Here is a 113,287-nt window from a genome sequence, read left to right on the forward strand (position 1 = left end):
CTGGCCGCACCCAAGAGCATGGCGGTGTGGCCATCATGCCCGCAGGCATGCATGACACCGGGGTTGCGCGATCTGTAAGCGTGGTCGGCTTGTTCGGTGATGCGCAGCGCATCCATATCGGCGCGCAGCGCAATGGAGCGGTTGCCCGTGCCGCGTTTCAGCGTGCCGACAACGCCGGTACCGCCGACACCCTCCACCACCTCATCCAGCCCGAACTCCCTGAGCTTTGCTGCCACGAAGGCGGCTGTCGCCCGTTCCTCAAAGCCGAATTCCGGGTTGGCATGCAGGTGCTGGCGCCACTCTTTCATGGCGGCGTGAAGCGAAGAAATCCCGTTCATGGCTTTACCTTTTGCGTATCTGTCAGTGATCTGACGACATCGAGCAGCACGTTGGCACCGGCGACAAGATCGTCATCTGCGGTAAATTCCCTGGGGTTGTGGCTGATGCCGCCAACGCTCGGCACGAAGATCATGGCCGAAGGGGCAATCCGCGCCATCATCTGCGCATCATGCCCTGCCCCGGATGTCATGCGCCGCGAGAAAAGTCCCCGACCGGAGACAGCCTGCTCGATCAGCGAAACGATGCCGCTGTCGAACACCACAGGCTCGAAACGCGCCAGCCGCTCCACGCTTATGCTGACCTCTTCCTCCTGCTGCAGCCGCGCCAGAAAGGCCGCCAGCGCAGCCTCCTCGTCCTTCAGGCGCTGCTCATCCGGGTCGCGCAGATCGACCGTGAAGGTGGCCCTGGACGGGATGACATTGATGGCGTTCGGCTCAAAGGCCATGGTGCCGACAGTGGCAACCGTGGGCGTGTTGGAGGCGGCGGCCCGCTCCCGCAGAAAGGTGATGACGCGGGCAGCGGCAAGCCCGGCATCGCGGCGCATGGACATCGGCGTCGTGCCGGCATGGTTGGCATCGCCTTCAATAACGACCTTCTGCCAGGAAATGCCCTGCAGGTTTTCCACCGCGCCAATCGGCAGACCCTCGCGCTCCAGGACCGGCCCCTGCTCGATATGCAGTTCAATATAGGCTTCCGGCTTCAGGAAACCGGGCTCATGCGGGCCGGCATAACCGATGCGGGCAAGCTCATCGCCAAGGATTGCGCCATCCGTGCCGATGGTTGCCAGCGCTTCCTCGATGCCGAGACCGCCGGCATGAACGAGCGAGCCCAGCATGTCAGGTGCGAAACGAACGCCTTCCTCATTGGTAAAGGCCGCAACGACCACAGGCATGGCAGGCACAAAGCCGTTTTCCGCAAGCGACTGGATAACCTCAAGCCCCGCCAGCACGCCGTAGCAGCCATCGTAGATACCGGCATTGATAACCGTATCGATATGCGATCCCAGCATCAGAGGCCGGGCGTCATGTCCGGCCTCTGGCCGCCAGATGCCGAAGATGTTGCCGATACGATCGATGGCCACCTCAAGACCGGCCTCGCGCAGCCAGGCGACGAACTGGTCGCGCCCGGCCTTTTCGCTGTCTGACGCGGCAAGGCGAATGAGGCGCCCTTCCTGATCCCGGCCGATATCGCCAAGCTGTCTCAACCGGCCAAGCAGCCGCTGGCGATCAATGGATATGCCGCTCATCAAGCCTTCTCCTCCGCGAGAACAGTGTCCGGCGACTGGCCGACAATCTCCTGATAGCGCAACGGATCGGTCGCGCCTTCGGTGTTGACCAGCAGCACGCGGGACGCATCGTTCAGACCGAGCGCCGCTTTGATGGCAGGATCTTGCGCAGCCTTGATGAGACCGGCAAGACCGACGCCGCCGCTTTCCCCCGAGACGATGGCGGGATCACCGGGCAACGGACTGGCAAGCAGGCGCATGACGGCGATGGCGTCTTCCTCATCGACAGTCATGAAGGCATCGGCCACCCGCGAGAGAATGCGCCATGCAACAAGCGACGGCTCGTAGCACTCCAGCATGGCCATGACGGTGGGTTCGCCATGCGGAATGACAACCGCATGCCCCGCCTTGGCCGACGCGTAGAGGCAGGCCGCGCGGGCGGGATCAACCACCGTGAACACCGGCCGCCTGTCGCCAAACAGCACCGCCATATGCCCGGCAACCGCAGCCGCAATGCCGCCGACGCCGGACTGGATGAAGATGTGGGTCGGTGGTTCAGCAAGCGCGGCAAGCGCCTCGGTGACGATGGCGGTGTAACCCTGCATCACCAGACCGGGAATACGCTCGTATCCCGGCCAGGACGTATCGGACACGATCGTCCAGCCGCGCTCTTCGGCAACGCGGGCGGCCTGCCGCACGGAATCGTCGTAATTGCCCTCAACGCGGATCATCTCCGCCCCGAAACGGGCAATGGCCGCAACGCGCTCATCGCTGACACCGGAATGCACGAAGATTGCCGCACTGGCGCCCACCAGTTGCGCGCCCTGGGCAACCGAACGACCGTGGTTTCCATCCGTGGCGCAGGCAAAGGTCATGGTTTTGGCAATGGCCAGAACCTCGCCGCTATCCAGTTCGGCAATATCGACCGTGCGCCCCAGCCGCCGCGAGGTTTCTTCCAGCACCAGCCGGATCACGGCATAGGAACCGCCCAGCGCCTTGAAACTCTTGAGGCCCAGACGATACCCCTCATCCTTGATATGGATGGCCCCGACACCAAGCTTCGCGGCAAGCGCCGGGAGTGAAACCAGCGGTGTGGCAGCATGGCCCACCCGGTAAGACAGGAAACGCGACACCTCGCTTGCCGCCGCACGGCCAAGCGTCTCCGCATCCGTTACATCCAGCGCGGCGCCATAAACAGGGTTTTCATTTCGAAGAAACATCGCCATCTCCAATCTCGGTTGAAGAAAACATATTGCATTCACGACGATATTTGCGCTGATATCCGGGCGCTTATTTGCAATTTTGTTTCATGAAAGCCGCCCGATGCGCCGTTCACAGCCACTTGACGATTTCGACCTGAAAATTCTGGCGATCCTGCAGAAAGACAATCTCACGCCGCAAAGAACGATCGGCGAAGCCGTCAACCTCTCCGCGCCCGCCGTGCAGCGCCGCATCAAGCGCATGACTGATATGGGGGTCATCAAGGCCAACGTCGCCGTGGTCGACCCCGACGCGCTGGGCCAGCCGATCACCATTTTCGTGGAAGTCGAAGTCATCAGCGAAACCGCCGCCCAGATCGAAGCCGCCAAGCAGCAATTCGCCAGCACCCCCGAAATCCAGCAATGCTACTACGTCACCGGCGAAGCAGACTTCGTCCTCGTCCTCGTGGTCAGCGACATGGCCCGCTACGAAACCCTGACCCGCGAACTGTTCTTCGGAAACAACAACGTCAAACGCTTCAAAACCTTCGTGGCGATGGACAGGGTGAAATCCGGGCTGGAGGTGCCGGTGGTGGTGGGGCGGTAGGGTTATCAGTCGGTCTAGTTCGCTGTTTCCGACCGGGATTTCTTAACTCAGGTGGTAGCTGGCGTACGAAAGGCTGCTGTCCATTGTTGTTGATGGTTGATGGCAAAATCAAAGCCGCGCGTATGCGAAGATTTAGCGCTGATCGATGTTCACGAGGGGTATACCCCTGCGGACACCCCCTGTGCTCCGGCTTATGTCCTTCTGGTCGCGGCGAACTCTGGGAAAGTGAGATCATACACATTTCCGAGAGTGCACTGGAAGCCAAACCGACAGCGTCCATGGGGGGAAATTGCTACCCGAAGTAGCTTAAATACCCCCTCGTAAAATCTTCTCGTTTTCCCAATCAGGTTATAAATACTTGTGCAAGCGATGACATCTCAACTGGCAATCCACATCAACTAACGCGCACGTATTGAAGATATTTTTAATCCGGGCGTGAAAAGCTACGCAGTAATCAGGTATTGGACCGCATCAGAATGAACGAAATCAATCCACCTCCATCTCTTCGTACCCTTGAATTGCTCATCACAGTTGTAAAAAAGCTCGTAGACAACAAGGGAGATCTAACCCGCACTTGGCTCAAACGTTATGTGTGCGACAATAACGACGAACTCGTCGATACCGCATTGAAGTATGGCTACGCCAAGAAGCTTCTGGTTTCCAAGAAGCAGGGGTACATCGGATTAGCAAAGGGCATTACACAGGCTGATGCAGTCATCGGTGAAGAGAGCTATTACCCCGAGATTGAACGCCAGCTGAAGCTGCTTTGGCAGGCCAACAACTATAGCTCGTCTGAGTACATCATTGAGAATACGGCTCGGCGAAACGCAAAGATTGTTGGGCCGTGGACACGCCCAGACCTCACACTGGTCTCGCACAAGAAGTTTCCGTACACGATCGGCCATGAGTTCGATGTCGTCACATTTGAGGTCAAGAGGCCGGACTCATCTAATGTTCTCGCCGTCTTTGAAGCTCTGTCTCATACAAGTGCCGCAACCAAAGCTTACGTCGTATTTCCTATAAGCCCAAATGATTGGACCGCGTCGGCGCCCGAACAGGAGATCCGGGTTAAAGACGAGTGTGCCAAACATGGCGTGGGGCTTATACTGATTGAAGACATCAGCACGAGCCCGAAACCCCATCACGTAATCAAAGCCCGACGTAAGGAAATTGACCACGAGCGATCGAGTGCATTTCTCAGTGCAGTGCTCACTCCTCAGGGCAAAGAGCAGATTGCGAAGTGGAAATAGCAGTGAAGTAACCGTCAACGGTAACTAGGCCAGTTTATATTGCGAGACATCCGGCCCTACCGGGCGAACTTGCTGCACAAAGGAACACAAGCCGCCTCGCAAACTACTTGCTCTCGACCACCGATCTTGCCTTGCCTTCCGATCAAGTTACGCAGTCAACCCATTGACCAGTCAGCTGGGCTGCGTGGGCTCTCTCGGTTGTGCGGATCAGCCTACTACTCGCTTGATCGCAAGACGGATTGCTCCGCTACCGGTCTACTCGAAGGGGGTAAGCCGTTTGGACGGAGCCTGAGTCGTGGCTATTTATCTTTTGGATCCCAATACAGGGTTACTGCCTTATGCCGAACGTAGAAATCGAGTCCGGACGCCTCATGTTTATGCGTTGAGCCGAATATTAATGGACTGCCGCAGGAGGAGGCCTGCGTCGACACCTCCGGATTGCGTGCAACTAGCTCCTCACGCCATTTGTCGATCAAATTCTTTGAGTTCTTCGCGAAGCAATAAAGTAGCACCTCGCCATGATCCTGGCCTGGAACCCCAGTCGAGTAGCGCGTTGTGAGTTGCTGAAACCCTTTATCCAACCACGAATAGGCGCCGTTTTTCTTAGCTTCTGCGAGCCACAGGAATCCATCTTTACCCCTTATCACGACGTCACAGTGTCCGTTCATGTGCTCGTCATGAGCAGCACGGAAACCCGCAGCTCTAAGCATGCTGCATATTTCTAGGGTCAGATCATCCTCATCACGGTCCTGCTTTTTGCTCTTATCCGTTTCGAGCTGATTACAGACATAATCTATAGCCTTTTGAACAGCCTTGACCTTGCCTTCATGCGTTTGGGCAAACAAGAAATAAATACGTGCCTCTTCAGCGCCTTCAACAACGTCATGCTCGCGCATTTGCGCAAGAACATCCTCTGCAGTTGCCATGCTCACGCCTCCCCGCCGACCAGTTGCGTCGTAAGCTGGAAGAAGGGAACTACCTTTGAGGAAGGTGCTTCAACTTCTGCCTTGGTCACCGGATGGAATAGCGTGTCAAAATCGAGTACGCGCTGAAATTGCTCAGAGGACAACTCATGAGTCACGCCCTCATCGTCAATAAACTTACCACCAGTTCTGAAGATAGCGATATCCGATTGGACCAAGATGTTGAGTGCTGCAATGATATCTCCAGTAAGAGTCTTGGCGTCAAGCATGTGCAAAATATCACTAACATGCAGGGACACTACCTTATCGAAGTCTCGCGCTGCAATCGCATCTACGATACCGCAGGCTATCTGTCCTGCAGGCATATCACTCCAATGGTCAACGATCTGAGCCTTTAAGCTATCGATCTTTATTGAAGTCCTACCCTCTGCCTTAATGCCAACACCGTCGAGCCTTGGCAGTGAATGCACCACCGCCATCGTCTTGATTGAAACAGTTATCATCCTCTGGAAGAGGGTAAGCAGATATTTTGGGTCACCCACTATTTCGTTGGCATAATCGTTTGCATCGGTGATAATACCGCTGTCTTTGTCTTGTTTAACCACCTGCCGTTCCATCACCCACTCAAGCGCAGGCTTGCCGTTGACCACATAATCGTAGGCTTCGAGCGGGACGTTCTGCATGGTGATGCGGTCGTTGTAGACAACGGTCGTCCGATCCTTTTCCTTACCCTTTGACGCGAACTTCATCTTCGTCACACGGTAGAACTTGATCGGATCTGCCTGAGCTTCAGGAATAAGCCGGTGATCTCCTTCCTTGAAGGTGACCATGTAGGGCTCTGCAGTTTCGAAATTGATGTGTAGGTCACTTAAAGTGCGGCCTGCATCTTGGAATGCTTTGAAGTCGCTGAAGTTACTCACCGCAGGTATTCGGGGCAACTGCTTGGATAGATTGTTCGCGAAACGCCGACGATAGTCAGGTGAGTGCAGCAAGCCGTAGATGTAGTAGAATACGTCTTCTTTTGTTATTTCCTCCCCCAAATAGGCTGTTTGGAAATAGGCAAGCCCTGCATCCGTAATGGCTGCGCGGCGGGTAGCATCAGCGCCGTCCTCCAGAGCCGATGCGAAAAGACCGTCATCCGGTATTGCCGGCCCGCATAGGTAGAGAGGGAAGCACTTGCTTTTTTCGATGAGATCGTAGTTGGGAATGGCATCGACCATAAGGACGGAAAAGCCGCTTCGCGAACCCTTCCCTGACAAGCACATAATCGGCGAGCCCTCGGGGACGCTGTCAAAGCTGCCAGCTCGCTCGATTAGACTGTTTTCATAGTAAAGCAGTTTCTTTTCGAAGGGGCGATACATTGATGTGCGGGTCGTTTCCGGCCTAAACTCAAGTCGACTGGATCGCAGAAAAGCCGTCTCAAGATCAGCCGACCATTTGATCTTCCTGGCATCCCGGTCGACAGTTTTGATAGTTTTTGCTTGGTCGATCTGCGAGTTGAATGCGGATATCATGCTTTGCACATTCAAGTGCAGCTTTGCGCTCGAAGGTCCGTAAACCCAAACATCGCGTTGAGTTGAAACACCGTTAGAGAATGTTTCGAAAACTACTGGAGCACCTCCAGACGACCTAGAGCCAATCTCGATGAAAGCATCAAAACTGCTATCTACTTGATCGAGCCAATCATTTTTCTCGTCGGGTGTTATATGTTTCCATCCTTCCGCCCTCGTGATCCCGTTGATGGAACCCATGTCGCGGATAGCATTAAGCTTTTGCGTTGTCGTTAGGTCTGGCCCAATGTCATGGAAGTAGATCTGGCCACGCTCCGTTCCCTTCGGATTCTTGGTCAAGACGGCTATGCAGATGCCCGTCATACTTCCCGAACCGAATACATTCTGACCTTCTCGGGCCGCCCCTTTTGAGAGCATGTTTTTGCGGATATCGCCTCTTAGATGAAAAACGTAGAGATTGCTGAACTCATCAGCCAGGCACTTGCGCATGCCGTCCGCATAGCCGCGCTCAATCCAAGCGCTACCGGATACGAAACCCATCACTCCGGCATCACCGATCCGGTCACTCGCCCAACGAAATGCTCGAATATAGCTGTTGTAGAGTTGATTTTTGAGCTTGGCAGTAGAACTCGCCGCATAGCTGTCGCGGATCGCAGTATCAAGTTGCGGATAGCTTATATTAGGAGCGTCATCATTCGCGTTTTCTTGGCCACCTGAGTAAGGTGGGTTACCAATAATAACGCGGATATCGAGCTCCTTTTGCCGTGTACGGCGTTGAGAGTTGTCAGGCAAGAGATTAGAGACCATGTCCCGCTCTTGCTCGTACATCTGGAAGGTGTCTGTTAGAAGGATACCGGTGAATGGTTGATACGGTGCGTCCTCGTTCAGACCACCTTGCGCCAGTTCGTGATAGACTGTCTCAATGTTTATGGCGGCTATGTAATAGGCGAGCAGCACAATTTCGTTAGCGTGAATCTCGTTCTTGTATTTGTGTTCCAATTCATCAGGTGCGATTAGCCCTGACTGCAACAACCTAGCAATGAACGTGCCGGTGCCGGTGAAGGGATCGAGAATGTGGACGCCCTTTGATCCGAGGGTCTGACCAAACTGCGACTTCAGCACGTCATTGACCGAATGAAGTATGAAATCGACCACCTCAACAGGGGTGTAGACGATGCCCAGCCGCTCGCTTAGCATGGGAAAGGCGTTACCGAAGAACTTGTCGTAAAGCTCGGTGATGAGCTTTTGGCGTCCCCGTGCGGTTTTCACATCAGCGGCGCGGCGTTCTACGCTAGTATAAAACTTCGCGAGGCTCTCGGATTCCTTTGAAATATTATGTTCATGCAATTGTCCAAGCACGATCTCCATTGCCTTAGAGACCGGGTTTTCTGTAGTAAACTTGCTGTCTTTAAAGAGCGCGTCGAAAACTGGCTTGGTAATAAGATGCTGAGCCAGCATCTCTATCGCCTCTGCCTCACTTATCTCCGGATTTAGATCGTCGCGCAGCTCTTCTAGAAACTCAACGAAGGCGTCTCGCTCGCGGCCCGGGTTGGCGACAATAGTGCTTATTCTTGTGATGTGAGTCTGGGCTATCTTGGCAATGTCTTTCGCCCATGTATCCCAATAGTCCCGCGTGCCACATTTCTCGACAATCTTTGCCATGATTGCACGAGTGAATTCATCGAAAAGAAACTCACCTTGCTTGTAGTCGCCATAGGGCTGCCTACGGTCAAGAGTTTCCCGCCCAATGCCCGGCCCATCCTTCCTCAGGTTGGACCTACTTGTCGCGAAGTCTTCTACAACTGTGGTCAGTTCTTTCAATTCAGTTTCTGAGGAAACTCTGACAAGCTCAATCTTGTCGCTAATATCTTCCCCAAGTTTCGCCTGGTTGATCCGCGCATCAAGACGTTCATCGTGGGCACGCAATGCGTTTAGAATCTGCCAGACAATCTTATACCTTTCGTTGTCGTTCAGGGCATCCTCAGGCTTGGTATTCGGTGGAATTGCGACCGGCAGGATCACATAACCGAGCTTCTTACCCTCAGCTCTGCGCATAACACGGCCGACCGATTGCACCACATCAATTTGGCTCTTGCGAGGGTGCATAAACATAATGGCGTCAAGGGCGGGAACATCCACTCCTTCAGACAAGACCTTAGCGTTTGTCAGTATACGGCAGGCGTCATCACCAGCGTCCGCCTTCAGCCAGTTTAACAATTCCTCACGGGCGCTTGCGTTGTAACTACCATCGACGTGCCGAACCTCGGTAGATACATAACGCTCAGCGTCTACAAACTCGTTGCCCGCATATTCGGCAACAACCTTCGTGAACTCTTCTTCAATGATCTGTGATTTGGCAATGCTCTGGCAGAAGGCAAGCGCTCGCTTCATCGGCCTCGGATCAAATGCGAGATCAGCTACAAGATCGCTTTTTGTCAACGCCTTGTAGCATCCAATTATCTTGGTTGCATCGTCCAGAGTGAGCTCGGGTCCGTCCTTAAGACGATTCTGGATTGTGTTTGAAACCAGCCCCTCATCCACGGCCAGTACCACGACCTTGTAATCAGTCAATAGATCGTTTTCAACGGCCCAACCAAAGCCACGGTGGAAGAGGTCCTTACCAAATTTGGCCTCGTCATCCATCGATGCAAGTTCAGCATCGTAATCATCGGCTTTGCGTTTGGCGGCGTCGCCGAAGATGCGTGGTGTAGCTGTCATGTAGAGCCGTTTCGTGGCTGCTACATATTCATTACTATGGATGCGTACAAAGGCGCTGTCGTCTTCGTCCTTAAGTGTAACGCCGGTCGTGCGATGAGCCTCGTCACAGATCACTAGATCGAACGCCGGCATACTATACTGCTTTTGGGCGCGCGTTAGCACATCGATCGAGTGATATGTGGAGAAGACCACAGTCATCTTGTCCACATTGGCAGAATTAACTTGCCTTGCGATTTTTTCCGGCTCTGTCGTGGCAGGGAAGGCTAGGTCATGAACATTTAAATCAAGACTGTCCGCGTCTGCATTACGGCCAATCTTCGTATCTGAACAAGCCGAGAAAGCCGTGAACTCTTTTTGACAGTCATTCTTCCATTCTCGCACCGTCTGCGACATGAGCGCGAGGGAAGGCACCATAAACAGAACACGTTTACCTTTTCCTGCCAGCGTCTCTGCAATCCTTAGACCGGTGAAGGTCTTGCCCGTGCCACACGCCATAATAAGCTTGCCGCGATCCGCAGCTTGTAGACCTTCTGCAACGGCTTGCAGTGCTTCGCGCTGGTGGTCTCTGAGCTCCTTTTTAGGGGCGAGGCTGACAGTGCCCGTGCGTACAAACTGCGACCAGTCGATCCGGCTTGCCTCTAATTCATTGGTTCCGATCCGGTTCCACTCTTTGGAGAGCTTGCCCAGCGTCTCCTTCGCGTTCCGGCTAAAGTCTTTCCGAGTGGTATCTGCGATTATCAGTCGCTTAAACAGATCGCTGGAGGCGGCAGATATGAAGCTATCTAGATCCGCTTTTTGAATGCTGTATTCTGGGGCGTAGAACTTGCACTGGATAGCTGCGTAACCTGACCCGTCTGCTAGCGTGGCGACGAGATCGATTCCAGTATCATTGCCACTCCATCCATGAGCTTTCGCCCATTCGCCAAACGGTACAACCGCAGAATAGTATTGCTTCTGTGTGCTATCATTTTGCAGAAACACTTTAACGACGCGCTCAAAATAGTCGCCTTTTTCGCGTTCGTTTCCGGAGGCTGTACGGTACGTATCTAGTAAATCGCTTAGCTGCATGTGCTCTATCGGTAAGGCTGATTCTATCCAGCTGTTTATAAACGGATCACCTGCATTCGTATCGATAGGAACGACATAAATCCACCACTGAGTGCGCCGAAGCTGAGATACGCGCGACAGAGTTCGAACTGAGGGGTGAAATCATATGTCCGGCATTGGCGGCATGGTTGTCCTCCGCGAGGGCCACTTCACAAATGATAACTCAAGATCCTATGGCACGCCTTGCCAAGCACTAGGGTGGGTGCCATCTAAGGCGCAGAAGGGGGACATCGTGTTCCCCTGTCATTTCGAGAGATCCCGGTTTCTAGGGCTTTTAAGCGATGGTGGGCGCTCCCTCCTGCGCAACCATTTTTACCACTCTGGGTATCTTCATCCACACCCAAAGCACTTTTCTCTGTCGCACTCAAACAGCTCTCATCACCACAACACGCGAACACGTCCCCACCCCAAACCATTATTTTTATACGAACGGTCGTTTTTTATTGCATTTAAATACGATCGTTCGTAAATAATCCCGCAACTTGAGCGATTCCGGGTGATCCGTGTTTTGGGTTTGCCTGTGGAAGATGCGAAAGTGCGAACAGATGGAACATGCCTGATGATTTCGTTTAGAACGGGGTGTGTTCTGATTTGGAGAGTGACGTGGGCCGTATTCGCAAGATTATGAAGGATGACATTCTGGATGCTGCCGAGCGGGTGGTGGTGAAGCTGGGTGCTGCCGGGCTTTCCATTGATGCCGTGGCGCAGGAGGCTGGTGTCAGCAAATCCACCGTCGTTTACGACCACAAGTCCAAGAGTGCCTTGCTGGAAGCCTTGATCGACCGCCGGATGCACCAGGAACTGGAGCGTCAGGCGGAGCTGGTGGCAGCGGCGAAAGACACCCCTCACCCCGAGCTTTATGGCCGCATTACCGCGGCCGAGCGTGTGGTGGATGATGTGGAGCGGGCTGTTGCCATTGCCGTCAGCGCCTCGATGTCATCGGAAGAAAAGATCCAGCAGCAGATGCGCGAGTGGACCCAGACCGACCTCGACGCAATCAGCAAAGGCCCGAAACCCAAGGCGGCGCTGATGGCTTACCTTGCCTTGTGCGGCTTCTGTGTCACCGAATTTTTTGGCTTCCACCAATGGAGCGACGAAGAGCGGACAAGCATTCTTGAAGGTGTGCGAACGATCTACACATCCTTTCCCGACAAGACCTGAAATCCCGGCCTGACGGCTGAAACGGCCTGATGGCCTGACCCCAACATTGAGAGAACCACCATGCAACGCAGCAGAACACTGCCGCGCCTGAAGGCGTGCCTTTTTGCCACCTCGCTTCTGACCCTGACCGCCATGGGCGCAACCACAGCCGCACGCGCCCAGGAAGGCATGCCCGCCATGCCGCCCGCCGCCGTTGGCGTGATAGACCTCAAGGCGCATGCCATTCCCGTGGTCAGCGAATTGCCGGGCCGCGTTGCGGCAACCCGCGTTTCCGAAGTTCGCGCCCGCGTTTCCGGCATCCTGCAGGAGCGCGTTTTCGAGCAGGGTGCTCTGGTGCAGCAGGGCGACGTGCTCTACCGCATCGACCCGAAACTGTTCCGTGTGCGTGTGGCCAGCGCCGAAGCGGCCCTGCGCCGGGCGGAAGCGACCCGCGACAACGCCAAGGTGCAGCTTGACCGCCAGAAGACGCTGCGCGAACGCAATGTCGCAACCGGCGTCGAATATGACACCGCCTCCGTCAATCTGGCGCAGGCGGAGGCAGACGTGGCTCTGCAGCAGGCCGCGCTGGAAGAAGCCCGCATCAACCTCGAATACACCGACGTTCGTGCGCCGATCACCGGCATCATCGGCGGTGCGCTGGTGACCGAGGGTGCGCTTGTCACGGCTGACGGCACATCGAGCCTTGCGCTGATCCAGCAGATCGACCCCGTCTATGCCGACTTCACCCAGTCCGCGCAGGATCTTCTGGCGCTGCGCCGCGCCGTGAACGAAGGCAGGCTGCAGAGCCCTGCCCCCGGTCAGGCCAGCGTTGAACTGGTGTTCGACAATGGTGATGTCTACCGCGAAAAGGGTAAGCTTCTGTTTTCCAGCGCCAATGTGGATTCCACCACCGGTCAGGTGACGCTGCGCGCCGAGTTTCCCAACACCGGCGGCGACCTGCTGCCCGGCATGTATGTGCGCGTGAAGATCGAACAGGCGGTGCGCCAGGATGCGATTACCGTGCCGCAACGCGCCGTAACCCGCACGCAGGACGGCCGAGCCCAGGTCTATGTGGTGGATGCCGACAACATTGCAAAGCTGCGCGAGGTCGAACTCGGCCAGGCGCTTGGCCAGGAATGGGTGGTCGAAAGCGGCCTGAAGCAAGGCGAAAAACTCGTGGTGGACGGCGTGCAGAAGGTGCAGCCGGACGCCAAGGTGGCGCCTGAACCCTGGGCGCCCACCCCGCAGAAAGCCAGCGAGCAGGCCGCCGGTGACGGCGCTGCCGCGACGACGGGCCAGTAAGGAAAAACCATGGCACAGTTCTTTATCAGCAGGCCGATCCTTGCCTGGGTCTTCGCCCTGTTCATTTCCATCGCGGGCATCATTGCCCTGCCCTTTCTGCCGATTGCGCAATACCCCAAGGTTGCGCCGCCGCAGTTGACCATATCCACCGCCTACCCCGGCGCCTCGCCGCAGGAAATCTATCAGGGTGTGACGCGCCTGATTGAAGAAGAGCTGAATGGCGTCTCCGGCATGATGTATTTCGAGTCCACCTCGGATACCTCCGGCTCCGTCAGTATCAATGCCACCTTCGAGGCGGGCACGGATATCGACCAGGCATCGGTGGACGTGCAGAACGCCATCCGTCGCGTGGAATCCCGCCTTCCCTCGGCCGTGACCTCGCAAGGCGTGACGGTTGAAGAGGCCGCATCGGGCTTTCTGATGATGGTGACGCTGACCTCCACCGATGGCCGCATGGACGAAGTGGCGCTGGGCGATTACCTGAACCGCAACGTGCTGGGTGAACTGCGCCGTATTGACGGCGTGGGCCGTGCGCAGCTTTTTGCCGCCCAGCGCGCCATGCGCGTCTGGATCGATCCGGACAAGCTGGTTGGCCTGAACATGACGGCAGCAGACGTCAACGCCGCCATCACCGCGCAGAACGCGCAGGTTGCCGCCGGCCAGATCGGCGCTGCCCCCAACCCCGTGTCACAGGACCTGACCGCCACCGTTCTGGTGCAGGGCCAGCTTTCCGATCCCAAGGCATTCGGAGAGATCATTCTGCGCGCCAACCCGGATGGCAGCACCGTGCTGCTGAAGGACGTGGCACGCATCGAACTCGGTGCGGAAAACTACAACTTCTCCAGCCGCCTGAACGGCCAGCCGAGTGCGGCAGTCGGCATCCAGCTTTCCTCCACGGGTAACGCCGTTGCCACCTCCAACGCCGTCAAGGCAAAGCTGGACGAACTCTCCGGCTTCTTCCCGACGGGCGTCGTTTATGACACGCCTTACGATACCAGCCCCTTCGTTTCGGCCTCCATCGAAAAGGTGCTGCACACGTTGATCGAAGCCGTTGTGCTGGTCTTCGTGGTGATGTTCGTGTTCCTGCAGAACTTCCGCTACACGGTCATTCCGACCCTTGTTGTGCCGGTGGCGCTGCTGGGCACCGTGGCAGTGATGTTTGCCACAGGCTTCTCCATCAACGTGCTGACCATGTTCGCCATGGTGCTGGCGATCGGCATTCTCGTCGATGACGCCATCGTCGTGGTCGAAAACGTCGAGCGCATCATGGCCGAAGAAGGCCTTTCGCCGAAGGCTGCCACCCGCAAGGCCATGAAGCAGATCACCGGCGCCATTCTGGGCATCACGCTGGTTCTTTCCTGCGTGTTCATTCCCATGGCGTTCTTCCCCGGCTCAACCGGCATCATCTATCGCCAGTTCTCGCTGACGATGGTGGTTTCGATTGCCTTCTCCGCCTTCCTGGCGCTGTCTCTGACACCGGCGCTCTGCGCAACCTTCCTGAAACCCATCAAGAAGGGCCACCATGAGAAGAAAGGCCCGGCCGGCTGGTTCAACCGCAATTTTGACCGGCTGACCAACCGCTATGTCAGCGTGACCAACGGTATGGCGAAACGTGCCGGCCGGATGATGGTGATCTACCTCGCCCTCGTCGTCGGTCTCGGCTACCTCTTCGTCAACCTGCCGTCGTCCTTCGTTCCGGCCGAAGACCAGGGCAACCTGCTGGTCGATATCCAGGGCCCGCCGGAGGCGAGTGCCAACCGCACGCTGGCATCGGTGGAACAGATCGAGGCGATCTTCCGCTCCGAGCCTGCGGTGAAGGATATCGTTGCCATTCAGGGCTTCAGCTTCTCCGGTAGCGGCGCCAATGCCGCCCTGATGTTCGTGACGCTGAAGGACTGGAGCGAACGTGGCGAAGGCAACTCCGCGCAGGACATTGCCGACCGTGTCAACATGGCCCTGTTTGGCCTGAAGGATGCAACCAGCTTCGCGCTGTCGCCACCGGCCATCGAAGGCTTCGGCGCCACCGGCGGTTTCGCCTTCCGTCTGCAGGACCGCAACGGCGTTGGCCAGGCTGCCCTGACGGCGGCTGCCGCCGACCTGATGGCCAAGGCCAGCCAGAGCCCGGTTCTTGCAGGCATGCGTGTGGAAGGCCTGCCGGATGCCGCGCAGGTGCTGCTGGTGATCGACCGTGAAAAGGCCAACACCTTTGGTGTGACCTTTGCCGACATCAACAACACCATCACCGCCAATCTCGGTTCGTCCTACATCAACGACTTCCCGAATTCGGGCCGCATGCAGCGCGTGATCGTGCAGGCGCAGGACCGTAACCGCCTGCAGGTGGAAGACCTGCTGAAGCTGAACGTGCGCAATGCCAGCGGCGGCATGGTTCCGCTGTCTTCCTTTGCCATTGCGCAATGGCAGAAGGGCTCGCCGCAGATCGTCGGTTACAACGGTTATCCGACCGTGCGTATTTCCGGCGAACCGGCGGCCGGCAATTCCTCCGGTGTGGCCATGGCGGAAATGGAACGTCTGGCGGGCGAAATGCCGGAAGGCATCGGCTTTGAATGGACGGGGCAGTCTCTGGAAGAGATCAAGTCCGGTTCGCAGGCGCCGTTCCTGTTCGGCATCAGCCTTCTGTTCGTGTTCCTGCTTCTGGCCGGTCTCTACGAAAGCTGGTCCATTCCGCTCTCGGTCATGCTCGTGGTGCCGCTCGGCGTCATCGGCTCCGTGCTGGCGGTCATGGTCGCGGGCATGCCCAACGACATCTACTTCAAGGTGGGCCTGATCGCCATCATCGGTCTCTCTGCCAAGAACGCGATCCTGATCATCGAATTTGCCAAGGACTATTATGCCGAAGGCAAACCGCTGCTGGAATCGGCCATTGATGCGGCAAAGCTTCGCTTCCGCCCGATCATAATGACCTCGCTTGCCTTCACGCTGGGCGTGGTGCCGCTGGTCATCGCCTCCGGCGCCAGCGCCGCCAGCCAGAACGCCATCGGTACGGCGGTTCTGGGCGGCATGATCTCGGCCACCGTCCTTGCGGTGTTCTTCGTTCCGGCCTTCTTCGTTTTCGTGCTGAAACTGTTCAGGACCAGGCGGCCAGTGGACGATGACGAGGCGGATCTGATGGAGGAAGAAACGCATCAGGCGGCGCGTCAAAAAGAGCTGAGCTCCGTTTGATCCCCCCGCGACTGTTTGATACCCCGTGAATGACCGGCCCCGTTTCTGAGCAATCAGCGCGGGGCCGGTCGGCATGAATGACGAAGATCAAGACTGGCAGGAGTGCAGACATGGCCGACAAAACCGCCCGGACAATCGAAGGACGCAGACTTTCACGCACCGATATCACCGAACTGGGACAGCCATCCCTGCCCGTGCATCTGGTCGATTGCGATTTCGAGGAAGCCGATCTTGCCGGTCTTGAATTCGAAGGCTGGAGCTTCGAAAAGTGCCGTTTCGGCCGCACCGATCTGCGCGGCGCCAACCTTGAAGGCGCAAAATTCACCGCCTGCCGTGGTCCCTTCGCCGATTTCTCCGGTGCGGACCTGCCCGAAGTGACGTTTCAGGGCTGCGATTTCAACAACGCGTCTTTCGTGGAGGCCCGCGTCAACGACACCACCTTTACCGGCTGCAAGCTGACCGGCGCCAACCTGACACGCCTGCGTGCCATGGGCATCAGTTTCAAGGACACGCTGCTCTCCGCCGCCCGCCTGCCCGGTCTCTCGTTCCGCAAGGCGCGCATCGAGGGCGTGGATTTCAGCATGGCCGATCTTGCCAGATGCGATTTCAGGGCAGCGGTGTTCGACCGCTGCAGCCTGCGGGAAGCCAATGTGGTGGATGCCCGCTTCGAAGACGCCGATCTGCGCGGCGCCGATCTCGGCGGTCTGCGCCTGATCGACGCGAAAAAATTCAAGGGCGCGACGATCTCGCGCGAACAGGCCGGAATGCTGCTTGCCGAACTGGGTTTGAACGTCCGATAACAGGGCAAGGACGAACAAAGCGAGACACGCATGAACGCCAGGATCAACGACGCCATCAGGACCGATATCGAAAACTCCGTACTGTGCTGGCTGGCAAGCGTCGATGCCGAGGGAACGCCGAATGTGAGTCCGAAGGAAATCTTCGCGTCGCACGGCGACGACCATATCGTCGTGGCCGACATCGCCTCCGCCAACACCGTCCGCAACCTGCGCGCCCACCCCAGAGCCTGCGTCAGCTTCATCGACGTCTTTCGCCAACGCGGCTTCAAGATCGTCGGCACCGCCCGGATTATCGAACCCGACGAACAGGACTTTCCGGTCTACGGCGAGAGACTTCTGCAGATGGCAGGAACCGACTTCCCCATCCGCCACATCATCGCCATCAGGATCGACCGCATCTCGAGAATCTGGGCCCCGAGCTACACGCTCTTTCCCGAGCGCACGGAAGACGAGCGTATGGCGAGCGCACTCGAAACCTACGGCGTGACCCTATCAGCTTAATCGATTCTGTCCGGACTACGTGGTTTCGGCCAAGGTTTTGGTCTCAAGTGTAGCCCTCAAAGAGGTAAACGAAGAGAGGCGCTTATGAACGGATATCTGCCAGGTGATGTCTGGCCCGCAGACGATGAGGCCTCCGTACACATCCGCGAAGTTTACTCGCGATACGGATTAGCGATGTATCTTGCACAGGTGCTTGAACATGGGATTGTTAATGCCGTCATCTTTGCTCGCACGTTGCCGACTATTCGACAATATTCGAACCGCTCGGATTGGGAAGTAGCGTTCGATCAAGCCTATGACTCAGAGTTCGCCAAGACGTTCGGTAACATGCTCCGGACGCTAGAGTCATTGGATCCTCCTAGTGATCTCATGCAGGTGCTTAGAGATGCAAAAGTCGAACGTGATCGTCTAGCGCATCGATTCTTTCGCGAGCATGACGAAGACTTTCTAGGTAAGTCAGGCCGAACAAAAATGATTATCGAGTGCGAGGAGGCTATAGTGAGATTTAGCACTGCCGACGCGAAGTTGGAGACATTTATACGCCCACAGCGCGAACGCTACGGGATCACGTCTGAATGGATCGAAACACAAGTTAAAGCTGCTACCTCTAAAGCTGAAGCAAACAGCTAGTTTGGCAAAATCGGCCTCCATTAATATCGCCCATGCCAACCTGACAACCATTTCCGCCCTATCCAGGAGCCAACACGAAAGGTTGGTTCATGGCTTCGGTCGTTTCTATCTGCAATCTTGCCCTTTCCAATGTCGGCAAGTCCAACATCACCGATCTGACGGAAAAGAGCGCCGAGGCGCGTGCTTGCAATCAGTTCTATGCTCACACGCGCGATGTCCTGCTGCAGTCCTATCCCTGGACGGCGGCGAGGAGGACGCAGTTTCTGGCGGAGGTCGACAATGACAAGCCGGGTGCCTGGCGTTACGCCTACACCCTGCCCTCCGATTGCCTGCAGGTGCGCTGGATCAGGCCGGTTTATGCCGGGGATGGCGACACGCTGAAGGAGTACAGTCAGGACCGTGACACTACGGGACAGGAGCTGAGGCATCCTTATGAAATCGAGGGGCAGACGCTTTATGGCAATCTCTCCCCCTGCGTGCTTCGCTACACGGCACGGCTGACCGACCCCACCAAATATTCACCGCTGTTCATCGAGGCGCTGTCCTGGCATCTGGCCGTGCGCCTGGCGATGCCCTTGACGCGCGACCCGAAAATTCGTGCCGATGCGTTGAAGGTGGCAACCAGCGCGCAGGCGAGCGCCGAACAGGCCGATGCCAGCGAGACGCGGCACACATCCGACATCGTGACCGATTTCATCGCGGTGCGTGACCATGGCTGAATTTCGCGCCTACCAGCCCTCCTTTACCGCAGGCGAACTTTCCCCTGCCCTTGGCGCCCGCATCGATCTTGCCAAATATGGCAGTGGCATGCGCACCGCGCTCAACGTGTTCATTCACCCGCATGGCGGGGTCTCGAACCGGGCCGGGCTGGAGTTCGTGCATGAAATCAAGGACAGCGCCAGCCGTGCCCGGCTGATAAAATTCCAGTTCAACACCGAGCAGACCTATGTGCTGGAATTCGGCCACAACTACATCAGGATTTTCCGCGACGGCGGGCTGATCGTGAAAGGCGCAACCGCCTATGAAATTGCCACGACCTATACGGCCGCACAGGTGGCCGATCTGGTGTTCGTTCAGGAAGCGGACGTTCTCTACCTTTGCCATGTGGCCCATCCGGTCCGGAAACTCGGGCGGCTGGCCGATGACAACTGGACGCTGATCAATGTCAGTTTTCAGCCGAAGATCGCCTCCCCGGTTCTGACCTCCGTCAACAAGCCCGGCGATACGGCCGGCAAGGCCGGCTATGTGGCAACGGTCTATAACTACGTTGTTTCAGCCGTGGCGGAGAGCGGCGAAGAAAGCCTGCCATCCAACAGTGGCGGCGTGGTAAACGACCTTGCCATTCAAGGCGGCATCAACCGCGTGACGTGGAACGGCGTGGCAGGCGCCGTGCGCTACATCGTCTACCGCGAAGACAACGGCATTTACGGCTATATCGGCGGCACGACGGGCCTTTCTTTCGATGACGAGAACATCACGCCCGACCTTGCCGACACGCCGCAAACCGGTCGCAACCCCTTTAACGCCGCTGGCAGCTATCCGCGCTGCGTAACCTTCATCGAACAGCGGCTGGCCTTCGCTTCGACCGAGGACGACCCGCAGGCGGTGTGGTTGAGCCAGTCTGCCAATTACGAGAATTTCGGTGTTTCCTCGCCTGCCAAGGCAAGTGACGCGGTGACGTTCCGTATCCGCGCCCGGCAGGTGAATGAAATCCGTTCGATGATTTCCGTGCGGGGTCTTCTGCTTCTGACCTCCGGGTCGGAGTGGATCGTCACCGGCGGTTCGACCTCCGACGCCATTTCACCCTCTGCCCTCAAGCTCGACAACCAGGGTTATCGCGGCGCGGCGAAGGTGCAGCCGATTGTGGTTGGCAACACGGTGCTGTTTGCCCAGCGGCTTGGCGGCGTAATCCGCGATTTCTCCTATGATTACACGCAGGACAGCTATGTCGGCAAAGACCTGACGGTTCTTGCACGGCATCTCTTCAAGGACCGCGAAATTGCCGCCTGGGATTACTCGCAGGCGCCTGACTCCATCGTCTGGGTCGTGCTCGATAACGGCGCGCTGGTGTCGCTGACCTACATGAAGGAACAGGATGTCTGGGGCTGGACCCGCCATGAAAGCGGCCCTGATGGCGACGCCCATTTCGAAGACGTGACGGTGATCGAGGAAAACGGCGAAGACGTCGCCTATTTCATCGTACGCCGCACGATCAACGGCGAGACGAAACGCTATATCGAGCGTCTGCACAGCCGCTCCTTCGCCACCGTTGCGGATGCATTTTTCGTCGATAGCGGCCTGACCTATAACGGCCCGCCCGCCTCCACCATCACCGGCCTCGACCATCTGGAGGGGCAGGATGTGGTGGCGCTGGCCGATGGCAATGTGGTGCGAAATCTGAAGGTTGCGGGCGGCGCGGTGACGCTGCAGAACACCGCCGCCAAGATCCATATCGGTCTGCCGATGACGGCGACCATCCAGACGCTGGACCTCGATCTCGGCCAGATTCAGGGGCTGGGCACCGTTCAGGGCCGGGCAAAATCCATCAGCGAAGTGACGCTGAGAGTGGAAAGCACGCGCGGCATCTTCGTTGGCCCCAATGATGGCGGGCGCGATGACGACACGCTGGTGGAATACAAGCAGCGCCGCGACGAGGCCTGGAACGAGGCTATCAGGCTTTACACCGGCGACCTCAGGATCACCCCGAACTGGGACTGGACGGAAAGCGGCAGCATGTGGGTAAAGCAGTTCGATCCGCTGCCCATGACCATCCTCGCCATCATGCCGGATGTCACCCTTGGCCGCTGATCTCAACATCGTAGCGGCCAGCCCCGGCCACATCCGCGCCATTGCATCGCGCATGCGGGCTGCGGACCGCCAAGAGGTATTCGCCGCGTCCGGCCGCACACCGCTTGCGGCACTTTCCTATTCCTATCGCAAGTCATCCTGCTGCTGGACGGCCATCTTCAACGGCCGCCCGGAACTGATGTGGGGCGTTGGCGACATCAACGTCCTCACCGGCGTTGGCGCCCCCTGGCTTTTGGGCACCGATGCGGTGGAGCAGAATTTTCGGGTGTTTCTTCGAATATCCAGCCATTGGCCGCAGCAACTGTTGCAGCGTTATTCCGTGCTCAGAAACTTTGTGGATGCCCGCAACACGGTTTCCGTTCGCTGGCTCGAATGGCTGGGTTTTCGGCTGTTCGACCCCGTGGATATCAACGGGCATTCCTTCCGGCTTTTCGAAATGAGGGCGACCGATGTGTGATTTGGGAATTGCGTTGACGCTGGGTTCAACCCTGCTGGGCGCGGCGGGACAGGTGCAGGAAGCAAAAGCGACTGCGGCGGCCAACCGCTATAACGCCGAGGTCGCGACCATGAATGCGCAGATTGCCGACCGGCAGGCGAAAGACGCCATCGAGCGCGGCAAGCAGGAAGAGCAGCAGAAGCGCATGCAGACCGCCGATCTGCAGGGCCGCCAGCGTGCCGCCATGGCCGCAAACGGGCTCGACCTTTCCTTCGGCTCGCCGCTCGACACCATCGTCGACACAGCCCGCATGGGAGAGATGGATGCGCTGAACATCAAGACCAACGCCTACCGTGAAGCCTATGGTTACAAGGTGCAGGCCACCAACCAGCGCGCCAGCGCCACACTGGACCGCATACGCGCCGACGCCGCGACAAAGAGCGGTTATCTGAGCTCCATCGGCACCATTCTCGGCGGTGGTAGCAACGCCTACGCGCAGGCGAATAAACTGGGCTATATCTGAAGAGGTTCAACATGCCGACCGTTCCACGTTATCAGGACACCCAGCAGCACGTCGCCCTGCGCCCCGAATATACCGAGGGGTTGAGCGTGCGCGCCGACGCGGAAGCCTTTGGCGCCGGTGTTGGCCGCGGCATGCAGGTGCTGGCCAGAGGGCTCGAAACCGCTGGTGACGCCATGGTGCGCGTGCAGGAACTGGATGACGCCAACAGCGCCAAGGATGCAGGCACACGTTACGCAGACTGGCAACGCAACGCGCTTTACGGCGAAGACGGCTTCCTGAAACTCTCGGGCAAAACTGCGCTCGACGCGCGTGCCGCTTTCGAACGGCAGGCCGGGCAAAAGCGCATGGAATTTGCCAGAGGGCTGACGCCGGGCGCCGCAAAACTTTACGACCACAGCTCCCGCGAGGCGATGACCGGCCTGCTGGACAGCGCAATCAGCCACGTTGCCGAGCAGCGCAAGGCCTGGTTCACGGAGACCTCCAACCGCCGTATCGCCGGTTATGCCAACGATGCACTGGCGACCTACAACGATCCGGCAAAGGTTGACGCCGCCATAGAAGGCGGCCTGACTGAGCTGGATGAACAGGGCTACATGCACGGCTGGAGCGCCGATGTGCTGGCAGAGCGCAAACAGCACTATGTTTCGGGCGTGACGAAAGACATCGTCCTCGATATTGCCGGCAGGGATGCGCTGGCTGCCGACGACTACATGGCAGAACGGCGCGGACAGCTTTCAGACGCCGACCGCGAGGAGCTGGAAACGGCGCTCGCAGGCCCCGTTCTTCAGGCCAGAGCAAACCGCAATCTGAGCGAGATTACCGGCAGCCTCTCCATCCCGACCTATGATGACGGGCGCCCGGCCGGACCGCGACGAGACCTTGTGGCCGCGAGTGCCAGCCCGGACGCCGGGCCTGGCCCCGGCCCCACCCGCGCCCGCGCGGCCCTGTTGCCGCAGGATTACCGAACCTTTGCCGCGTCGGCCGTAACAGGCCCGCAAAATGCCCCCTTCGGTCGATTTCCAGCGCTGCCGCGCGGCCCCTCGGGCATGATGAACGGCGACACGGAAACGGCGGTCACCGGTTTTCTGAAAAACGCCGCCGGAACGACTGTCGACCCTTCGGTCGGCCTTTGGTCCAGAGACGTTCTCAACGATGTGCTTGACCGCCAGGGTGTCGCGCCAGGGCACAATCGGGAGCCCCGCTCCTATCTCCATTTCGGCACGGCCACCGATGCGCCTCGCCCCGGCGATATCGTCGTTTTCAATCGCGACAACGACATGGCCGATGTCGGTCTGTTTCAGGGCCATGATGCCAATGGCAAGATTCTGGTGCTCGGCAGCCATCGTTCGCGGGCCGGAAGGATTGAGGTCACGGCTGAGGACCCGACCCGACTGCTTGGCATCCGCACAGCCGGAACTGTCGATCCCGACACCATGAAACTGGCCAATTACAGCCCGCAGGGTCTGAGCGAGATCGAACGGAAACTGGCTGCAATTGCCGATCCCGATGAACGCGCCGCGACGAGGAACGTGCTCGACGCCTATTTCACCGCGCAGAAGCGGTCGATCGATGCCGCACGGGACGATGCCCAGCAGTGGGCGCAGGCGCAGGTGAAATCCGACCCCACGTTCGACCCGATGACCATGCCCGTCAAGACCCAGTCAACCATCGGTCCCTCGGGCATGCGCGCCCTCAGAGACTACCACAGGACCGTGCGCCAGTCCGGTGAGCCGAACACGGACGAAAGCACGCTCTCCGAGCTGCAGAACCAGTATGCCGACGACCCGCAAGGTTTTGCAAAAGCGGATCTTTTCCAGCACCGCAGCCGGCTGTCCGATCAGGACTGGGAAAAAGTCACCGCATGGCGACAGATGGCTCAGACCGACCGGAAAAGGGCAAAATCCGAAAGCTTCGATCTGAACCGCACCTTCACCCGTTCACGCGAATTGATGACGGAACTCGGCTTCATCAGATACCCCGCCAACATGACAGCCGAGGAGGCCAGACGCCTGGCGCAATTGCAGATCGGCCTCGCCGAAGACGTGACCGAATTCAAACGGCTGAACAACGGCAAGGCCCTGACGGAGACCGACATGCAGAAGATGCTCAACGACCGGCTGATCCCCATGATCGCCAGCCGCCCCCCGATCACCGGCGAGCGTTCGTGACCTTGTGGATGCAGGTGCGAAAAACAGGAACGCCTGGTTCTAGTCGTTCATCTGACCAATGAGCGCAAGAATACTCGCGACGACAATCATGATCGAGCCGGTATAAAGTCCTGCCGACGGATTACGTCCTCTCTGAACAAGACGGGCGATGAAAAAGCCGATCAGGCCAAAAAGGAAATACGTGAGTGCACCGCCCAATAGCTGGCCGACATAGGCGCCCCAACTATTGGCAACGGGAAATTGGCCAACGATTACGGCTTTCACCACCTGTAGGCCGAGAGCCAGCAGCGCCATATTTCTGATGACCTGCCATCTCTGCCTTTTCCATTGAGCCGGCGAAATACCTTCAACCACGTCCGTCATGAAATCCCCCAATACGCCCGGCGCCGCCACTTCGAAACAGAGAGCAGCCCAGGCAAAAATGAATATGTCCGTGGCACTTGGCGCACGGTAATTTTCTGAAACAGCGCCCCAATTGACGCCGCCATTATCGTTATGCAATCGCCAGGCAAAAATCCACACATGGTTGCAGCAAACACGAAATTGCAACAGCTCTGTTTTACGCCGCAGGGAACGACATCAGACCGGGATTTCGGTGATCTGCAGGGCTGCGAGACGGGCTGCACTCTGCGGGTCATGGGCAAATTGGGTGATTGTCCGCTGGCGTTGGCATAGTTCACGGCGCTGGCGCTTGCCCGCAGTGGCAACACCCGCTCATGAAGTCAGCGGACAGAACGCCCGCTGACCAGAGTTTCAGATGTCAGAACGTATCGCGGCTGTCGCTTCGCGGATCGCTCTCCACATGGTGTTCGGCGTAGAGATCGGCGCGGGCCTTGCGGCGCCATGGCCGTGCCGGGTTGTCCCTGTCGACGAGGATATCGGTAACAGTGATCGATGCCTTGCCATCTGCCGGGGCGCGGCTTGCCCAGCGGCCACCCGGCGATGCAATGCCGGCTGGAACGGTGACACTTTGCGGCGCATGGGCCGCATAGCTTACCCAATAGGCATTGCTGGCGGCATGGCCCAGCACCTCTGCCGCAAAGGCCGGGGCAGCCGATGGGCTTTCGCCGGTGGTCGAAAACAGCACGCAATCGACCTCAAGACGCTCATATTCGGCAAAGACTTCAGCATAATGGGCTTCCATGCCGATTGCGCAGCCAAAGCGGATGCCATCGACATCGAATGTCACCGGGCCTTTTCCGGGCGAATACATGAAGGAGATCTTCGTGTTCGACAGCATGCGCTCGTCGTAACGGGTCACCAGTTCACCGCGATCGGAGATGACGTAGAGGCTGTTATGCGGACGATGCGGTGGTGTCAGCGCATGCACGGAACCGAGCACCGTCCACAGGCGCAAGGCTTTTGCAAGCGCGCTGATGGCCCGCAACTCGTCCCGCAGCGTCACCCAGTCGCAGCGCGACCAGTCGGATGGACCGATTTCCCTCGGGCCGCTGGCCGACATCAGCCGCTTGTTGGGCGAAGACGTCGCCCCTTCCGGGAAATGGATGAGACGTGCGCCAGCCTGATGTGCATCCCGCATCAGAGCGCGAATTTCCGCCCCGCTCTCCCGCAACTGCGCGGGATCGCCGGGATAATTGAACAGCGACGTCTGCGCTACGGCAAGCCGCAACGAAGGCGCCTCGGGTGTCGGCGACGGCTGGCGGATGTAGCGAAGAGCAGCTGTGTAGGATTCGCCGGTTTTGGCGGCGCGGGCGCGCACACGGCGTTTGAGATTTCCGTTCTGTGTCATTGTCGGGCCTTTCACGTCTCAGACGCAGTCCCCCAGCAACCCGCCCGAAACGACCGGACCATGGACAGGTGGCCTGAGACAAAAGTCCCTTTGCCTCCGTTCAAGACCATGCTGGGGAAGGTCAAGGAGGTTGGGCGCAGGCCACGCCTGAAGAAAGCATGGCGGGCAGCTCTCGATTCGTCAATCGAGCGCAATGGCACATGGTCATCGGATCGGCACGGCGCTAACGTGGCGCAGATTGCAGATTCGATGTTCAAGGCGAAATTTCATGTCGATGCTTCTCGTTCCCGGCTTCATGCTCGATGCCGATCTCTGGCGCGATGTCCTGCCTGCCATCAGCGAGTTCGGTCCTTTTGTGCATGCCGATCTGTCAAAGGACGGCTCGATCGAGGCGATGGCGCGACGCACCATTGCCGACGCGCCGGAGCGCTTCATTCTCGTCGGTTTTTCCATGGGCGGATATGTGGCACGCGAAATCGTGCGGCAGGCGCCGGAGCGTGTCAGCGCCCTTGTTCTGATCGCCACATCTGCCAGGGGCGATACGGAGGTGCAGCGCCAGCGCAAGGCCTCCGTCGCAACGCAAAAGACCAACCTCGCCTTCAAGGGATTGAGCGCGCCTGCCGTTGCCTCATCGCTTCACCCCGACAATGCCGGCCGCAGCGATCTCATCGAGCGTATTCAGGCGATGGGCCAAAGGCTGGGAGCCGAGGTATTTCGCCAGCAATCCCTGCTCGACCGCGTCGACGAACAGGAAACGCTTGTCAACATTCACTGTCCATGTCTCGTCGTGGCTGGCGAAAACGACAGGCTTCGCAGCCGCGCCGAGACCGAGGAGCTTTACCACGGTATCAGCGGATCAAGCTTCAAGGTGATCGACCAGACCGGACACATGATCCCGCTGGAGGCGCCGGACGCTCTGGCTGAAACCATCCGGCAATTTCTCACCTCGGTTCCGGCGGGGTAATGTCGCCCCGCCCCTCAGCATTGCAATGGCTCAATCCGCCACGACGTCAGCCTCGATATCCTCCGGTTCGAAATCGGCGACCACAACGGCCTTGGGGAGAAGCACGATGATGGTGATGGCGCAAAGCGCCGTCGCTGCCGCCAGCCACCAGCAAAGGGTGGAAAAGGCCGCCTGATAAGCCTGCTGCAACAGATGGGCATCGATATCAGGTGACAGCGCTGCAGCAGAGGCCAGATCGCCGACGGCAAGACGCTGCCCGGTATTGCCAAGCACGCTGCCCGACAGGTGTGTAAACTGGCCGAGCGACGCGGCGATCAATGCCGACAGGGCGGCGCTGACGATGGCAAGCGCAATCCCCTCGCCAGCCACACGCACCGTGCTGAAGATGCCGGTCGCCATGCCCGCCCGCTCCGCTGGCACGACGCTGATGGAAAGACCGTCCATCAGCCCCCAGGGCAAACCCGCACCGATACCGATCACCAGCATCGGCAGCACGATGAGGCTGCCATCCTGAGCCGTGAAACCCGAGAGCCAGACGAGACCGAGCGCGGCGATCATCAACCCGATGCCGGAGATCAGACCCGGCGCGACATGCCGCGCCAGCACGGTTGCCAGAATGGGCACCACCAGCATCGGTGCCGACAGACCCAGCATGATGAAACCGGCCTCGATGGCGCCAAGCTGCGCGATGCCGATCAGCCGCAGCGGGATGATGACGAGAAGAACGACAAAGCAGGCGCAGGTGGCGACCGGCAGCAACTGCGCACCGACAAAACGCGGATACCGGAAAAGCGAGAGATCGAGCATCGGCCTTTCCACGCGCATCTCCGTTACAATGAAGACGGCAAGCGACAGGAAAAATCCCGCAGCGAGCGCGATCAGGCCTGTGGTGCCGAGGGCCGACATTTCAATCATCGCCACGGTGAAGAGTGTCAGCATCACGGTGAAGCTTACTGCGCCCAGCCAGTCGAGTTTCGCGGCGTCGGGATCGCGCGTTTCGCGCATGCGCGGCGGACCGAGGATCAGGGCGACGAGACCGATGATGCCGCTTGCCAGAAAGATCGCCCGCCAGCCGATGCTTTCAATCAGCAAGCCCGTCAATAACGGTCCGAAGGCAAGACCGACGCCGAAGGTGGTGCCGAGCAGGCCGAAGGCACGCGTTCTGGCATGACCATCAAATTCCTGCGCAAGCGCTGCCGTTCCCCCGGCCAGTGCCGCAGCGGCGCCAACGCCCTGGCAGGCGCGCAGCAGATCGATCAGCCAGACAGAACCTGCCAGCCCAAGCGCCAATGAGAAACCGACGAACAGGGCAAGGCCAGTCAGAAACACCCGCCGTCTGCCATAACGGTCGGCCAAAGCTCCGGCCGCCATCAACAGGCTGCCGAATGTCAGCATGAAGGCATTGGTGATCCAGGTGAGTGCCGCCGGTGATCCGCCGAGATCCTGGCCGATGGCGGGCGTTGCCACGGCGCCCGCCGAAAAGCTTAAAGGCAGGGTCAACGCGGCAAGGCAAACGGCCGCCAGAACCGAATTGCGGCTGGCCGATGGGGTTTGAGGTGTGACGGTCATGAGAACTCCAGGCTTGGACATGCGGACGCGATCAACGCGCAAAGCCCATGTGCACCCGATGACAGGAATTCGATAATCAGCCTCTTCGTCCTTTCATTGCGGACCAGAATTCTATAATTTGCGAAGCATGGATAAACTCAGCGAGATAGAAGCCTTCGTTCGCGTTGCCGAGAGGCTGAACTTTGCCAAGGCGGGGCAGAGCCTTGGCCTGTCGCCCTCGGCCATCGGCAAAAGCGTGGCACGGCTGGAATCCTCGCTCGGCGTACGGCTCTTCAACCGCACGACGCGGCAGGTCACGTTGACAGACGAAGGCACGATGCTGTTTGAGCGCTACAGCGCCATTCTGACCGACCTGCGCGACACCCACGATGCCGTCAAGGACAACAAGGCCGCCCCAAGCGGCAGCCTGCGCGTGACGCTGCCGACCATCGGCTATCGTTTCCTGCTGCCTATCCTGCCGGAGTTTCGTCGGCTTTATCCTGACATCGATCTGGAATTCGATTTCAACGACCGGCGCGTCGACCTGATCGAAGGCGGTTTCGATGCCGCCATTCGCAGCGGCGCACTCGACGATTCCAGCCTGATGATGCGACGCCTCGGACCGTTTCGTTTCGTCGTCTGCGGCGCGCCTGACTATTTTGCCCGCATGGGCAGACCGCAGCAGCCCGGCCAGTTGCTGCACCATGACGCTTTGCGCTTTCGTTTCCCCTCATCCGGCAGGTTCCAGGACTGGCGGCTTGAAAATGGCGACAATGCGCTGGCCGGCATGCGTGTTGCGTTGACCTGCGGCAACATGGAAGCGATACGCGCCGCTGCAATCGACGGTCTCGGCCTTGGTTACATGCCGGAGTTTCTGGCAAAGGACGCCATTCGCGACGGCTTGCTGGAAAGTGTGCTGAATGAATATCTCGCAGCACCCGGCCACTTTTCGATCCTGTGGCCGGCAACGCGGTTCGTGACCCCGCGCCTGCGCGCCTTCATCGATTTCGCCTCTGAAAACATGTTCAGGGAAACCTGATCCGGAGGAGAACCGGTGCTTCACGGCTCGACAAGCTGGACCACCACCTTGCCCTTGGCCCGGCCGGACTCGAGATAGGCAAAGGCTTCGGAGACCGCATCGAAGGGAAAGACGCGATCGATAACCGTCTTGATCGTGCCGGCATCGATCAGGGCTGCGAGTTCTGCAAGTTCGCGCCCGCTTGGATGCATGAAAAGGTAACGGTAGGAAACGGCGTGTTTGCGTGCTTCGGCCCGCAGACGATAGGAAATAAGCCAGAACAGCGCCGTGAGGATCGGGCCGCGACCGAGATCCTTTCGTGCCGTCTCCGGTTCCGGCATGCCCGCAATCGACACGACCTTTCCACCACGCTTTACGACGCCGAATGTCTTCATCAGCGTTTCACCGCCCAGCAGATCGAAGGCGCCGTCCATATCGTGAAGCAAGGTTTCGAACCGCTCCGCCGTGTAATCGATGACCCGATCAGCGCCGAGATCCTCGACAAGCGCTCTGCCGCGTGGCGATGCCGTGGTTGTTACCTCTGCGCCAAGCCACCTGGCGATCTGGATGGCGAAAGTGCCGACACCGCCGGCACCTCCGGGGATGAAGATGCGGGTGCCCTGCGTAACACCGAGTTCATCGCGAAGTGCCTGCAGCGCCGTAAGCCCGGCCAGGGGAACACCGGCAGCAGTGACGAAATCGACCGTCTCAGGCATTTTCGCCAGAAACTTTTCCGGCACCACGGCATAATCCGCAAGCGCGCCCATCGCGTCCTTCGGCATACGGGCAAAAACGCGGTCGCCGGGCAGAAAGCCGGTCACGCCTTCACCGCACGTCTCGACCACGCCCGCCAGTTCATTGCCCATGACGACAGGCAACGTGTATCGCTGCACCACCTTCAGCGCGCCGTCGCGCGTCTTGTAATCAACGGGATTGAGACCGGCCGCGTGAACGCGCACAAGCACGCTTGCAGGCGCCGGATGCGGACAGGACACCTCAAGCAGCTGCGCCCTGTCAGCCCCGCCATAGTCCGTCAAAACAAACGCCCGCATCGCGACCTCCCGCTCACAACAATGATGTCTCCCAAAGGTAGGATACGACCCCGAGAAGCGCAAAGTCCAGGATCGGAGGAGCATGCGTCATCTCCTGCCGAAACCGTGTGGTGACATCACCGTGCAAGCAGGTCGCGGATGGCGGTTTCGATGGTGGCGGTATCGGCCTCGTTCATGCCCTCGCCCGCCACATGGCCCCAGGATGAGCAAAGGAGCCGGAACTCCGCGCCCGGAATTTTTCGGGCTTCATCGGCGGCATCTTCAGGCGGGAAATAGAGATCGCTCGAGGATGGCATGATGATGGTATCGGCCCTGATCGATGCCAAAGCCTTGTCGAGATCACCCTTGTAACGGTCATTGGCGCTGATGTCGGCGTGCTGTCCGGTCCAGATATGGGCGAGCAGGTTGTTGGCATCGCGTTTGAGGAACCAGCCTTCCCATAAATCGACGAGGAAATCTTCAAGCGAGGCGTAACCGAGTGCCGTCTCATCCAGCCGCTCGCGAAAGAAACCTTGCGAGAAGCCCCACGCGGCATAGATCCGCGCCGCCACCCGCAGGCCCCGCAGCGGCTGCCTTGCGTAGAAGCCATCGTGAAAATCGTCATCCAGTTCGATGGCGGCGCGCACGCTGTCGAAGAACAGATGGAAGTGACGCGAGGTGCGGGCGGCACTTTGAAAGGTGAACAACCGCTCCACCCTGTCAGGAAAAGCCGCGGCCCACTCAAAGGCCTGCGCACCGCCAAGCGACCAGCCGATGGCAAGGCGCAGCGTCTCGATGCCGAACTTTTCGGTGAGCAGACGCTGCTGCTGCTGGACGTTGTCATGGATGGTGACAGGCGGAAAACGGCCGCCACCACCGGGCATCGGCGTATTGCTGGGCGAACTGGAGAGGCCATTGCCGAACATGTCAGGCACGACAATGAAATATCGCTCGGGGTCCAGCGCCCTGCCCGGCCCGATCAGCCAGGCTGCATCCTCATGCGTGGCAGCGAACGAGGTCGGGTAAATGATGGCGTTGTCTTTTGCCGCGTTCAGCGTGCCGTAGGTTTTGTAAGCAAGCTTTGCCTGACGGATGCAGCGTCTTGACTGCAACTGGATGTCGCCGAGTTCGAAGATATCGTGGGTCAAGGTCTTACCTCCTGGGAATGACGATAAAGAACAGCAGTGCGGTCGCCGGCATGAGGGCGGCGAGCAGCAGAGTGGTGGGTAGATCGAAGCGGTCGACCACAAGCCCGCCGGCAAACGAACCGGCGGCAATGCCGATGTTGAAGGCGGCAACGAAAAGCGCCGTGGCGATTTCAAGGGCGGATGGCGCGGCCTTCATCATCCAGCTCTGCAGGCTGACTGAAACGCCGCCATAGGCCACACCCCAGACAAGAAGCAGCGCGGCACCAGAAAACGCCGTCGTACCCAGGAACCGGAAACCGAGGATTGCCACGACCAGCCCGATGGCGATGCTGACGAGTGTGGCGGGAAGCCGCCGCGAGACAGCCATGCCTGCCAGAAAATTTCCGGCAATGCCCGCCGCGCCATAGAGGAAAAGCAGCACTCCGATCCATTCCACCCTGACACCCGAAATGGACTGCAGGATGGGGCTGACGAAGGTATAGGCCATGAAGTGCCCCGCCACGATCAGCAGCGTGATGATGAGGCCGGATTGAACCGCAGGCCGCGCAAGCTGCACCTTGAAATGACCGAGACCAACGGATTGACGGATCGGAAGTGCAGGCAACGCCACGAGGTTCAACACCAGCACGAAGAGGCTGAACAGCGCCATTGCCCCGAATGCTGAGCGCCAGCCTGCGATGTCGCCGATGACGGCACCCACAGGCACGCCCAGCACGGAAGCGGCCGCCACACCGCCAAAGATGATGGCTGTTGCAGTGCCGACGGAATGCGCAGGAACCAGCCTTGGCGCCAGCCCACCGGCAATCGCCCAGATGCCGCCCATGCAGAAACCGACGACGACCCGCGCCGCCAGCAGCAAGCCGATGGAGGGTGCCAGCGCCGAGGCGATGTTGGCAGCAACCAGCAGCACCAGGAGCCCGGCCAGAATGCGCCGCCGGTCAATGTTGCCGGCCACCAGAATGACGAAGGGCGCGAAAAGGGCGGCGAGGATCGCCGGAACCGACAGCATCAGCCCGGCTGTACCGACCGACGTTTCCAGCTCCATCGCGATCGCAGTCATAAGCCCGACGGGCAACATCTCCGTCGTGACCACCGAAAAGGTGGAAAGTCCCACCGCATAGACCGAAGCCCAACCGCCGCTGCGGGCGGTTCGAGCCGAACGCGTCTCAAGTTCCATGAGTCAACCTTTCGTGCTGCGGCGAGCGATGTGCTCTGCCGGAGCGGTGTTTACTGGATACGAAAAACCGATAAAGTGGCCGACAAGGGCAACAGATGGGACGATTTGGAAACAATGCTCGATCACTTTGGCGATGTGCTGGCCTTCGTGCGTGTGGCGGATACGCAAAGTTTTACCCGCGCGGCAGAACGGCTCGGCATCTCACGCTCCGCCGTGGGCAAGAGCATTGCGCGGCTTGAGGAAAACCTCGCAACCCGCCTCATTCAGCGAACGACACGCAGCACCAGCCTGACGGATGAAGGCCAGCTTTTCTACGAACATGCCCTGCGCATTCTGTGCGAGGTGGATGATGCCGAGGCCACACTTGCCGAACGCCATCAGACACCGAAAGGCCGGCTTCGCCTCGATCTGCCGACGGCCTTCGGTCGCCTGCATGTTCTGCCCGTGCTGCAACGTTTCCTGGCCGACTGGCCGGAACTGGAAGCCGATGTGTCGTTTTCCGATGATTATTGCGATCTGGTCAGTGACGGGATCGATGTCGCCATCCGCATCGGCGGACCGGCAGATAGCGGGCTGATCCGACAGGTTCTGGCCCCTCACCGGCTGGTGACCTGTGCTGCCCCATCCTATCTGGAACGGCGCGGCACACCTGAGGATATCGACGCGCTACAGCAGCATGAAAAGATCATCTTCACCTATGCCAACGGGCCTGTGCCCTGGCGTTACCGCATCGCAGGCGCGCTGCGCGACGTCCATGTGCGTGGCGCACTGAGGCTCAGCAATACCGAAGCCATACGCGATGCGACGCTGGCGGGCCTTGGCATTGCCCAGCTTGGCGCCTTCCTTGTTGGCGACGATATCCGGCAAGGGCGTCTCGTGCCCGTTCTCGAAGACTTCAGCCGCGAGGAGCCACCGATTGCCGCTGTCTATCCCACCCGCCGCCACGTCTCGCCGAAGGTTCGGCGTTTCGTTGAGGCAATCCGAAAGGAGTGGGCAGCCGGTGCCCCCTGGGAATAGGCACTTTCCGAGATCACCGCTTCGGAATGATCGTCACCCGGCATTCGTCGTTGGTCTCCAGCCCGGCCTTGGTGCATTGCGGTGCGGTCAGGTTGAAGAAAAAGACGTCCGAGCCCTTGCCCCAGGGCCTGATGTTGCGGGTGAACGGGCCTTTTTCATTGAGCAGGATATCCGCTGTAAAGGCACCTGTGCGACCAGCCACATGTTCGGGTTTCACCACGATGTAGCGCGGCAGAAACTCTTCCTTGCGCAAAATTCTCGTCGAGAACGTCACCCTGTCTTTGTCCATTCCAGCCCCCTGTCGTCCAGACATCCCTGCACCCCCTTGGCCCCGGCCTCTAATCGAGCGGCATCCCGCGCTCCACCAAAGCCCGAAAATAGGCAATGCCATAGGGAATGGCGGCATCGTTGAAATCGAAACCCGCATCGTGAACCGAAGGGCCGTCTCCGTTACCGATCAGCATGATGTTTCCGGGGCGGGCTTCCAGCATGAAGGCAAAGTCTTCCGAGCCCATCAGCGGTTCCATGAAGCCATTGACCGCGTTATCACCCACCAGTGACTGCGCCGCTTTTACCGCGAAAGCCGTTTCCAGCGGATGATTCACGGTGGGCGGATACATGCGTCTGTAAGTAACGGTTGCGCCAGCGCCGTAGGCGACCGCGACATGTTCGGCGATCTCCTTCACCCGTCTTTCGATCAGATCGCGGGTCGCCGGGTCAAAGGTGCGCGTCGTGCCGCCCATCTCGGCCGATTGCGGAATGACATTTCCCGCCTTGCCGCCGCCCATCCAGCCAACGGTCACAACGGCGCATTGGCGCGGATGGACGTTGCGGGACACGATGGTCTGCAACGCAAGCAGAATATTTGCGCCAACGACAAGCGGATCGACACTGACATGCGGCGATGCGCCATGCGCGCCTTTGCCGTCGATCCTGATCCTGAAACCATCCGCAGACGCAGCAAGCGGCCCGCTGGCGGTCGAAAACTGGCCAATCGGCAGGCCGGGTTCGGTGTGCATGGCGTAAACTTCGCTGATGCCGAAACGGTCCATCAGCCCATCGTCGACCATCGCCTTGCCGCCGCCACCGCCTTCTTCCGCCGGCTGGAAGATCACCACTGCCCTACCGTTGAAGGCGCGGCTACGGGTAAGCTCGCGCGCCGCCCCCAGCAACATGGCTGTGTGGCCATCATGCCCGCAGGCATGCATCACACCGTCAACGGTCGAGGCCCATGCGGCGCCGGTTTCCTCCTGAATTGGCAAGGCATCCATATCGGCCCGCAAGCCGATGACCTTTCCGCTGCTCTTTTCCTGACCATGAATAACGCCGACCACACCCGTCTTGCCGATGCCTGTCACCACCTCGTCACAGCCAAATTCAGCGAGTTTTTCAGCGACAAACGCAGCCGTTCTGTGAACGTCGAACTGCAATTCGGGATGGGCGTGAAGATCCCGCCGCCACGCCACCACATCGGCAAAATCGCCGTCAGGTCCAACCATGCCGCCTCCCGCGATTATCTTACGCCAACTGGCTTGCCGGTACGATGTGAACGCCGCCCGCCGGGCGCAGCGCGGCATCGAGTATGGCACGCGCAATCTTGTCGGCCGGATTGATGCGCCACTTTTTCGGCAACAGCGGGCCGAGAGCTTTCAACACCACCGTCATGGCACGCTCACCGAACCGGAACTCGTCACGTTGCCCGCCGATCAGACCCGGCCGAACCAGAGTGAGCGATCGAAAGCCGATTGTCTTGAGGCCATCTTCCACCTCGCCTTTCACCCGGTTGTAGAAAATCGATGAACGGCGGTCCGCGCCGATAGCCGAATTGAGAACATAGGTCTGCGTGCCGTAGGCATGGGCAAGACGCGCCACCGCCAGCGGATAGTCATGATCCACCCGCCGGAACGCGTCCTGCGAACCCGCCGTCCTGATGGTCGTTCCCAGCGTGCAGATGACCGCATTTGCCCGCCACCAGTCGGCCGTCTCGGGCAACTGATCGAAATCCACCTGCGGCGAAATGAGTTTCGGGTGCGGCGGCAAAGGGCGACGCGTGGGCGCGACAACGCGGGCAACAGCCGGATCTGCCAAAGCCAGCCTGAGAACATGACCTCCGACCATCCCCGAAGCCCCGACAAGCAGAAGCGTCGCACCCTCACCCGCCATATCCGCCATGCCGCCTCTCCCCGTCAACTGCCTTCAGATACGAGACAGGCTACCCGGTACGCGCTGCGGCGTCGATCCCTTGGCGGTGATCAGATGGAAGCGCGGCCATGAGACCGCGCATCCGAGGCATCAGACCGCGACACCCTGCACCGCAGCCGCCAATGGTTCCAGCCGATCCATTTCTTTATCGGTCAGGTGAATGGTGGCGGCGGCGACGTTTTCCACCAGCCGTTCGGGCTTGCGTGTGCCGGGAATGGGAACGGTTTTCGCTTTCAATCTGTCGGACTGGGCATAGAGCCAGGCGAGCGCCAGTTGCGCAGGCGTGACGCCCTTGGAAGAAGCGATGTCTTCGATACCGGCGACCAGCTTCATATTGGCTTCCAGGTTTTCAGCCGAGAAACGCGGGAAGTTCTGGCGCGCATCATCACCACTTAGTGACGCGGAAAACCCCTGCCCCGTCAGCAGGCCGCGCCCCAAGGGGGAATAAGGCACGATGGTCACCCCAAGCTCTGCCGCCGCCGGCACGATTTCCCGCTCGATATCGCGGGTGAAGATCGACCATTCCGATTGCAGGGCGGCGATGGGATGAATGGCATGGGCGACGCGCAGCTCAGCGGCGCTGACGGCCGACAGACCAAGCCACTTCACCTTGCCCGCCTTGACCAGATCGGCCATCGCGCCGATCGACTCTTCCAGTGGCACGGTCTCGATGCGCCGGTGCATGTAATAGAGGTCGATCACCTCCACACCCAGTCGCTTCAGGGAGCGATCCACCGCCGCCCTGATGAATTCAGGGCGGTTATCGATGCTCCAGTCATCAGGGTTATCGGGCGTGCGCGTGTAACCGAACTTGGTGGCGATGATGACTTTGTCGCGGTTGGCCGTAACGAAAGGCGCCAGAAACTCCTCATTGGTGCCGACACCATACATGTCTGCCGTGTCGAACATGGTTACGCCGAGGTCCAGCGCCCGTTCCAGCGTTGCACGCGACTGGGCCACATCGGTAGCGCCATAAAATTCGCTCATGCCCATGCAGCCCAGTCCCTGAACGCCGATCATCGGGCCAGTTGGACCAAGCTGAGCCTGAGGCATGGGGGTATTTTCGCTTGTCATTTTTGGGTCTCCACTTTCTGACAAGCACCTCTTATAAGTATGGAGTATAGTCCATGGTCAAGGGTTTATGATGCTGATTTCGGAATTTGCCAGAGCCACCGATCTGCCGGTCGATACGATCCGTTTCTACATCGCCAAGGGACTGCTGAAACCGGAGCGCAGCGCCAAGGGCGGCTCCAATCCTTACCAGATGTTCCGCGCGGAAGATGTGACGGCGGCACGCATGATCCGCCTGCAGCAGACGCTGGGTTATTCTCTCGGTGAAATCCTGGCGCTGAACGAGGAATATCGCGCCGGCGAACATTCGTCAGAACGCACGATCGAGGTTCTGCAATCGCAGATAGCCAGGCTGGAAGAGCGCAAGGCCGCACTGGATGCGGCCCTGTCATTCCTGCGTGGCAAGGTGGACTGGATCAAGACGGGCAAGCCCGACGACGCGCCGCGCCTTGAAGACTATCAGTGTTGAGCGGCTCTGAGTTCCGCCAGTCCTTCTTCCCGTGAGATCACCGGCTCATATCCAAGCTCCCGCCGCGCCTTGCCGATATCGAACGAGACCTCTACAGCCGAGGTCGCATAAGCCTGCCTTGTCAGCGGCGGAACAATCCTGCCGCCAGATATTCCCGCCAGAATATCGCCAATGGTCGCCACGGTACGAACGACGGCACGCGGCACCACCTTTTCAGGAACGGCAAGCCCCTGTGTTTCCACCAGCGCTGAAACGATGCTGCGGAACGGCACGGGCGCGCCGTCCGAAATGAAATAGACCTGGCCACCGCGACCACGGCCAAGCGCCAGTTCCACGGCGGTGCAAAGATTGGCGATGTGGGTGGTCGAGGTCAGATAGGTTCCACCGCTGATCCAGGCGAACTTGCCGGATTTTACCGCCTGCGTCAGCGCTGGAAGGGCCGTCGTATCGTCCCTGCCCCAGACAAAACGCGGGCGCAGCACCACGACAGAAAAGTCGGGCCCGTCAGCAGCGAGAGCGAGGCGCTCTGCCGCCGCCTTCGTACGGGAATAACCGCCTGCCGGTCTTTGCGGCAATGGCATCGTTTCATCCACATTGACGAGCGGCTTGCCGGTGGCGAGCACGGATTCAGTACTGAGATGAATAACCTTGCGAACGCCGGCGGCACGGGCCGCATCGAGAACCGCACGCGTGCCGTCCTCATTCACACGTCGCTGTTTTTCGCTGGCAGGCCCATGGTCGGTATCGGCGGCGGCGTGGATCAGCGCATCGCAGCCCGCCATGCCGGCAGACAAAGCGGGATCGAAAAGTTCGCCGATGACCGGTTTCGCTCCCAGCGACCGAACCAGTTCTGCCGCGCTTTCACTGCGCACCAGGGCGGAGATTTCCACACCGCGCGCAACAAAATGGCGGATCAGGTTGCGGCCGACATAGCCGCTAGCGCCCGTTACGAAGATCCGTTGAAACAGAACGAGTTTATCCGTGGCCGCGTCCTGTGCGGCAATGCTGTCAGTCATGTTATTCACCTGTGTCCTGGGAGGGTCAGCTCGTGGCGATTTCGGGAAGATCGCTCTCACCCGGTTGCGCCGTCACAAGCCAGTTGATCTCGCGAAGAAGCCTGTCGCGCTCTTCACGCGGGAAATGGTGGAAATCGAGATGTTCGAGGAATTTCAGCCCCTCCAGCGCCAGATAGGCTAGAAGCGCACCACGCGGCGATGGTGATGTGGCCTCGATGCGGGAAATGGTACGGACCTGATTATCCTGCATCTTGGTACGCAGCCCGGCATCCAGCGCAAGCGCGGCACTGAGGTTCAGCGCAACCGCCCTGAACTCCTCCGGCGGCGGAGCAGCAGCGGCAAGAATACGCCCACGGATGGCCTTGTCCTCGACTGCAGCGATCTGCGCTTCAATCCCGGCATGATGGTCATTGTCGCGTTCAAACGCGCGGTCCACCACGGCTTCGACCAGGGCCTGCTTGGACTTGTGGTCGTAAAGCACGCTCGCCTTGTTGATACCCGCCTCCCTGGCGACAGCATCAATCGTCAGATTCGCCGCCCCGTCCCGACCGACAACCCGTTCCGCCGCATCAAGAACCGCCTGCTGATCGATAACCCGCTTCCTGCCCATCGTCTCATCCAATTTATTTCCAACCAGATGGTTATAAATAATTGGCGATGACCATGTCAAGCGTAGGAAGGGATATGGTGCAGCCCCTGCCCGCCATGGAACAGGAGCTGCTTTTGCCTGACGTCAGACCGAACGGGTCAGACCGCCATCGACCTTGAGGTTCTGGCCGGTGATGTAGCCGGCGCCTTCCGATACGAGGAAGGAAATGGTCGCGGCGATTTCGTCGCTGGTGCCGTAACGCTTCATCGGCACCATGTCGCGGCGCTCTTCGGTGGCAGGCAGGCTGTCGATCCAGCCGGGCAGCACGTTGTTGATGCGGATATTGTCGGCCGCGTAGGTATCGGCATAGATCTTGGTGTAGGATGCGAGACCGGCGCGGAACACCGCAGAGGTCGGGAACATTGCAGCCGGTTCAAACGCCCAGGCAGTCGAAATGTTGACGATGGCGCCGGATTTCTGCGCCTGCATGATCGGCGTGACCAGCCTGACCGGGCGAATGACGTTCATCAGATAGACGTCCAGACCGGTGTGCCATTGCTCATCGGTGATCTCGGTAATGGCGGCGCGCGGACCGTGACCGGCGCTGTTGACCAGCGCGTCGATACGTCCCCATTTGTCCATCGCAGCATCGACCAGACGCTTCAGATCATCATTGGACTGGTTCGAACCGGTAATGCCGATGCCGCCAAGGTCTGCGGCCAGCGCCTCGCCCTTGCCGGAGGAAGACAGGATCGCAACCTTGAAGCCATCGGCAGCAAGACGCCTGGCTGCCGCTGCCCCCATGCCGCTTCCGCCCGCGGTGACAATTGCTACTTTTTCTACTGCCATATCCTCATCCTTTTCACATCGACGCGCACATTGATTATGCCTGAAACCATGATTATCATGTTACATGCCCGGTCAGCCAATCAGTTCTCCTGAATTTTGACTGTAGAAAATCTATCGGATGAGCGACACACTCGGAAAAATTCCCTCCCTCAATGGGCTGAAAGCCTTTGAGGCAGCCGCACGCCACCTGAACTTTCGCCTGGCGGCGGAAGAGCTTGGCGTGACACAGGGTGCGGTGGCGCAACAGGTGCGCGGACTGGAGGCCGAACTTGGCCTGCAGCTCTTCGAGCGCCAGCCCCGCACGCTGGCGCTGACCGGCGAAGGCCGCGCCTATATTGCCGATGTCAGGCGTGCCTTTGAAATCATTGCCCGCGCAACCGGCGACCTGCGGCCGCAGCCCGTGCGGCTCGCCATCAGCACCACGCCGACCTTCGCATCCAAATGGCTTATTCCGAGATTGCCGGATCTGACCGCCCGCCACCCCGATCTCGATATCCATATCGTTGCGACCGATCGCATCTCGCATTTTCAGGTGGATGGCGTCGACCTTGCGGTGCGTTATGGTCGAGCGCCGTTCGGACCGGGCTTGTCCTGGCAGTTGCTGTTCGAACAGGAAATAGTCGCCGCCTGCAGTCCCATGCTGCTGAGGGACCGCGAACCGCCGAAAACCATGGCAGAACTGGCGGGTTTTCCGCTTCTGCTGGACGCCCACAATTTCTGGCCGGAATATATCGAGCAGCAATTCGGCGTGCCGGATGCACCACAGGAGGCGCCGGCCTTTCGCCGCATCAGCTTCAACCAGACCTCACACGCCATCGACGCGGCCATTGCCGGCCAGGGCATCGTACTCGCCACCCGCAACTTCATTGCCAGCGATCTGGCTGAACAGCGGCTCGTACAGATCGGCCAGCACACGCTGCGCGGCCCCTCCGATTTCTACCTCGTCTGGCCACGCCACAGAAAATCCGCAGCTCTGGAAGCGATCAAAAGCTGGATGGTGTCAGCGACGACAGGGGCCGATTGATCAGCGAGCCGTTCCGTTACCGCCCGCTGACATCTCAAGCGCCGCCGCAAGCAGCGCTTCCACATGAATTTCCATGGTGTCCAATGTCGTTACCGGTAAATCGGAATCGGTGAACAACAATGGCAGTTCCGTGCAGCCCAACACCAGCGCGTCGATAGCGTGATCGCGCTGCATGCGCCGAACGATGGCGAGAAAATCTTCACGCGTCTCGTGACGGACAATTCCTCGTTCGAGTTCGTCCGCGATCTTTGCCGCTATGTAGTCGATTTCCGGCACGGACGGTGCGATCACCTCAATGCCGCTTTCGCGAAACGGCGCCTTGAAGAAATCTGCTTCCATCGTGAACCGTGTCCCGAACAGGCCAAGACGACGAAGCTCTCTCCTGGCAGCTTCCTCGCGGGTCGCCTCGACGATGCTGATGAGCGGTACGCTCGACCGTGCCTGTAGCGCATCGAAAACGATGTGCGGTGTGTTGCCTGTGAGCGCAACGATTTCCGCCCCGGCCGCAATCAGCCTGTCGATGCCCGCCATCAGATAGGTCGTCAGCCCGTCATAATCCCGCGCCTGACAAAACCGGAAGACATCAAAGACATTCAGGCTTTCAATCGTCATGTTTGGAAAGAAATGGTCTCCAACCCGCGCATGCGCCGCATAGACCAGCCTGCGATAATAGAGCAGTGTCGATTCCGGCCCGATACCGCCGATAAGACCCAGCTTTCTCATGCTTGTCCCTCTTGAGAGCCATGCTGGTCTTAAACCGGCCTCTGCGATTTGCTTTTCTGCCGGCGAACGGTCGTGCTTTCGCCACCGACACCCCAATTGTCCATGGAGACCTCATCGATGATGACCACGGTTGTTTCCGGGTTCTTGTTCAGGACGCGGGCCAGAAGCTGCGTAACCTCACGGATGAGTTCCGCTTTCTGCTCAGCGGTTGGTGCCTCCGAGCCGCCGGTAACCTTGATGTTGACGTAGGGCATATGATCTCCTCCATATTGTTACGTGAAACTAGGCACTGGTCTCGAGCTGCTGACGGCTCAGCGCCTGCACCGCAAAGCGGCGGAGCAGTCCAACCGGCTCTGGTGCATCCACAACCGCCGCAAGCAGGCTGTCCGGGTCTCGTCCCTCATTGCGCAATACATCTGCGCGCAGGTGAATGATTGCCGCACCGATCTCCGGCGTGAACTCGGGGTGAAACTGTGTGGATATGGCATTGCGCCCATAACGGACGATCTGATGCGGATCGTGACTGGACGCGGCAAGTGCCTGGGCGCCGGGTGGAAGCCTTATGATGGTCTGCATGTGGGTCAGATGCGCAGGAAATAGCGGCGGCATGGCCTGAAGCAGTGGATCATGCTCTGCACCCTCCAGAAGGCGGATCGTCTGCGTTCCGATCTCGCGCCCATCTGGATGATAGTCAACGTGACCGCCCAGAGCATGCGCCATGAGCTGATGACCGTAACAAACGCCGAACAGCGGCAGGTCGATTGCCATCGCCTGACCGATCCATTGCGCTGTCGCTTCGCTCCACGGCAAACGTTCCGTCACCATGTCCCACGAACCGGTGATGATTGCGCCGCAAATGCTTTCCGGCGCGGGCAACACCTCTCCGTCGAAAACACGGACCACTTGCAGCGTTTCAGCCAACGGCCCCAGCGCATGCCGGAACCACTGCGGCAGATCGCCATGCCGGGTGCGGATGGCTTCAGGCGGCGTGCCGACCTGTATGAGCAGCAAGGGAGAAAAATCCAAGGTGATCCTCGCAAGAATGGGTTGGAGTTGGCAAGGCGCTGACAGCAGCAACAGCTCCGATCCGTCCGCGACATTTCTAGCTTGCCTTCCCCATCTTGAAAAATGAATAATAGAGATATGGAGTTCTTGAATTGAGAAACATAGACATAGACTCGCTTGAAATCTTCAAGGCTGTCGTGGACTGCGGCGGCATAACGAAAGCAGCGATGCGGCTGAACAGGGTCCAGTCGAACATCACGACACGGGTCAAAAACCTCGAAGAGCGGTTACAGGTCTCGCTGTTTCACCGCGAAGGCGGCAAGCTGGTTCTCACCGCCGAGGGACAACTGCTTCTGACCTATGCAGAAAGGTTGTTGCGCCTGTCCAACGAGGCGGAAGCGGCGCTGCGCTCTCGTGCTCCAAGCGGAACACTGAGAATTGGCACACTGGAAAGCACGGCAGCCGCCCGCCTGCCGCCCCTGCTGGCATCTTACCATCAACGTTATCCGGACGTTCGCCTGGAACTGGTGACAGGCGACACAACCTCGATGATCGAGCGTGTCCGCAACTACGATGTGGAAGCCGCCTTTGTGTCGGAGCCATTTCAGGCCGACGATCTGGACACCTGCCCGGCCTTTACGGAGGAACTGGTGCTGATCGGCGCCAAAGAGGTGGCGTCTATTGAGGCCGCACGGCAACTGGCAAAACGCACCGTCATTGCCTTTGCCACCGGGTGCTCCTATCGGCGCATTTTCGAGGACTGGCTCTCCAGCTCAAACATCATGCCGGAAAGGGTTCTCGAACTCGGTTCCTACCATGCGATCACCGCCTGCGTCGCGGCCGGTTCAGGCATCGGCATCATGCCACGTTCCGTGCTTCGCGCCGTCCACACCGAGGCTGAGGTACAGGCCATTCCCCTTCCGCCACGGTTTGGAAAGACCCGCACACACCTCATAACCCGCCGCGGCTATTCCTCAGTGGCACTGGAGGCGCTGCGTGGCGAACTGAAGCGCAGCCAGGATAAATAAGATGGGTGCCACAGGCGATCCGATTGTGGCATCCGGCCTGCCGGTGTCCAGACGCAGCAGCATTGCCGCCACGCGGACACCCCCTCACCACATCAGTTCAAATGGCTCAGGAGTCTGCGCCGGCAACACTCTGCTCAGGCGAAGCTGCTTTGGGCCGGAAGAACAGAAAAAAGATGATGCTGAGAGGGGAGCCCACGCTGATCGGAAATCCCGTCTCCAGAAAATAGGCGAGTGAGCCGAGCGGGTTACTCGTCACCGTCGCAAGTGTGGATGGCAAATAGTTGAAAAGCGCCAAAACGAAAACCGTGACCGTGCCGACCAACAGACCCAGAACCGGCCCCATCAGGCATATCAGCAGCGTCGTGGCGATGCTGCGCTTGAACCATCTGGAGATTTTCAGCATGCAGCCAAATGTGACAAAGGCAACAAGGAGAATGAGCAGGAAAAAGTTTCCCCCGATCATCATGTCAAATTCATTCATCGCATAATCCTTATCCTAAAAATTTCTAGTTATTCATCTGTAGCGTACGTCGAAGCTCAAACGCCTTACGGCTTCGTCGAGAACCTGCAATTGTCCACAGACCATTCGGAAACATCGTTCTGTCGGCCAGAGAGAGAACCGATCAGCCTCAAAAACGGGTCACAACGTATCGACGCAATCATTGCCCAACGCACCCGCAACAGGGAGCAAGAACGACACATTACAATACAATTTAAAGATGAAAATCCACGCACAATGAAAAAAATCTGGAATGCGGTAGACCCTCGCACGTTTTCGAACGCGAATGCCTCAGTTTCCCTCGGGCATTCTCCATGACTTGCATTGATCGACGCAATACTCGGGAAACAGAATCTTTTTGTCGGCCAGGTTCAATGCGAACATGATGACTGCAATATTGACCTCGCGCAGTGGATTTCTCTGAGCCGTCAAAACAAGTGCACCGGGAGGCAAGGCCTCCAAATACTCATCAGCATTCCGATAGCGAGCGCCCTCTTCCAAACGGCGTGGAACGAATTGAAGTTCTAACAGTGCCTCTACGTTTTTCGGATCGATGAGCGGCAAGGCTTTCAAGAGCGCGTTCTTGACCCCCAGCTCATGCATATCCTTGAAAAGATCGACCTCGACAAATAACGTTTTGATCCGAATGGTTGTCGTGTTTCCCGACCCGGAAAGCTGAAAACGCCTGTAGAGCGGCAGGAAATTTTCGGCACCTGCCATGCCGAACGTACCCGAAAACGCCCTTTCACCCAGGAACTTCAGTACGAATGCCTCTGTATCGCCCTTCGGCCCTGGATCGTGGTGGCACAACCGTGTTCGAGGCGCACCGCCGCATTCAGTCCAGCCGGGCTGCGCTTTCACCCGGTCGTAACTGTCTCCCGCCCTGATGCCCTGCCAGAATTCCGGCGGCGCGTAATCTCCGGGCGGTGCTGCATGAGCGGGCATGACCAGCCCACACAACAACAAGCCCACCCAGCCGACAAGACGGCTTACGGCTTCTGTGCGCATCATTCACCCCCACAACCATTGCCCCCGTAACCATGCCTCAATCAAACAGGAGAGGCATGCCTTGGACACTCAACCCGACCGCGAAACTCAAGGAAAAGAGAACCACCGTCGGGATGCTGTCTCACCCGATATCGATATGCAATCTGGGGATGAAAAACCAGACGTTTTTTCGAAAACAGCCAGGCTTGGCCAGGCATATTCAGAGGCGACCGGCCACCCTGCCCCACCGCATTCCATCATCATGGGGAACGAGGCTGAGTTTCAGAGAACGATTGACACAATCCGTCGGGCAAAACTGCTCAAAGAACACCCACGCCTCGCCGCCTGGCTGGCGGAAAACCGCACCAATGGCGAAAGTGCCGAACGTGATCTCGAAAATCTCGCAACATTTGACCGGATCGCCAAAGATGCAACGGAACGTGAGAAAGACCGGCGCAACAGCGTGTTTTACCAGCCGGCTGCGCCAGGCAAAACGGATACTGGCGAACGCGCGACAGGCCAGCCCAACAGCCTGATGTACCAAACGGCTGGTCCGACAGCCCAACAATCCCGGTCACCCTTCACTCCTGTCACGACGCCGGTAGCCGGAAGCAATACGGACGGTGACGTTGGACGCACTGCAAACCCCGCCGTCTCTGTTACTCCCCCAGGCCCGGCACCGTCAGCTCCTGTCGCACCAACGAGTATCGCAAACGAAACAGAGAACCAGATTGACGCGGCAACGGACCAGACCACCGCCCCTTTAACTCAGCAGCCTCCTGCATCATCAGAGCCGGTGACGCAGCCTGCTGGGGCCGGCGAGCAAAAGCAGACCACTCAGCCTGCGCGAGACGAAGCCTTGCAACAGGCAAGCTCGTCAGTTGCACCCGTAGATCCGATTGAAAGCCCGGACGTCGTCGACAATAGAGAGGGGCCGCCGCCCCCTCCAAAAGAAAGTGCCGACGGTTTTTTAGAAGCAACGGGCAACACTTATATCCGCGCCACCGAGGGTATAGCCGCGCATTATAACTACCACATGTTCAATCACACCGCTCGCCGCCACAAGGACCGGCAGTTATCCTTCGGCGACATCCTGGATAGCGAAAGGATCAAAACTCCGGATGGTGAGAATGTGTTTTTCATCACTCCGCCGGAAATTTTCTTTGCCGCAGCAAGATATATCGACGCGAAATACGCCAATTTGACCGATACGGATGATTACGCCAGCTCCCTGGAATTCGCCGAGGCGCTTGCAAAAAATCACGAAAGAATCAAAAGCGCCAAAAAGTCCGCCCTCGCCACTGGGGCCGAAAAAACCATGTTTGTCGAAGGCGCTACACTGGGCAATACGCTGCAAAATTTCGGCCACACAATGATGAACAACCCATTGGGTTTTCTGGCTTGGTCTGCAGAAACTCTCGGCGAAAATGCTCCAAAGATGGCTTTGATGGCAGGAGCAGCCGCCGTAGCGCGCAACCCCAACATGTTGTTAGCGGTAGAGTTCGGGACATCATACGCAATCGAATCGAACAAGGCGTCAGTCGATTTTTTCAAAGAAAAAAAACTCGACTTCTCCAATCCGGAGCACGTCCAGCGGATGCTCTCTGACCCTTACTTGATGAAGGAGGCGAATGAACGCGGAGTTACGCGTGGTCTGGTTATTGCTGCGTTTGACACCGCAACTGCGGGACTGGGAAATAAAATAGACCTCGACAACCACATGGTCCAAGCGCTTGCAGAAAACATGACAGATGCCATTGGGAGTGCGTCGGGAGAATATTTCGCGCGTCTGGCTTCTGGACAAAAAGCCGACTGGAACGAGATCCTGAAAGATTCAGTATCAAAATCTGCGCTGGTTCCCGCCTCTCTCGGAAAGGCCGGGTACAAGACATTGTCTGACTTCAGATCCGCATCAAAAGCAAAGGTTGCGCGTACACAAGCCGAGGAGATGTCCTCAGCGGCCCAGTCCTCGGCCATCCGCAACCAAGCACCGGAAACGTACCGCGACCACATATCCAGGATCACGGCTGGAACACCTATTGAAAATCAACTCGTACCGGCCAAGGCATTTACCGACCACCTGAAAGCAAAGGGTATCGACCCTTACGGCTATCTTGATGGCTTTGGTATAAATCGCGCTGATCTGGATACTGCCCTAACCACCGGCGGCGATCTTAAAATACCGGCAGGCATCTACGCCACGAAGATCGCTGGATCGCAACACGACGCATTTGTGAAAGACAACATGCGTTTCGACCCATCAACACCCACCTTTACCGAAGCCGGGAATCTCGAAGCGCGTCGCGATGAATTCATTGTCAAAGCCTTTGGAGACGACGCGGTGAGGCGTAAACGCGCCGAAGCCGACCTTGCAGCCGAACATCGTATCGCCGCCGACGTCCAGTCACGTCTTCTGAACCACGGTGCCAGCCCAGACACTGTAATGAAACAGTCGGTAGCATATCCCGCCTTTTATGCGGCGCTGGCTGGTCGTAACGGCATGACGACACACGCTTTTCTGCAGCGGTTTCCGCTACCGCAGCAACCGGCATCATCTCACCGGAAAATCATGCAGAACGGTGAAACTGCGTCTGTTGAACCCACTTTGACTCGCGGCGAAATCCGTTCGCCAACATCAGGACCAACGTTCACCTTTAAAAACGCAAAACCGTTTTCCGAAGCGTTTCCGCAGTCTCACAATTCATTTGTTGGCCAGAACAGCAGGATCAGGGGCGTGATCCATAACCAGCCTGCCAAAAACAGCAGGAAACCGTGATGGCCATGAACAAGCATAGAGCCACGCGAGACAGAAACTCCCCTGAAATCCGGCACAATGCCCCTGTTGAGAAATATGCTAAGATGAGAGCAGCCGATAAACTTCACTCCAAACAATCCCCCCTGCTCCTCGACAGGGCGACGGGTGGCACACGCGGCCTCTTTCAGTTTTCGGACCACGCCGCCGGTGATACCATCGTCGATCTGTTCGGCGGTTCTGACCTTTCCACCATTATTCAAGGAAGCAGCCGCTTTTTCCTGCAGGCAACAGAGGACATGGGCAGCCGCGGCGCCGTAAAATCCGCTGAAGACATGGCCGTGCTGATGGGGTGGTGGCGAAACAATGCCGATACCATCGCGATGGCCACACGGATCGGGCGCAAATCCAGCCAGCGCAGGGCCAAGATCTCTAAAGCCTCGGTGCTGACCGCACTCGACAAAGGTACGACCGGCAATGCAGCGATGGACGCGGCCATTGATGAGGCGATGCGGGCGCAGTTCAATCAGGCCTTCGAAACCTATCTGATAGAAGGCAAGGCGCCCTCACCTGATCTTCTCGGCATGTTTGAAACCTATCTGAAATGGCTGACCTCGATCTATGGCGCCATGACGATCCAGGGCGTGCCGATACATGCCGAGGTCAGTGAAATCTTCAACCGCGCAATGGAAAGCGCCAGCCACGCAGAGTTCGCCCGCCAGTCCACCGGCGAGACAGATCCGGTCTTTGATACGGCGGAAGCGATGGGTCTGCCAGAGACGGATTACGAGCAATTTCTGGATCTGCGCCGTCAGGCTGAAGATGAAGCGAAAGCGCAGCTTCTGGGTGGCGCGATGGAGCCGTTGCGGCGCGAGCGGCAGAAAAACTACAGCCGGGAAAAGGCCGCGGTGCGCCGCGACGTCGAGCGGTCGATCAGCGCAGAAGGTGTCTACCGCGCAATTGAATGGATGACCAATGGCCGACGGCTGGACGATAGCGACGCAAATGTGCTTGAGCCCCTTCGTCTCGACAAGGCAGTCCTTGTCAAACGCTATGGTACGAACATTCTGGATGCCCTGCCGCGCGGGCAGCAGACCGTTTATGCTGAAAAAGGTGGGCTGGACCCTGACGACGTTGCCGGCATCTTCGGCTATTCATCCGGCGATGAACTTGTGCACGCCATGGTGCAAGCGCCGAGCCGCCTTGATGCTGTTGCTTTCAACGTCGAGCAGATCATGCGCCATCGCCACGGCGATATGCTTCTGGATGGCTCTGTCGATATCAGGGCGCTGGACGCCGTGCACAATGATACACGCGGGAAATGGCTGGAAATCGAACTCGCGGCAATCGGCAGGATCGCCAACCGTTCGGATACGCTGACACTCAAACAGGCGCAGGCTTACGCGGAAACCTCTACCGCCCGCATGCCCGTTGAGGATGCCGTAGCCAGTGACCGCTTTCTGGCCGTTGAACGCTGGGCGGCCGATGAAGCGGCCGACCTTGGCGCAGAATTGAAAAAAGCCCGCTCCGCGAAAGCCAAGACGCCAAGCGAGCCGGACGAACAGGATATGGCTGAGAAGCTTTACGACGCCAAACGCCGACAATTGCTCAATCATTCGCTCTATGTCGAAAGCCGAAAGATCGCTGGCGAAATCGAAGCGATCGAGACCTATCTCCAGCGCTTCAGCGACCCGACCATCCGCGAAAAAATAACCGATGCCGGACATCACGACAGCGATCGTGTCGATTATCTCTCAGCGATCGATGACCTGCTGGGTCGTTACAGTTTTCGCCCGACAACACCAGACGAGCCCGATGGGCGCGGCCAACTGGATGCCTATGTCGCCGCTATGAAAGCAGCACGCAGGGGAAATGAGCTTGCCATTACCGACAGCGTGCTGTCTGACGCCAGGCCTTCCCCCTACAGGAAGGGATCAGTCCGCACGCTTCGCGACGTGATTGACAGCATCAGGAACGTGGAGCACAGCGCACAACGTGCCAACAGGCTGATCGACGCCACGCATGACAGGGATTTGCATCAAACCGTTTCAGGGGTGGTCGGCGCTGTTGAAAAGGCCCTCCAGGCAGGCGCTTTAGCCGGAGAAAATGCGCATCTCGATCCCACTGTGGCCGCCATGACAACGCTGCGGCACATCGACGGTGTAGATACCGGTGTTGCCTATGACGCGATCAAAGCGCCCGTTGATGATGCCGCAGAACGGCTTGTGGGGCGCAGGCGAAAGGCTGCCAGCGATCTGGCCGCGCTCTATGATGTTTACTCCCCCGAAGAACGACGCGACATGGCGCGGCGCATGCTTGCGCCCGGACTCGGTTCCGCCCTGTCCAAATGGGACAGGATCGCCATTGCCCTGAACTGCGGCAACACGACAAACCGCCAACACCTGACCGAGACTGGCAGCCATGACGCCCTGAACGATGCGCAGATCGACGCCATTCTGGGCTCCCTTGACGAACGGGATGCACGCTTCGTGCAATCCATCTGGGACTATCTGGCATCGTTCCAGCCCGAGATTGCCGCACGCGAAAAGCGAACGACAGGGGCCGCGCCGCAGTGGGTGAAAGCCGAACCTGTGATCATCGGCGGCAACGAGCTGTCTGGCGGCTTTTATCCCCTTGCCTATCGTAACCAGCCCTCCTTCCCTTCCTCTTCCAGTGATCAGAACATTGATCGAGGGATGATGCCACCACCTGGAGATATGGGCATTTCAAAAGCTGTCATGACAGGACAATTCGTCAGGGCGCAGACGCTCGCCGGGCATAGCCATCACGAGAAGGTGGCGAGAGACGGCCACGTCGATCTCGACCTCTTTGTCTTGCACCGGCATGTCGACGGACTTGTTCTCGATCTTGAACTCGGCGAAACCCTCTCGAACACGAGGCGTATTCTTCACGATGACCGCATTCGCAGCATCTTCGATCAAGCCGATAAAACTGCCGATCTCGCTGGATTGCAAAACTGGCTCGGTGATGTCGCCGCAGCGGAGATACGCCTTGCCGACCTGCTTGGCCACACTGCTTCCGTTGCCAGAGAGAATTTGACCGTGACACGCCTCGTCACGGCTCTGGCAACGGTCCTTTCGCAGGCGACCGGCCTCTCGCAGTTCATGTCTCTGGTCGGAAAAAACGACTTCGCAATTGGTGTGCGAGACGCTCTTCGCCCGGATGTGTTGGATGACATTGCCCGTAAATCGACCGTCATGGCCGGGCGGCAAGATGCTCGCGGAAAACATGTGGGCAACGCGGCGACGGCCTGGAGCGAAATCACCTTTTGGCTGGTACAGAACCTACACCACCGGATTGTAGAGGTACCTTGCTGGCTTGCCCGCTATCATCAAGGTTTACGCAGTTTCGCAAACGATGACGCAATGGCCGTCGCGCATGCAGACGATCTGATCAAACGTTCCTGCATCTCAGGCAATGCCGATCTGAGCGATGTCGAACGATTGGTCTCGGCACTTGGCTCTTATCTCAACGCCAGGATTCTCTTCAACGACAGTGGCGCAATTTCTGCCCACCGCGACATACCCATTCAGCAATCAAAGCACGCAGGCGTATCGCTGGCGATTGATCTCTCCATGCTGTTTTTTGCCAATGCTGTAATCCTCGAGGCGATCGAAGGAACCGAACATCATTTCGCAACGAGTACCCTGCCCGCAATCAGGGACCGCGCAAACCCTGTGGAGGTCCATGAGGCCAATATGCTTGCGGAGGTCGTCCATACGTCCTTCGCAGGCGATAACATCGACAGATTCGACGTCGCGGCGATCGTTCATGCCTCCGGGCTAGGGACGGACTGGTCAGCGGACCAGATCCACCGGAGCATCGAAGACTTCTTTCGGCAGATTTCGGAGCAGAGAAAACTCCCAATCGAATATTCGATGGGCAATTCAGGGAAATAACCTTCTCGCGCCTAGGGTTCGGCAACATTCACAAGGCGCGAGCTAACATGACAATTCCCAGCGAAGTGAACCGATCCGGCCCTTACAACGGCAATGGCGCGACGAAGACCTTCGAATATAAATTCAAGATCTACGATCCCCTGCATTTGAGGGTTCTGCACACCGCACCCGACGGCACCGACACCATACTCCAACACCAGACGGACTACACGGTGACAGGCGTTGGCGAAGATGGCGGTGGAAGTGCGGTCCTGCTGGTCGCGCCGGAGACGGGCTTCAAGATCACACTGCTGCTTTCTGTCCCCTTCGTGCAGGAAATCGACCTTGAAAACCAGGGCGCCTATTTCGCCGAAGTGGTGGAAACAGCGCTTGATCTGGCCGCCATGCGCGACCAGCAACTGCAGGAAGAAGTCAGCCGCGCCGTGAAACTGCCGGCATCGGCCGACGCCTCCGAACTCGATGAACTTGTGGGCGATATCCTTCGTCTTGCAGACAGTGCCGATGCGATCGATACGGTCGTTGGCATGCAGGAAAATATTGCCGCCGTCGCAGAGGTTACCGATGCGCTACAGACCGTCAGCACGAACATCGACACGATCAGCCACGCCTACCACGGTACATTGGAGGCGCGCGACCTCGCCGAAAAATGGGCCAGCAATCCACATGGCATCATTGTCACAGGAGACGCATATTCATCCCGCCACTATGCCATCGAAGCACGCGCAGAGGCGGAACTCATGGCTGGAGTGACCGCGCGTTTCTCCGGCGGTACCACCAAGCAGTTCTTGGTCAAATCCAGCGATTCCGATTATGATTTTGTCTGGGTCACCATCGAAACCGTAGGTGACATGCTGCGCCTCGACTACGATCCGCAAGGCATCGGCGGCGATGTGTTCGATCTCGCCAACATGACCGGCCTTTTGCCGGTTGCGAAGGTCGATGGATTGGAAACGGCACTTGGTGACTATTACACCAAGAGTGAAATAGACGAGACAGTCAGCCAGCGCGATACGGCAATCGCCGAAAAGATCGCCAGGGGTGGCGACACCATGACCGGCGACCTCAGAATTCAAAATACAGGTCCTTCCGTCACGCTCATTGATACCGACAACAATCAGATCCGTAGCCTGCATCACAACGACGGCATGATTGGCTTGGTAGGCGCCGACGGCACCTGGAAACTTCGCGTCAGTGACAATGGCAAGGTCTGGACATCGGAACTGGGTGACCTCAACGATCGCCTGGAAAACCGCGCGATGGCCTGGGCCAATGATCGCGTTGCGAACCTCAATTCGAGGTGGGTGTCGCGCAACCGGGGATTACGGAATGACGAAGGGGTATGGCATGAGGTCCCTCAAGGAGCAGCAATGACAGGAACCTATTATTGGACGGACAACGCCGGTGGTACCTTCGACTTCAACTATGTTTATCGCTACCTCCAACTCTTCGACCCCGTTCGCGGTTGGATCACCGCACATTATGCGTGAGGCATCATCATGGACATCATTGACTTCGGCCATTTCAGCCTGACCAGTTCTACCGGCATCATGACCTTTGCCAACCAGGAGGGCCAGGATTGGTATGATCTGAGGCGCAGCCTCACCACCTGGGATAACCAGGGCAACTTTCTGAATGCCATTTATGGTGCCTGGGCGATGGTTGACCCTGCCACGCGCAAAGTGACCAATGTCGAGCATGACCCCTCGCGCATGGTCCCCAATGACAGGATTGTGCTGGGCATTGATGCGGAGCCTTCTGACATCACCGAGGACATGATCTATCGAGATGGCTTGCTGACGCCAGCACCACCCGATCCGCCTGCAACGGAAATCTTCAAACCCGTCTCACGACGCCAGTTGCGGCTGACGCTGGTCAGAAACCAGATTTCGCTTGCCAGTGTAGAGGCTGCGATTGCCTCAATGCCGGAAGGATTGGAAAAACAGGAAGCCGAGATCGAGTGGGCCGATGCCAGTGCGTTTGAGCGGTCGCATCCGACCTTGCTGACGATCGCCTCCGCGCTCGATCTCGATGAATCGGCTGTCGACACTCTGTGGCGGCAAGCACAACAGGCCTGATTTCCGGGCGTGGAAAATTGCTTCAAACGCGAACGATCCACGCCCCGAAACCAAGCAATTCCCCAACAACATGGCAGCAGCACGATGGATGAGGTTATCAGAAGCGAAGTCGAAAAACTTCATGCGCGGATCAACGACATGAAAGAGCGGCTTGTCACGCTGGAAGCGCAGCAACCCCATATCAACGCCGCGCTGATGCGCATTGAAGGCAGTGTCGGCAAGATCGCCGACAGGATACGCAACGCGCTTTGGGCGCTGCTGCTGCTCGTTCTGGGGCCAATGATCGCACTCTTGTTCAAGGCCTTTGCCGCCGGTGCGCTCTCCACCCATCTCTAGATTTGCGCGAACAACCATTCCCCAACAATCCTGCCTCCGTCATCAAAGGAGAGCACCACACATGACGCTCGTCTTCATTCGCATTCTGTTGCGGTATATCGCGGCGATCCTTGTTACCCAGGGGTTTATCGCGCCTGAACTCGGAGACCTGATGTCCGGAGATCCCGATATTGCCATGGCGCTGCAGATCCTCATCGGTGCGCTCATCGCCGCCTTGGCGGAAGGCTGGTATGTGCTTGCCCATAGATTCGGTTGGGCAAGATGACGTGGCTCACCAACCTCCTGCTTGGCGGACTGGTCGAAAAATTCACCGCGCCCTTGCTTGCCGCCTATCAGGCGAAACTGGCTGCAGAAACGGACAGGGATCGTCTCGCCGCCGACGAAACGATCAAGCGCCTTGAGGCAACCCGCGATATTGCCATAGCCGAAACAGCCGATCGCTGGAGCGCCACCCGCGTCGGACGCTGGCTGATCGTCGTTCCCTTTGGCCTCTGGTGGGCGGCAATCTACCTGGTGCAGATCGTCAACCCGTGGTTTGGGCTAAATCTCGTTGTTGTGGATGTACCCAATCACATCAACGAGATGGCGCTGATCCTGATACCGGCAATCGTCATCGGGGATGCCGGCGCGCTGCTGGCTCGTCGCATCCGCCGGTAGCGAACGCCACTTTAATTCGCGCAACGGCAAAAGAGCCGCACTCATCCTCTTTGAACGTCGTCGCGCGCCTTCAGCCAAAGGCCGAATTCCTTTACCACCGCAACGAGCTTCTCCAGACGCCGACCATCGCTGGTCAGCGAATACTCCACCTTGACGGGAATGGTGGGATAGACGGTGCGCATCACCAGTCCCGCCTCTTCCAGGGCACGAAGATCAAGCGTCAACATCCGCTGCGAAATACCCGGCACAAGCCTGCGCAATTCATTGAACCGCTTCGGACCATCCACCAGATAGGAAGCAATCAGCAACCGCCATCGCCCGCCCAGCAGACGCATTGTTTCCTCAACCGAACAGCCGGTCACGCTATCCTTCATAACGGGCGCCTTTCGCGAAGACAGGTATAATTTATGTACCTAGATGACAATATTTTGCGTTCTTACGTTTTTATACCGCCTCCATTAAGTGGGTTTCCTGCCGCGAGCAATACGACACGGGTTCGCGCAGAGACACATTCGGAGACAGCAATGAAACTCTATTATATGCCGGCGGCATGCTCGCTCGCATCGCATATCGTCGCCAACGAACTTGAACTGGCGGTCGAGTTTATCAAGGTAAACGTCAGAGATCGAAAAGACGAAACAGGTGAGGATTTTTACCGGATCAACCCCAATGGTTACATTCCGGCCCTGCAGTTGAATGATGGCCGCGTACTGTTCGAAGGCGCCGCCATTCTGCAATATCTGGCCGATCTGAAACCGGAACGCTGCCTGGCGCCAGCCAACGGAACATTTGAGCGCTACAAGCTGCAGGAAATGCTGGGCTTCCTGGCGACGGAAATCCATAAGGGGTTCATACCGCTGCTCTACGCGGACCTCGCCGGTCGCTATCTGGAGACGGCACGGCCGAAACTGCTAAAACGCTTCGCCTGGATTGATGAGCAACTGGCAAAAGCCCCGTATCTGCTGGGAGACCGCTTCACCGTTGCCGATGCCTATCTGTTCGCGCTGACCGGCTGGGGTCAGGCATCCTGGCTGAAATCCTACTATAACGCCGATATTCGTTTCGATGCCTTCCTCAACCTGCAGGCATGGTACATACGCATGCGGCAAAGAGAGGCAGTGAAACAGTCACTCCAGGAAGAAGGTCTGGCCTTTCATTGACCTCTCACCTCCCGGCGACATCATGCGGCATGGCGCCGGGAATTTCATTCGCCGAACTCCTCCAAGACCGCCTGCACGAAGCTTTGCACCTTCACGGTCGGTCGGCGCCCCGCCGGATAGATCACATGCATCGGCCGAACCGGTCCTTCATAATCCGGCAATACCCGCACAAGCCGACCGGCGGCGATTTCGGCGTCTAATACGCTCTCAGGCCCCAGGGTAACACCGAAACCCTCTTTAGCGGCATGCAACAGTGCTTTCCAGTCGTTGCTGCGGATGCGTCCCGTCGCCTGCACCTCTTCGGTCCTGCCGTTGCGGCTGAACTGCCAGCGGCAGGGAACGGAGGGGGACCAGTAGGCATAGGCCAGGCAATCATGTTTTGCGAGTTCGGCTGGCGTCCTGGGCACGCCGCGTCGCGCCAGATAATCCGGAGACGCGCAGGCAATCAGTCGGTATGGCGCAAGAGGATGGGCAACAAGGGCTGCATCACTGACCTCCCCGACACGCACCATCACCTCGAAACCTTCTTCCAGCGGGTCGACAAAACGGTCGTTCAGCGTCAGGTCGATCTGCATATCCGGGTAGCGGCTGAGATAGCGGGTGACAAATGGCGCGAGGCTGAAGGCGCCAAAGGTCATGGGTGCGTTGACGCGCAGCACGCCTTTCGGACGCGAGCGCATCTCCTTCGCCACGGATTCCGCCGCCTCGACCTCCGAAAGCAGTTGCTTGCAGCGATCATAATAGGCGCGGCCCACATCCGTCAGGCTCTGGCGCCGCGTTGTCCGGTGCAGCAGCGCAGTGCCCAGCCGGTCTTCCAGAAACACGACGTGCTTGGCGACCATCTGCGGCGAGATGCCCATGGCCTCGGCGGCACCGGCAAAAGAACCCAGATCCGCCGATTTGACGAAAACCGCCATGCTGGTAAGCCTGTCCACGATTAACCCCTGACAGTGTTGAATGTCGTTCAATATGGAGAATTTATCCGGTTTTGACATCAAATTAAACCTCCGTCATCCCATCAACACGGAGATACGACATGAACATCGGAATTATCGGCGCAGGTTTTGTCGGCCGCGCCATCGGCAAGCTTGCCGTCGCTGCGGGCCATAAGGTCATGCTCAGCAATTCACGCGGACCGCAAACCCTGTTCAGCCTCAAATACGGCGTTGGCTGCGAGGTCGGCACGGTGGAAGAAGCTGCCGCCTTTGGCGATATCGTGGTCGTTGCCATTCCGCTTGCCGCCTATCGTTCCATTCCGGTGGCGCCTCTGGCGGGCAAGGTGGTGATCGACACCAACAACTACTACCGGGAACGCGATGGTGGCATAGCCGAACTGGATGCCGGCACGACCACGACAAGCGAACTTCTGGCAAAACACCTTCCGCAATCGCGCATCGTCAAAGCCTTCAACGCGGTTACCATGAATGATCTCGAAACGGATGGCCGCCCCGCAGACTCGACTGAGCGCCGCGCCTTGCCTCTTGCCGGTGACAGCAAGGAAGGCAAGGCCATAGCCATCAGGCTTTATGATGAATTCGGCTTTGACGCGGTGGATGTCGGCCCTCTGTCTGAAGGCTGGCGTTTCGAGCGTGACCGGCCAGCCTATTGCGTACCGATGAACACCGACCGCCTCAGACAGACGCTGGCAGAAACCCAACGCTGAAGACGAGAGAACAGCGATCGCATAAAATCGAAGGGGCATCCCGCCCCTTCCTTTCAGTCAACCGGAATATCGCGACGTAAAATCCAGCATCATCCGTGATAGCGCAGCGCCTCAAGCACAACCTTCATCGCCGGCGACATCTGCCGTCTGCTGGCATAATAGAGATGATAGCCCGTAAACGGTTCACACCAGTCGTCGAGTACGCCCTGCAATCTGCCGGCAGCAATGTGCTCCTCGACGAGATCCTCGGGTATATAGGCAATTCCATATCCTTTCATGGCGGCGTCGATCTGCGCGATCGACGAGTTGAAACTCAGTTGCCCATCCACCCTGACCCGAAGCTCGCGGCCGTCCTTTTCAAATTCCCAGGCATAAAATCCGCCCCAGGTAGCCTGGCGCGTGTTGATGCAGATATGCCCGACAAGATCCTGCGGCACCCGTGGAATGCCGTGGCTGGCAAAATAATCGGGTGAACCCACCGCCCGCAAACGCCAGTCCGGACCGATACGCACGGCAATCATGTCCTTGTCGACGCTCTCACCGAGCCGCACACCCGCATCGAAACGTTCCTCGACAATATTGCGCATGCCGTTGTCGCTATAGAGTTCGACGCGGATGTCGGGGTAACCCGAAAGCACCCTGCTCAATTTTGGCCAGACGGTCATCTGCAAGGCGTGGTCGGAGAGCGTCAGACGCACGGTGCCCGAGGGCTTTTCACGAAAGGCGACGAGGTCGGCCAGATCAGCCTCAATTCCCTCAAAACGCGGCGAAAGCGACTGGAACAGACGCTCGCCAGCCTCGGTCGTCGCAACGCTGCGCGTGGTCCTCGTCAGCAGACGCACGCCTAGCCGTGCCTCCAGTTGCTTGATCGTATAGCTGAGCGTCGATTGCGACGTACCAAGTGTCGCTGCCGCCTTGGTGAAGCTCTGCGCCTTCGCAACCTCGAGAAACCACAGCAGATCCTTCATGTCCTCACGCTGCATGGCCGCTCCTATTAATATTGTATTTCGATAAGTCCATGCGGATTAGCACGGATTGTCCGCAAAGTAGAGCGACAATATCCTGGCGCCATAGAGAGAAACCCGGTTTCGACAGGCGGCGCCATATGACACTCACCTACAACGAAAACGTTCAAGCGAAGGAGACGGCGCCCGCTGCCTGGAGCGCGGTGCTATCCATGACACTGTGCGTTTTCGTTCTGATCGCCTCTGAATTTATGCCGGTCAGCCTGCTCACGCCCATTGCCACTGATCTCGGTGTTTCCGAAGGAAATACCGGTCAGGCCATATCGGTTTCCGGCATCTTTGCCGTGCTGACCAGCCTGTGCATTGCCTCCGTCATCCGCAGGCTGGACCGCCGGACCGTCGTTCTCGGCCTGACGGCGCTGCTGATGGTATCGGGCGCCATTGTCACCTTCGCCCCCTCCTACCCCGTTCTGATGCTGGGACGCGCCCTGCTGGGCGTATCGATCGGCGGTTTCTGGTCGATGTCGACATCCATCGTCATGCGGCTTGTCCCCAATGAAGAGATACCGAAAGCGCTCGCTCTGCTGAATGCCGGCAATGCCATCGCGGCAACCGTGTCAGCCCCGCTTGGCAGTCTTCTCGGTGCCTATATCGGCTGGCGTGGCGCCTTCTTTCTGGTCGTACCAGTGGGTCTGCTTGCGCTTGTCTGGCAATGGGTCAGCCTGCCATCCCTTCCCCCTCGTCGGGAACGCGCATCGCTCAACGTGTTCAGGCTTCTGGCGCGGTTGCCGGTGGCAATGGGCATGGCGGCGATCCTGACGCTGTTCATGGGGCAGTTTGCGCTTTTCACCTATCTCCGCCCGTTTCTGGAACAGGTCACACGGGTCCACATCGAAACGCTGTCGCTGTTCCTGCTTGTCATGGGTCTGGCGGGAGCGGTCGGAACCTGGGTGGTCGGAAGAGTGCTGCAACACCGCCTGTTCGGCATTCTGATCACCATCCCGCTGCTGATGGCCGTTGTCGCCCTGTTCATGATCGCTTTCGGGGGTATGAAAATCCCGGTCTTCGCCGCCTTGATCGGCTGGGGCTTCCTCGGCACGGCGGCACCGGTCGGTTGGGGAACGTGGCTGAGCCGCACGCTTCCCGATGATGCCGAGGCCGGCGGCGGGCTTCAGGTCGCCGTCATCCAGCTCGCCATCACGGCGGGGGCATCGGCGGGCGGACTGGTCTTCGATGCGCAGGGCTGGCAGTCGACATTCTCGATGAGCGCGCTTCTCCTGTTCTGCTCCTCGCTTCTTTCCGTCGCCGCATGGCGGGCCGCACGGAACCGGCCATGAAGAGATCGAATGCGCCGAAACCGCAGCGGAGAACACTTCTGGCAACGGCGCTGACAGCCCTCGTCCTGCCCGCACACGTCTTCGGCAAAAGCGCCCCCAACAATCAGGACATGACCGACATGAAGATCAGGCTGACATTCGCCGACAGAAGCATGAGCGCATCGCTCTATGACAATGCATCCGCCCGCGACTTTTTCACGATGCTTCCGCTCAACCTGACGATCGATGACTTCAGCTCCAACGAGAAGATCGCCTATCTGCCGCGCAAGCTCACGACGGAAGGCCACGGTCCATTCGACAACGAGCGCCCATACGACCTCTGCTACTACATGCCCTGGGGCAATCTGGCGATGTTTTACGCCGATTACAAACACCCCGGTCTGATCCGGCTTGGGCGTGTTGATGAAGGCCGGGATGCCCTTCATCTCGCCGGGAAATTTCCACTTCGCATCGAACCCCTCCCATGACCCGAAACCTCAAACACGCAGGAGATTTCTGCATGACCAGACACGTCGAAACAATTGAAACCCTCAACACCAGCAGACGAAATCTGATGAAGACAACCGGCCTGACGGTCGCCGCATTGAGCATGGTAACCGTGGCTGGCCAGTCGGCGGCGTTGGCGCAGGACGTCACATGGGACAAGGTCTTTGCCAAGAGCGACCGTGTTGACCATCAAAAGGTCTCGTTCAGGAACCGCTACGGCATCACGCTCGCCGGTGACCTCTATTTGCCGAAGGATCGCGGCAGCGCACCGCTCGCAGGTCTCGCCATCAGTGGTCCGTTCGGCGCGGTCAAGGAACAGTCATCGGGCCTTTATGCACAGACAATGGCCGAGCGTGGCTTTGCGGCACTGGCCTTCGATCCGTCCTATACGGGCGAAAGCGGTGGTGAACCCCGCAACGTTGCGTCACCCGATATCAACACCGAGGATTTCAGTGCTGCGGTCGATTATCTTGGACTGCAATCTTTCGTTGACCGCGAGCGTCTCGGTATCATCGGTATCTGCGGCTGGGGCGGCATGGCGCTGAATGCGGTGGCCGTGGACAAGCGCGTCAAGGCCGTGGTGGCCAGCACCATGTACGACATGACCCGCGTCATGTCGAAAGGCTACAATGACAGCGTTACCCTTGAGCAGCGCACTCAGGCGCTTGAACAGATGAGCCGGCAACGCTGGCAGGATGCGCAAAATGGCACGCCCGCCTACCAGCCGCCCTATAACGAGCTGAAGGGTGGCGAGGCTCAGTTTCTCGTCGACTACCACGATTATTACATGACGCCGCGCGGCTACCATGCCCGAGCCGTCAACTCCGGAAACGCCTGGAGCCAGACGACGCCGCTGTCATTCATGAACATGCCGATCCTGACCTATATCGCCGAGATTTCACCGCGCCCGGTTCTCTTCGTCCACGGCGAAAAGGCGCATTCCCGCTATTTCAGCGAAACGGCCTTTGCCGCAGCGGCAGAACCGAAAGAGTTGCTGATCGTTCCCGGCGCCAACCACACCGATCTTTATGACCGGATGGACAAGATCCCGTTCGACCGGATCGCCGATTTCTTCGGCCAGCATCTGGCTTGAGACGAACAAAACAAATCACCCCTGAAACTCTGCGTCGCCGATGAACGGCGACGTCAATCCCCACGTCACAGGCCCGTTCGGCAGACGTTTCCTGCCGACCGCGCCTGTCTGCACGACAAAGGATACCGACATGAAAAACATTGCTGCAAGTTTCGCCATCTCCGCCCTCGCCGCCACTGGCGCAGAAGCACAGGAAGAACGCCGGCGGATTGCCCCACCGGCCGTCTATGACGTCGCACCCGGTCTCGGGCATTTCACCGACAGCGTTCTCTTCGGTGAGGTCTGGGAACGGGCCGACCTCTCACCACGCGACCGCAGCCTGGTCACCGTTTCAGCACTCGTTTCGACAGGCAAGACCGCGCAGATTGCCGCCCATATTGGGCGCGCGCTGGACAATGGCGTGAAGCCGGAAGAAATCGGCGAGATCATCACCCATCTCGGATTTTATTCCGGTTGGCCGAACGCCATCTCCGCAGTCACGGAAACCAAGAAGGTTTTCGATGAGCGTAGCATCGCGCCGGTGGAAAACAGCACCGGTCCGCGCATCGAACTGGAAGCCGCCGCAGAGGCAGCCCGCGCAAACACCGTCAACACCGCTGTGGCGCCGACAGCCGCAACGCTCGCAGACCTCACCAACCGCGTCCTCTTCGGCGATCTCTGGCAACGGCCCGATCTCTCCGCCCGCGACCGCAGTCTCATCACGGTTGCCGCGCTGATTGCACTCGGTCAGCCCGAACAATTGCCGTTCCACGCCAACCGGGCCATGGATAATGGCCTGTCACAGGCCGAAGCCTCGGAAGTGTTGAGCCATGTGGCTTTCTACGCCGGCTGGCCTCGCGCCATGTCGGCTGTGCCGGTGCTGAAGCAGGTGCTGGAAGGCAGGAACGCTACCCCGGCAAACGCTGCGAATGCCGATATCGAGATCACCCGCGCAGGAACCGGGATGATTGCGGCGCCAGAGCAGTATTTCACCGGCAAGGTGGAAATCTCGAGCTTCTATCAGGCCGCGCAGCCGGCGCGTGTCGGCGGCGCAACCGTTTCCTTCACAGCGGGCGCACGCACCGCATGGCATACGCACCCTCTCGGTCAGACACTTTATATCCTGAGTGGCCGGGGCTGGGTGCAGAAGGAAGGTGAAGACGTCCAGGAAGTCACCACCGGTGACATTGTCTGGATACCGCCGCTTGTCCGGCATTGGCACGGGGCCTCGGCAGATGAAGCCATGAGCCATTTCGCCGTAGCGGAAGCGCTGAACGGAAGCTCCGTGACCTGGATGGAGAAGGTGGCGGACAGCGACTATGCATCCGGTGCGGCAACGGAGTGAACGCGCCCGCTGCGGTCGAACAAGGCATTGTCTGACCGCGCACATGCCAGCATTCGCAGAACCGGAAAGAGAAGGGGGCGCTCCCTGCCCTTTCTTCTCGACACGACCAATCCGTATCGTAGAAGTTTGTCGATGACATTGCGTCTCGCCGTCTGATTGTGGCACTCTCCACGCCATGGCGGCCTGGGAGATCGTGCGGATGCGGTTTGGTGACAGATTTCGAGTCCTTGTTGCTGCCGTGGCCTTTGCCGCGTTTTGCACTCCATCGGCCAAGGCCGCCGAGCGAACCATCTATCTGACCTTCGATGACGGCCCGCTTCCCGGCACGGAAAATGTTCTGCAGGTGCTGTTCGAAGAAAACGTGCCGGCAACGATGTTCATGGTCGGCCTTCACGTTGAAACGCAAGACGGCGGCCGCGCTGTTCTGAGCGAGGCAAAATCGCTGGATGCCGTCGTCGTCGGCAATCACAGCTACAGCCACGCCCATAACCGCTACAGACAGTTCTATTCGAACAGCGATGGCGTCATTGCGGATTTCGAGAAGGCCAATGGCGTTCTCGGTCTGGCAAAGCCGACGCCTGCGAGATTACCGGGACGGAACGTGTTTCGATTGCAGAACATCCACTCCGAAGACCTTTCGCTCGATGTGCGCGAATGGGGACAGGAGCGGCTGGACTTCGAACTGGTCAGCGAGGCCGGTTTCCGCCTGTTTGGCTGGGATCATATGAATGGGTTCACTACAATGACGGCAAGCCTGTTCAATCCGCGAGGACACTGGTGAACGAGATCGACGCGCTCTTCGCGCATAACCGCTTCGTCACGCGCGGAAAGATGATCCTGCTGATGCACGACCAGATGTTTCAGGACAAGTTCGACGGAGAAAACAATCTTCGCACGGTGATCCGCGAATTGAAGAAACGCGGCTACAAGTTCGAAGATCTGACAACCTACGAACCGCAGGTCGTCGCAAGCGACTGAAAGGCCGGCATAACTACCCCCGCAAAGCTTCGTTGACTTGCAGAATGCGGCTTGCTATTCGGCTCTCATGATGACCGTTACGACCTTTGCCGGCCTGTATTATGCGCTGCTGAAATAGCGGCGGGTTCATCATATTGTTCAACCGCTGCCTGGCCAGCGGTTTGATTTTGACGGACGCCTCTGGCCGTGTGGCCTTTTTCGAGGATGTCATGTCTGACGTTTCCCAAGAACTGCCCCTGATATCGCTGGGGATCATTGGCTTCGGTGCCTTCGGTCAACTGATTGCCGAACACCTTGGCCCGCATTTCGATATCCGCGTCTTTGACATCGCGCCGGATATCGCCCGCGCCGAAAGGCTCGGCGTATCGGTTGTTTCGCTTGAAGCAGCGGCGCAATGCGCCATCGTGGTGTTGGCCATGCCGGTCAGCAGGATGCGCGATGTGCTGATCGAAATTGCCCCGCATCTGAAACCCGCAACGCTCGTGCTCGATGTCGGCAGCGTCAAGACCGGACCCGCTGCCATGATGAAGGAGCTGCTTCCCGACACCGTCGAGATTGTCGCGACGCATCCGCTGTTTGGACCGCAGAGTGCGAGAGGCGGCATTCGCGGGCTGCGGATCGCCGTCTGCCCGGTGCGTGGGCCTCACCTGCGTGTTGCCGCCTTCTTCCGCAGGCTTGGCCTCGATGTCATCGTCACCACGCCTGACGATCATGACCGCGATGCCGCGCAGGTTCAGGGGCTGACACACCTTGTTGCCAACCTGCTTCTGCAGATGGACCTGAGACAGACACGCCTGACGACAAAAAGCTTCGATGCGCTGATGTCCGCCGTGGACATGGTTCGCCACGATGCACCGGAAGTGTTTCAGGCGATCCTCGGCGCAAATCCCTATGCCGGTGACATGATCCGGCAGTTCAAATCGGTCACCTCTGCTCTGGACATGCCATCGGCCCCGTCGCGACCGTGATGTGCGCGCGATGCTACCTGCTGGTCAGGGTCGGACGGAAATCGACGGGAACCGTCCAGACCAGACCGTGCCACGGCTTTGACAGGTGCGTGATGGTGAAATCACGCGCTGCGTCGCGAACCAGGCCAAGCTTTCGCATCACGCTCTGCGAGCGCAGATTGGCTGCACCGGTGTAGGAGACAATGCCGGTCAGGCCGAGATCGGTGACGGCATGTGTCAGCGCCGCCCCCGCACTTTCCGCCGCATACCCATTTCCCCATGCGGCGCGGTTGAACCGCCAGCCGACTTCGAAATGCGGACCGAGGGGATGCTCCCTCGCCATGCGCGGCATCACGCCACAATATCCGAGGAAATCGCCTTTGCTGTCTTCGACCGCCCAGCGGGCAACGCCATGTTCAGCCAGTGCGGTCAGATACCGGTCGAACTTGGCCTCGCTTTCCGCGTGATCGACAGGCCCGCCAAGGTCTTCCATCACCTCCCGGTCGGCATGCATCATCGCGAATGCGTGACGATGGCGATCGTCCAGACGGCATAATTGCAGGCGTTTCGTCACGATCATGTCTGCCATTCCCAGCCAGTTTCCATCAGAGCCGTCGCCCCTAACCTCTTTTCACGACAACGGCGTGAACGCGCCAGCACACGAAGAGCGAAACCGGATTGCATCGCAACGAGAAGCACAATCCCTGCGAGGCACCGGGAGATCGTCTTTTAGACTTGCCTGATAGGCCGGACGCTAAGGTTACAGCCTCTTTTTATTTGGCGGCAGAAGTGTCATTGTCGCGTTTTCGCGGTGCTTCGAATATAGGCTTACAGTGTCGATTCCAGAATACGTTCAGAACAAAACGCGCCTTGCCGCCCTCGACGACTTCGCCGTTCTCGACACCCCGCCAGAACAGGGCTTTGACGACATCGTATCGCTTGCCTGTCTGATCTGCGAAACACCGGTAGCCCTGGTCAGCCTGGTCAGCGGCACACGGCAATGGTTCAAGGCCAAGGTCGGCTTCGAACCCTGCGAGACGGATCTGGACAGTTCAGTCTGCGCCCATGCCCTGCTCGAAAAAGATTTGCTGGTCATTCCCGATCTCACGCAAGACCCGCGCACGAATAAAAACCCGCTGGTCACCGGTTCGCCGCATATCCGTTTCTACGCCGGCGCGCCGCTTCGTGACGAAGCGGGCAACGCGCTTGGCAGCCTTTGTGTCATCGACAACAAGCCACGCCCGGAAGGGCTGAACGAGCAACAGGCCGAAGGTCTGCGCAATCTTGCCCGCCAGGTCATGACGCAACTGGAACTGAAACGTGCGATCAATGCCCGCAACGAGGCGATCACGCGGCAAAACGATCTCGATATTCAGAAGCGACTGACCGAAAACCAGTACAGAACGCTCTTCGACGCCATCGAGGACGGCTTCTGCATCGTCGAAATGAAATTCGATGGTGAACGGGCCGTGGATTATCGTTTCATCGAAATCAACCCCGCTTTTGCAGACCAGACGGGACTGGTGGACGCCCATGGCAAATGGATGCGCGATCTGGCACCCAATCACGAGGAACACTGGTTCGAGATATATGGTCGGGTGGCGCGCTCGGGCGAGGCTGTTCGTTTCGAACACTTCGCCAACGAACTGGAACAACGCTGGTTCGACGTGCACGCGTTTCGCGTTGGCGATCCTTCGGAACTGCGCGTCGGCATTCTTTTTACCGACAACAGTGAGCGCAAGGCCGTAGCGCAGCTCAAGGCCAATGCCGACGAAGCGCAGAAGGTTCTCAACCACGAACTCAGCCATCGCATGAAAAATACCTTTGCGATGATACAGGCGATCGCGGCACAGACGCTTCGGCCCATTCCAGACCGTGAACCTGTCGATGCCTTCATGCAGAGACTGCACGCGCTGTCGACCGCCCACGACGTTCTGCTGCAACAGAATTGGGCCGAAGCCAAAATCGGTGATGTGGTTTCGGCCGTCCTCGGCGCGCTGGTCGATCCGAGCCGTTTTCGCCTCGATGGGCCAAGCGTCGATCTTGGAGCCCGCGCCACACTCTCCATCTCGCTGCTGTTGCACGAACTTGCCACCAATGCCCTGAAATACGGGGCTCTTTCCGTTGCGGAAGGCAGCGTATGCGTTCGCTGGGGTGTAGAGCGGCAGGAAGACGGCGCGGATGAGCTTGTTCTGTCCTGGGACGAAGAAAACGGCCCTCCCGCCGTGGAACCAACCAGCAAGGGTTTTGGCTCGAAACTGATAAAAATGGGCCTCGTGGGAACCGGACAGGTTCGGCTGAGTTACGCTCCATCGGGCTTCAGTGCCGAATTCAAGGCACCGCTTGTTCAGGTACAGGCGGCGTAAGGTATGCCAATGTCAGCGCCCAAGATACTCGTGGTCGAGGACGAACCGCTGTTGCGAATGGCGGCCGTCGACATGATCGAGGCCGAAGGTTTCGAAGCGATCGAAGCTGCGGATGCAACAGAGGCGATTGCCATTCTCGAAGCGCGACCGGATATCACCATCGTCTTTACCGATATCGACATGCCGCGTGGTATGGACGGCATGAAACTGGCAGCCCTTATCCGTGACCGCTGGCCGCCCATTCACCTGATTATCACCTCCGGTCACATGACCCCGGCACAGACAAGTCTGCCGGAAAACAGCGTCTTCTTTTCAAAGCCATACAGGGAAAGAGACGTGATCGCCCAGATGCGGCGAATGGCGGCCTACCCCCCCTGCCCGCAGTTCCCCCAGTCGATGATGGTTTTGGCCGATGCCTGGAGGCAACGGACAGGCTTATTATGCCCTGCGACAAACGGCCACTTCCATCTAATGCAATTAAATTCGCATTAACGAGTGACTCGCATTATTAATGCTAATTGATTCGCATTAATAATCCCGGTGGTGCCGAGTGATCGGATTTTGACTGCCCCGGAACACGGTCTCTGGAACTCAATGTCGCTGTCATCTCGCATCCTCTCCGCCCGCAGCCGATTTCATTTTGCCCAGCACAAACGCGGCGGCAGTTTTCGCCTTCCCGGCGCGGCGGTTTCAAGACGCAAGGAAACGCGCAAACGTCTTCTGGTGCTGATCGGGAGTTTCATCGCCATGTATGGCGTCATTGGGGCGCGGCTGGCCCAATATGGTTTTGCCGGGTCACAGACCACGGTGTCCATTGGCGGCCGGGGCACCTCCATGGCCTCCCGCCCCGACATTGTCGACCGCAACGGCGAACTGCTAGCGACCGACCTGAACATGGTATCGCTCTACGCCGAACCGCGCCGGATCGTCGATGCCGACGAAGCCGTGGAAAAGCTTGCTTCCGTGCTGCCGGATATCGACTGGAGCGACATCCATAGACGGCTGCAATCGAAAACCGCCTTCCAGTGGCTGAAGCGCCAGCTCACGCCACGCCAGCAGGCCGACATTCTAGCGCTCGGCATTCCCGGCATCGGATTTCGCCCGGAAAAGCGCCGTTTTTACCCTGGCGGACGCACGGCCGCGCACATTCTCGGCCACGTCAACGTGGACAATCAGGGGCTGGCAGGCATGGAGCGTTACATCGACCGCCAGGGATGGGCAGATCTGCGCGCGCTTGGAATGACATCAGACACCCCGCTGGCGCCGGTCAGGCTCTCCATAGACCTGCGCGTCCAGAACATCGTTCATGAAGTCGTGACCCGTTCGATGAGCGCCTATCAGGCGCAGGCCGCAGGCGCCATCGTTCTCGACGTCAACACTGGCGAAGTGCTGGCGATGGCATCCGTTCCCGATTACGACCCCAACGAACCGTCGCGCACCCTGCCGGATGGCACAATCGACAAGGAATACGAAAACGGCTGGCTGAACCGCATGAGCAATGCGACCTACGAGATGGGATCGACCTTCAAGAGCTTCACGCTGGCGATGGGACTGGATATGGGCAAGATCACCCTCAATTCCGTGCTCGATGCGACGAAACCACTGCGCATTGCCGGTTTCACCATTCACGATGACCACGGCCAGGGCAGGCCTTTGACCGTGCCGGAAGTGTTTCAGTATTCATCGAACATCGGCACGGCCGCCATCGCTGCGATGGTCGAGATGGACGATCACCGCGCATTTCTGACCCGCCTCGGCCTCCTGTCGAAAATGGACACGGAACTGCCCGAGGTTGCCACGCCAAGCCAGCCGCGTGTCTGGAGAAAGGTCAATCAGGCGACAATTTCCTTCGGTCATGGCGTTGCGACAACGCCGATGCAAACAGCCATTGCCGGAGCGGCGCTGATCAATGGCGGCAAGCTCATTTCCCCGACCTTCCTTGTTCGCTCACCGGCGGATATCGCCTCGAAGACGACGCAGGTGATCTCGCCGAAAACCAGCGCCGACATGCGTTTCCTGTTTCACTGGAACGGCGTGAAAGGCTCTGGCCGCAGCGCTCAGGTGCCGGGCTTCAATGTTGGAGGCAAGACCGGAACCGCCGACAAGGTCATCAACGGGCGTTATGCCGCCCACCTGAACTTCAACGCCTTTCTGGCCGGTTTCCCGATGGACAAGCCGCAATATGTCGTTCTGACCACGATTGATGCGCCGCTGACTGGCGAGAAAGGCGGCCGCCTTGCGGCTTACACCGCAGCGCCCATGGCCAAGGAGATCATCACCAGATCGGCAGCGCTTCTGGGCGTCAAACCTTCATTCGGCGACGGCGACACCGCACTACTCAATTACTGAGGATCGTTCTCATAGAGGACGTAATCGCGGATTGACGGCTGGTTGGTGAAAGGATGCGTCATGGCCTGCGATGACAGGGCATTGCTGACCAGTTCGACCTGATAGACCTTCGAGATCTGCTGGCCGGTAAAGAAGATCCGATAGATGATCGGCGCCACGATCATGTCCATCAGGCGATCGGGATCAGGCACCACCTCGCCGCGCCCCTCGCATCGATCGCAAAGGCAGACGAGGTTTTGAAAGGCATAACCGGCCGCCGTCTGCGCCACGCGCACATTGGTCAACCGCTCCCGCAGGAGAACATGCCCCGGGCCGGAAGAAATATCGTCGACCAGTTGTTCCAGCCACAGCTCCAGATCGCTGCGGAAAGCCCCGGTGTCGCGCGGCACGCTATCCGGCAGGAAACGTTCGCTCGCCACGTCCTCAAGCAGCTTGGGCAGACTTTCCCATCTGCGATAGATCGTCGATGGCGGAACTTCGGCGCGCTCGGCGACAAGCGGTATCGTCAGCTCACACTCCGGATTTTCAGCCATCAAGGCTCTCACAGCCTGATGAACGGCAATCTGTATACGTTCGCTGCGCCCGCCGGGCCGGATGAGTGTGCGCGCCATGTTCCAATTCCAGTGTTTGAACCGAAGTACCATAGGGTGCCGGAGCCGGAAACCCCTGCGCTGCGAAACCGCCGGGCGCTTCGGCCCGTGCTTTTCCTCCGCCACGTCACGGGCCAGAATGCCGGTCTTTCGGAACCACATCGATATTGGTTACACCCTCTACAATCAGAAAATACACGTAAAACACGTATCAGGTTGTATATTTACAAGTCTTGGTGCTTGGCCTTAGATCGGATTCTCATCATCGCGCTGGGGAGCCAGATGAAATTTTCGATTCTTTTTGCAGCATTTTTTCTCTCGTCCATCTCTGCGGCTCTGGCGGACTGTCCCGCCCCCGTCGACAGCAGCTTTGCGGCTGCAGCCCAGGCGAAGTTCGACTGTTCCAGTTCTCTGCCGCTGAAGGGGCATGAAACGGATCGGAAATTTCAGGTCCATTACGACTTCCCCAAGACCCTGCCTGATAATACCAAGCTGCCGTGGCTGAGCATCGATCCGCAGAAGGAGCCGGCCGCCTATATGAAGGCGATCCTTGGTTATGTGACCAAGGTGAATGCCCGTCCGGATATCGACTGGCGCATTGAGGACAACAAGGAAGAGCAATGGTGCGATGCGCCATGGTTCTTCATGTTGCGTGAACCGCTGCGCGGCATGACGACCGAGCGCTGGTCGCGCCCCAAGGAACTCCACGCACTGCAGAAAGGCTGGGAGCGCAATTTCGCCGTCGGCATCTATAACGATGTCGCCTGTTACGGTTTCGGCCAGATCTGGGGCGATCCGGCCTTCCCGAAGACACGCGGTTTTGCCTTCGCGGAAGGTGCCGTTGCCGCCAAGATGCTGTTCACCACGGCCACGCCGCAGGACGTTCCCTATCTGGCAAATTCGAAGGAATGGGAGGTTGCCGGCAAGAAGGACGGCGGCACCATGACGATGCGTCTTCTGCAACTCGACCTCTCGGTGAAAGACAAGCGCTCGCCGAACGGCTGGTTTTTCGGCACCTTCGTCTACAACGCCCTGCAACCCGGTGCGACGCCCTATGACCGGCTGGTGCCGGTGGGGCTGATCTGGGGCAGCGACCCAGCCCTGACTGCCAACGCCTATATGACCAAGGGTGCAACACCGACCGAAAGCTGGGTTAACCCGTTGATTGCGGCGCAATTTTACGCCCTTCCCCGCCAGCATCTCGGCCTTTTCGGCCGCGCCAACGGCCCGGTCGACAACCCCAAGTCCGCCTGCATTACCTGCCATCAGGGCTCGCTGGATTGGGGTACGGCCGTTTTGCCAAAAAGCTGGCAGGCGAGCGAAGCGGCAAAACTGATGCCGGGCGCACCTTACGACCCTTATGATGATGCGGCTGTCACGGCCTATTTCCGCAATATCGGCACAAATTCAGCGGTGGCCGATACACAGGCGCTGGACTACGTGCTGCAGGTTTCAAAGGGCATTGCCGCGTTCCGCAACTGGGTTGCAACCGACTTTCCGGATCAGGCAGCAGCCACCACCGACGTACCACCCTACCCGTTCAAACCCCAGCCACCCGGCGCTTTTGTGCCGACAGACGAAATTTCGCCTGACCTGGCAGGGCCTGAAGGGTGGGAAGAAAATGAACATGACACAACCGGTAAGCTTTTCCTTCGTTGAAGAAAGCTGATAGACAGGAATCTCATCTGTTTTCAGGCGCGACTTATGCTGTCCTTAAACGTCTTTGGCCGCTTTCAGATCGTTGATCAGTTTGGCACCGACTACAGCCCGAAAGGGCTGAAGGCGCGCGGCGTTTTCGCACTCCTGGCCATGTCGCAGGGCTATTCCCGCAACCGCGTCTGGTTGCAGGACAAGTTGTGGAGCGACCGCGATTCCAAGAAGGGATCGGACAGCCTGCGCCAGACGCTTGTGGAAATCCGCCGCACGCTCGGTCCCTACGAGGCCGCCCTCAAGACCGACCGTGAAAAGATCACGCTCGACCCCGCGCAGTTTACCGTCACCTACAACCGGCCGGCCAGCGGTGAAGACTGGAACGATGAGCACAGTGCCTTTGCCGATCTCGACATTGCCGATGGCGAATTCGAGGACTGGATCAGAAATCTGCGCATGTCCTTTGCGGCGGAAACGACACCGCAAAATATACAACCTGTCAGGGCCGTGCACACGCCGACGCCGCCCAAACCGGCGATCTTTTTCCAGTGCCAGTCCGACAATCAGCCGGTGAGTGAACTGGTCATCACGCGGCTGATGACGCTGGCAACGACGTCGCTGCTCGACCGCGACGATTTCCAGATCTTCCCGCAGACAACGCTGTTCGAAACCGGTGGCCGCGCCCCGGTCTCCGGCCTTTCCATTTCTGTGCGCGCCGTGACGATGGGCCTTGTCACCCACGTGGCCTTTGCCATCAATCATGCCGAAACGGGCCAGCTCTACTGGTCACGCACCGTTCCCATTCTCCTCGCCTCGGAAGAAGCCTTCGTTCAGGAGTGCGGCACGCTGGTGCAGGCCGTTCTTTCGACGTTCCGTGAGCGGAAGGACCAGCTTTCGATTTCCAACTCGGCCGCCATGCTGGCCGGTCATGCCCGCGATCTGATTTTCCGCTTCGACCGCACCAGCCTCAAGGATGCCGACACGCATCTGCGTTACGCCTATGATCGCGAACCGCGCCCGCAATATCTGGCCTGGCGCGCATTCCTGCGCAACATGGCGCAGTTCCAGCACCGCACCAGCGCCTTTCTGGAAGACAGCATCAGCTCGTCAGAACTGGTGCAGGAAGCACTGCGTCAGGAAGGCGGCAGCGCCAGCATTCTGGGAATCGGCGCTCACCTCGAATATCTGGGTGGCGGTTCGAGCCGTGGATCGCTCAGAATGGCCGAACGCGCCGTCAGCCTCGATCCGCTCAACGCCGTCAACATCGCCATCCTCTCCAACACCGAACTGGTGCTCGACAAGCTGGAAGACAGCCGCCGCTCGGCCACGACGGCCCTGTCACTGACCGGCGGCGGTGAACATCGCGCTCTGGTGGAATTTTTCTGCTGCATGTCGGCCTCAGCACTCGGCGATTATCCGACCGCCATCGGCCATGCCGAGGTGGCGTTGATGCTGCGCCCGGCTTTCCGTGCGCCGCTTCGTTATCTCGTGGCGCTTTACAAGCAGATGGGCATGATTCCCGAGATGGAAAACGCCATTTTGCAACTGCGCCAGCTCGAGCCCGACTTCACGCCACAGCGCTTCCTTGACGACGATTACCCCGTCACGACCATGCGACGCATAAGACTTATCGAAACTATCGCAAGTTAAGTGCTTCAATTCACACGCAGCTCACGGTCGATTCACGCTGGAATCACGATAGCGGTCTAGTTGTACCTAATTGCAAAAAATCAGGGGCCGATCATGAGTGATACCAACATTGTTTCAGATCATCTGAATGCCGCTTTGCTTGCCACCAAATCCGACAGGCCGTTCTTGGCCTATCTGATCCAGATGGCGCTGATTGAAGCCAAAACCGTACCCGAACAGGTTCACCAGAAGAACGAAGTCAACGAACTGAAAGACTACCTGTTCCCTTATGGCAGCACCGAGGAATTCCTGTCCAAGCCGCTGCAGTTCCGTGCACGCAGCCGCGTCGCTGGCTTCCTTTGAGACCATCACTACCCGCGGATCATGAGATTTTGTCCTGACTGCTCACGCAGTCAGGCCGCATTGCGTTTCGCTGCGGATTTTCCTTCGCAGGCCATGGCACTCCCCGCCACTGGCACAATCCCACCGACCATAGCGACACGATGAATTCCGGGCCGCGCCAGCATTGTGCCGCCACCGTTACGCGCCTGTTCAGCGCTGAGGGCGAAAGCCCGTCTTTCCCTCGTGCGAAACGAACGACGTGATTTACGGGATCACCGCAATGATGGGCGATGCTGCCAGAAGAGCGACCTCTTCCGACTTGCCGGCGGGCGATACAAGACTTGCCTCTCCCGTTTTGCGGGCCCGCTCCACCTTTGCCAGAACCTGCCTGCCATCCCTCAGACGGCAGATCGACAGCGCGCCGATCGCAGACGCATCGACCATGTCAGTCTGGCTGAACAACAGCACCGCATCGTCCCAGATCGCCAGAGCACCTGATGACGCGCGAATCTGCGCCGCGACGACCTGTCTGTTATAATGACCGCCAACGGCAAGCTGCGCTTTCTCAACGACGGAGGCTGGCAAAGGTTTGGGCTCCGGCAACATCTCGATTACGCCGCTTTCATTGATCGTCGCAGCCAGAACGATGCGCGCCTGCGGCCCATCCGCCTCGGTCGTGATACCGGCATGTTTCATCACATCCGCCAGCGAAACACCCAGAAAACCGGCAATCTGCGTGGCCTCGTCCATCCGCATCCTGCGATGGCCGGAAAATGTTCGGGAAACGGCGGAGGGATCGGAATCCATATGTCGGGCCAGTGCACGAAGCGATTTGCCCGTATCTTTCAACCGGGCATGAAACCAGTCACCATCAATAGCCGCCATAAAAATCCCCTGGCACATCCGTATTGTTGTATATTTGTTGCAAAATTCACAACGATATGCAAGCGCCTCCTTGCTGAACCGTGCCGACATAACGCCAAAATCGCCACGAAACGGCGCACTCCCGGCATCCTTTTTTAATTTTCTTCGATCTCATGTTGCGCACTGTTGACGTTGTGATTATAGCAACATATTGTTGACGGACACAACGAATGATTTGACCGCCCTGTAATGATGAACCTGAACATGCGCCGGAGGGCTGATATGCGCGACAAGCCGCTTTCCATGCTGGAGCAGTCGGAACTGATCGAAGAGCTGATTGGTCGCTGCACGATGCGCAACGGCGCGTTTTCGCAGGAAACCGTTCTCGTCATCAACGGGCATACCGTGGATGACCTGGCGCATCTAGCAAGCCGGCTTCGGCGCATGTCGCATCATCAGGTCAGGATCGAGAAAATGGTGATGGGCAAATGAGACATGCCCATTTCCGCTCCGCGCCCCGGTCACAAGCAATCGCGCCTTAAGCTGCCATTGGCTGAGCGAAGGCGTCCCCGCAGCAACAGATTATGGAAGGCAAGCCATGACCATCAGAGCACAACACCCCTCGCATGCCGCCCTCTCAGCACCGGAAACCACGATCCCGAACTGCAACTTTCCGTTTTTCGGCGACCAGTTGAGCCGGGAGCAGGCCCGCGACCTGTTTTTCTATGACAACGGCCGCCTGCTGTGGCGCGAAGGCTCACGCCGCCGGCGCCCCGATGCGGGGTCGGAATATTATCGCAAGAGCACCAGACAGGACCCGATCTGGGTCATTCTGCTCGGCGCGCGTGGTGAGCAGCGTTTCTACATGCGTCGCTATCTGGTCTGGAACTGGCATTTCGGTGAAACGGACCAGATTCTCGTCCCGCGCGATGGCGACCACCTGAATGACCGGATCGGCAATATCGGTTTTGCCGGGCGCCTGGCGAAACCGGAAATAAAGTCGACAGTGCCTGAAAGACCGCTGTTTGAAAGCCGCTACGGCGTCAACTGCCCGTGCTGCGACGCGCCGGTGCAAACCATGTCGGCCGATATTGCCACGCAGGTCTATGGCATAACCGAGCAGCAATCGCGTATCCTGCGGGCCGTCTGGAGCGGCAAGGGAAAACCCGTCCAGATGGAGCGCGTCTTCACCGAAATGTATCACGACGACCCCGAAGGCGGCCCCACGCAGGTCAAGATGTATGCGGCCTTCAAGGTGGCCCTGTCGCATCTGCGCAGCAAACTGAAAGGCTCCGGAATTTCGATAGTGACCGTTGGCTACCGTCAGGGCTACCGGCTGATCCTGCAGGACAAGGTGTGATTACCGACCGGGATCAACGGGCAGCAGACCTTGCCGTCGACAAGGAGAACGTGGAGGGAAATCCCGTCGCAAACCCCTGAGAATTTCAAAGACGACGCTCGTTTCGCGTCACCAATGTTGCGTTAATCACAACAATCAAGCAAGAGCAGCAACGTAATGTCCTCTGATGTCGAACGGTTACGCCGTGATGTTTCCTTATCCGCGACGGCAGAGAGCTACGGTTTCAGGCTGGAGCGCAACGGTCACGAGTTCCAGACCTGCTGCCCGTTCCATGCCGAAAACACGCCGTCCTTCACCATTTTCATGGGCCATGATGGCGTGCAGCGTTTCCACTGCTTCGGTTGCGGCGAAAAGGGGGATGTCCTCGATTTCGTCCAGAAGATCAAAGGCGTCGCCCTGCCCGAAGCGGTTCGTATCCTCGGCGGTGCGGATACCACCCGTGCCAATGCCAGGCGACAAAAGTACGATGCACCCGACCGCTATGACGGCATCACCCCGATAGATCCGCCGTCGCAAGCGCTGCACACCGGACGCCGCGTGCGGCTTTATAACCCCAAGAGAAAGGGCCAGCGCAGCGAATGGGGCACCTTCGCGCCCGCAATGGTATTTCCCTATCGCCGCACCGATGGCTCCCTGCTGGGTTACGTGCTGCGCCATGATCTGCCTGGAGGCGCCAAGGAAACGCCGATGGTCATGTTTGTGCGGTTGCCGGATGGCAGGCAGACATGGTGCCGTTTCCCCTTCCCCAAGCCCCGGCCGCTCTATGGCCTGCATGAACTCGGCGAGGCCCGTGAGGTCTATGTCGTCGAAGGTGAAAAATGCCGCGACAGGCTGCACAGGGCGACCGGCCTCACCGTCGTCTCATGGGCAGGCGGCACCCAGGGCGTCAAACACACCGACTGGTCGCCACTGGCCGGTCGCAAAGTCACCATCTGGCCGGATTTCGATGCGCCGGGCATGGCAACAGCCACGGAAATTACAACCGCTCTGACCGGGCTTGGCGCAGACGTGCGCCATGTCGGGCTGACCGAGATTGACGCAGCCTCCGAGATCGAAAGCTACGGTTTCGAAAACTGGCAGACGGGCGATTTTCCGAAAAAGGGTTGGGACTGTGCCGATGCGGTGGAGGCGGGCTGGGGCCGCGACCAGCTCATCCACTTCCTCAACACCACCATGCGCCCTCTCGCCCCGCTTGCCTCCCAGCCTCAGGAAAAATCACCGTCCAGAACGGTGCCTCTGGGTGCTGATGGTATCAAGGCCATGCCCGAGATGTTTCCAGGCCAGATGTATGGATCGGAAGTCTGGCTGGCGCGGGAATTTCACCACGAGATGAAGAAGGCCTGTGGCGGCCAGATCGTGCGCGCCGAGGGAAAATTCTGGGCTTTTGGCCCTACCGCCTGGCGGCCGATTTCCGACCAGAAGATAAGGCTTGCCATGCACGCGCTGGATGCCATCGGCATTGGCGTGAAGGAAACGCCGCTCAAGCTCGGCAAACGCATGATCGATGGCATCATCAACGAGCTGGGAACCCGCGTGTCGGACGACGACTTCTTCAAAAGCCCTGTCGTTGGCATGAATGTGAAGAACTGCACCATCACCATCGACGACAAGGGAAAGGTGGATTGCCGCGCCCACGATCCGCAGGATCGCTTTCGCTTCACCATCAATGCCGAATATCACCTGCACACCGATAGCCATCCACCCGAGGGTTCGTTGCTGCACAGGCTGCTTTACGGTGCCTTTCGCCATGATGCCGATGCCACCGACAAGATCCACCTGATCTCCGAAATGCTGGGGGCAGCTGCCTTCGGTCTGGCGACGCGTGTAAAACAGCCGAAGGCCTTCATCCTGCTCGGCGAAACAGCCAATAACGGCAAATCGACCATTGCCGCGCTGTTTCGCGCGCTTTTGCCTGAAGGTGCCGTATCCTCCATCTCCCCGGCTTTCTTCAACGATGAAAAGCGCATCATCAACCTCGCAGGCAAGGCCGCCAACGTCGCAGACGAGCTGAGCGCTGCGGCTATTGCCGGAGAGGAGTTCAAGGCGGCAGTGACCGGAAATCCCATAGAAGGCCGCAGTCTCTACAAGGATGTGGTCAGTTTCTCGCCACGCGCCCTGCACTGCTTCACCACCAACACCCTGCCGCGCTTCAACGGCGGTATCGATCGCGGTCTGCGGCGACGACTGGTGGTCATGCAGTTCAACCGGTCGATCCCTGACAGTGAGGTCATCACCGATATTGCCGAACGCATTCAGGCGGAGGAGCTTGACCTGCTGCTCGGCTTTGCCGTTGCCGGTGCAATCCGTCTGAAAAAGAACGGCGGCTACACCATTCCGGAAAGCTCGAAGGAAGCACTCAATGCCTGGCTGCTGCTCGACCCGCTCAATGAGTGGTTCGACATCCGCGTCGTGCCCGTCGCGCACGAACCGCGTGGCGGCTGGCTGCGCACCAGCAAGCTGTTCGAAAACTTCAGGAACTGGGCCGTCGAACAGGGCTACAAGGAAAGCTTCCTGCCCCCGGTCAACACGTTCTCCCAGCGGCTGAAATCCATGCCGAACGTACAGTTGAAACGTCTGAGTTCAGGCATGGTCGCGCAAGGCGTCACCATTGAAGGCGTCACCCAATATGGTGATGTGTTCTGAAGCTTCACCCCGCCGGGATCGCGCGCCCATGCCATGCGGATAACCATTGGCGAGGGAAACTTGCCGCCTCATCATCCATTGAGGACATCGCGACATGGCAAAACAGAATTTCGAGGCATGCCTCGCCTTTACGCTTGCGGCCGAGGGCGGGCTTTCGAAGGACCGCAAGGACCCCGGCAACTGGACGGGCGGCAAGGTCGGCCTTGGTGAGTTCAAGGGCACGAAACACGGCATTTCCGCCGCAGCCTTTCCCACGCTGGATATCGCCAATCTGACCGTCAAGGATGTCGCCCCGATCTACAGGACACGGTACTGGGATGCGGTGCGTGGCGACGAACTGCCGCCAGGCTTCGATCTCGCCACCTGGGATTACGGCGTCAATTCCGGGCCGGCACGCGCCATCCGCGAGGCGCAGGCCGTGATCGGCGCCTCCGTCGACGGCAAGGCCGGCCCCGTCACCCTGAGCAAGGCCTCCTCGGCCGGCGTCAAGGAAATTCAGGCGCTCTGCGCCCGTCGCCTCAGCTTCATGCGCGGCCTGAAAATCTGGAGCATCAACAAAAATGGCTGGACGGCCCGTGTCGCAAAGGTCGAGGCAAAGGGTGTCGCCATGTATCTCGCCGCAACGGGATCGGCATCCTCAGCCAGAAAGGCGCTTGCCGAAGAAAGCCAGAAGGCAGCCCACAGTGCAGAGAAGAACGGCAATCAGGCGGCCCTCGTCGGCACGGGTGGCACGGTGTCCGTCTCGACGGGTATTTCTTCCTGGACGGGCTTTTGTCTCGGAATGCTGGTCGTGCTGGCAGCAATGTCCGTCATTTTCGCAATCTACAGGAAAAACAGGCAGCGCGCCGAAGCCTATCGCGCCGAAGTGACCGCGCTTGCCGACACGGGCGCCTGACAGGGGTTGAGAGGCAGCCAAACGCATGGCCCGCAGGACTGCGGGCTTTTTTCGTTTCCGGAAGCGCAAGAGGACCGCCAGCGCGGTTTTTGAACTGGTAATTGCCCCGGAATTGCGGGAAAAGACTGGCACCTGAAGTCGATGCAAGGAAGCTTTTCATGGCCGCAACTGTCATTCCCACACCGCAACCGGTTCTTCTCCCCGTCGAAGGCACCAGCGAGACGTTTCCGGTACGGCGCGTTTATTGTGTTGGCCGCAATTACGCCGACCACGCCATTGAAATGGGACATGACCCGTCGCGCGAGCCGCCCTTCTACTTCCAGAAAAACCCGGACAACCTGCTGCCATCAGGTCGCGATTTCCCCTACCCGTCGCTGTCGTCCAACGTGCATTACGAAGTCGAATGCGTGGTCGTTCTGAAAAGCGGCGGTTCGGATATTCCGGCCAGTGAAGCACTGGATCACGTCTGGGGTTATGCTGTCGGCATCGACATGACGCGCCGCGATCTGCAGGACGGCCTGAAGAAGATGGGCCGTTCCTGGGAAGGCGCCAAGGCATTCGAATTTTCCGCGCCGGTCTCGCCCGTCGTGCCCGCGTCGAAAATCGGCCATCCCTCCACCGGCGCCATCTGGCTTGATGTCAACGGAACGCGCAAGCAGACCGGCGATCTCTCGCAGATGATCTGGAAAGTACCGGAAGTGATTGCCGAACTGTCCAAGCTGTTCACGCTTGCCGCTGGCGACGTCATCATGACCGGCACACCCGCAGGCGTTGGCCCCATCGTACGCGGCGATCTGATCGAATGCGGCGTCGACGGTGTCGGCACGCTGTCCGTCAAGGTCGCGTAACGCAAACCGGGAGGAGAACCGATGCCGCTTTACCGTCTGGGAGACAGAACGCCCCAAACCCCTGCCCCTGACCGTTACTGGGTTGCCCCCGATGCGAATGTCATCGGGTCGGTCACGCTAGAAGAGGATGTCGGCATCTGGTTTGGCGCGACGCTGCGCGGCGATAATGAGCCGATCAGCGTTGGCCGCGGTACAAACATTCAGGAAGGCGTGATGGTGCACAGCGATCCCGGCTATGCCGCGACGATCGGTGAGATGTGCACCATCGGCCACCATGCCATCGTTCACGGCTGCACCATTGGCGACAACTCGCTGGTCGGCATGGGCGCAACTATCCTGAACGGCGCGAAGATCGGCAGGAACTGCCTGATCGGTGCCAATGCACTGATTACCGAAGGCAAGGAATTTCCCGACAATTCTCTCATCGTCGGGTCGCCGGCACGGGTGATCCGCACACTGGACGACGATGCGGTTGCAGCGCTGCGCCGTTCGGCCGAGAAATACATCGAAAACTGGAAACGGTTTTCGAACGACCTGCAACTCGTGCAGGAATAGAACCGGTCCAATCAGACCGGTTGCAAATCAGGATGCACAGGCAGCGCAGAGGCCACGAATTTCAATCGTGGTCTTTTCCGCCTTGAACTTGTGATCCTTGACCCAGCGTTCCAGACGATGATCGATGTCGTGATCGTGAAACTCGGTCACCTGCCCGCACGCCTCGCAGATGGCAAAGGCGACAGTGCCGTGGTGATGCGTGCAGCACTCGGCCTGGGTATGTGTGCAGGCAACGAAGGCATTCAGGCTTTCCAGCCGATGCACCAGCCCGAACTCGATGAGTTTTTCCAGCGCTCGATACACCTGCAACGGAGCGCGGAAGCCGTCATCGCGCAGCTTGTCGAGGATCATGTAGGCGCTGAGCGGGCCTTGCGAGTTCGACAGCGCGTTCATCACCAGAGACTGGTTCTTGGTCAGATTTTGCGCATTCATGACTTGCCTCCCTCATCGGCCGCACGGGAAGCCCCCGGTAACGGCAGCAGGCTTACAACGAACAGAACGACTGCGGCAACCACGATCGACGGCCCGGACGGCGTATCGTAGGTCAAAGACCCCATCAGCCCACCGAAAACCGCGATGGCCCCGATCAGCGATGCGATCACAGCCATGACCTCAGGTGTGGACGAAAAGCGTCTGGCCGTCGCAGCCGGAATGATCAGCAGCGACGTAATCAGCATGATGCCGACGACCTTCATGGCGATGGCAATGACGAGCGCCATCAGCAGCGTGAACAGGAGCTTGGCAAGTTCCGGGTTCAACCCCTCCGCCTCTGCCAGTTCGGCATTGACGGTGGATGCCAGAAGCGGCCGCCACAGCTTGACCATGACGCCAATCACAACAAGACCGCCGCCCCAGATCAGCGCAATGTCCGTGGTCGTGACAGCCAGGATATCGCCGAACAGGAAGGAAATGAGGTCGATCCGCACCCAGGTCATGAAGGCGACGATCACCAGACCGATGGCCAGCGCCGAGTGCGAGAGAATGCCAAGAAGCGCATCCGCAGACAGAGCCTGCCGGCGCTGCAGGAACAGCAGCAGCACGGATACCAGCGAGGCGACCAGAAACACGCTGACCGTCAGATTGATCTGGAAGAGAAGCGACAGCGCCACGCCCAGCAGCGCCGAGTGCGCCATCGTATCGCCGAAATAAGCCATGCGCCGCCACACGACGAAACAGCCGAGCGGTCCGACGGTCAGTGCAACGCCGATACCGGCGATCATGGCGCGAATGAAGAAATCGTCAAACATGCCGCTCTCCGTGTTTTGTATCGGAGGTCACAGCATCCGCCGAGTGATCGTTTCCGCAGCCGCAGCCATCATGATCGTGATCATGGTGATCGTGATGATGGGCATGCGTTGAATGGTCGTGGTCATGATGGTGGCCGTCATCGGGATGGCAATGGTCGGTGACCGAGCCATCGGCGTGCAGGACGCGGCCGTCGGGCAGATGGGTATGATCGTGATGATGGCTGTAAACGGCCAGTGCCTTGGCAGCCGTGCCACCGAAAAGCTGCATATATTCGGCGCTTTGGCTGACCGCCTGCGGCGTACCACGGCAGCAGACATGGCCGTTCAGGCAGATCACCGTATCCGTTTCCGCCATCACTACATGCAGGTCATGCGAGATTAACAAAACTCCGCAATTTGTTGAATTTCTGATATTTTTAATCAGTTCGTAGAGTGCGATCTCGCCGGAGAAATCGACCCCCTGCACAGGTTCGTCCAGAACCAGAAGATCCGGCTTGCGGGCAATGGCCCGCGCCAGAAGCGCACGCTGAAACTCGCCGCCGGACAGGTGCTGAACCTCGGCATTGGCAAGATGGGCAATGCCCGTGGCATTCAGGGCCGCATCGATTTCCCGGGCCGGGAGCGGCCCGGTCAACGTCATCAGACGCCGCACGGACAGCGGCATTGTCCAGTCGACGGAAAGCTTCTGCGGCACATATCCCACCCGCAATCCATCGATGCGCGAGACAGCACCCTCGCTCGGCTTCAACACGCCGATCGCCATTTTGGCGCTGGTCGATTTGCCAGATCCGTTCGGACCGATCAGAGTGACGATCTCGCCCTTGCTGACGGAAAAATCCACGCCGCGCACCAGCCAGCGACCGCCGCGCTGAATACCGGCATTGGAAAGAGACACGAGTGTATCACCACCCTTGGGGGCAGAATGAAGCATGGGATTATCCGATTGGCGATGTTGCGTACCGCTATCGCATACGTTATAGCGTTACGCAATAAATGTAATAACATAACCACCTTCTTCAAGTGGAGTGACTTTTCATGAGACCAATCCTGATCGCGCTGGCGGCGTCCGCCTCGATAGCAGCCATGGCGTCGAGCGCGATGGCCGCCGCCCCCAATGTCGTGGTCTCGATCAAGCCTGTACACTCCCTCGTCGCCGCCATCATGAAAGGCGTGGGCGAACCGCAACTGATCGTCGATGGCGCGGCCTCCCCACACATCTACAGCCTGAAACCGTCCAACGCCCGTACGCTGGAAAAAGCCGACATGGTGTTCTGGGTCGGTCCCGGCCTCGAAGCCTATCTGGAAAAGCCGCTGCAGGCGCTGGCCAGCAAGGCAACGGTCGTGGAACTGGAAGATGCCGAGGGCCTGGAAAAACTGCTATTCCGCGAAGGCGGTCCTTTTGAAGCCCACGATCACGGCGACCATGAAGGACACGATCATGAGGCCGAAGAAGCCCATGAACACAAGCATGATGGCGAAGAGCATGCCGACGACCACAAGGATGGCCATGATCACGATCATGGGCATGACCATGCACATGGCGAATACGACATGCACCTCTGGCTCGACCCGGCAAATGCCAAGGCGATGGCACGTTCGATCGAGGCAGCTCTTATCAAGGCCGACGCGGACAATGCCGCCACCTATCAGGAAAATGCCCGCAAGCTGCTGACCGATATCGACGCTCTCGATGCGGAGCTGGCGGAAACCGTAAAGCCGATCAAGAATAAGCCCTTCATCGTCTTCCACGATGCCTACCAGTATTTCGAACACCGCTACGGCGTGAAGACGGCAGGCTCCATCACCGTCAGCCCCGAGACCATGCCGGGTGCGGACCGCGTCAAACAGGTGCAGCAGAAGATCCGCGAACTCGGCGCCACCTGCGTGTTTGCCGAACCGCAATTCGAGCCGAAGCTCGTCTCAGTCGTCATGGAAGGTACGGATGCCAGGTCCGGCACGCTGGACCCCGAAGCAGCAACCCAGACACCCGGCCCCGATCTCTATTTCGAGATGATGCGTGGCATCGCCAAGTCGCTGAAGGACTGCCTGTCCTGACAGGTCTCTGCTGACCGCACAGATGGCGCTCAGGGCTTGGGCGCCATCGACGACCATACAGGCTTGCTGACACTCTGCAGCGTCTCTGCCGGCTCGCCATTGATGCGGGCCAAAAGCGCCGCCGCAAGCTCCCTGCCCGCCAGCTTGATATCCTCGTTTACAGTGTGAACCTGCGGCTTGATCCAGTTCAGGAATTCGGCCGACTGCTTGGACACGACGTCGATATCCTCACCGATCTTCACACCGGCCGCTTCGAACCCGGCCATCAGCGCAATGGTGCTGCTGCCACTGATCGACACGATGCCGTCTGGCCGGTCCTTCCCGGACATCAACTGTTCGCCAAAATCGCGCAGCTTGTCGAGCGGGGTTTCAATGGTGACGGAATCCAGCGGAAACTCCGATACGCCGAAATGCCGGATGGCCCGGTTGAAACCTTTCCTGGCGTGGTCGTGGAAGGAAAACCGCGACGGCGGCACGATGATGGCGATCTTCTTGCGCCCGCACTGCACCAGCCGCTCCACAGCCTCGTAGGCATAGGCCTCGTTGTCGAAGTCGTGATAGGCGTGCTCGATGCCCATGTCGCTGCGTCCATGCGTGACAAACGGCATGTTGCGCTCGGTCATGAAGCGAACGCGCGGATCATCCGGCTGGATCTTGGAAATGATGACACCATCGGCCGACCCGGTGTCGAGAATGTAGCGGATCGGCACCATCGAATCCTTGGCATGCGTGTGCGGTGTCACGACAAGATGATATTGGGTCGCGGCCAGAACCTCGGTGATACCGAACACCATCTGGCTGGTAAAACCCATCAGCTCTTCATCGACGCTCAGCACCAGTGCAATGACATTGGTCTTGCCGGTGCGCAGACGAACGCCGGCGCGGTTCGGCTGGTAACCGATCTGCCTGGCGATCAGCCGCACACGTTCCTTGGTATCGGCGCCAATGTCGGGAGCATCCTTCAGTGCGCGTGAAACGGTGGTGATGCCGAGGCCTGTCATAAACGCGATGGTCTTCAACGTTGGGCGCTCACCCGCACCTATCGAAACGTTGTCACTGTCGGTTTTCCCAGTATCGTTCATGTCATTTCGCCATGCTTTATCAGTAATGATCATAGATAGCTTTTGCCATCTTGCAAAGGCGCCAGGCAGTCTCCGTCATCAACTATGCTGCCTTTCCTCCCGACGCCTACTGTAACGATATAGGAGACAAAAATCGACAGCCGAACGAAGAAGAAAATTCTCTAATTCTTGGCGGCAATACAGTGCCCCGGCGCTTGTTTGTCTCATTAAAGACTTTAGAAAAATCATCCAACATATTGATTTATAATTTCCATGATCAAAACACGTGGATGACATGTCCCGATCTGGAACATCAACATCGACAATAACGGCGATTGTCGTCTGAGGGCATGACGGCGCGGAAATTTTACGGTAACGTTGCCGCTGGGAGGACTGTTAGAAGAGTGCCGGAACCGGTTTTGCCGGCCGGCGTTTCCACGATATCGTCTCCCGAAATTCAGATGCCAGCTTGCATGACGATGCCGTGCGACATTGACAATGCCCGCACGAAAAACAGGGTCCAAAAATGGTTTCTTCTTCCTCGCCCGACACGCTTATCGATCTTTCCGGGCACTGGTCCCTGTCGTCTGCGGAAGGAGATCATCGCACCGAAATCCCGATCCCTGGCGACGTTCATACGGCGCTGAAAAATGCAGGCATCATCCCCGACCCCTATCACGGCCGCAACGAGAACGACGTGCAATGGGTCGCGCACCGCGACTGGCTGATCGAGCGCACCTTCGTGGTCGAAGACGTCGACGTAAGCTGGTATCTCGATATCGATTATCTCGACACCGTCGCCATCGTCTACATCAACGACGCCCCGGTGCTGACCAGCGACAATTGCTTCCGGCGGTATCGCCCCGATGTTTCGAATGCGCTGCGTCCCGGTGAAAACACCATCCGCATCCGCTTTCACTCCAACATTACCGCCGGTGCGGAACGGCAGGCACGGCAACCCTTTTACATTCCCTACCACGAAGGCAACTCGCCGATTGCCAACGGCAACATGCTCAGAAAGCCGCAATGCCACTTCGGCTGGGACTGGAACATCGCCATCGCCCCGCTTGGCCTTTACGGCACGATTGCCCTGAAGCGGCTGGACACAGCCCGCATCGAACATGTCGTCACCTCGCAACACCATGTCGAAGGTGGCGTCGAACTGCATGTGGCAGTGACGCTTTTTGCCGAACACGCCGCAAGCGTTACCCTGCACCTGTCGCTGGATGATGAAAGACTGCGTCTCGATTGCGGTGTCGGCGCTGGCGAGACGACGATCCAGCACGTATTTTTCGTCGAGAACCCCAGGCTCTGGTGGCCGGCGGGCAGCGGTGAACAGGCGCTCTACACGCTGACTGTCGATTTGCCGGATGAGACCGTGACGCGCCAGATCGGTCTGCGAACCGTCGAGCTTCTGACGGACAAGGATGAAGCGGGCAGCCGTTTTGCCTTCCGCATCAACGGGCGCGAGATCTTCTGCCGTGGCGCCAACTGGATTCCGGCCGATGCCCTGCACTCCCTGACGAGCCGCGAAAAGACCGAGGATCTCCTGTGCTCCGCTGCGGAAGCCAACATGAACATGATCCGGGTCTGGGGCGGCGGCTTCTATGAACAGGACTGGTTCTACGATCTATGCGACCGGCTTGGCCTGATGGTCTGGCAGGACTTCATGTTCGCCTGCAACCTTTATCCCTGCAGCGAGGATTTTCTGGAAAATGTGGAGCACGAGGTCACCTATCAGGTGCAGCGGCTGTCTTCCCATCCCTCGCTCGTGCTGTGGTGCGGTGACAACGAACTGGTCGGCGCGCTGACGTGGTTCAAGGAATCCCGCGATAACCGCGACCGTTATCTGGTTGCTTATGACCGCCTGAACCGCACCATCGAACGCGCCCTCAAGAAGGCGGCGCCCGAAGCGCTCTGGTGGCCCTCAAGCCCCGCCTCCGGTTATCTCGATTATGGCGACGCGTGGCACGCGGATGGATCTGGTGACATGCACTACTGGTCGGTCTGGCACGAGAACAAGTCGTTCGACAATTACCGCTCCATCAAGCCACGCTTCTGCTCGGAATTCGGCTTCCAGTCCTACACCTCCATGCCCGTCATCCGCACCTATGCGGAGGAAAAGGACATGAACATCTCCTCCCCGGTGATCGAACTTCACCAGAAGAACGCCGGTGGCAACGAGCGCATCGCCGGCACGATGTTCCGCTACTTCCGCTTCCCGAAAGACTTTGCAAGTTTCGTTTATCTGAGCCAGGTGCAGCAGGCGGTGGCAATCCGCACGGCTGTCGACTACTGGCGCTCACTGAAACCGCATTGCATGGGAACGCTCTACTGGCAGCTCAACGACACATGGCCGGTCGCGTCATGGTCGAGCCTGGATTACGGCGGCAGCTGGAAGGCCCTGCACTACGCCGCCCGCCGTTTCTTCCAGACGGTCACGGTGGTGGCGATCCCGTCAGAGGATGGCAAGAGGCTCAGTTTCTCGATGGTCAACGACAATGGCGAAGACGTCGAGATCGACATCAACATCCTGGCATTGACGATGGATGGAAACCGCATCCCGCTGAAATCCGCCAATGGCACATGCGGGCCGGATGCTGCGGCCGTTCTGACCGAAATCGATCTTGCCAGCCTGCCGGATGGCGCGTTGCTGGCATGGAACTTCATCGCCTCCAACGGCATGACGGGTGAAGGCCACCATGTCCGTGACACCTACAAGGCGCTGGAAATGCAGTCTTCCGGGCTGACATTCATCACCAGGGCACTGCCGAACGGAGAGTTCGAAATCGACGTGACGGCAAAGGGGCTTGCACTCTTCGTCATGCTTGAGGCTGATCTGCCCGGTCGTTACTCCGACAACCTTTTCGATCTGGCAGCGGGTGAAACACGCCGCGTACTGTTCACGCCGAAAGACGAAAACAGACACGGCAGGCAGCCGCATTTCACCATTCTCGACCTTCAATCCTGCTAGGTCGTCGACACCGTATTGAAGGTGACAGGCAAACACTCTAACCATTTCAATGACGAACAATCCCGCTCCACGGCGGGCTTGTCTCATCCAGTTCACAGGTTGCCGGTGTCTTCGGCAACTCTCATCAGCAAGTGGAGGAAAGACATGGCTTGGCAACCGGCCGAAAACCGTTATGCGTCCATGAAGTACAATCATTGCGGCCGTTCGGGCCTCAAGCTTCCGGCGATCTCGCTGGGGCTCTGGCACAATTTCGGCAATGACACCCCGCACCAGACCAAACAGGCAATCTGCCGCCGTGCGTTCGACCTCGGCATCACCCACTTCGATCTCGCCAACAACTACGGTCCGCCACCCGGCAGCGCCGAAATCGCCTTCGGTGAAATTCTGAAGACCGATTTTGCCGGCTACCGCGATGAGCTCGTCATCTCCTCCAAGGCCGGATACAACATGTGGCCGGGTCCTTATGGCGAATGGGGCAGCCGCAAATACCTCATCTCGTCCTGCGATCAGAGCCTGAAGCGCATGGGCCTCGACTATGTCGATATCTTCTATTCGCATCGCTTCGACCCGAACACGCCGCTTGAAGAAACCTGCGGCGCGCTGGATCAGATCGTCCGGTCCGGCAAGGCGCTCTATGTCGGCATTTCCTCCTACAACTCCAAGCGTACGCGCGAGGCTGCGGCGATCCTCAAGGATCTCGGCACGCCCTGCATCATCCACCAGCCGAGCTATTCGATGATCAACCGCTGGATCGAGGAAGACGGCCTGGTCGATACGCTCGAGGAACTGGGCGTCGGCTCCATCGTCTTTTCGCCGCTGGCACAGGGCATGCTGACGACGAAATATCTCGGTGGTGTGCCAGATGGCAGCCGCGCGACACAGGGCAAGTCGCTCAATCCCGCTTTCCTGAACGATCAGAATGTCGAAAACATCCGCGCTCTGAACCGTATCGCCGAAAAGCGCGGCCAGACACTGGCGCAGATGGCGATTGCCTGGGTTCTGCGCGGTGGCCGCATCACGTCGGCGCTGATCGGCGCCAGCCGGGTCGAGCAGGTCGAGGATTGCGTGAAGGCTCTCGACAATCCCGACTTCACCGCCGAGGAACTGGCGGAAATCGATCGTTACGCACGCGATGCTGACATCAATCTGTGGGCGAAATCCGCAGAACGCAAATAACAAAAAGAGACGGCCGCCCGGTTTTTCCGGGCGGCCTGACGACCATCGGAATGCCCGCAAAAATCTCCAAACAAGAGATTAATTTTCGCTGCTAAGCATTAACAACCATTACATAAATGTAATTTTAAATTCAGTTTCCGTTCATTCGTTTATTCGTAAATTCCTCTCATCGAAACAAGAGGAAACACTCATGAAAAAGTTCATCACCGTTCTTCTGGCCGCAACCGTTCTCGCTGCTCCGATGGCACAGGCACAGAGCCGTCACGACGACCGTCACCGCAGCGTTCGCATCGAACGCGAAGTCACCACCAAGAAGGTCATCGTCAAGAAGCATCGCTGGGATCGTGGTCAGCGCCTCTCCGCTGGTGAACGTCGCAACTACATCGACCGCCGCGACTACCGCCGTTACCGTCTGTCCGAACCGCGCCGTGACCAGCGCTGGGTTCGCGTCGACAACCAGTTCCTGCTCATCAACGCCGTCAGCGGCCTGATTGTTGGCCTGGCTGCAGCACGCTAAGGCAAGCACCGGCATCAAAAGAAAAGGCCCGCTTTCGCGGGCCTTTTTTATTGGTCATTTTCCGCAATCAGAAAATGTCAGCACCGCTGCCCCACGGGCCATGCGGCTTGTCCACACCGTCGGTGCGCTCGAAGCCGTGTGCGCCGAAGAAGTCGCGCTGTGCCTGGATGAGGTTCGCGCTGCCGCGGCCACGACGGTAAGCGTCGAAATAACCGAGAGCCGACGCCAGAGCCGGAACCGGCAGACCGGACAGAACGGCGTAGGAAACGACGCGACGCAGCGGCGCATCGGTGTCCTTCACCATGGTCGAGAAGGCCGGCGTCACGATGAGGTTGGCCACATGCGGGTCCTTCGTGAAGGCCGAGGTGATCTCATCGAGGAACTGCGAGCGGATGATGCAACCAGCGCGCCAGATGCGGGCGATCGTCGGCATCGGCAGGTTCCAGTTGAACTCGTTCGAGGCTGCCGACATGATGGCGAAGCCCTGCGCATAAGCACCGATCTTCGCGGCCAGAAGCGCGCTTTCCAGATCGGCGATGAAGGCCTTCTTGTCAGCCGGGGAATCGACGAGGCCCGGCAGACCGAAGATCTTTTCGGCAGCTTCGCGCTCATCCTTCTGCGAAGACAGGATACGGGCTGCAACGGCCGCTTCGATGGCGGTGGCAGCAACGCCCATGTTCTGTGCTTCGATGACCGACCACTTGCCGGTGCCCTTCTGGCCGGCCTTGTCGAGGATCAGGTCGACCATCGGCTTGCCGGTGATCGGGTCTGCGGCGCGCAGAACCTTTTCGGTGATCTCGATCAGGTAGGAGTTGAGACGACCCTTGTTCCACTCGCCGAACACGTCAGCGATTTCAACGGCGCTCATATTCAGGCCGTCGCGCAGGATGCCGTAGATTTCGGCGATCATCTGCATGTCGGCATATTCGATGCCGTTGTGAATGGTCTTGACGAAGTGACCGGCGCCATCGTTGCCGAGCCATGCAACGCACGGGTCTTCGTTGTACTTGGCGGAGATGGAGGTCAGAACCTTCTCGACGCGCTTCCAGCTGTCTTCCGTGCCACCGACCATGATCGACGGTCCGTGACGGGCACCTTCTTCACCACCGGAAACACCCATGCCGATGAAGGTCAGGCCGCTGTCCTTGAGGTTGTCGAAACGGCGGATGGTATCGCGGAAGTTCGCATTGCCGGCGTCGATCATGATGTCGCCGTTGGCCAGGTGCGGCTTGAGGATTTCCATCTGCTGATCGACCGGATCGCCGGCCTTGATCATGATGATGATCGGGCGTGGAGGACGAATGGCGGCGACGAATTCCTCAATGGTTTCGCAGGGGATCAACTGACCCTGCAATTCGCCAGCCTCGGCGTAGAATTTTCTCGTAGCTTCCGGGGTCCGGTTGAAAACGGCAATCTTGTTGCCCTTTTCTGCGATGTTCAATGCCAGGTTCGAGCCCATGACACCGAGACCGATCAAACCGATTTCTGCCTGTTCCACGGATGTGCCTCCATCTTGCTTTTTGAGTGGTCGTGTTGTGGCACTGTAATGAACAAACAGCAAGGCTGAGCCGGGCTTAAACGATTAAATTTTGATGACGCAAGTCAGCTTTGCATATTTGCTTGAGGTCCATAAGCTGGAGTTATGGCGGATCGGCGACATCCTCTCAGGACGGTTTTGGCCTGTCGTCACCGTCATCGAGCACGCGCCACGCCGCTCCATCCATATCGTCATACTGGCCCGCTTTCAGCGACCAGAGAAAGGCGAAAAGACCGAGGCCGCCGAGAAACAACGCCACCGGTATCAGGTAGATCAGCATGTTCATGCCGTCTGCACTCCCTGCCCCAGATGCACGGCCGGCATGTCGATTTCGGTTCCGGCCCTGTCGGCGCCAGCAAGACGCAGGGCATTGGCGACAACGATCAAGGACGACGTCGACATGGCAATCGCCGCGATCATCGGTGTGGCATAACCGGCAATGGCAACAGGCACGGCGATCACGTTGTAGCCAATCGCCAGGGCAAAGTTCTGGCGGATCAGTTGCCCTGCCCGCCGCGCCGTATCGATGGCGAACGGCACGGCCTCCAGGCTCTCATGCATGAAGACGAAATCAGCCGCCTGGCGGCCGATGTCGGCGGCGGTCGCCGGTGCCATCGACACATGCGCGGCGGCAAGCGCCGGCGCGTCGTTGATGCCATCGCCCACCATCAGCACACGCTTTCCCTCGCCCGCAAGCATCACGCAGCGCGCCGCCTTGTCCCTGGGCGAAAGCTCCGCGCCCCACCTGTCGATGCCAAGCCGCTCTGCCAGCATCCTCACCGCCGCCTTGCGGTCGCCGGACACGACTTCGCTGCTGATGTGCCATGCACCGAGCCGGTCGAGCACATCAGCCCCACCGGGTCGCAGACTGTCCTCGAATGCGAAAGCCGCCAGCAATTTTCCATCCTGCGACAGCACCACCTCGGAGAGCGTGCCCGCATCGTCGCCTCCGATGTCGGAGGGGCATGCGAAACGGCGATTGCCGAGCCTGTAGATGCCGGAGGCGGTGACGGCCTCCACCCCCGAACCCGGAATTTCGCTGACCGTGTCATATGAGGGAATGGAGCCCTGACGTGCATCGTAAAGCGCCCTGGACAACGGATGGTTCGAATGAGCGGCAAGCCCCGCAGCAATCGCCATCGTCGTGTCGGGCACATCGGCGGAACCCACGAGACGTGGCCTTCCAGATGTCAACGTTCCGGTCTTGTCGAACAGCACCGTGTCGATGTCCGCCAGCCGTTCCATCGCAGACCCGTCCTTGACCATCACGCCGCGCCGGAAGAGCCGTCCTGCGGCCACCACCTGCACCACGGGTACGGCAAGGCCAAGCGCGCATGGGCAGGTGATGATGAGCACGGCAATGGCAATCAGCATGGCCTGTTTCCAGTCACCACCGAAAATGCCCCAGCCAAGGAATGTCAGCAGAGCCAGCAGATGCACGACGGGCGAATAATAGCTGGCGGCGCGGTCGGCGATGCGGCGATAACGCGCCCTGCCTCCTTCGGCCGCTTCCATCAGTGCAATCACTTCCGAAAGGAACGACTGTTTCGCCGAGGCCGTGACACACGCCGTAAGTGAACCGGTGAGGTTCAGCGTACCGGCCTGCAGATGATCGCCGCTCTCCACGCGGCGCGGCGCGCTTTCGCCATTGACGATGGACATGTCGAGATCGCTGCTGCCGCTTGTAACAGTCGCATCGACAGGCACCCGCTCTCCCGCCACGATTGCAATCGTGTCGCCCGGTTTGATCTCATCGAGTGGCCGGTAATCGCGCGAACCGCTGGCATTGACCAGCATTGCCCCACGCGGCGAAAGCCTTGCCAGACCGGCAATGGCCGAACGCGCCCTGTCGCGCATGATGTGATCCAGCGTGCGGCCGATCAGCAGGAAGAACAGCAGTGACACGGTGGCATCGAACCAGGCATGTGCGCCGTGATGGATCGTTTCCCACAGCGAGACGGCATAGGAGAGTGTGATAGCAAGCGCAATCGGCACGTCCATGTTGGTCCGGCCGTGTTTCAGCGCATTCCAGGCCGAGATGTAAAAGAAGCGACCGCCATAGATCAGCGCCGGTGCGGCAATCATCGCCGAGATCCAGTGGAACATGTCGCGGGTCGCCGCATCCGCACCCGACCAGACCGATACGGACAAAAGCATGATGTTGGCAGAGGCAAAACCGCAGAGTGCCACAGCGCGGATGAGCTGCTTGCGCAGTTCATCCGAGGCATCCTGACTGGCCGAAAAAAGATGCGCCTGATAACCGGTTGACTGGATAGCGCCGACAAGCTCGGCCGGATCGGTCTTGATCCCCGCAACTGCGTCTCTCCAGACGATGGCCACGCGCCGCGAGGAAAGATTGACGCGTGCCCGCTCGACGGCTGGATGCCCCTGCAACGCGCCTTCAATGGTGGAGATGCAGGTGCCGCAATAAACACCCGGCACGCTCAGATCCGTCTGGCGAAGGCCCTGACCCAGATCGCGGCTTGCCAGCAACAGCTCTTCGGCAGATGGCGGATTGCCGCCATTTAACGCAAGCGAGCCTTCCGTTCCCGGTGCACAGCAGCTCATGGGCGTCCCCTGATAATGGCGATGCGGGTGCCCTCATGCACGATCACCCGGCCATCCTTGACGGCGATCACTTCGACGATCCATTGGCCCGGCAGCACGTCATGAGAACCGGTAAACACGCCTGTCGAAACCGGAGTAAGTTCCATATCGAAGTTCTGATGCTCCCCCACCGGTCGGCGGAAATGCGCCGTGACCGTGTCAGTCGCGACCGGTCCGGTCTGCGGATGAAATATCTCGTAGCGCATGCCGTTCCTGTCGACGGAAAGCCTGCCTTCGATACCGGTCGCCGCCCGCGCCTTGGCGGCTTCCGCCTTGCCGTTGAACTGCTGGCTGGCGACATAAGTGTTCTGAACCACCAGCCCGCTCCAGCTTGAGACGGCATTCCAGGCCATGATCATGTTGACGGTGATGATCGTACCGAAGAACAGCACCATCACACCCAGCATGTGCCAGCCGGTAAAGGTAAAACCCGGCGCTTGCGATTTCTGGACAGTCATTTTTTCACTCCCGGGCCATTGAAGACGGCGTCGTAACGCGCCGTTTCATGGCCCTGCACATCGCTGACAATGAATTCGAAATTTTCCGACGCAGAGGAGACGTCCTCTCCCGGCAGGGTGACGAACACCTTCAATGTCGTTGCCTCATCCGGCTCCACCAGCACATCGAAGCTGCGCGACGGATCGGCCTGCACGCCGTTGATCTTCATCACCGCATTCGCAATGCCGTCGATGGTCAGGCTGACGGTACGCGGCTCCGGCACCATGTTGAGAATACGCACCGTATAGCCGTTGCGGATCGAGCCATTCGATTCCAGCACATATTGCGGATTTCGATCGTGCAGCACGTTGACCGCCAGACGGTCGCGGGTTGCGAGCGCCACCAGCAGCCCGACACCGATTGCCGCCCATGCAACCGTGTAGATGATCGTCCGTGGACGGAAAATGATGCGCCAGTCGAACTGGCGAACGGCGGCTGCAAAATTGCCATCCGCATTGCGGACATTGCCGGGGCGTATCTCATGACGTCCGCCACCGGTCGCGAGCGCCATGTTCGACTGGTATTCGGCAAGTGTGGCATAGGCGATCAGCCCCTGCGGCTTTCCGGTCTTGGCCATCACGCCGTCGCAGGCATCAATGCACAGCGCGCAGGTGATGCATTCGAGCTGCTGCCCGTCGCGAATATCGATGCCCATGGGACAGACCGCGACGCAGGCGTTGCAATCGACGCAATCCCCCACCGGTTCGCCGGCCGCAACCGCCCTTTTCGCATGGCGCGAACGCGGCTCGCCACGCCAGTCATTATAGGTCACGACCAGCGAGTTCTCATCCAGCATCGCCGCCTGGATGCGCGGCCAGGGACACATGTAGGTGCAGACCTGCTCCCGCATCAGCCCGCCGAACACATAGGTCGTCGCCGTCAGGATCGCGACGGTCATATAAGCGACCATCGCCGCCTGCCCCGTCATGAACTGCCAGGCGAGTGTCGGTGCATCGGCGAAATAGAAGATCCAGGCACCACCCGTCGCAACACCGATCAGCAGCCATATGCCGTGCTTGAGAACACGCTTGCGCACCTTGTCGAAGGTCCAGGGCCCGGCATCGAGTTTCATCCGGGCGTTTCTGTCACCCTCGATGGCGCGCTCGACGACCAGAAACAGATCGACCCATACCGTCTGCGGACAGGCATAACCGCACCACGCGCGCCCGACCGCAGAGGTGATGAGGAAAAGTCCAAGCCCTGCCATCACCAGAAGCCCGGCAATGAAGAAGAATTCCTGCGGCCAGATCTCGATGAACAGGAAGTAGAATCGGCGATTGGCAATATCGATCAGCACCGCCTGATCCGGCGCAAAGGGCCCACGATCCCATCTGAGCCACGGTGTCAGATAATAGATGCCGAGCGTGACCAGCATGACCAGCCATTTGAAGCGGCGGAAACGACCCTCGGCGCGTTTGGGAAAGATTTTCCGGCGTGCCTCATAGAGCGGCTTGCGCAGTCTGGCGGAGTTCACCGCCTCCGCCTCAAGCCGTTCAGGGGATGGTCCGGCGCTTTGCTGATCGGCGCGGTAAATATTCATGATGCAAGGTCCGTTGCTACTGCTTGCGTTTTCCCATCTGGCTGGGGAAATATCCTTGACTTGCATCAAGTGAGGACAAAGTGGCGCAGGCAGACCGCGCGCCACCAAATGGGAGGTCCACATGCCCGTCATGCCATCGAAGATCGTCCACCTGTCGATCGACAGACCCTGGAAAGAGGTTTGTGACTTTGCATCCAACCCGCAAAACATGCCGCTCTGGGCGGCCGGACTTGCCAGCGGCCTGACCCGCAACGGTGATGAATGGATTGCCGATGGCGGCGCGGTCGGATCGGTGCATGTGCGCTTTGCCGCAACGAACGATCTCGGCGTCATCGACCATGTCGTGACCATGCCCGACGGCCTGAAGGTCTATAACGCCTTGCGGGTCACGCCGAATGGCGATGGTGCAGAAATTGCCTTTACCCTGCTGCAACTTCCCGGCATGACAGACGATGATTTTGCACGCGATGCAGGTCTTGTGAAAACCGATCTCGATACGCTGAAATCGATCGTCGAACGGAGCTGAAGGAGGAGCACATGAGCGAAACTGAAAACGACAGAAGGATCGATTATGTCGAATTCAATGTGTCAGACATTGAAGCGAGCAAAGCCTTTTATGGCGGCGCCTTCGGCTGGACCTTCAAGGACTACGGTCCGCAATATTGTGAGTTCTCCGATGGACGGTTGACCGGTGGTTTTACGACGACAGCACCAGTCACCGCCAAGGGCGGAGCGCTGGTCATTCTCTACGCATCGGACATCGAGGCGGCACAAAACCGCGTCGAATCGGCCGGAGGAAAGATCAGCCTGCCGATTTTCGAGTTTCCCGGCGGTCGCCGTTTTCACTTCACCGATCCGGATGGCTATGAACTGGCCGTATGGTCAAAAGCCTGATCGGGAGATGCATTGAACATGACTGCGACAACACCGCCCTTTTCGCTCGTCGGCCTAGACCATGTCGTCTTCATCGTCGACGACATGGCGCGCGCCCTCGATTTTTACCGGAACGTTCTGGGATGCACGAACGGCTACACCTATCCGGCACTTGGCATGGAACAGGTCTGGTGCGGAAACTCCCTGATCGTTCTCTGGGATGTGACCCATCCCGGCGGCACGAAGGCGGCACCGCCCGTCGCCGGTGGCCGCAATGTCGATCACATCTGCATTGCGACCGGACCGCTGAACCATGAGACGCTTCGCGCTCATCTGGCGAAACACGACGTGACCATCGAACAGGAAGCCTTCCACGGTGGCGCACGGGGAATGGGGCATTCCTTCTATTTCCGCGATCCCTTCGGCAACAAGATCGAACTGAAAGGCCCGGCCGAGTATCCCGATGGCCGCGCCGCCTGACCGTATCGACCAGACGAAAAAGGGGCGCTTCGAGCGCCCCTTCTTTATTTGATGATCTGGATTCGACGATCTGGCGTCCCTTATTCGCCGCCCCCCAGCGAATGCACGAAGATGGCAAGCTGCTTGACCGTGGTGTCACCAAGACGTCCACCCCAGGCGGGCATGACGCCGTGCTTGGGCGAACGGATCTGTGAGACGATGCCCTGCTCGCCATGCGCTTTCAGCCAGATGGCATCGGCAAGATCGGGCGCGCCGAATTCGCGGTTGCCCTTGGCATCCTCTCCATGGCACGAGGCGCAATTGTCGGCGAAGACCTGCTTGCCGGGCTCCACCAGCGCCGGATCGGAAGGCGTTCCGGTCAGGCTGACGACGTAGGCCGCCACCTCGCGGATTTCCGATGTCTCGAGAATATCACCGAATGCCGGCATTTCCGAAATGCGTGTATCCGCGTCCTCGGCAAAGCGAATGCCGTGGTTGATGGTGGTATAGATGTCCTCGACGCTACCGCCCCACAGCCATTCGTCATCATTGAGGTTGGGGTAACCCTGGCTCCCCTCGGCACCGGAGCCGTGACATTGAATGCAGTTGACCTTGAAGGCGGCCGCACCGCCCGATAGCGCGAACTGCATCAATGTGCTGTCGGCCTGGATATCCTCGAGCGAGGCGCTGGCGATCCTGTCGAGTGAGACGCTCTGCGCATCCTTGGCGGTGGCAATTTCGGCGGTAATGTCAGCGCGGCTGCTCCAGCCGAGCACGCCTTGTGTCGCGCCGTTGATCAGCGGCCATGCCGGAAAGGCAATGGTGTAACCGATGGCCCAGAGAATGGTGGCGTAGAAGGTCCACACCCACCATCTCGGCATCGGGTTGTTCAGTTCACGAATGCCGTCCCATTCATGGCCGGTTGTTTCGACGCCGCTCAGCTTGTCTATATGTTTGTCGGCCATATCCTAGTCCTCCTTCAGAGGGATGCTGGCGGCATCGTTGGCCGCCTTCTTGCCGCCGGGACGCAGGGTGAAAACCACAACGCCGACGAAAAACAGCGCCATGGCAAGCAGGCCCCAGCTATCGGCGAAGTGACGCATGGCTGTGTAGGTTTCCATGGTCTCTCCTCACCGGTATCCGGCTGCATCGTCATAGGTCGAGAAATCGACCAGCGTGCCGAGCATCTGCAGATAAGCGACCAGCGCATCCATCTCGGTCAGCCTGGCCGGATCGCCGTCGAAATCGCCGATCTTGGCCTTGGGGTAGCGCTGCAATACACCGCTGGTATCGGCATTCGGGTCGGCCTGCGCCGCAAGGTCGGCAGCCGCACTGTCGATCATCTCGTCGCTATAGGGCACGCCAACGGCACGATTTGCCTTCAGTTCCATCGAAACGTCGGTCACCTTGAGAGGTGTCGTCTTGAGGAAGGCGTAAGACGGCATGATCGATTCCGGCACCACCGAACGCGGGTCGGCCAGATGCTGTACGTGCCATTCGTTCGAATAACGATCGCCGACACGGGCAAGATCGGGCCCGGTTCGCTTCGAACCCCACTGGAACGGGTGGTCGTACATGGATTCGGCCGCCAGGCTGTAATGGCCATAACGTTCCACCTCGTCGCGGAACGGGCGGATCATCTGGCTGTGGCAGACGTAGCAGCCCTCACGGATGTAGATGTTGCGCCCGGCCAGTTCGAGCGGTGAATAAGGCCGCATGCCCTCCACCTTCTCGATGGTGTTTTCAAGGTAGAACAGCGGCGCGATTTCCACGATACCGCCAATCGAAACGACGAGCAGCGAACCGACGAGAAGCAGGGTGGCGTTGCGTTCTATGAGCTGGTGTTTGTCAAGAAGCGACATGGTTGCTCCTCCTTATTCGGCCGGCTGGGCAACGACGGGATAGCTTCCGGCAATCGGAGCCTCCTCCCGCTCGTAACCGCGCGCGGTCATGTAGACGTTGTAGGCCATGACGAGACCGCCGCAGAGGTAGAGCCCCCCGCCGACCGCACGCAGGACGTAATACGGGAACAGCGCCGCAACCGATTCCGCGAAGGAATAGACGAGGAAGCCCTGCTGGTCGTATTCGCGCCACATCAGCGCCTGCTGGATACCGGCAACCCACAGCACGGCGGCGTAGATGACGATGCCGAGCGTTGCGAGCCAGAAGTGCCAGTTGACCATGCGCAGGCTGTAAAGCCGGTCGCGGTTCCACAGCTTCGGTGTCAGATAATAGATGGCGCCGAAGGTAATCATGCCGACCCAGCCGAGCGCGCCCGAGTGCACGTGGCCGATCGTCCAGTCCGTATAATGGCTGAGCGAATTGACGGCCTTGATCGACATCATCGGCCCCTCGAAGGTCGACATGCCGTAGAAGGCGATGGCAATCACCATCATGCGGATGATCGGATCGGTGCGGATCTTGTCCCATGCGCCCGAAAGCGTCATCAGGCCGTTGATCATGCCACCCCACGACGGCATCCACAGCATGATTGAAAACACCATGCCGAGCGTCTGCGCCCAGTCGGGCAGCGCTGTGTAATGCAGGTGGTGCGGACCTGCCCAGATATACATGAAGATTAGCGCCCAGAAGTGGATGATCGACAGGCGATAGGAATAAACCGGGCGACCGGCCTGCTTCGGCACGAAGTAATACATCATGCCCAGGAAGCCTGCGGTCAGGAAGAAACCGACGGCGTTATGGCCGTACCACCATTGCGTCAGCGCATCCTGCACGCCCGCGAAGGCCGAATAGCTTTTGACACCGAGGAAGGAAACCGGGATCGCCAGATTGTTGACGATGTGCAGCATGGCAATCGTCACGATGAAGGCGAGATAGAACCAGTTCGCCACATAGATATGCGGCTCCTTGCGCATCAGGATCGTACCGAGAAACGCGATGAGATAGGCGACCCAGACAATCGTCAGCCAGATGTCGACATACCATTCCGGTTCGGCATATTCGCGTCCCTGGGTAATCCCGAGCAGATAGCCGGTGGCCGCCATGACGATGAAGAGATTGTAACCCCAGAACACGAACCAACCGAGGTTGCCGCCAAAAAGGCGGGCGCGACAGGTTCTCTGAACCACGTAGAAGGACGTGGCAATCAGCGCATTTCCCCCGAAAGCGAAGATCACCGCCGACGTGTGCAGAGGCCGCGTGCGGCCGAAATTGAACCAGGGCGCGACATTGAGATCGGGATAGGCAAGCTGCAGAGCGACGACCACGCCGACCAGAAAGCCGACGCCCCCCCAGAACACGGTCGCGACCACGCCGTATTTTACCACCTCGTCAAAATACTCGGACTGGCGCTGCGTCTTCGCAGCCTGACCAACCGGCGCAAAGGACACACGGCGCAGCAACAGAACGGTGCCGACAAGCAGCGTGAAGAACAGAACCCACATATGGGCTTCAAAAAGACTGTCGTGAGCGAAGGCCGCTCCGAGCAGCGCGAAAAAGGCCCCGAGGGCCACCATCGCAATTTCCAAGGTATAGTTCATTGTTGGTTTCCCCCAACGTCAAGCGGATCGACGCCAGGCGCGAGCAGCTTTCGAAAGCGGAAACCGGCCTTTGCGTCAGGGGGAGCATTGCCACCGACCGCGGGAAACAGCCTTGATTCAGATCAACGGAAAAAGAGCTGCTGGAAGCGGCCTAGCCCTTCATTTTCAGAGGCAGGCCGGCGGCGATGAAATAGACCTCGCCTGCGATGGCGGCAACGCGCTGGTGCAGGCGGCCGGCATGATCGCGAAACTCCCGTGCCATGCGGTTTTCCGGCACGATGCCGAGGCCGACCTCGTTGGACACGAAGATCAACCTCGCCCTTGCCTTGCCGATATGCTCTTCAAGCAATGAGAAGACAGCCTCGATATCGGCCTCTTCCATCATCAGGTTGGTGAGCCACAACGTCAGGCAGTCGATCAGGACGACATTGTCAGGCGCGTCGATCTCACGCAGCACGGACACGATATCGACAGGCGCTTCATGGGTGATCCACTCTTCACCGCGTCGGTCCCGATGGTGGGTAATGCGTTCGCGCATCTCGTCATCCCACGCCCGGCCGGTGGCGATGTAATGCGCCTGGCCGCCTGCCGCCTTGACCAGATCTTCGGCGAAACGGGATTTTCCGGAGCGAGCGCCGCCGAGAACGAGAACAGAGCGTGAAGTATCAGTCATGCGAACCAGAAGAGAAATCTGAAGGAGAGCCGATGTCATTGCGGCGATACCACAAGCCGCAAGCCGCCGCGTCATGAAAAGAGAACGATTCGTAGATCAAGAGGCGTTCTCCCGGTCGATCATGCCGGACTGCTGCGATACCGTTTCAAAGGGCCGAACCCGCCCGCACCATGCGGACATCAAAGCGCAGCTTTCGATAAAACGGAAACACCGGACTCTCTGGAAAAAGGCTAGGTCCGAACGCGCTTTCTGTCAATCGAGCGTGACGCGCGGAAACATCGGATCTGGGTCGGCAACCGGGACGCAAAACCTTTTCCGGTGCCGACAGGCAGCGTTCGTTGCCTGTGCGTCATTGATAGCCGCAACATGGTTACCGGAACGTTAGCGCCGGACGCGATCTCATGCCATCGATGCAAGACAGGGCCATTTTAAGCTGTTTACTCGCCCTGCCATTGCATCAAAAGCGATTCCGGTTCGCGCGCCTATGCGCTAACCTTCGCGCGACATCCGGTTCGCAAGATTCGCAAACAGCAAAGGTTCTCGCCCACGATGACCACCATGGACTATGTGGCATTCGCTCTCTTCATCCTGCTGTGGATGAGCTATACGCACCTCACCACGAAGTCGACCTGGTTTTCGAGAACGAGCCTGAACCGGGCGATGGCCGAACGTCGCCGTGAATGGATTTACAACTCCCTGAAACGCGACCTGAAAATGATCGATACGCAGATCATGGCGGGCCTGCAGAACGGTACGGCGTTTTTCGCCTCCACCTCGATCTTCGCCATCGGTGGCTGTTTCGCGCTGCTGGGTGCCACCGACCAGGTCGAATCGGTGTTTCGCGACATGCCCTTCGTGCATTACGGCGGCCGCACCGCCTTCGAATTGAAGGTTATCGGCCTCACCTGTCTTTTCGGTTATTCCTTCTTCAAGTTCGGCTGGTCCTACCGCCTGTTCAACTATTGCACCATTCTGTTCGGCGCCATTCCGATGGTGCACGACGCCAATGCCGATCAGGCCGCCGCCGAACGCGCCGCCGAAAACGTCATTCGCATGAACATCATCGCCGCGAAGAATTTCAACGACGGCCTGAGAACCATCTTCCTGTCGATCGGTTATCTCGGATGGTTCATCAGCTCCTATGTTTTCATCGCCACCACCACCATCATCATCGTTGCCCTGCTGCGCCGCCAGTTCTTTTCGGAGGCACGGCTGGCGATCATGGATGAATCGAAGCCTTGAAATCGCCTTACTTCGAAGGCCAAGCCCGAAGCAACGAAACCTCAGCGTGAAACAGCTCCCGACATGGAAACAGATAGTGTGGCGCAACCGCCTCGTCCCAAAGGCCGCATAGGCGGGCTCGATACCCTGCGCGGCATTGCGCTGCTGGCCATGGCCTCCTACCATTTCACCTGGGATCTGGAGCTGTTCGGCTATCTGGAGCCCGGCACGGCAACCGAGGGCCTGTGGAAGCTTTATGCCCGTGGTATCGCCACATCCTTCCTGTTTCTGGCGGGTTTCAGCCTGTATCTGGCACATGGCAAGGGCATAAACTGGGCCTCGTTCAACAAGCGCTTTGCCATGGTCGCAGGTTCTGCCCTGCTGATTACCGTTGCGACCATCTTCGCCTTCCCCGACAGCTTCATTTTCTTCGGCATCCTGCACACCATTGCCGCGACAAGCCTGATCGGTCTCCTCTTCCTGCGTGTGCCGGCGTTGCTGACGCTCGTGGCTGCTGTCGTCGCGTTTGCCCTGCCGCATTATGGCCAGTCGGACCTGTTCAACAGTCGCTGGCTGGCCTGGATCGGCTTTGCGACGCTACCGCCACGCTCCAACGACTATGTGCCGCTTTTGCCCTGGCTTGCCCCTGTGCTGGTTGGTATCGCGACCTCGAAATTCGTGGTGCCGCGCGGATGGCTGGACCGTTTCCGCACGCCAAGCGCGCCGCGCAACGTCATTGCGCTCGCCGGTCGCCACAGCCTGCTGTTTTATTTGGTGCATCAACCGCTGCTGCTCGGCATCGTCTACGTTGCCTCGCAGATCGCCCCGCCGCCACCGGTCGATCAGGTCGAACTCTACAAGTCGAGCTGTGAGAAAAGCTGCATGCAGCAGGAAAACAGCGTGGACCTATGCCAGCGCTTCTGCGGCTGCACGCTGGAGAAGCTGCATGCGGAAAATCTGTTCGATCAGATGATGGAAGGCAGCCTGTCGGCAGAACAGCAGTCGAAGATCACCGACGTTGCATCGCAGTGCACGGTGGAAGCGCAATAGCGCTTCCCGCCAACAGGTAAATCGTCAAAAAATCAGGTGCCGACGCCGATTTCGGCCAAGCGCGTGAGGCAGGCTTCCTCGACATTGTCGAGTTCCGCCAAGGTTTCCTCGATGTCCTTGCGCTTCTGGCGAAGGTCGGCACGCTTTTCGTCGACCTTCTTCATCAGAAGCTCAAGCTGACCCGATTCGCCCGGCGGTTCCTTGTAGACGTGAATGATCTCACGGATTTCGGCGATCGTGAAACCGATACGGCGACCACGCAGGATTTCCTGAATGAGATGGCGATCCGCCGACCGGAACAGCCGGGTCCGACCACGGCGCTCAGGATGAATGAGCCCCTCGTCCTCGTAAAATCTCAAGGTGCGAGTGGAAACGCCGAATTCGCGTGTCAGTTCGGTTATGCTATAATACTTGTTCACGGGCCTATCCGATTCATAACCCGGGAATTATTATTTGACCTTAACGTAAAAGTCAATTTTTTGCTTGCCCGGCACCCTACCCCGAAATGCCATACCACCATGTCGCGATGCCAAGGAAGGCAAAGAAGCCGACGATATCGGTGATCGCCGTCACGAACACGGCGGAGGATACCGCGGGATCGGCCCCGAACTTGTCGAGAACGAGCGGAATGAGAATGCCCGCCAGTGCCGCCGCCAGCATGTTGAGACACATGGCCGTGGCAATGATGCCGCCGATGTGGATATCCTGAAACCATATTCCCGCCACCACGCCAATCGCAGTACCGAACAACATGCCGTTCAGAATGCCGACACCCGCCTCACGGCGGATAATGCGCGCCGCATTGTGAATGTCGAGGCTCTTGGTAGCGAGCGCCCGCACCGAAACCGTCATGGTCTGCGACCCGGCATTGCCGCCCATGCCGGCGACCGCAGGCATCAGGATGGCCAGCGCCACGATCTGCTGGATTGTCGCATCGAACAGGCTGATGACCGATGCCGACAGGAAAGCGGTCACCAGATTGACGGCGAGCCACGGCACGCGTGACCGCGATGTGCTGGCAACGGAGTCGGAAAGTTCTTCGTCACCCACGCCGCCGAGGCGCAACAGATCTTCCTCCGCCTCTTCCTGAATAACGTCGACCACGTCATCGATAGTCAGGACACCGACCAGCCTGCCGTTGTTATCCACGACAGCGGCTGAGAGAAGGTCGTACTGCTCGAAAAGCTGCGCGGCCTCTTCCTGGTCCATCTCGGCCGGAATCGAATGGTTCGTCTCGTGCATGATCGTTTCGACCTTCACCTGACGCTTGGCGCGCAGCACCCGGTCGAGGTCGAGAGCGCCAACCAGCTTGAAGGTCGGATCGATGACGAAAATCTGCGAGAAGGAATCCGGCAATTCCTCCTCTTCCCGCAAATAATCGATGGTCTGCCCGACGGTCCAGAACGGTGGCACCGCTACGAATTCCGTCTGCATACGGCGACCGGCCGACCTTTCCGGATAATCGAGCGCCCGCATGAGGCGAACACGCTCGGTAAAGGGAAGCTGCGAAAGAATATCCTCGCGGTCCTCGTCGTCGAGGTCCTCGAGAATGTAGACGGCGTCGTCCGAATCCAGTTCGCCGATACCGGCGGCAATCTGCTCGTTCGACATCTGGTCGACGATATCGAGACGGATGCCCTCATCCACCTCCGTCAGCGCCGTCATGTCGAAGTCGGAACCAAGCAGGCGTACGAGCGCGTGGCGCTGTTCCGGCTGAATGGATTCGATCAGGTCACCGAGTTCGGATTCATGCAGCTTGGCGACGTTGCGACGCAGGAAAAGCAGGTCGCGGTCGGCAATCGCCGCCCCCACCATGGCCAGAAAATCAGAGCGGATAGACCCGTCTTCGGCATAGATATCGGAAGGCACGTCCACGGACTTGTCGTCTTCGGGCGCGAGAAGATCGTCGTCACGGTCTGTCATCTTGCGTCCCCTTGTTTCTGAAATGCCGCAGTGCACGAATTGGCTGGAGAATGGCGTTTAAAAACTTATTGTCAACAACCGGATAGCTGCAAACCGGCAAGCACCGCCGCCACGACGAGAATGTTGCAAATTGCCCTCATGCGTGAGGGGTTTTCACATCAGACCGAACGCCGAACCGTCGCTTGCCGTTCCATGCGAACCGGAAAGATAAGCGTTGACATATACGTTCGCAGGGCGATTCTGGAACACTTGATCTCAGGCATATCGTCAGGAATCGACGTGCCCGGCACCGCCGCACGCAATCACAAGCAGACGTCAGGAAAGACGGACAGAAATGAGCAAGACGGACTTTATCGGCAAGGCATCTTCGGCGGCAGGCGGCTGGGGCGCGCTCAAAAGCGTGGGCAAACGCCTGATGGAGTCAGGAGCCCCGATATCCGGTGCGCGAACGCTTCTTAAAGCCAACCAGCCCGATGGTTTCGACTGTCCCGGCTGCGCATGGGGCGACCCTGAACACGGTTCATCCTTCGAATTTTGCGAAAACGGCGTCAAGGCCGTCGCCTGGGAAGCGACCGAAGCACGGGTGCCACCGGACTTCTTTGTGCACCACACCGTCTCAACCCTTGCACAATGGTCGGATTATGAGCTGGAAAAACAGGGCAGGCTCACCCATCCGATGCGTTACGACCGGAAGGCCGACAAATATCTTCCCGTATCCTGGGAAGATGCCTTTGCCGAAATCGGCCGTATTCTCAACAGCCTCGACAGCCCCGATCGCGCCGAGTTCTATACCTCCGGCCGCGCCTCGAACGAGGCAGCCTTCCTCTATCAGCTCATGGTTCGCCTTTACGGCACGAACAATTTCCCCGACTGCTCCAACATGTGCCACGAAGCAAGCGGTGTGGGCCTGAAAGCCTCCATCGGCGTTGGCAAGGGAACCGTTCTACTGGAGGATTTCGAGCAGGCCGACGCCATCTTCGTGATCGGCCAGAACCCCGGCACCAACCATCCACGCATGCTGGGTGACCTGCGCCGCGCCGCACTCAGAGGCGCAAAGATTGTCGTGCTCAACCCTATCAGAGAAAAGGGACTGGAGCGTTTCGCCGATCCGCAGGACAAGGTCGAGATGATGACCGGCGGCAACACGAAAATTGCCACCAATTATTACCAGCCGAAGCAAGGTGGCGACATGGCCGCCATTCGCGGCATGAGCAAAGCGGTTTTTGCCGCCGACGATGCCGCAAAAGCGGCCGGTGAACCCGCCATCATCGACCATGATTTCCTCGCCGATCACGCGGTCGAATTCGAAGCCTACCGCGCTGCCGTCGATGCGACGAGCTGGGACGACATTCTCGACCAGTCCGGCCTGACGCGCGCCGAGATCGAGGAAGCCGCCAGCATCTATATGCAGGCCAATGCGGTGATCGCCACATGGGCCATGGGCATCACGCAGCACAAGCATTCGGTGATCACCGTTCGGGAAATCGCCAATTTCATGCTGTTGCGTGGCAATGTTGGTCGTCCCGGCGCCGGTCTTTGCCCCGTGCGTGGCCATTCCAACGTCCAGGGCGACCGCACCGTCGGCATCGACGAAAAGGCGCCGCCTGCCCTCCTCGACGCGCTGGAAAAGGAACTGGGCGTGCCTATGCCGCGCAAGCGCGGCCACAACACCGTGGAAGCCATTGCTTCCATGCTGGACGGAACGGCCGAAACCTTCATCGCGCTCGGCGGCAACTTCCTGCGGGCCACCCCGGACAGCCCGTTGATCATCGATGCCTTCAGAAAACAGAAGCTGACGGTCAACATCGCCACCAAGCTCAACCACTCGCACCTGGTGCCGGGTGAAACATCCTACATTCTGCCCTGCCTTGGACGCACGGAAATCGACCGCAACTCGAAAGGCCGCGCACAGATCGTTACAGTCGAGGATTCCATGAGCATGGTGCACGGTTCGGGCGGCATCAATCCAGCCGCATCGGAAGACCTGCGTTCGGAAGTGGCAATCGTTGCCGGCATCGCCGCAGCCACGCTCGGTAATGCCCGCGTCGACTGGCAGGCGATGGCGGATGATTACGACCTCATTCGCGACATGATCGAGCGTGTCATTCCGGGCTTTGACAATTTCAACGAACGCGTTCGCGTGCCGCGCGGCTTCCATCTGCGCAATGCCGCCGCCGAGCGGGAATGGAACACTCCGGCCGGAAAAGCGACCTTCTATACGGGCGAACTTCCCGAAAAGACCGAGCACCAGCAGGCGCTTGCCAATGACAATCTGTTCGTGCTGCAGACATTCCGTAGCCACGACCAGTACAACACGACGATCTACGGCATGGATGACCGCTATCGCGGCGTCTATGGCGAGCGCCACGTCATTTTCATGAACCCGAAGGACATGGAGGCGTTGGGCGCCCATTCGCGCCAGCGCGTTGATGTCATCGGCCAATATACCGATGGCCGTGAGCGCATCGCCGAAAACTTCCGTCTCGTGCCCTACAACATTCCACGCGGCAGCATCGGCGGTTATTACCCCGAACTCAACGTGCTCGTTCCCCTGAGCAGCTATGGCGACGGCAGCTTCACCCCGACATCGAAATCCGTCCTGGTGACCATCAAGCTGCGCGCCGCTTCCGAGGCGGCATGAGCGATGACGATCACGCCGCAGCCGCATTCCTGGCTGCGGTCGACAGGCTCGTGCACCTCGCTTCGCCTGATATCAGTGCCACAGCCGCCGCCACGCTGCTCGCCATCCATCTTGGCCTTGCCACGGACAGCCGCAGCATTGCCAAACGGCTGGGGCTTGCCCATGCGCTTGTTCTGAGAGAGATAGCAGCCGCGTCTCCCCGCTACATCAGAACGGTAAAACGCGACAGTCGAACGCAAAGAACCTGGTTGGAATTGACCGACGACGGCAGAGACCTTGCCCAATCGTCGGTTTCGACCTGACAACGAACGGAGACACGTCTTGGCGATCAGGCCGATTCTTTCCTACCCGCATCCGGGATTGTCAGAAATCTGCGCGCCAGTTGCGGTTTTCGACGACACCGTGACAACGCTGGTCGATGACCTGACCGATACCATGCGGGCCGCCCCCGGCGTCGGCATCACCGCCGCCCATATCGGCGTCAGACAGCGGGTATTCGTGCTGGAACTGACGCAGGGAACGGTGCTGACCTATATCAACCCTGAAATCATCGGGCTTTCGTCAGAGATCATGCGCCACGTCGAAGGCAGCGTGTCGATGCCCGGCTTCACGGACGAGGTGGAACGCCCCGCCACGGTGACGCTGCGCTATCAGGATGTTGCGGGAACGATGCATGAGGAAACCGCCACAGGTTTCCACGCAATCTGCATCCAGCACGAAATCGACCAGCTTGACGGCATGTTCTGGCTGAAGCGCCTGTCGAAGCTGAAGCGCGACCGCCTCATCAAGAAATGGGACAAGTCCCGCAAATAATTCCTAGCGGCCATCCGCGAGGACAATATCCACCTCACCCTTCAGCGTGTTGCTGACGGTGCAGATTTCCTCGGCCTTGTGAGCGATCGCATGACGCGTCGCGGCGTCGTAGTCACCCGCAATATCGATGGAGACGTCGAAGCGGACGATGCGATACGGCTCCGTCTCGGATTTTTCGCCGGAGACGCTGACCGAGACGTTTTCGAACCGGTCGAGCACGCCCATCTGGCTTGCCGCAATTCTGGCGCTCAGCGCCAGGCAGGCGGCCAGCGAGGCATACATCAGATCCAGAGGATTGTAGCCGGGCTCCGAGGCGCCCGTAACCACGGTGAGGCCACCGCCCGTCGCCGATTCGAGAGCCGGGTGGCCGAGGCGGTTGAGCCTGGCCGTAGCGCCCGTTGGCCTTTTCTTCACTTTGAACTGATTCACGCGACGCCCTCGTTTTCAACAAATGCCGTGGAACCAAATTAATTGTGCGCAGTTATTCACGCAACGGTGAACGACCGTTTAAGTGGTTGAAAAAGGGAGCTGAACCATATGGTTACGTCAACGCTCGTCAGCATTCTGATTACCTTTCTGGTAATCGTTCTTGTTCTGTGGCTGATCGCTCGCCTGCCCGTCGGCGGCGGCGCAAAGCAGATCGCACAGATTATCGTGATTATTATCGGCATCATTTCGCTTCTGAAATATCTTGCCGTCTTCTGATACGTCTATCGATTGCCCTTAATGAACTAAGGCGGCCTTGTGCCGCCTTTTTTCGGGTTCCGTAATCAGGCCAACGCCCGTGGTCGCTTGACGGTAACGTCCCGCACGGCACCAAGCCCGAGAAAGGGCGAATTTTCGGTATCGAAGATCGCCCTGCCCTTGGCCACGATCAACCGGAACGATCCGTCCGGCAGCCAGACCTTGTAGCGTTGATTGAAAAACACGCCGGTCGTGATGCTGTCCATGATCGCCTGGGCAACCTTGTCCCGCATTTCTATATCGATCCGTTCGAGGATTTCCTCGATCGTTACCCCCTGCGCGCCGGTCTCTGCGGAGAAGCCGTGGCACTCCGCCGTGACTGCGTCCATGATGAGCCTGTTATCGGCAATACTCCACATGTAGTAGCCGAGCTCATTGTCCGAATTCGCGTTGTCCCCCAACAAGATCGCCCCCAGACGCATTTTTGACAAAAGCTAACATTCAACCCATGACATTCCACCCCTTGCTTTATGGGGGTTACTGCGAAGTAACTCGTCCTAAAACGAGTAATCCACCGAAATCTGCTGGGATGACCTGCCGATAAGTGAATGTGCTAACAAAGTTTTTGTTTCACAAACGTCGAAAATCTCCTGCGCGGCTACTACATCTCCTGCGGGAAACCATCAAGGAGACGACAATGCTGAAAACCGCTCTTGTTATCGGACTGATGTCCGCGAGCGCGCTGCTGGCCGGATGCCAGACCTGGGAAAGCCCTTACCGCGGAACACAATGGCGCATGGACCAGGTGATGGACGGCGATCCTTACCGCGTTGGTGACGGAAACCACCAGCAAAACGGCACGGCTTCGAACGCCATCATTCGCCGCTGAGAAACGACAGATCGCGCGCCCTCTCGACCGGATATGAGGGCGCGATGACGACCCCGAAAACAGTGGGAAAAACGGCAGCAATCTGGAGAATTGGTCGCGCACGACATGACGGCCTGCGCGAAAATACGCCGTCAAACGTATTGAAGCAAAATCTGAGAGTAAGCGGGGAACCGTCTGATAGAAAAGAAAAACCCGCCGAAGCGGGTTTTCTTTTGGTGCGGTCGAGAAGACTCGAACTTCCACGGGTTGCCCCACAGCGACCTCAACGCTGCGCGTCTACCAATTCCGCCACGACCGCATCGTGGTAGGTGTCAACTTGCGCCGACGGGGGGTCATGTAGCAAAAGGATTTTGGGTGCACAAGAGCGTCGTGACAGTTTTTTGAAATTAAAAATCAACAACACCCTTCCTATATCCAAGAAGCCCGCAAATGCAGGGGTTGCCGCCTGATCGTCATTTTGCGAGAAGGCTGTGGAAAGGACATTTTTCATGCTCACACGTACCGATCTTCAAACAAATATGTTTCCAGCCCCCGGTTCGCGCCCTGTTCGATGTCGAATCTCGGACCGACTCGTGCCCTACGAGGAGGCCATGGAGACGATGGATCGTGAAGTTGCGGCAATTGCTGCAGGCGAAGCAGACGAACTCATCTGGTTTCTGGAACATCCGCCACTTTATACGGCTGGAACCAGCGCCGACGCGGCAGACCTGATCGAGCCGGACCGATTCCCGGTCTTCGCCACGGGCCGAGGCGGCGAATACACCTATCATGGCCCCGGACAGCGCGTCGTTTATGTCATGCTGGACCTGAAGCGCCGCCGTCAGGATGTCCGCGCCTATGTCGCAGCACTTGAAGATGTCATCATCCGCACCCTGGACAAGATGAATGTGCGCGGTGAACGACGCGAAGACCGGGTTGGCGTCTGGGTACAGCGTCCGGAGAAGCCGCTTCTGCTGAATGGCGGTGTGCGTGAAGACAAGATTGCCGCAATCGGTATCCGCCTGCGCAAGTGGGTTAGTTTCCACGGCCTGTCGATCAACGTCGATCCGGATCTCGGCCATTTCTCGGGAATCGTGCCCTGCGGCATCAGCGAATATGGCGTGACAAGCCTTGTCGATCTGGGATTGCCGGTTATGATCACCGACGTCGACGTTCTGCTGCGGGAAGCCTTCGAGGAGGTTTTTGGTCCCGCAGTTGCCGAAACCGGCGCCGGAGACTGATTCTCTTCGCACAATTGCTACCCACCGGTCTTTCAGCATCAATATATCAAGAGGAGGAACTTTCATGTTCACAACGTCCGCTTACGCCTGTGACGACGGCTCGTCGCCCATGAAGCTCGCGACGATCAAGCGTCGCGATCCCGGCCCGCGCGATGTCGAAATCGAGATCGAGTACTGCGGCGTCTGCCACTCCGATATTCATACCGCCCGCGCCGAATGGGCCGGTTCGCTTTATCCTTGCGTTCCCGGCCATGAGATCGTCGGCCGCGTTGGTCGCATCGGCTCCGAGGTCACCAGGTTCAAGAAAGGCGACCGTGTCGGCGTCGGCTGCATCGTCGATAGCTGCCGCGAATGCGCAAGCTGCGCCGACGGGCTGGAACAATATTGCGAAAACGGCATGACCGGCACCTATAATTCGCCTGACAAGGCCATGGGCGGCGGCGCGCACACCCTTGGCGGTTATTCCGCCCATGTGGTCGTCGATGACCGCTACGTGCTGAATATTCCCGAAGGGCTCGATCCGGCCGCCGCAGCACCCCTGCTCTGCGCTGGTATCACCACCTACTCGCCGCTTCGCCACTGGAATGCCGGTCCCGGCAAGCGCGTCGGCGTCGTCGGTCTCGGCGGCCTCGGCCACATGGCCGTCAAGCTTGCCAATGCCATGGGCGCAACCGTGGTGATGATTACCACCTCGCCCGGCAAGGCAGAGGATGCCAAGAAGCTCGGCGCGCATGAGGTCATCGTGTCCCGCGACCCGGACCAGATGAAGAAGGCCGCTTCAAGCCTCGATCTGATCATCGACGCCGTTGCCGCCGATCACGACATCAACGCCTATCTCGCCCTTCTGAAGCGTGACGGCGCAC

At 58.8% G+C, this 113,287-nt stretch carries 109 protein-coding genes, 1 tRNA gene and 1 pseudogene (2 of these 111 running past the window's edge); 63 read left to right on the forward strand and 48 right to left on the reverse strand.

The window, feature by feature from the left end:
- The 3 genes in view from HWX89_RS17630 to HWX89_RS17640 are tightly spaced (each overlapping or abutting the next) and all read right to left on the reverse strand, a layout consistent with a single transcriptional unit that may run on beyond the window.
- A protein-coding gene (locus HWX89_RS17630; protein WP_138792440.1) for a M20 aminoacylase family protein crosses the window boundary here: on the reverse strand, positions 1-338 show its beginning. The gene continues 820 nt to the left of window position 1, outside the view; 338 of the gene's 1,158 nt are visible here — the first part of the coding sequence; the start codon lies at positions 336-338; its stop codon lies beyond the left edge, outside the window.
- Positions 335-1,585 (reverse strand): Zn-dependent hydrolase, encoded by a 1,251-nt coding sequence (locus HWX89_RS17635; protein WP_138792441.1) that lies wholly within the window; start codon positions 1,583-1,585, stop codon positions 335-337. Before HWX89_RS17635 ends, HWX89_RS17630 begins: the two co-directional genes overlap by 4 nt.
- Positions 1,585-2,784: a diaminopropionate ammonia-lyase gene (locus HWX89_RS17640; protein WP_138792442.1), complete on the reverse strand. Its 1,200-nt coding sequence runs from the start codon at positions 2,782-2,784 to the stop codon at positions 1,585-1,587. The genes HWX89_RS17635 and HWX89_RS17640 overlap by 1 nt, the downstream gene beginning before the upstream one ends.
- A 103-nt stretch (positions 2,785-2,887) precedes the next feature.
- Here HWX89_RS17640 and HWX89_RS17645 point away from each other — a divergent pair, with 103 nt between their 5' ends.
- Positions 2,888-3,370, forward strand: coding sequence for an Lrp/AsnC family transcriptional regulator (locus HWX89_RS17645; protein ID WP_138792443.1), 483 nt, complete (start codon positions 2,888-2,890; stop codon positions 3,368-3,370).
- Positions 3,371-3,846: 476 nt separating this feature from the next.
- Positions 3,847-4,620, forward strand: a complete 774-nt coding sequence (locus tag HWX89_RS17650) for a hypothetical protein (protein WP_138792444.1) — start codon at positions 3,847-3,849, stop codon at positions 4,618-4,620.
- Between the two features lie 299 nt (positions 4,621-4,919).
- Here HWX89_RS17650 and HWX89_RS17655 read toward each other — a convergent pair whose 3' ends face one another.
- Complete coding sequence (locus tag HWX89_RS17655) at positions 4,920-5,546, reverse strand: hypothetical protein (RefSeq protein ID WP_138792445.1); 627 nt, start codon at positions 5,544-5,546, stop codon at positions 4,920-4,922.
- Positions 5,547-5,548: 2 nt separating this feature from the next.
- Entirely contained in the window at positions 5,549-10,840 is a 5,292-nt protein-coding gene (locus HWX89_RS17660; protein ID WP_138792446.1) for a DEAD/DEAH box helicase, read from the reverse strand.
- Between the two features lie 642 nt (positions 10,841-11,482).
- On the opposite strand from HWX89_RS17660, the gene HWX89_RS17665 reads away from it, so the two are divergent.
- From HWX89_RS17665 to HWX89_RS17715, 11 genes are all read left to right on the forward strand, one after another.
- Positions 11,483-12,040 (forward strand): TetR/AcrR family transcriptional regulator, encoded by a 558-nt coding sequence (locus HWX89_RS17665; protein ID WP_138792447.1) that lies wholly within the window; start codon positions 11,483-11,485, stop codon positions 12,038-12,040.
- A gap of 60 nt (positions 12,041-12,100) precedes the next feature.
- Positions 12,101-13,321: an efflux RND transporter periplasmic adaptor subunit gene (locus HWX89_RS17670; RefSeq protein WP_138792448.1), complete on the forward strand. Its 1,221-nt coding sequence runs from the start codon at positions 12,101-12,103 to the stop codon at positions 13,319-13,321.
- A gap of 9 nt (positions 13,322-13,330) precedes the next feature.
- Complete coding sequence (locus tag HWX89_RS17675) at positions 13,331-16,501, forward strand: multidrug efflux RND transporter permease subunit (protein WP_138792449.1); 3,171 nt, start codon at positions 13,331-13,333, stop codon at positions 16,499-16,501.
- Positions 16,502-16,611: 110 nt separating this feature from the next.
- Complete coding sequence (locus HWX89_RS17680) at positions 16,612-17,301, forward strand: pentapeptide repeat-containing protein (RefSeq protein ID WP_138792450.1); 690 nt, start codon at positions 16,612-16,614, stop codon at positions 17,299-17,301.
- A gap of 30 nt (positions 17,302-17,331) precedes the next feature.
- The gene (locus tag HWX89_RS17685) at positions 17,332-17,802 is read left to right on the forward strand and encodes a pyridoxamine 5'-phosphate oxidase family protein (protein WP_138792451.1); all 471 of its coding nucleotides are present in this window, start codon (positions 17,332-17,334) and stop codon (positions 17,800-17,802) included.
- Between the two features lie 84 nt (positions 17,803-17,886).
- Entirely contained in the window at positions 17,887-18,432 is a 546-nt protein-coding gene (locus HWX89_RS17690; protein ID WP_138792452.1) for a hypothetical protein, read from the forward strand.
- 89 nt (positions 18,433-18,521) lie between these two features.
- Positions 18,522-19,151: a phage connector family protein gene (locus HWX89_RS17695; protein ID WP_138792453.1), complete on the forward strand. Its 630-nt coding sequence runs from the start codon at positions 18,522-18,524 to the stop codon at positions 19,149-19,151.
- Positions 19,144-21,240, forward strand: a complete 2,097-nt coding sequence (locus HWX89_RS17700; protein ID WP_138792454.1) for a phage tail protein — start codon at positions 19,144-19,146, stop codon at positions 21,238-21,240. The genes HWX89_RS17695 and HWX89_RS17700 overlap by 8 nt, the downstream gene beginning before the upstream one ends.
- The gene (locus HWX89_RS17705; protein WP_138792455.1) at positions 21,221-21,697 is read left to right on the forward strand and encodes a hypothetical protein; all 477 of its coding nucleotides are present in this window, start codon (positions 21,221-21,223) and stop codon (positions 21,695-21,697) included. Before HWX89_RS17700 ends, HWX89_RS17705 begins: the two co-directional genes overlap by 20 nt.
- The gene (locus tag HWX89_RS17710; protein WP_138792456.1) at positions 21,690-22,199 is read left to right on the forward strand and encodes a virion core protein, T7 gp14 family; all 510 of its coding nucleotides are present in this window, start codon (positions 21,690-21,692) and stop codon (positions 22,197-22,199) included. The genes HWX89_RS17705 and HWX89_RS17710 overlap by 8 nt, the downstream gene beginning before the upstream one ends.
- Before the next feature lie 11 nt (positions 22,200-22,210).
- Positions 22,211-24,367 carry a C40 family peptidase gene (locus HWX89_RS17715; RefSeq protein WP_138792457.1) on the forward strand — a complete coding sequence of 719 codons (2,157 nt, stop codon included), beginning with the start codon at positions 22,211-22,213 and terminating at the stop codon, positions 24,365-24,367.
- Between the two features lie 39 nt (positions 24,368-24,406).
- Here HWX89_RS17715 and HWX89_RS17720 read toward each other — a convergent pair whose 3' ends face one another.
- Complete coding sequence (locus HWX89_RS17720) at positions 24,407-24,730, reverse strand: hypothetical protein (RefSeq protein WP_138792458.1); 324 nt, start codon at positions 24,728-24,730, stop codon at positions 24,407-24,409.
- Positions 24,731-25,127: 397 nt separating this feature from the next.
- Positions 25,128-26,117, reverse strand: a complete 990-nt coding sequence (locus HWX89_RS17725) for a carbon-nitrogen hydrolase family protein (protein WP_138792459.1) — start codon at positions 26,115-26,117, stop codon at positions 25,128-25,130.
- Positions 26,118-26,385: 268 nt separating this feature from the next.
- Here HWX89_RS17725 and HWX89_RS17730 point away from each other — a divergent pair, with 268 nt between their 5' ends.
- Positions 26,386-27,081, forward strand: coding sequence for an alpha/beta fold hydrolase (locus tag HWX89_RS17730; RefSeq protein ID WP_138792460.1), 696 nt, complete (start codon positions 26,386-26,388; stop codon positions 27,079-27,081).
- Between the two features lie 30 nt (positions 27,082-27,111).
- Here the strand turns inward: HWX89_RS17730 and HWX89_RS17735 are convergent, their stop codons facing one another.
- Complete coding sequence (locus HWX89_RS17735; RefSeq protein ID WP_178340823.1) at positions 27,112-28,650, reverse strand: MFS transporter; 1,539 nt, start codon at positions 28,648-28,650, stop codon at positions 27,112-27,114.
- 127 nt (positions 28,651-28,777) lie between these two features.
- Between HWX89_RS17735 and HWX89_RS17740 the strand changes: the two genes are divergently transcribed.
- Complete coding sequence (locus HWX89_RS17740; protein ID WP_138792461.1) at positions 28,778-29,668, forward strand: LysR family transcriptional regulator; 891 nt, start codon at positions 28,778-28,780, stop codon at positions 29,666-29,668.
- Between the two features lie 20 nt (positions 29,669-29,688).
- Here the strand turns inward: HWX89_RS17740 and HWX89_RS17745 are convergent, their stop codons facing one another.
- From HWX89_RS17745 to HWX89_RS17755, 3 genes are all read right to left on the reverse strand, one after another.
- Positions 29,689-30,699 (reverse strand): NADP-dependent oxidoreductase, encoded by a 1,011-nt coding sequence (locus HWX89_RS17745; RefSeq protein WP_138792462.1) that lies wholly within the window; start codon positions 30,697-30,699, stop codon positions 29,689-29,691.
- Positions 30,700-30,815: 116 nt separating this feature from the next.
- On the reverse strand, positions 30,816-31,826 hold the full coding sequence (locus tag HWX89_RS17750; RefSeq protein WP_138792463.1) for an alpha/beta fold hydrolase: 1,011 nt from the start codon (positions 31,824-31,826) through the stop codon (positions 30,816-30,818).
- 4 nt (positions 31,827-31,830) lie between these two features.
- A complete protein-coding gene (locus HWX89_RS17755; protein WP_138792464.1) occupies positions 31,831-33,003 on the reverse strand; it encodes an MFS transporter in 1,173 nt (390 codons plus the stop codon).
- A gap of 114 nt (positions 33,004-33,117) precedes the next feature.
- Here HWX89_RS17755 and HWX89_RS17760 point away from each other — a divergent pair, with 114 nt between their 5' ends.
- Positions 33,118-34,020 (forward strand): LysR family transcriptional regulator, encoded by a 903-nt coding sequence (locus HWX89_RS17760; protein ID WP_138792465.1) that lies wholly within the window; start codon positions 33,118-33,120, stop codon positions 34,018-34,020.
- Positions 34,021-34,033: 13 nt separating this feature from the next.
- Here the strand turns inward: HWX89_RS17760 and HWX89_RS17765 are convergent, their stop codons facing one another.
- From HWX89_RS17765 to HWX89_RS17780, 4 genes are all read right to left on the reverse strand, one after another.
- A complete protein-coding gene (locus HWX89_RS17765) occupies positions 34,034-34,309 on the reverse strand; it encodes a hypothetical protein (RefSeq protein WP_138792466.1) in 276 nt (91 codons plus the stop codon).
- Positions 34,310-34,358: 49 nt separating this feature from the next.
- A complete protein-coding gene (locus tag HWX89_RS17770; protein WP_138792467.1) occupies positions 34,359-35,519 on the reverse strand; it encodes a M20 aminoacylase family protein in 1,161 nt (386 codons plus the stop codon).
- A 19-nt stretch (positions 35,520-35,538) separates the two neighbouring features.
- Positions 35,539-36,192: a Rossmann-fold NAD(P)-binding domain-containing protein gene (locus HWX89_RS17775; RefSeq protein WP_246705209.1), complete on the reverse strand. Its 654-nt coding sequence runs from the start codon at positions 36,190-36,192 to the stop codon at positions 35,539-35,541.
- A gap of 120 nt (positions 36,193-36,312) precedes the next feature.
- Positions 36,313-37,296: an aldo/keto reductase gene (locus HWX89_RS17780; protein ID WP_138792468.1), complete on the reverse strand. Its 984-nt coding sequence runs from the start codon at positions 37,294-37,296 to the stop codon at positions 36,313-36,315.
- A gap of 67 nt (positions 37,297-37,363) precedes the next feature.
- Between HWX89_RS17780 and HWX89_RS17785 the strand changes: the two genes are divergently transcribed.
- Positions 37,364-37,762, forward strand: a complete 399-nt coding sequence (locus HWX89_RS17785) for a MerR family transcriptional regulator (protein ID WP_210271443.1) — start codon at positions 37,364-37,366, stop codon at positions 37,760-37,762.
- On the opposite strand, the gene HWX89_RS17790 is transcribed toward HWX89_RS17785, so the two are convergent.
- From HWX89_RS17790 to HWX89_RS17800, 3 genes are all read right to left on the reverse strand, one after another.
- On the reverse strand, positions 37,753-38,778 hold the full coding sequence (locus tag HWX89_RS17790; protein WP_138792470.1) for an NAD-dependent epimerase/dehydratase family protein: 1,026 nt from the start codon (positions 38,776-38,778) through the stop codon (positions 37,753-37,755). The two genes, HWX89_RS17785 and HWX89_RS17790, sit on opposite strands and share 10 nt — an antisense overlap.
- A gap of 25 nt (positions 38,779-38,803) precedes the next feature.
- Positions 38,804-39,388 carry a TetR/AcrR family transcriptional regulator gene (locus HWX89_RS17795; RefSeq protein ID WP_138792471.1) on the reverse strand — a complete coding sequence of 195 codons (585 nt, stop codon included), beginning with the start codon at positions 39,386-39,388 and terminating at the stop codon, positions 38,804-38,806.
- Between the two features lie 123 nt (positions 39,389-39,511).
- Positions 39,512-40,216, reverse strand: coding sequence for an SDR family oxidoreductase (locus HWX89_RS17800; RefSeq protein ID WP_138792472.1), 705 nt, complete (start codon positions 40,214-40,216; stop codon positions 39,512-39,514).
- 118 nt (positions 40,217-40,334) lie between these two features.
- On the opposite strand from HWX89_RS17800, the gene HWX89_RS17805 reads away from it, so the two are divergent.
- Positions 40,335-41,240 carry a LysR substrate-binding domain-containing protein gene (locus tag HWX89_RS17805; RefSeq protein ID WP_138792473.1) on the forward strand — a complete coding sequence of 302 codons (906 nt, stop codon included), beginning with the start codon at positions 40,335-40,337 and terminating at the stop codon, positions 41,238-41,240.
- Here the strand turns inward: HWX89_RS17805 and HWX89_RS17810 are convergent, their stop codons facing one another.
- Genes HWX89_RS17810 through HWX89_RS17820 form a run of 3 tightly spaced genes read right to left on the reverse strand, consistent with a single transcriptional unit; the run spans position 41,241 to position 42,974 of the window.
- Entirely contained in the window at positions 41,241-41,963 is a 723-nt protein-coding gene (locus tag HWX89_RS17810) for an aspartate/glutamate racemase family protein (protein WP_138792474.1), read from the reverse strand.
- A gap of 29 nt (positions 41,964-41,992) precedes the next feature.
- Positions 41,993-42,217 (reverse strand): tautomerase family protein, encoded by a 225-nt coding sequence (locus HWX89_RS17815; protein WP_138792475.1) that lies wholly within the window; start codon positions 42,215-42,217, stop codon positions 41,993-41,995.
- 28 nt (positions 42,218-42,245) lie between these two features.
- Positions 42,246-42,974 (reverse strand): glutamine amidotransferase, encoded by a 729-nt coding sequence (locus HWX89_RS17820; RefSeq protein ID WP_210271444.1) that lies wholly within the window; start codon positions 42,972-42,974, stop codon positions 42,246-42,248.
- A 146-nt stretch (positions 42,975-43,120) separates the two neighbouring features.
- Between HWX89_RS17820 and HWX89_RS17825 the strand changes: the two genes are divergently transcribed.
- Positions 43,121-43,996 (forward strand): LysR family transcriptional regulator, encoded by an 876-nt coding sequence (locus HWX89_RS17825; protein WP_138792476.1) that lies wholly within the window; start codon positions 43,121-43,123, stop codon positions 43,994-43,996.
- A gap of 106 nt (positions 43,997-44,102) precedes the next feature.
- Here HWX89_RS17825 and HWX89_RS17830 read toward each other — a convergent pair whose 3' ends face one another.
- On the reverse strand, positions 44,103-44,477 hold the full coding sequence (locus HWX89_RS17830) for a hypothetical protein (RefSeq protein WP_138792477.1): 375 nt from the start codon (positions 44,475-44,477) through the stop codon (positions 44,103-44,105).
- A gap of 309 nt (positions 44,478-44,786) precedes the next feature.
- Complete coding sequence (locus HWX89_RS17835) at positions 44,787-45,506, reverse strand: hypothetical protein (RefSeq protein WP_210271445.1); 720 nt, start codon at positions 45,504-45,506, stop codon at positions 44,787-44,789.
- A 58-nt stretch (positions 45,507-45,564) separates the two neighbouring features.
- Between HWX89_RS17835 and HWX89_RS17840 the strand changes: the two genes are divergently transcribed.
- The 7 genes from HWX89_RS17840 (at position 45,565) to HWX89_RS17870 (ending at position 55,222) form a co-directional block, all read left to right on the forward strand.
- The gene (locus HWX89_RS17840; RefSeq protein ID WP_138792479.1) at positions 45,565-48,258 is read left to right on the forward strand and encodes a hypothetical protein; all 2,694 of its coding nucleotides are present in this window, start codon (positions 45,565-45,567) and stop codon (positions 48,256-48,258) included.
- 83 nt (positions 48,259-48,341) lie between these two features.
- Complete coding sequence (locus tag HWX89_RS17845; protein ID WP_138792480.1) at positions 48,342-52,154, forward strand: hypothetical protein; 3,813 nt, start codon at positions 48,342-48,344, stop codon at positions 52,152-52,154.
- Positions 52,155-52,201: 47 nt separating this feature from the next.
- Positions 52,202-53,641, forward strand: a complete 1,440-nt coding sequence (locus tag HWX89_RS17850) for a hypothetical protein (protein ID WP_138792481.1) — start codon at positions 52,202-52,204, stop codon at positions 53,639-53,641.
- Positions 53,642-53,650: 9 nt separating this feature from the next.
- On the forward strand, positions 53,651-54,229 hold the full coding sequence (locus HWX89_RS17855) for a hypothetical protein (RefSeq protein WP_138792482.1): 579 nt from the start codon (positions 53,651-53,653) through the stop codon (positions 54,227-54,229).
- Positions 54,230-54,313: 84 nt separating this feature from the next.
- Complete coding sequence (locus HWX89_RS17860; protein WP_138792483.1) at positions 54,314-54,565, forward strand: hypothetical protein; 252 nt, start codon at positions 54,314-54,316, stop codon at positions 54,563-54,565.
- 61 nt (positions 54,566-54,626) lie between these two features.
- Positions 54,627-54,830: a Pam3-gp28 family putative phage holin gene (locus HWX89_RS17865; protein WP_138792484.1), complete on the forward strand. Its 204-nt coding sequence runs from the start codon at positions 54,627-54,629 to the stop codon at positions 54,828-54,830.
- Positions 54,827-55,222: a hypothetical protein gene (locus HWX89_RS17870; RefSeq protein ID WP_138792485.1), complete on the forward strand. Its 396-nt coding sequence runs from the start codon at positions 54,827-54,829 to the stop codon at positions 55,220-55,222. The genes HWX89_RS17865 and HWX89_RS17870 overlap by 4 nt, the downstream gene beginning before the upstream one ends.
- A 41-nt stretch (positions 55,223-55,263) precedes the next feature.
- Here HWX89_RS17870 and HWX89_RS17875 read toward each other — a convergent pair whose 3' ends face one another.
- Positions 55,264-55,596, reverse strand: a complete 333-nt coding sequence (locus tag HWX89_RS17875; protein WP_138792486.1) for a winged helix-turn-helix transcriptional regulator — start codon at positions 55,594-55,596, stop codon at positions 55,264-55,266.
- 150 nt (positions 55,597-55,746) lie between these two features.
- Here HWX89_RS17875 and gstA point away from each other — a divergent pair, with 150 nt between their 5' ends.
- The gene (gstA, locus tag HWX89_RS17880) at positions 55,747-56,382 is read left to right on the forward strand and encodes a glutathione transferase GstA (RefSeq protein ID WP_138792487.1); all 636 of its coding nucleotides are present in this window, start codon (positions 55,747-55,749) and stop codon (positions 56,380-56,382) included.
- A gap of 44 nt (positions 56,383-56,426) precedes the next feature.
- Here gstA and HWX89_RS17885 read toward each other — a convergent pair whose 3' ends face one another.
- Complete coding sequence (locus tag HWX89_RS17885) at positions 56,427-57,317, reverse strand: LysR family transcriptional regulator (protein WP_138792488.1); 891 nt, start codon at positions 57,315-57,317, stop codon at positions 56,427-56,429.
- A gap of 77 nt (positions 57,318-57,394) precedes the next feature.
- Between HWX89_RS17885 and HWX89_RS17890 the strand changes: the two genes are divergently transcribed.
- A complete protein-coding gene (locus HWX89_RS17890; RefSeq protein WP_353505716.1) occupies positions 57,395-58,045 on the forward strand; it encodes an NADPH-dependent F420 reductase in 651 nt (216 codons plus the stop codon).
- An 89-nt stretch (positions 58,046-58,134) separates the two neighbouring features.
- Here HWX89_RS17890 and HWX89_RS17895 read toward each other — a convergent pair whose 3' ends face one another.
- Entirely contained in the window at positions 58,135-59,028 is an 894-nt protein-coding gene (locus HWX89_RS17895) for a LysR family transcriptional regulator (protein ID WP_138792490.1), read from the reverse strand.
- A gap of 122 nt (positions 59,029-59,150) precedes the next feature.
- Here HWX89_RS17895 and HWX89_RS17900 point away from each other — a divergent pair, with 122 nt between their 5' ends.
- The 7 genes from HWX89_RS17900 (at position 59,151) to HWX89_RS17925 (ending at position 65,196) form a co-directional block, all read left to right on the forward strand.
- The gene (locus tag HWX89_RS17900) at positions 59,151-60,347 is read left to right on the forward strand and encodes an MFS transporter (protein ID WP_138792491.1); all 1,197 of its coding nucleotides are present in this window, start codon (positions 59,151-59,153) and stop codon (positions 60,345-60,347) included.
- Positions 60,344-60,814 (forward strand): cyclophilin-like fold protein, encoded by a 471-nt coding sequence (locus HWX89_RS17905; RefSeq protein ID WP_138792492.1) that lies wholly within the window; start codon positions 60,344-60,346, stop codon positions 60,812-60,814. The genes HWX89_RS17900 and HWX89_RS17905 overlap by 4 nt, the downstream gene beginning before the upstream one ends.
- A 32-nt stretch (positions 60,815-60,846) precedes the next feature.
- Complete coding sequence (locus tag HWX89_RS17910; RefSeq protein ID WP_138792493.1) at positions 60,847-61,926, forward strand: alpha/beta hydrolase; 1,080 nt, start codon at positions 60,847-60,849, stop codon at positions 61,924-61,926.
- A gap of 130 nt (positions 61,927-62,056) precedes the next feature.
- Entirely contained in the window at positions 62,057-63,250 is a 1,194-nt protein-coding gene (locus HWX89_RS17915) for a (R)-mandelonitrile lyase (RefSeq protein ID WP_138792494.1), read from the forward strand.
- Between the two features lie 199 nt (positions 63,251-63,449).
- On the forward strand, positions 63,450-64,031 hold the full coding sequence (locus tag HWX89_RS17920; RefSeq protein WP_246705210.1) for a polysaccharide deacetylase family protein: 582 nt from the start codon (positions 63,450-63,452) through the stop codon (positions 64,029-64,031).
- Complete coding sequence (locus HWX89_RS26285) at positions 64,028-64,228, forward strand: polysaccharide deacetylase family protein (RefSeq protein WP_246705211.1); 201 nt, start codon at positions 64,028-64,030, stop codon at positions 64,226-64,228. The genes HWX89_RS17920 and HWX89_RS26285 overlap by 4 nt, the downstream gene beginning before the upstream one ends.
- A 209-nt stretch (positions 64,229-64,437) precedes the next feature.
- Positions 64,438-65,196, forward strand: coding sequence for a prephenate dehydrogenase (locus HWX89_RS17925; protein ID WP_138792495.1), 759 nt, complete (start codon positions 64,438-64,440; stop codon positions 65,194-65,196).
- A 13-nt stretch (positions 65,197-65,209) separates the two neighbouring features.
- Here HWX89_RS17925 and HWX89_RS17930 read toward each other — a convergent pair whose 3' ends face one another.
- Positions 65,210-65,764: a GNAT family N-acetyltransferase gene (locus HWX89_RS17930; protein WP_138792496.1), complete on the reverse strand. Its 555-nt coding sequence runs from the start codon at positions 65,762-65,764 to the stop codon at positions 65,210-65,212.
- A 244-nt stretch (positions 65,765-66,008) separates the two neighbouring features.
- Between HWX89_RS17930 and HWX89_RS17935 the strand changes: the two genes are divergently transcribed.
- The 3 genes and pseudogenes from HWX89_RS17935 (at position 66,009) to HWX89_RS17945 (ending at position 69,890) form a co-directional block, all read left to right on the forward strand.
- Complete coding sequence (locus HWX89_RS17935) at positions 66,009-67,541, forward strand: HWE histidine kinase domain-containing protein (RefSeq protein WP_353505704.1); 1,533 nt, start codon at positions 66,009-66,011, stop codon at positions 67,539-67,541.
- A gap of 3 nt (positions 67,542-67,544) precedes the next feature.
- A pseudogene (locus HWX89_RS17940) lies at positions 67,545-67,907 on the forward strand (response regulator); the annotation flags it as partial.
- Positions 67,908-68,135: 228 nt separating this feature from the next.
- On the forward strand, positions 68,136-69,890 hold the full coding sequence (locus HWX89_RS17945) for a peptidoglycan D,D-transpeptidase FtsI family protein (protein ID WP_138792498.1): 1,755 nt from the start codon (positions 68,136-68,138) through the stop codon (positions 69,888-69,890).
- On the opposite strand, the gene HWX89_RS17950 is transcribed toward HWX89_RS17945, so the two are convergent.
- Complete coding sequence (locus tag HWX89_RS17950; protein WP_178340825.1) at positions 69,884-70,501, reverse strand: TetR-like C-terminal domain-containing protein; 618 nt, start codon at positions 70,499-70,501, stop codon at positions 69,884-69,886. The two genes, HWX89_RS17945 and HWX89_RS17950, sit on opposite strands and share 7 nt — an antisense overlap.
- A gap of 261 nt (positions 70,502-70,762) precedes the next feature.
- Here HWX89_RS17950 and HWX89_RS17955 point away from each other — a divergent pair, with 261 nt between their 5' ends.
- From HWX89_RS17955 to HWX89_RS17965, 3 genes are all read left to right on the forward strand, one after another.
- Positions 70,763-72,139: a hypothetical protein gene (locus HWX89_RS17955; protein ID WP_138792500.1), complete on the forward strand. Its 1,377-nt coding sequence runs from the start codon at positions 70,763-70,765 to the stop codon at positions 72,137-72,139.
- 45 nt (positions 72,140-72,184) lie between these two features.
- Positions 72,185-73,780, forward strand: coding sequence for an AfsR/SARP family transcriptional regulator (locus HWX89_RS17960; protein WP_138792501.1), 1,596 nt, complete (start codon positions 72,185-72,187; stop codon positions 73,778-73,780).
- Between the two features lie 93 nt (positions 73,781-73,873).
- Complete coding sequence (locus tag HWX89_RS17965; protein ID WP_138792502.1) at positions 73,874-74,122, forward strand: hypothetical protein; 249 nt, start codon at positions 73,874-73,876, stop codon at positions 74,120-74,122.
- Between the two features lie 243 nt (positions 74,123-74,365).
- Here HWX89_RS17965 and HWX89_RS17970 read toward each other — a convergent pair whose 3' ends face one another.
- Positions 74,366-74,986: a helix-turn-helix domain-containing protein gene (locus tag HWX89_RS17970; RefSeq protein WP_138792503.1), complete on the reverse strand. Its 621-nt coding sequence runs from the start codon at positions 74,984-74,986 to the stop codon at positions 74,366-74,368.
- A gap of 261 nt (positions 74,987-75,247) precedes the next feature.
- Here HWX89_RS17970 and HWX89_RS17975 point away from each other — a divergent pair, with 261 nt between their 5' ends.
- The 6 genes from HWX89_RS17975 to HWX89_RS18000 all read left to right on the forward strand — a co-directional run bounded on the left by HWX89_RS17975 (position 75,248) and on the right by HWX89_RS18000 (position 81,266).
- Positions 75,248-75,457: a hypothetical protein gene (locus HWX89_RS17975; RefSeq protein ID WP_138792504.1), complete on the forward strand. Its 210-nt coding sequence runs from the start codon at positions 75,248-75,250 to the stop codon at positions 75,455-75,457.
- 106 nt (positions 75,458-75,563) lie between these two features.
- Complete coding sequence (locus tag HWX89_RS17980) at positions 75,564-76,325, forward strand: helix-turn-helix domain-containing protein (protein ID WP_138792505.1); 762 nt, start codon at positions 75,564-75,566, stop codon at positions 76,323-76,325.
- A 156-nt stretch (positions 76,326-76,481) separates the two neighbouring features.
- Complete coding sequence (locus HWX89_RS17985) at positions 76,482-78,968, forward strand: CHC2 zinc finger domain-containing protein (RefSeq protein ID WP_138792506.1); 2,487 nt, start codon at positions 76,482-76,484, stop codon at positions 78,966-78,968.
- A gap of 94 nt (positions 78,969-79,062) precedes the next feature.
- Positions 79,063-79,863, forward strand: coding sequence for a glycoside hydrolase family 108 protein (locus tag HWX89_RS17990; protein WP_138792507.1), 801 nt, complete (start codon positions 79,063-79,065; stop codon positions 79,861-79,863).
- A 158-nt stretch (positions 79,864-80,021) separates the two neighbouring features.
- Positions 80,022-80,711: a fumarylacetoacetate hydrolase family protein gene (locus HWX89_RS17995; protein ID WP_138792508.1), complete on the forward strand. Its 690-nt coding sequence runs from the start codon at positions 80,022-80,024 to the stop codon at positions 80,709-80,711.
- A gap of 21 nt (positions 80,712-80,732) precedes the next feature.
- Positions 80,733-81,266, forward strand: a complete 534-nt coding sequence (locus tag HWX89_RS18000; protein WP_138792509.1) for a gamma carbonic anhydrase family protein — start codon at positions 80,733-80,735, stop codon at positions 81,264-81,266.
- Between the two features lie 27 nt (positions 81,267-81,293).
- On the opposite strand, the gene zur is transcribed toward HWX89_RS18000, so the two are convergent.
- The 3 genes from zur to znuC are packed head-to-tail and all read right to left on the reverse strand — an operon-like array spanning position 81,294 to position 83,444.
- On the reverse strand, positions 81,294-81,698 hold the full coding sequence (gene zur / locus HWX89_RS18005; RefSeq protein WP_138792510.1) for a zinc uptake transcriptional repressor Zur: 405 nt from the start codon (positions 81,696-81,698) through the stop codon (positions 81,294-81,296).
- Positions 81,695-82,513 carry a metal ABC transporter permease gene (locus HWX89_RS18010; protein ID WP_138792511.1) on the reverse strand — a complete coding sequence of 273 codons (819 nt, stop codon included), beginning with the start codon at positions 82,511-82,513 and terminating at the stop codon, positions 81,695-81,697. Before HWX89_RS18010 ends, zur begins: the two co-directional genes overlap by 4 nt.
- Entirely contained in the window at positions 82,506-83,444 is a 939-nt protein-coding gene (gene znuC, locus HWX89_RS18015) for a zinc ABC transporter ATP-binding protein ZnuC (RefSeq protein ID WP_138792512.1), read from the reverse strand. The genes HWX89_RS18010 and znuC overlap by 8 nt, the downstream gene beginning before the upstream one ends.
- A 104-nt stretch (positions 83,445-83,548) precedes the next feature.
- Here znuC and znuA point away from each other — a divergent pair, with 104 nt between their 5' ends.
- Positions 83,549-84,568 carry a zinc ABC transporter substrate-binding protein ZnuA gene (gene znuA, locus HWX89_RS18020; RefSeq protein WP_138792513.1) on the forward strand — a complete coding sequence of 340 codons (1,020 nt, stop codon included), beginning with the start codon at positions 83,549-83,551 and terminating at the stop codon, positions 84,566-84,568.
- A 29-nt stretch (positions 84,569-84,597) separates the two neighbouring features.
- Here the strand turns inward: znuA and HWX89_RS18025 are convergent, their stop codons facing one another.
- Entirely contained in the window at positions 84,598-85,650 is a 1,053-nt protein-coding gene (locus HWX89_RS18025) for a LacI family transcriptional regulator (RefSeq protein WP_138792514.1), read from the reverse strand.
- A gap of 505 nt (positions 85,651-86,155) precedes the next feature.
- On the opposite strand from HWX89_RS18025, the gene HWX89_RS18030 reads away from it, so the two are divergent.
- The 3 genes from HWX89_RS18030 (at position 86,156) to HWX89_RS18040 (ending at position 90,296) form a co-directional block, all read left to right on the forward strand.
- Complete coding sequence (locus tag HWX89_RS18030) at positions 86,156-88,603, forward strand: beta-mannosidase (RefSeq protein WP_138792515.1); 2,448 nt, start codon at positions 86,156-86,158, stop codon at positions 88,601-88,603.
- A 144-nt stretch (positions 88,604-88,747) separates the two neighbouring features.
- Entirely contained in the window at positions 88,748-89,779 is a 1,032-nt protein-coding gene (mgrA, locus tag HWX89_RS18035) for an L-glyceraldehyde 3-phosphate reductase (protein ID WP_138792516.1), read from the forward strand.
- Between the two features lie 190 nt (positions 89,780-89,969).
- Positions 89,970-90,296 carry an RcnB family protein gene (locus HWX89_RS18040; RefSeq protein ID WP_138792517.1) on the forward strand — a complete coding sequence of 109 codons (327 nt, stop codon included), beginning with the start codon at positions 89,970-89,972 and terminating at the stop codon, positions 90,294-90,296.
- Between the two features lie 67 nt (positions 90,297-90,363).
- Here HWX89_RS18040 and gnd read toward each other — a convergent pair whose 3' ends face one another.
- From gnd to ccoG, 5 genes are all read right to left on the reverse strand, one after another.
- A complete protein-coding gene (gene gnd, locus HWX89_RS18045; protein WP_138792518.1) occupies positions 90,364-91,794 on the reverse strand; it encodes an NADP-dependent phosphogluconate dehydrogenase in 1,431 nt (476 codons plus the stop codon).
- 166 nt (positions 91,795-91,960) lie between these two features.
- Positions 91,961-92,119 carry a cbb3-type cytochrome oxidase assembly protein CcoS gene (ccoS, locus tag HWX89_RS18050; RefSeq protein WP_138792519.1) on the reverse strand — a complete coding sequence of 53 codons (159 nt, stop codon included), beginning with the start codon at positions 92,117-92,119 and terminating at the stop codon, positions 91,961-91,963.
- On the reverse strand, positions 92,116-94,401 hold the full coding sequence (locus HWX89_RS18055; RefSeq protein ID WP_138792520.1) for a cation-translocating P-type ATPase: 2,286 nt from the start codon (positions 94,399-94,401) through the stop codon (positions 92,116-92,118). The genes ccoS and HWX89_RS18055 overlap by 4 nt, the downstream gene beginning before the upstream one ends.
- On the reverse strand, positions 94,398-94,898 hold the full coding sequence (locus tag HWX89_RS18060) for a FixH family protein (RefSeq protein WP_138792521.1): 501 nt from the start codon (positions 94,896-94,898) through the stop codon (positions 94,398-94,400). The genes HWX89_RS18055 and HWX89_RS18060 overlap by 4 nt, the downstream gene beginning before the upstream one ends.
- The gene (gene ccoG, locus HWX89_RS18065) at positions 94,895-96,478 is read right to left on the reverse strand and encodes a cytochrome c oxidase accessory protein CcoG (protein WP_138792522.1); all 1,584 of its coding nucleotides are present in this window, start codon (positions 96,476-96,478) and stop codon (positions 94,895-94,897) included. Before ccoG ends, HWX89_RS18060 begins: the two co-directional genes overlap by 4 nt.
- Positions 96,479-96,599: 121 nt before the next feature.
- Here ccoG and HWX89_RS18070 point away from each other — a divergent pair, with 121 nt between their 5' ends.
- From HWX89_RS18070 to HWX89_RS18080, 3 genes are read left to right on the forward strand one after another with little or no spacing between them, the layout of a single operon-like run.
- Complete coding sequence (locus HWX89_RS18070) at positions 96,600-97,004, forward strand: SRPBCC family protein (RefSeq protein ID WP_138792523.1); 405 nt, start codon at positions 96,600-96,602, stop codon at positions 97,002-97,004.
- A gap of 11 nt (positions 97,005-97,015) precedes the next feature.
- A complete protein-coding gene (locus HWX89_RS18075; protein WP_138792524.1) occupies positions 97,016-97,372 on the forward strand; it encodes a VOC family protein in 357 nt (118 codons plus the stop codon).
- An 18-nt stretch (positions 97,373-97,390) separates the two neighbouring features.
- On the forward strand, positions 97,391-97,831 hold the full coding sequence (locus HWX89_RS18080) for a VOC family protein (RefSeq protein WP_138792525.1): 441 nt from the start codon (positions 97,391-97,393) through the stop codon (positions 97,829-97,831).
- Positions 97,832-97,911: 80 nt separating this feature from the next.
- Here HWX89_RS18080 and ccoP read toward each other — a convergent pair whose 3' ends face one another.
- The 5 genes from ccoP to cobU all read right to left on the reverse strand — a co-directional run bounded on the left by ccoP (position 97,912) and on the right by cobU (position 101,983).
- Positions 97,912-98,775 (reverse strand): cytochrome-c oxidase, cbb3-type subunit III, encoded by an 864-nt coding sequence (ccoP, locus tag HWX89_RS18085; protein ID WP_138792526.1) that lies wholly within the window; start codon positions 98,773-98,775, stop codon positions 97,912-97,914.
- 3 nt (positions 98,776-98,778) lie between these two features.
- The gene (locus tag HWX89_RS18090) at positions 98,779-98,931 is read right to left on the reverse strand and encodes a cbb3-type cytochrome c oxidase subunit 3 (protein ID WP_138792527.1); all 153 of its coding nucleotides are present in this window, start codon (positions 98,929-98,931) and stop codon (positions 98,779-98,781) included.
- A gap of 9 nt (positions 98,932-98,940) precedes the next feature.
- On the reverse strand, positions 98,941-99,672 hold the full coding sequence (ccoO, locus tag HWX89_RS18095) for a cytochrome-c oxidase, cbb3-type subunit II (protein ID WP_138792528.1): 732 nt from the start codon (positions 99,670-99,672) through the stop codon (positions 98,941-98,943).
- Between the two features lie 12 nt (positions 99,673-99,684).
- Positions 99,685-101,310: a cytochrome-c oxidase, cbb3-type subunit I gene (gene ccoN, locus HWX89_RS18100; RefSeq protein WP_138792529.1), complete on the reverse strand. Its 1,626-nt coding sequence runs from the start codon at positions 101,308-101,310 to the stop codon at positions 99,685-99,687.
- Positions 101,311-101,461: 151 nt separating this feature from the next.
- Positions 101,462-101,983, reverse strand: a complete 522-nt coding sequence (gene cobU, locus HWX89_RS18105; RefSeq protein WP_138792576.1) for a bifunctional adenosylcobinamide kinase/adenosylcobinamide-phosphate guanylyltransferase — start codon at positions 101,981-101,983, stop codon at positions 101,462-101,464.
- 549 nt (positions 101,984-102,532) lie between these two features.
- Between cobU and HWX89_RS18110 the strand changes: the two genes are divergently transcribed.
- The gene (locus HWX89_RS18110; protein WP_138792530.1) at positions 102,533-103,225 is read left to right on the forward strand and encodes a DUF599 domain-containing protein; all 693 of its coding nucleotides are present in this window, start codon (positions 102,533-102,535) and stop codon (positions 103,223-103,225) included.
- 63 nt (positions 103,226-103,288) lie between these two features.
- Positions 103,289-104,254, forward strand: coding sequence for a heparan-alpha-glucosaminide N-acetyltransferase (locus HWX89_RS18115; protein WP_138792531.1), 966 nt, complete (start codon positions 103,289-103,291; stop codon positions 104,252-104,254).
- 32 nt (positions 104,255-104,286) lie between these two features.
- Here HWX89_RS18115 and HWX89_RS18120 read toward each other — a convergent pair whose 3' ends face one another.
- Together HWX89_RS18120 and mgtE are read right to left on the reverse strand one after the other, a co-directional pair.
- Positions 104,287-104,673 carry a MerR family transcriptional regulator gene (locus tag HWX89_RS18120; protein WP_138792532.1) on the reverse strand — a complete coding sequence of 129 codons (387 nt, stop codon included), beginning with the start codon at positions 104,671-104,673 and terminating at the stop codon, positions 104,287-104,289.
- A 76-nt stretch (positions 104,674-104,749) separates the two neighbouring features.
- On the reverse strand, positions 104,750-106,177 hold the full coding sequence (gene mgtE / locus HWX89_RS18125; protein ID WP_138792533.1) for a magnesium transporter: 1,428 nt from the start codon (positions 106,175-106,177) through the stop codon (positions 104,750-104,752).
- A gap of 334 nt (positions 106,178-106,511) precedes the next feature.
- Between mgtE and HWX89_RS18130 the strand changes: the two genes are divergently transcribed.
- Genes HWX89_RS18130 through HWX89_RS18140 form a run of 3 tightly spaced genes read left to right on the forward strand, consistent with a single transcriptional unit; the run spans position 106,512 to position 109,631 of the window.
- On the forward strand, positions 106,512-108,818 hold the full coding sequence (locus tag HWX89_RS18130; RefSeq protein WP_138792534.1) for an FdhF/YdeP family oxidoreductase: 2,307 nt from the start codon (positions 106,512-106,514) through the stop codon (positions 108,816-108,818).
- Positions 108,815-109,120, forward strand: a complete 306-nt coding sequence (locus HWX89_RS18135) for a hypothetical protein (RefSeq protein ID WP_138792535.1) — start codon at positions 108,815-108,817, stop codon at positions 109,118-109,120. Before HWX89_RS18130 ends, HWX89_RS18135 begins: the two co-directional genes overlap by 4 nt.
- A gap of 19 nt (positions 109,121-109,139) precedes the next feature.
- Complete coding sequence (locus HWX89_RS18140; protein WP_138792536.1) at positions 109,140-109,631, forward strand: peptide deformylase; 492 nt, start codon at positions 109,140-109,142, stop codon at positions 109,629-109,631.
- A 3-nt stretch (positions 109,632-109,634) separates the two neighbouring features.
- Here the strand turns inward: HWX89_RS18140 and HWX89_RS18145 are convergent, their stop codons facing one another.
- Entirely contained in the window at positions 109,635-110,060 is a 426-nt protein-coding gene (locus HWX89_RS18145) for an OsmC family protein (RefSeq protein ID WP_138792537.1), read from the reverse strand.
- 108 nt (positions 110,061-110,168) lie between these two features.
- Between HWX89_RS18145 and HWX89_RS18150 the strand changes: the two genes are divergently transcribed.
- Positions 110,169-110,336 (forward strand): Thivi_2564 family membrane protein, encoded by a 168-nt coding sequence (locus tag HWX89_RS18150; RefSeq protein WP_003495928.1) that lies wholly within the window; start codon positions 110,169-110,171, stop codon positions 110,334-110,336.
- A 65-nt stretch (positions 110,337-110,401) separates the two neighbouring features.
- On the opposite strand, the gene HWX89_RS18155 is transcribed toward HWX89_RS18150, so the two are convergent.
- A complete protein-coding gene (locus tag HWX89_RS18155) occupies positions 110,402-110,779 on the reverse strand; it encodes a PAS domain-containing protein (RefSeq protein ID WP_246705212.1) in 378 nt (125 codons plus the stop codon).
- Positions 110,780-111,012: 233 nt separating this feature from the next.
- Between HWX89_RS18155 and HWX89_RS18160 the strand changes: the two genes are divergently transcribed.
- Complete coding sequence (locus HWX89_RS18160; protein WP_138792538.1) at positions 111,013-111,204, forward strand: hypothetical protein; 192 nt, start codon at positions 111,013-111,015, stop codon at positions 111,202-111,204.
- A 213-nt stretch (positions 111,205-111,417) separates the two neighbouring features.
- Here the strand turns inward: HWX89_RS18160 and HWX89_RS18165 are convergent.
- Positions 111,418-111,502 (reverse strand) — tRNA-Leu (locus HWX89_RS18165).
- A gap of 190 nt (positions 111,503-111,692) precedes the next feature.
- Between HWX89_RS18165 and lipB the strand changes: the two genes are divergently transcribed.
- Complete coding sequence (lipB, locus tag HWX89_RS18170; RefSeq protein WP_138792539.1) at positions 111,693-112,424, forward strand: lipoyl(octanoyl) transferase LipB; 732 nt, start codon at positions 111,693-111,695, stop codon at positions 112,422-112,424.
- A gap of 64 nt (positions 112,425-112,488) precedes the next feature.
- Positions 112,489-113,287 carry the 5' portion of an NAD(P)-dependent alcohol dehydrogenase gene (locus HWX89_RS18175; protein WP_138792540.1) on the forward strand. The gene runs 269 nt beyond the window's last position, so only the first 799 of its 1,068 coding nucleotides appear in the window; it begins with the start codon at positions 112,489-112,491; the stop codon falls past the right edge of the window.

This window comes from Rhizobium sp. RM, assembly GCF_013390595.1.
Lineage (GTDB): Bacteria > Pseudomonadota > Alphaproteobacteria > Rhizobiales > Rhizobiaceae > Agrobacterium.

What these genes read in the sequence shown, in the direction of transcription:
- HWX89_RS17635 (WP_138792441.1), bottom strand. Translation starts at nt 1,585, where the DNA reads ATGAGCGGCATATCCATTGATCGCCAGCGGCTGCTTGGCCGGTTGAGA.
- HWX89_RS17640 (WP_138792442.1), bottom strand. Translation starts at nt 2,784, where the DNA reads ATGTTTCTTCGAAATGAAAACCCTGTTTATGGCGCCGCGCTGGATGTA.
- HWX89_RS17645 (WP_138792443.1), top strand. Translation starts at nt 2,888, where the DNA reads ATGCGCCGTTCACAGCCACTTGACGATTTCGACCTGAAAATTCTGGCG.
- HWX89_RS17650 (WP_138792444.1), top strand. Translation starts at nt 3,847, where the DNA reads ATGAACGAAATCAATCCACCTCCATCTCTTCGTACCCTTGAATTGCTC.
- HWX89_RS17655 (WP_138792445.1), bottom strand. Translation starts at nt 5,546, where the DNA reads ATGGCAACTGCAGAGGATGTTCTTGCGCAAATGCGCGAGCATGACGTT.
- HWX89_RS17660 (WP_138792446.1), bottom strand. Translation starts at nt 10,840, where the DNA reads ATGCAGCTAAGCGATTTACTAGATACGTACCGTACAGCCTCCGGAAAC.
- HWX89_RS17670 (WP_138792448.1), top strand. Translation starts at nt 12,101, where the DNA reads ATGCAACGCAGCAGAACACTGCCGCGCCTGAAGGCGTGCCTTTTTGCC.
- HWX89_RS17675 (WP_138792449.1), top strand. Translation starts at nt 13,331, where the DNA reads ATGGCACAGTTCTTTATCAGCAGGCCGATCCTTGCCTGGGTCTTCGCC.
- HWX89_RS17680 (WP_138792450.1), top strand. Translation starts at nt 16,612, where the DNA reads ATGGCCGACAAAACCGCCCGGACAATCGAAGGACGCAGACTTTCACGC.
- HWX89_RS17685 (WP_138792451.1), top strand. Translation starts at nt 17,332, where the DNA reads ATGAACGCCAGGATCAACGACGCCATCAGGACCGATATCGAAAACTCC.
- HWX89_RS17690 (WP_138792452.1), top strand. Translation starts at nt 17,887, where the DNA reads ATGAACGGATATCTGCCAGGTGATGTCTGGCCCGCAGACGATGAGGCC.
- HWX89_RS17695 (WP_138792453.1), top strand. Translation starts at nt 18,522, where the DNA reads ATGGCTTCGGTCGTTTCTATCTGCAATCTTGCCCTTTCCAATGTCGGC.
- HWX89_RS17700 (WP_138792454.1), top strand. Translation starts at nt 19,144, where the DNA reads ATGGCTGAATTTCGCGCCTACCAGCCCTCCTTTACCGCAGGCGAACTT.
- HWX89_RS17705 (WP_138792455.1), top strand. Translation starts at nt 21,221, where the DNA reads ATGTCACCCTTGGCCGCTGATCTCAACATCGTAGCGGCCAGCCCCGGC.
- HWX89_RS17710 (WP_138792456.1), top strand. Translation starts at nt 21,690, where the DNA reads ATGTGTGATTTGGGAATTGCGTTGACGCTGGGTTCAACCCTGCTGGGC.
- HWX89_RS17715 (WP_138792457.1), top strand. Translation starts at nt 22,211, where the DNA reads ATGCCGACCGTTCCACGTTATCAGGACACCCAGCAGCACGTCGCCCTG.
- HWX89_RS17720 (WP_138792458.1), bottom strand. Translation starts at nt 24,730, where the DNA reads ATGACGGACGTGGTTGAAGGTATTTCGCCGGCTCAATGGAAAAGGCAG.
- HWX89_RS17725 (WP_138792459.1), bottom strand. Translation starts at nt 26,117, where the DNA reads ATGACACAGAACGGAAATCTCAAACGCCGTGTGCGCGCCCGCGCCGCC.
- HWX89_RS17730 (WP_138792460.1), top strand. Translation starts at nt 26,386, where the DNA reads ATGTCGATGCTTCTCGTTCCCGGCTTCATGCTCGATGCCGATCTCTGG.
- HWX89_RS17735 (WP_178340823.1), bottom strand. Translation starts at nt 28,650, where the DNA reads ATGACCGTCACACCTCAAACCCCATCGGCCAGCCGCAATTCGGTTCTG.
- HWX89_RS17740 (WP_138792461.1), top strand. Translation starts at nt 28,778, where the DNA reads ATGGATAAACTCAGCGAGATAGAAGCCTTCGTTCGCGTTGCCGAGAGG.
- HWX89_RS17745 (WP_138792462.1), bottom strand. Translation starts at nt 30,699, where the DNA reads ATGCGGGCGTTTGTTTTGACGGACTATGGCGGGGCTGACAGGGCGCAG.
- HWX89_RS17755 (WP_138792464.1), bottom strand. Translation starts at nt 33,003, where the DNA reads ATGGAACTTGAGACGCGTTCGGCTCGAACCGCCCGCAGCGGCGGTTGG.
- HWX89_RS17760 (WP_138792465.1), top strand. Translation starts at nt 33,118, where the DNA reads ATGCTCGATCACTTTGGCGATGTGCTGGCCTTCGTGCGTGTGGCGGAT.
- HWX89_RS17765 (WP_138792466.1), bottom strand. Translation starts at nt 34,309, where the DNA reads ATGGACAAAGACAGGGTGACGTTCTCGACGAGAATTTTGCGCAAGGAA.
- HWX89_RS17770 (WP_138792467.1), bottom strand. Translation starts at nt 35,519, where the DNA reads ATGGTTGGACCTGACGGCGATTTTGCCGATGTGGTGGCGTGGCGGCGG.
- HWX89_RS17775 (WP_246705209.1), bottom strand. Translation starts at nt 36,192, where the DNA reads ATGGCGGATATGGCGGGTGAGGGTGCGACGCTTCTGCTTGTCGGGGCT.
- HWX89_RS17780 (WP_138792468.1), bottom strand. Translation starts at nt 37,296, where the DNA reads ATGACAAGCGAAAATACCCCCATGCCTCAGGCTCAGCTTGGTCCAACT.
- HWX89_RS17785 (WP_210271443.1), top strand. Translation starts at nt 37,364, where the DNA reads ATGATGCTGATTTCGGAATTTGCCAGAGCCACCGATCTGCCGGTCGAT.
- HWX89_RS17790 (WP_138792470.1), bottom strand. Translation starts at nt 38,778, where the DNA reads ATGACTGACAGCATTGCCGCACAGGACGCGGCCACGGATAAACTCGTT.
- HWX89_RS17795 (WP_138792471.1), bottom strand. Translation starts at nt 39,388, where the DNA reads ATGGGCAGGAAGCGGGTTATCGATCAGCAGGCGGTTCTTGATGCGGCG.
- HWX89_RS17800 (WP_138792472.1), bottom strand. Translation starts at nt 40,216, where the DNA reads ATGGCAGTAGAAAAAGTAGCAATTGTCACCGCGGGCGGAAGCGGCATG.
- HWX89_RS17805 (WP_138792473.1), top strand. Translation starts at nt 40,335, where the DNA reads ATGAGCGACACACTCGGAAAAATTCCCTCCCTCAATGGGCTGAAAGCC.
- HWX89_RS17810 (WP_138792474.1), bottom strand. Translation starts at nt 41,963, where the DNA reads ATGAGAAAGCTGGGTCTTATCGGCGGTATCGGGCCGGAATCGACACTG.
- HWX89_RS17815 (WP_138792475.1), bottom strand. Translation starts at nt 42,217, where the DNA reads ATGCCCTACGTCAACATCAAGGTTACCGGCGGCTCGGAGGCACCAACC.
- HWX89_RS17830 (WP_138792477.1), bottom strand. Translation starts at nt 44,477, where the DNA reads ATGAATGAATTTGACATGATGATCGGGGGAAACTTTTTCCTGCTCATT.
- HWX89_RS17835 (WP_210271445.1), bottom strand. Translation starts at nt 45,506, where the DNA reads ATGATGCGCACAGAAGCCGTAAGCCGTCTTGTCGGCTGGGTGGGCTTG.
- HWX89_RS17845 (WP_138792480.1), top strand. Translation starts at nt 48,342, where the DNA reads ATGAGAGCAGCCGATAAACTTCACTCCAAACAATCCCCCCTGCTCCTC.
- HWX89_RS17850 (WP_138792481.1), top strand. Translation starts at nt 52,202, where the DNA reads ATGACAATTCCCAGCGAAGTGAACCGATCCGGCCCTTACAACGGCAAT.
- HWX89_RS17855 (WP_138792482.1), top strand. Translation starts at nt 53,651, where the DNA reads ATGGACATCATTGACTTCGGCCATTTCAGCCTGACCAGTTCTACCGGC.
- HWX89_RS17860 (WP_138792483.1), top strand. Translation starts at nt 54,314, where the DNA reads ATGGATGAGGTTATCAGAAGCGAAGTCGAAAAACTTCATGCGCGGATC.
- HWX89_RS17865 (WP_138792484.1), top strand. Translation starts at nt 54,627, where the DNA reads ATGACGCTCGTCTTCATTCGCATTCTGTTGCGGTATATCGCGGCGATC.
- HWX89_RS17870 (WP_138792485.1), top strand. Translation starts at nt 54,827, where the DNA reads ATGACGTGGCTCACCAACCTCCTGCTTGGCGGACTGGTCGAAAAATTC.
- HWX89_RS17875 (WP_138792486.1), bottom strand. Translation starts at nt 55,596, where the DNA reads ATGAAGGATAGCGTGACCGGCTGTTCGGTTGAGGAAACAATGCGTCTG.
- gstA (WP_138792487.1), top strand. Translation starts at nt 55,747, where the DNA reads ATGAAACTCTATTATATGCCGGCGGCATGCTCGCTCGCATCGCATATC.
- HWX89_RS17895 (WP_138792490.1), bottom strand. Translation starts at nt 59,028, where the DNA reads ATGCAGCGTGAGGACATGAAGGATCTGCTGTGGTTTCTCGAGGTTGCG.
- HWX89_RS17900 (WP_138792491.1), top strand. Translation starts at nt 59,151, where the DNA reads ATGACACTCACCTACAACGAAAACGTTCAAGCGAAGGAGACGGCGCCC.
- HWX89_RS17905 (WP_138792492.1), top strand. Translation starts at nt 60,344, where the DNA reads ATGAAGAGATCGAATGCGCCGAAACCGCAGCGGAGAACACTTCTGGCA.
- HWX89_RS17910 (WP_138792493.1), top strand. Translation starts at nt 60,847, where the DNA reads ATGACCAGACACGTCGAAACAATTGAAACCCTCAACACCAGCAGACGA.
- HWX89_RS17915 (WP_138792494.1), top strand. Translation starts at nt 62,057, where the DNA reads ATGAAAAACATTGCTGCAAGTTTCGCCATCTCCGCCCTCGCCGCCACT.
- HWX89_RS17920 (WP_246705210.1), top strand. Translation starts at nt 63,450, where the DNA reads ATGCGGTTTGGTGACAGATTTCGAGTCCTTGTTGCTGCCGTGGCCTTT.
- HWX89_RS17925 (WP_138792495.1), top strand. Translation starts at nt 64,438, where the DNA reads ATGTCTGACGTTTCCCAAGAACTGCCCCTGATATCGCTGGGGATCATT.
- HWX89_RS17930 (WP_138792496.1), bottom strand. Translation starts at nt 65,764, where the DNA reads ATGGCAGACATGATCGTGACGAAACGCCTGCAATTATGCCGTCTGGAC.
- HWX89_RS17945 (WP_138792498.1), top strand. Translation starts at nt 68,136, where the DNA reads ATGTCGCTGTCATCTCGCATCCTCTCCGCCCGCAGCCGATTTCATTTT.
- HWX89_RS17950 (WP_178340825.1), bottom strand. Translation starts at nt 70,501, where the DNA reads ATGGCGCGCACACTCATCCGGCCCGGCGGGCGCAGCGAACGTATACAG.
- HWX89_RS17955 (WP_138792500.1), top strand. Translation starts at nt 70,763, where the DNA reads ATGAAATTTTCGATTCTTTTTGCAGCATTTTTTCTCTCGTCCATCTCT.
- HWX89_RS17960 (WP_138792501.1), top strand. Translation starts at nt 72,185, where the DNA reads ATGCTGTCCTTAAACGTCTTTGGCCGCTTTCAGATCGTTGATCAGTTT.
- HWX89_RS17965 (WP_138792502.1), top strand. Translation starts at nt 73,874, where the DNA reads ATGAGTGATACCAACATTGTTTCAGATCATCTGAATGCCGCTTTGCTT.
- HWX89_RS17970 (WP_138792503.1), bottom strand. Translation starts at nt 74,986, where the DNA reads ATGGCGGCTATTGATGGTGACTGGTTTCATGCCCGGTTGAAAGATACG.
- HWX89_RS17975 (WP_138792504.1), top strand. Translation starts at nt 75,248, where the DNA reads ATGCGCGACAAGCCGCTTTCCATGCTGGAGCAGTCGGAACTGATCGAA.
- HWX89_RS17980 (WP_138792505.1), top strand. Translation starts at nt 75,564, where the DNA reads ATGACCATCAGAGCACAACACCCCTCGCATGCCGCCCTCTCAGCACCG.
- HWX89_RS17985 (WP_138792506.1), top strand. Translation starts at nt 76,482, where the DNA reads ATGTCCTCTGATGTCGAACGGTTACGCCGTGATGTTTCCTTATCCGCG.
- HWX89_RS17990 (WP_138792507.1), top strand. Translation starts at nt 79,063, where the DNA reads ATGGCAAAACAGAATTTCGAGGCATGCCTCGCCTTTACGCTTGCGGCC.
- HWX89_RS17995 (WP_138792508.1), top strand. Translation starts at nt 80,022, where the DNA reads ATGGCCGCAACTGTCATTCCCACACCGCAACCGGTTCTTCTCCCCGTC.
- HWX89_RS18000 (WP_138792509.1), top strand. Translation starts at nt 80,733, where the DNA reads ATGCCGCTTTACCGTCTGGGAGACAGAACGCCCCAAACCCCTGCCCCT.
- zur (WP_138792510.1), bottom strand. Translation starts at nt 81,698, where the DNA reads ATGAATGCGCAAAATCTGACCAAGAACCAGTCTCTGGTGATGAACGCG.
- HWX89_RS18010 (WP_138792511.1), bottom strand. Translation starts at nt 82,513, where the DNA reads ATGTTTGACGATTTCTTCATTCGCGCCATGATCGCCGGTATCGGCGTT.
- znuC (WP_138792512.1), bottom strand. Translation starts at nt 83,444, where the DNA reads ATGCTTCATTCTGCCCCCAAGGGTGGTGATACACTCGTGTCTCTTTCC.
- znuA (WP_138792513.1), top strand. Translation starts at nt 83,549, where the DNA reads ATGAGACCAATCCTGATCGCGCTGGCGGCGTCCGCCTCGATAGCAGCC.
- HWX89_RS18025 (WP_138792514.1), bottom strand. Translation starts at nt 85,650, where the DNA reads ATGAACGATACTGGGAAAACCGACAGTGACAACGTTTCGATAGGTGCG.
- HWX89_RS18030 (WP_138792515.1), top strand. Translation starts at nt 86,156, where the DNA reads ATGGTTTCTTCTTCCTCGCCCGACACGCTTATCGATCTTTCCGGGCAC.
- mgrA (WP_138792516.1), top strand. Translation starts at nt 88,748, where the DNA reads ATGGCTTGGCAACCGGCCGAAAACCGTTATGCGTCCATGAAGTACAAT.
- HWX89_RS18040 (WP_138792517.1), top strand. Translation starts at nt 89,970, where the DNA reads ATGAAAAAGTTCATCACCGTTCTTCTGGCCGCAACCGTTCTCGCTGCT.
- ccoS (WP_138792519.1), bottom strand. Translation starts at nt 92,119, where the DNA reads ATGAACATGCTGATCTACCTGATACCGGTGGCGTTGTTTCTCGGCGGC.
- HWX89_RS18055 (WP_138792520.1), bottom strand. Translation starts at nt 94,401, where the DNA reads ATGAGCTGCTGTGCACCGGGAACGGAAGGCTCGCTTGCGTTAAATGGC.
- HWX89_RS18060 (WP_138792521.1), bottom strand. Translation starts at nt 94,898, where the DNA reads ATGACTGTCCAGAAATCGCAAGCGCCGGGTTTTACCTTTACCGGCTGG.
- ccoG (WP_138792522.1), bottom strand. Translation starts at nt 96,478, where the DNA reads ATGAATATTTACCGCGCCGATCAGCAAAGCGCCGGACCATCCCCTGAA.
- HWX89_RS18070 (WP_138792523.1), top strand. Translation starts at nt 96,600, where the DNA reads ATGCCCGTCATGCCATCGAAGATCGTCCACCTGTCGATCGACAGACCC.
- HWX89_RS18075 (WP_138792524.1), top strand. Translation starts at nt 97,016, where the DNA reads ATGAGCGAAACTGAAAACGACAGAAGGATCGATTATGTCGAATTCAAT.
- HWX89_RS18080 (WP_138792525.1), top strand. Translation starts at nt 97,391, where the DNA reads ATGACTGCGACAACACCGCCCTTTTCGCTCGTCGGCCTAGACCATGTC.
- ccoP (WP_138792526.1), bottom strand. Translation starts at nt 98,775, where the DNA reads ATGGCCGACAAACATATAGACAAGCTGAGCGGCGTCGAAACAACCGGC.
- HWX89_RS18090 (WP_138792527.1), bottom strand. Translation starts at nt 98,931, where the DNA reads ATGGAAACCTACACAGCCATGCGTCACTTCGCCGATAGCTGGGGCCTG.
- ccoO (WP_138792528.1), bottom strand. Translation starts at nt 99,672, where the DNA reads ATGTCGCTTCTTGACAAACACCAGCTCATAGAACGCAACGCCACCCTG.
- ccoN (WP_138792529.1), bottom strand. Translation starts at nt 101,310, where the DNA reads ATGAACTATACCTTGGAAATTGCGATGGTGGCCCTCGGGGCCTTTTTC.
- cobU (WP_138792576.1), bottom strand. Translation starts at nt 101,983, where the DNA reads ATGACTGATACTTCACGCTCTGTTCTCGTTCTCGGCGGCGCTCGCTCC.
- HWX89_RS18110 (WP_138792530.1), top strand. Translation starts at nt 102,533, where the DNA reads ATGACCACCATGGACTATGTGGCATTCGCTCTCTTCATCCTGCTGTGG.
- HWX89_RS18115 (WP_138792531.1), top strand. Translation starts at nt 103,289, where the DNA reads ATGGAAACAGATAGTGTGGCGCAACCGCCTCGTCCCAAAGGCCGCATA.
- mgtE (WP_138792533.1), bottom strand. Translation starts at nt 106,177, where the DNA reads ATGACAGACCGTGACGACGATCTTCTCGCGCCCGAAGACGACAAGTCC.
- HWX89_RS18130 (WP_138792534.1), top strand. Translation starts at nt 106,512, where the DNA reads ATGAGCAAGACGGACTTTATCGGCAAGGCATCTTCGGCGGCAGGCGGC.
- HWX89_RS18135 (WP_138792535.1), top strand. Translation starts at nt 108,815, where the DNA reads ATGAGCGATGACGATCACGCCGCAGCCGCATTCCTGGCTGCGGTCGAC.
- HWX89_RS18150 (WP_003495928.1), top strand. Translation starts at nt 110,169, where the DNA reads ATGGTTACGTCAACGCTCGTCAGCATTCTGATTACCTTTCTGGTAATC.
- HWX89_RS18160 (WP_138792538.1), top strand. Translation starts at nt 111,013, where the DNA reads ATGCTGAAAACCGCTCTTGTTATCGGACTGATGTCCGCGAGCGCGCTG.
- lipB (WP_138792539.1), top strand. Translation starts at nt 111,693, where the DNA reads ATGCTCACACGTACCGATCTTCAAACAAATATGTTTCCAGCCCCCGGT.